Here is a 114,444-nt window from a genome sequence, read left to right on the forward strand (position 1 = left end):
ACGGCGCTCGCCATCGACTTGCAATCGCAATTGAGTCATCGTGCCCCTCGCCGATTTTACGCTGCGACTTTCCTTCCGACGCTTCCACGAGCTGAATTTTCAGCCAAAATGGGAGCAACAAAAAGCCCTCGAAAACGGAGCGCTCTCAAGGGCTTGAAACTTGGTTGCGGGGCAAGATTTGAAGTGCGTCAGGAGAAGCTCATGATGTCTAGTGGATGAAAGTGCCGCCGAGGTAGGTCTTAGCCAGACGCCTCGTAGCGAGTCTTGGGTCCGAACCGGTAACGGCAGGACCAAGCGTAGACAGCAAGCGTGCAGGGTGTGTATTGGGCCACGTAATCGGATCGTCGCGGTCGCCGAGGCTGCTTCAAAAGTCGAAGGCAACACCGGGATCTGCGCTAAAGGCGAGCAGGTTCTGGGCCGCCGGGGTCGGAGACCACATCACGCGCGCACAGAAATCATGGGAACCTGAGAAACCCTGTCGTGTGCTCCGGCTCGTCACCGGAGGGAGAACTGGCCGAGCGAAAAGCAGAGGCCGTTCCTCAGGCACGGCAGGGTGGCGGATCGGGACGTAGTACTGTCGATGGCGGCGAAGGCAACGAGTCGACCGGAGGGAAGGCCCCGACTGATGGGAAACTCCGGTGAGCAGGCACGGGACCGGACACAGAGCCGGGTCATCCTGCCAGCCAATCTCACCAGGGTGAATGAGGCGGCCAAACGGTCGCGCCAGACTCGGTTCACGGCGCTGCTGCACCACGTCGACGTCGCTGCGCTCGAAAGGGCGTATCGACGGCTGCGGCGGCAGGCGGCGCCCGGGGTAGATGGGGTGACAGTGGACTCCTACGGGCAAGACCTCGAAGGTAATCTTCGCGATCTAGCCGACAGGGTCCATGGCGGCCGCTATCGGCCGTTGCCGGTTCGCCGGACCTACATCCCAAAGGCTGACGGCGGTCAGCGGCCTCTCGGCATCCTCGCGCTGGAAGATAAAATCGTCCAGGGCGCGGTGGCGGAGGTCTTGAGCGCCATCTATGAAGCCGACTTCCTCGATTGCTCCTTTGGCTTCCGACCCGGGCGCAGCGCTCATCAGGCGCTGCGGGTGGTGCGCGAAGCCATCACGACGGAGCCGGTGAACTGGGTACTCGATGCCGACATCCGTAGATACTTGGATGTTGCGTCATACTACACCTTCAGTTTTTTTGAGAGGGTCGAAGAGGTCCGGAGCAACTGCAGGTACTTGAATTCGTATGCCTTTTGCCCGTCCGCGATAGACGTGAACGGCCTTAAGCTCGCCGCGCTTTACACGTTGCAAGATGGTTTGCCGCGAGACGCCGAGTAGATTCATGGCCCTGAACATCTTCACGTAACCTTCGGGCGCGCTCTCCACAAAGCGCGACCGCAACTCGCCATTGATACGGATGCGCCACGGCGCGCCAGGTGTGATCTGCTCTCCGGCAATTAAGCCATCGTTGAGGCAGCGATGCAAAGTAGAGGGTGCGGTCCCGAGAGCGCGTGCTGCTTTCTCGATCGTCATGCACTCGCCGTCCTGCACTTGCTGTTTCGGCTCGAAGCACGGGATCTCCCAGTGCGTCCGCAGGCTCGACACACGATTTGCCGTAAACGACAGTCCTGTGGCCGTTGTCCGGCCTTGGCGATTGAGGATGCCGGCGATCTTGGTGTCGGGATAATGTGCAGCCAGTCGCCGCAGCAGATCGATCGTATCGTCGGCGGTGCGGATCGGCGATGGATGCGAGTGCGGCAATGGGACATTAACTTCACTGAAGAGACCGCCGCGCCAACGCAGCGTCAGGTGAGCGTGGTATTTATCGCGCTCGACTCCTAAGGTGATATCGTCGAGCAGCGTGCGGAGCAACTCCTTGCGATCGCGATCGCTCGTCGTGGGAGCGAACCAGATACGCTTGAGGTCTTTACCGAGTGCAAGGATCGCGTCGCGTTCTTCGTGCGTAAGCGAGCGCGGTCGGGCATGTTCGCGGTCCGAGAGTTCGGATTCGGCAGTCTTCAGTTCCAGCAGAGCGCTTTCCCATTCTGCTTCGAGTTCACGCGCGACGAGTTTATTCTCCGGGTCCACGGCGCGATAGCGTCGCTCGGCGCGCTGCGCGTTGTAGCGCGCACGCTCGACGTCGCGACGGAACTGCGCGAGAGTCGTCTCGTGATCGGCGTCGAATTGCTCGATCGCCTGGAGCGAGGCTTCCAGGCCTGCGGGCGCGAGAGTCGCAAGGAACGCTTCGGCGACAGCCGCATCAATCTGCATACCGCCGATGTTGAGGCAGTACTCGCCCCGGCCGTTGACGATGTTCTTGCCGGCGCAGTGGTATCCGGGCGCCGAGAACCGGCCGCTGTAGTGTACGGCCAGGCGCCGACCGCAGTGTCCGCATACGGCGAGGCCTTGCAGGAGTGCTGCGCCTTCTCTCACGGCACCCCCGCTCTGGTGCGGTCGAGGACGGATGTTCTGCGCCAGGCGCTTCTGGTTCGCCTCGAAGGTATTCCAATCGATGTATCCGGCATGATGGTCACGAATGAACACCGGCCACTGCTCGCGGTCGCGTTGTCTGATGCGCTTTCGGATTCGACCGCCCGCATCGAGATAGCATGTCTGCTGGGTGCGGCCATACACATAAACGCCGGCATAGAACGGGTTGGTGAGGACCTGGTGGATCTTTGTGTAAGTGGGGGCGACCCAGCGGAGATCGACAAGGCTGTTGGAGTGCAGCGGAAAGCGCAGGCCTTGCGAGCGGAACCACAGCCACACGCGTCGTGCCGAGCCGAATTCGGCAAAGCGGTCGAAGACAGCATGGATCGCGGCTTGCACCGACTCGTCAGGATGCAACAGCACCTCCCCGTCGGCGTCGCCCCGTACCAGACCCACCGGCAGCCCGCGGTGCAGTTCTCCGCGTGCGGCCTTGTTGCGGATGCCACCGAGCAGCCGCGCACGCAGCACATGCAGCTCTGCCTCTGACATCGTACCTTTGAGCCCGAGCACCAGGCGGTCATTGAACAAGCCCGGATGATAAATCCCATCTCCATCACCGATGAGCGTGTGGGTCAGGCCACATAGATCGAGCAGACGGTACCAATCAGCATTATTGCGCGCTAGTCGCGAGACTTCCAAGCCGAGCACGATGCCCACCTGGCCGAGGCCGACCTCCGCGGTCATACGCGCGAAGCCGGTGCGCTCGGAAAGGCCGGAACCGGAAATACCGAGGTCCTCGTCGATGACCTTCACCTGATCGCGTCGCCAAGCAAGCCGCGCGGCGCGTTCGGCTAACTCGTACTGACGGGCAGTGGACTCGCGATTATGCTCGACCTGCGTCGTACTGGACTGACGCACGTAGACGATTGCGCATCGGCGTAGGTGCTCAGCGGTGATCTTGCTCAGTTCGTTCATCGTTGTAATCTCCGGCAGTGGCGATTGCTCGGGCGATTAGTCGGGCGAGTCGCAGCACGAGATGTGCGCGCTGCTCTTTATCGAGGGCTCCCCATACAGGTACGGCCCCGCGCTGAGGTGGTGGGTCGAGAAAGCTTAGCTGCTGCATGGCTGTCCTCCGATTCCGGTGGTAGGACAGTATGCGCGGCATCCAATTGCCGCAGCAAAGCGTCGACGATCGTCCGGGCGTGCAGCAGCTCGGCGTGGGAAGCCAGGAATGCCGCTCGAGCGCATTGCGGGCTTGCACGCGGTAAATGTTGTGCGATAGGCAGATCTGTCCACGCGGCCGGTACAAGGGCACGGGTACCATCGGGCAGTACAAGCGTCAGATGAAGTTCGCCGCGTCGATGACACCAGCCAAGCACATTAAGCGCAGATCCCTCAAAGGGATGGCGCGACCGAACGATGGTTACCTGATCGGGATAGTCGTCGAGATGATGAGCGCGGTGATGGGTAGTCTGTCGAGTAGTCTTTCGACACTGTCCATCATCGGCTGCTCCTGAAATGCGTACGTCGTCGCATCAGGGACCTGCGATTCATTGATCTGCTCTGGCGAATCCTCAAAGCCGGTCACGTTGATCGTGGCTTATTCTTCGCAGCAAGTGAGGGCGTTCCGCAAGGCGGCGTTCTGTCGCCGCTCCTATCCAACATCATGCTCCATGAGTTTGATTGCTGGTTGGAGGCGAAATACCTGAACAAGAAAGCGAGGAAGGATCGTTGGGCGTGGAACTTCGGCATTCAACAGGGACGTCCGATCACGGTTCGAGAGAACCGCGAGTGGAAACCTGCTGTAGCCTATTGTCGCTATGCCGATGACTTCGTTGTCATCGTCAAAGGGACGAAGGCCCATGCCGAGGCCGTCCGCGAAGAGTGCCGGGCCTTTCTGGAAGGCAAGCTGAAGTTGACGCTGAATATGGAGAAAACCCATATCACCCACGTCAATGACGGCTTCGTCTTTCTGGGGCATCGGATCATTCGCAAGCGGGGATCAAGCGGACGGATGGCGGTCGTCACGACCATACCCAAAGAGAAGGCCAAGGCATTCGCACGAAGATTGTCGAAGGTCCTCTCTGGTGACCATGATCTTGCCAAGGTCGATATGGTGGGCCGCCTGAACCGCCAACTGCGGGGCTGGGCGGCTTTCTACAAGTACACGGACTTCACCGCGACCACGTTCCGGCACGTCGATCATGTCGTGTTCTGGAAAATGGCGCACTGGCTGGCGAGAAGTATCGGAGCCGCATCAAACCATTGATGCGGAGCTGGTATCGAGCACCAGTCGCTGGGCAGGCCAAGACCTGGTTTGTCCACGGGGTCAGTGAACGAGGCCATCGTGTCGGGAAAGCACTGCACCGATTGGTATCCAGTCCAAAGGGGCAGTTCCGATGGAGAAACCCAGAAGCAAATCCCTACATCTTCAGGGAGGAGCCCAGGAAGACCATCACCTCGCGATATCAGGATGTCGCAATGGCCATGGGCCAGACTTGAACGGAGAGCCGTATGCGCTGAAAGGTGCCCGTACGGTTCGGGGAGGAGAAGCGCTTATGCGCTTCTTACTCCATTTCGCCTTCGCGAGGCCTTCGCCTATCTCGCCGTGGTTCTCGACGGCTTCTCGCGCAAGGTGGTGGGGTGGGCTCTGGCTCCCCATCTCGACGCTTCGCTTGCCGTGGAAACGCTGGATCAGGCGCTTGCCGGTCGCAGGCCCAGACCTGCCAGCCTCATTCATCATTCCGATCGCGGCGTGCAAGGCGTCTTCGTGCTCGACCCCACGCGGACGCTGGTTAAGCGTTTGGCGGAAAGACAACGGCCAGAGGTGCTGCACCTCGACAACATCGTCGCCGATCGCCGGGGCTTGCGGAACCGACTAGGCGCTTTTCCCGGGTTGGGCTGATGAAGCTGACGGGAATATCGCGCCGGTGCCAAGCCCCTGGGGATCCGCCCCCGCTCATGGAGGAGATCAGGCGGCCGTTCAACAACCATATGGATCGGGCCTGGCCCGATCCTTCGTTAAGCTGCGGAGTGCAGGTGTTCACGACCTCACGCGCGTGGCTTCTCCTCCCCCGCGATGGCGGCCGGGCGTGCGTGTCAGAAATGCAGGCGCGTGAACGCGCGCTTTTTCTGGCCGGCACTCTCACACTAGCCTCTTCCGAATGACAGGACACCTGAAGCAACCTCACCGAGCCGGGGGTGTCGAATGGAACGTCAAGGTCGGTCGCCTACCTGCAACGAGAAGCGTCAGGCCATTGATCTGGCATTGTCGAGCGATCGCTCGACCTCGTCGGCCGGCAAATATGGTCCCCGTGGGTCCTGAAAGCCCCGCACGTTTCAATGCAGGGCATAGCGCGATCAGCTGGACCGATATCGAAAATGTATTTGCTTCTGGTCGGCCCTAAGCAGATCAAAGGGGCCTAGCAGACACAACACAGGAGAACGACATGGCTGTAATCCGCGGCACAGACTCCGACGATCACTTGCATGGGACGCCCGGCAGAGACTTTATCCAGGGCCTGGGCGGGAACGATTGGATCGATGGTGGTGCGAGCGCCGATAGTCTGGAAGGCAATCAGGGCGACGACACGCTCTCTGGTGGTGCGGGTGACGATTTTCTGTTCGGCGATCAGGGCAACGATGCTCTGTTCGGCAGAGACGGCAACGACACCTTCGTGTTCACGAGCGGGAATGGCAAGGATGCCGTGATGGACTTCGCGGTGGGGGATACACTGGACATCGAGGCAGGGATCAATCACACTGGTATTCATACGCTTGCCGATCTTGCCAATCGCGTTGAAGCGGATGGCTCGGATTCCACGGTCGTTGACCTCGGAGAGGGTAATTCGATCACGCTCTCCAATGTAAATGCTGCGGACGTTCAGCATCACCCTGAACATTATTTCTCGATCATCTGACGTTGCGGCCATACCTTTCGGCCGAGAACTGCGACCGGGCACGGCGATCGCTATTGGCGCATCCTTTTGCCTGCGGCGATTCGCCGTTGCCCGCGACCGGACGATTGGACATCGGTAACGTCTCCCTGCACGCGCTGGCGTATACGCAAGTGCACTTTCTGCACCGGCTCCTGAAGCAGCCTGGACTGTCGCCTCGGTATCACCGAGTGCCAGCGAATTGGACGACGTTGCTTATTGCTGCGCGCTTCCATCATGCTGTTCGGCGAACACCCACACCTGCCAAACCCAGAGGTCGATCTCATCCATGGTGCATCGGATCCTGCGGTCTACATCGATGCAGATCCGAATTCATCGAGGCTATCGGCTGTGCACGGATCGCGGCGAATGTTGCATGACGACCTCTCGCGTGTAAGACAATCGCGTGCGCCTATCGTCTAGGCCAAAGACTGCGGGCTTCCGCAAACTATCGAGTAAACATGAGAGTCACTGTTGCAGCCCGGGCGAGTTGGCTTTGGACGCAGCTAATCGGCCGGACGGTTCAGATTTGGAATCTTGGAAGGTTTGATGAAGGCGCGCCGGCAGTCTGTCTCACGGCCGGAGCGAGCCATCGTCAGCAGCGAGACGCGCCTCTGGCTATGGACTGGCATTTCACGGGGCAAGTCGCGCTAGGTTGATCAGATGAAGTCACTCGACAAACTCCTGACTATCGCTACCGGCCGCAGCGACATTGTTCTGGTGACGTTGCTGATTACGATCGTTTTCATGATGATTATTCCGCTTCCGTCAGTGCTTATGGATATGCTGCAAGCGGTCAATCTGGGAATTGCAGCGCTCATGCTGATGGTGGCGATCTACATCAAATCGCCACTTGCATTCGTCTCATTTCCATCGGCGCTTTTGCTAGCAACGCTGTTTCGGCTGGCGCTCGGTATTGCGGCAACTCGCACCATCCTGCATTCATGCGGATGCTGGCCAGATCATCAAGACCTTCGGTAACTTTGTCGTAGCTGGTAATCTCGTGGTAGGCGCGGTGACTTTTTTGATCATGACAATTGTACAATTTGTCGTCATCACCAAAGGATCAGAGCGCGTTGCCGAGGTCGCTGCACGGTTTTCACTGGATTCCATGCCGGGAAAGCAGATGAGCGTCGATGGCGACTTGCGGGCAGGCAGCATCGACATGAGAGAGGCTAGCAGGCGCCGTGTTGCCATCGAGCGCGAAAGTCAATTGTACGGTGCCATGGACGGCGCCATGAAGTTCCTCAAAGGGGACGCGATCGCAGGCCTGATCAGCATTATCGTGAACATCATGGGCGGGATCGCGATTGGTTCACTCCAAAGGGGAATGGGATTCTCGGAGGCGCTTGAAGTCTATACGACCCTGACCATTGGCGATGGTCTCGTCAGTCAGATTCCGGCGCTGTTCACCTCGATCACGGCAGGATTCATCGTCACGAGAGTTAGCTCCGAAGACAACAGCGCAGACCTCGGCAATGCGATCGGCAATGAACTGAGTGCGCAGCCACGTGCACTCATGGTTGGAGCATTCATGCTCGTCCTGTTCTCTCTTGTGCCAGGCTTTCCGATAGTGAGTTTTATAGTTTTGGCAGCAGCCGTGGGTGGGGCCGGCTGGCTGCTGCAGCGTCGTGGCCAGCTATTGCGCACTGACTCGCATGGCCAGCCACTTAGCGGGGGAGCGCTGTCGACGAGTTCGACTGAGGCCTCTGAGGCAAACAAGGTAGGCAGTAATGGCATCATGCTTACCGTACCGCTGATGATCGACATTGACCGCGATATCCAGACGATGATTCAGCCGGACGTGCTTGACAAAGCGTTGGTGGCCACGCGGCAGGCGCTGATGCTCGATCTTGGCGTTCCGGTTCCCGTGATCAACGTCCGAATAAACGATGATTGTAGCAGGGGTGAATATATTATCAGGTTAAATGAAGTTCCATACAGCTCGGGACGATTGCGGCCTCAACATATCCTGGCGCGTGATACTCCCGAGGGCCTCGAAATGGTGGACATTCCATGTGTCATGGAAGAGTCCTCGTTCTTGCCTCAGATCGAGGCCGTCTGGGTTGATGTCGCACACCTCGAGTCGCTGCGAGCTGCGGGCATCCTGTATCTGGAAGCAGCCCAGATTCTTTCCTGCCATGTTGGTCAAATCGCGCGTCGGCACGCCGATGAGTTCATCGGTATCCAGGAAACGAAAGCGCTTTTGAAGCAGGCGGAGGTATCCTTTCCGGAACTCGTGAAGGAGGCGTTGCGCCTGGTCCCTCTGCAAAAGATCGCTGAGGTGCTTAAGCGGCTCGTTTCGGAGCAGGTTTCGCTGAGAAATATGCGCGCTATCCTCAACACATTGGTCCAATGGGACAAAACGAGAAGGATACAGTCCTGCTAACCGAGTATGTGCGTGGCGCGCTCAAGAGGCAGATCTGCTTTCAGCATTGTGCCGGTACGAATTTGTTGCCGGCCTACATTTTGACGGCGGATGTGGAAGACACAGTGCGCAAGTCAATTCGGCAGACGTCTGCCGGAAGCTATCTCGCTCTCGATCCGCAGACCACGCAGCAGATCATTGGCAGGATAAAAGATGCCGCCGGCATCCTTGAATCACCGCCGTACAAGCCCGTGCTACTCACCTCGTTCGATATCCGTCGGTACATCCGCAAGCTTGTCGAGGTCGATTTGTACGAGCTCCCGGTGCTCTCCTATCAGGAGCTTACCCCTGACATCTCCGTCCAGCCCTTGGCGCGAATTGCGCTGTAGTGACGAACATGCCAATGGAAAAGAATGTTGTGACCGCTGAACAGGCCAAGCTCACTTTGCGCGTGCTGTCCGGGCCAAACCTGGGTGCGGAGACATGGCTGGGCGAGGGAGCGTGGCTCATCGGTAGCCATAGTACGGATGACCTCACCTTCGGCGATCCGGAACTCGTCGGTTCGCATATTCGTGTTGTTATCGAGTCGGAAAAATCCAGATCACTGCGTTCGCACCGGGCGTGCTTGTCAACGGTAGGGAGTGCACTACAAACAATCCGACTATCCTTGATCCGTTCACCCCGGTCCGTGTTGGCCCACAATCTTCAGCCTGGGCCCCATCGGGCTCGGCTTTCCCGAGGATGATACCGTACTCGAGCGCCAGAGGTTGGGTGCAAGCAGGCCCCCTTCAGATGCGACAGACTCATCGGCTTTGGGCAGCCGGCGAACACGTCTCGCGGTGGGCTGGATACCGTGGCGATTGCGGCTGGGGGCAGTGGTTTGTGGCCTCCTGATGATAATATGTGGCGCTTGGGCAGGTATGGAGCGGCTTCACTCCCGGGCTTTTTCTACCGCTCTGGGCACTCCGGCGATCGAGCCGCAGACGGCTGATCCTCATGGGTTGGACATTGCACCCGACGTCAATATCCCGTCGACGGCCGGGAAGCTGGCGATCGACCTGGAGCCTGGAGAGAATACCAACAAGAGCCAGTCTGGCGGGCAAGACCCCGGGCTTGCGGCTGACCTCGCAGCAAAGCCACCGGCCACTGCTAAATTATCTCACGCAAGGCTCATCGATCTCGCAGCTACGATCTTACATGCTTTTGATATCGACGGTCGCGTTCACGTAGAAGGTGCAGGCGAACTCACAGTGAAAGGGTACTGTCGGAGCGATGCCAAAGTAGAAGCGGCCCTTCGTCGTCTGCAGCAGGATATCCCGGGCGTTTACAAGACCAATGATGAAGTGGCAACACCAGATCGCGCACGCGCTTTTCTGCTGGAGGCGGCTTCCGCCGAACTGCGCCGGTCCATCCGCATCACCGCAAGGCCCGATGTCGTATCTGTGTCTGGAGCGCTGGCCTCGGCTACATACGATGAGTGGAAGGACCTTGCCGCTCGGTTCGAGGAAAGATTCAACCCCTATATCCGGCTCGAGTCACGATGCGAGCTGATGGTATTGCCCGCGGTACGGGGGGTACACCTGGGCCGCACACCGTTCGTCGTGGTTGAGAACGGAGCGCAGTTGAAAGTGGGCGACAGCATCGATCACATCGGCAAGATTGCTGACATTGACCACGACGGACTTATCGTGCGTGTGGGAGAATCGAACCTTCGCATGCTCTATCGAGGCAACCCAGAGTGGTTAACCGAGGATGATCAAAGGTGAAGAGGAATCCATCGTGCTTGAGCTGGAAAAGCAGCTGCTAAATGATGTTGATGGCTCCAGCAGAGCTGTCATCAATGGAGACCTCCAGAACTGGAGGCAATCTCTGAAACGTGACATTGATATCGGCGTCACGACGCGGCAGTTCGAGGCACTGCGGGCGCTGCTTGAGGCAATAGATTGCGCGACAGAAGTCGTTGATGCTACATGGATACGGCATCACCGCGGAATAGTCCGCTGAGTAATGAGAGGTGAAATTGATTTCGGCAGCATAACCAACTCTATTGGGCAGTCCGTTACCCAATCGGAACGCAATGTGAGAGAACGTATGGCAACCATGAACCCAGACGACACTATGGATCAGCTTCGGTTTCAGCTCTCAATGAGCAAGCACACGACGCTGTTGAACTTGAACTCCACCATCATCAAGGCGGTTCACGACGCACTCAATGGTATCATCCGGAATATTGCCTGATCTTCATCGGTAGGTTTGGTCGTTCGGCGCCGGTACGATATGCGGGCTGATGGGCGAGCCCGGATATACTGATCAGGCCCGAATCGACCGAACGAAATCGAACGCGACTGATGTCACCTAACTTCCTGCAACTTCGTCATCTCCGCTATTTTCTGGGCATCGTGGATGCCGGTAGCTTCACGGGGGCGGCAGGCATGCTGCACGTGGCGCAGCCCGCCCTCAGTCAGCAAATGACTGCCCTTGAAGCTGAACTTGGCGTCGCACTGCTCCAGCGCAGTCAGCGCGGCATTCGTCCAACTCCCGCGGGCGAAATCTTCTATCGTGAGGCGGCATCGATCATTGAGCAGGTGGAACAGCTGGGCCGCGTCGTCCAGTCAGCGGCAGGAGAACCGGAAGGCCTGGTAAGGCTCGGCATGTCACCGGGATTTGCGGTGTGCTGGGCTTGCGACTTTATGGAAGCCTGCCGGATGATCCTGCCGAAAGTGCAGCTCCGTCTGGTTGCGGGTGACATTCTGCGCATGAGATCGCTTATCGCGTCGCGCGGGGTCGATATCTGCTTCCTTCTGGAAGATGAGCCTATCCTGGGTCTAGCCCGGCAGCCGCTTTTTTGTCAGCCACTATCGCTGGTTGGACCTCTGTTTGCCGAAGATATCGCGCATACCATTTCGCTCGAGCGGCTGGCTCACCTTCCTCTTGTGCTGCCGACACGGCCCAACACAGTTCGCAGCGCGTTGGACCGGGCGTTCCAGGGGGCCGGTTTGACTCCCAATTGCGTCGCGGAAGTCGACACGTTCGCCAGTGCGCTCTCCCTGGTCAATGCAGGCATCGGCAATGTGATCGTTCCGAAGATCGTCTTCTCGGACATACCGGGGCAGGGCCGCCTGAGGCTGATGTCAATAGATCCGCCGATCCATGTGACGGCATGGCTGATCTCTTCCGGCAATACTCCGCTCCCCTTCGCGGCTCAGGCGGTAGGTGACCTCCTGGCAACCCACGTGGACCTTGCGCTTCGGAAAAATGGCAGAACAACGTGAAAGCGTCGCGCGGAGGTCGAACGCCAGAGCATTTGCCTGATCGGGTCTGTTCCGACGGCGGAAGACCGGTCGAACTGCCATGGCTGATAGGCCCCATCTAGTTGCGGCAAACCTTCATCGAAGTTGCGTCAGAGCCAAATATTGGCTCTGACGCAATTTTGGTGCAGCTCCGATTATTCTGCACCGATTAGCCGGGCCTGGAGCAGATCGATCTTCCCGCGGCCATACATTTGACGCCTGACGAGCTTGAGGCGCGTGATCTGTCCTTCGGTTTGTCCGTTGGACCAGGGCGAAGTGATCGCCGCCCGCACCGCCGCCTCATCCTTGGCGACGCCGTTGGCGAACGAAGCGACGAGACTGCTGCGGGCGCGCTCGATCCATGGAGTCAGTCCCGCGTCAACCTTGCGCCGGACCATCAAGTGGAATTCAGCGATGATCTCGCGTGCCTCGACCAGAGTCGGTATCCCAGCTTCGATTGCCGCTACCGTGACGGTCTCCGCTTTCGTTAGCAAGTCCCGGCCGATTGTCATTAGCCGCGCGATCGTTCTGGCCGACGGAATCCTCTGAAGATTTCGCGCGTCGGCCTTTTCAGCCCGTTGTCTGCGAGTTGCCCACTCGCTGATGACACGGAGCGAGCCTCGGAAGCCACGCGCTGTTAAGCGGCGCCAAAGTTCAGCTCCATTGCGGCAGCCGGACGCCCATTGATCGTCGAGCCATGGCAAGTGCAGATCCAACGAACTTTGCCGGGTTCGGAAGACGTCGTGGCGTTCGTCGCGGACCACCTGTCGCACCAGCTTCCTGCTATGGCCGGTCTGACGCACGATCTGCTTGATAGGTATGCCGTTCTTCGACAGAGCCAGGATAGCCGCGTTGGTCTCCTCGCGGCGCAGATAGCCCTCATACTGGAGGCGCTCGGCGGCCGTGAGCAGCTTGGGATCGATCGTGGTCGCACCGATGACGAGGCGTATCTGGCGCATCGATTTGCGCACGGCATCGAGGAAGGCCCGACTGGCGTTCTCCATCAGATGCCAACGATCGGCTACCTGCACCGCGTGCGGCAGGGCCTTTGCTGCTGCTTCGCCATATCCCCCGCCACGATCGCGAGCGATGATCGCGATCGTGGGGTGAGCAGAGAGCCAGGCTTGAGCGGTCGCTGGTTCACGATCCGGCAGCACGGTGACCACCCGGCGCCTTTCCAGGTTGCAGATGATGCTCGCGTATCGGTGATTGCGCCGCCAAGCCCAGTCATCAATGCCGATAACCCTGAGCGGGTGAGCTGGGGGACGGCTACGGCGCCGAACTACCCGAAGAAGCGTATCTTTGCTCACCGGCAGCATTAGCCGCTTTGCAAAGCCCGCTGCCGGTCGACCGCCAAGCGCCAGACCGAGGTGATGGACGATGGAGTCCAGCCTTGCCGTCCGTCGCGCCGATGGCGCCAGTACCCCTTCGGCGAAGCGCTCGGTGAAGATTTGGCGCCCGCATAGGACGGCATCACAGCGGAAGCGGCGGGCGATCACCACGAGCTCCACGATCCGCCCGGACAGCGGCAGATCGGTCACGCGTCGCCGATACCGGCTATGGATACGCCGCGAAACTGTCCCGCACGATGGACACAGACCAACACTTCCGGACGCCCGGACCGTGATGACGGCCTTATCACCCTCGTAGCACGCACTCTCTACAACAAACCCACGCGGCACCAGACTGGAGCGGTGGAGTGCTTGCTGCATGGCGCTGATTCTCCCCTAATCAATGCGCCAAACATCCCTCGAACTGCATCAAAAGTGAGTCAGAGCCCAATATTGACCCCCTAAGCCGGGGGATCGGCGTCCAAAATTTGCAAGCCGATTGACACTCTTGACCTTCACCTCCCGGTACCAACCGACCTGCACCAGTTCGGCGAGGCCTCGCGCGTCGATTTGATCACTCTTGTTCATGCGAACCGACGAGGCTGCGTGCGCGTGCCGAGCGTCGATACAGACAACGGGAAGCTCAACCCTGCAGAGTTCATGCCACAGCCAACTCGCCATCGCGCCAGTTTCGAACCCGATGCGCTCGGCATGAGGCGCATGCTTACGAAGCAGGCTGGTCAACAAGCCCGGATCAGATTTGGCCTTTCCTTCAAAAATCACTTGTCCCATCTCGCCAACTACGCATATCGCGGTTTCCCTCTGCGAGACGTCCAGCCCAACGTATTGCTTCATCATAGCTGCTCCGAATCGTTTGATTGCGAGAGCTTGACAATAGCGAGAGTACCTTCCTCCCACGGATAGGCGACGCTGTTTTGGGCGGACGATATTCGTTGCTCGCTCAGGTAAAGGGATCGATCGCTCGCATCATCTGAGCAAGCCGCCGGCCTGCCGCCGGCTCGGATACAGTCTCGGTACCGCCACGGCTCCACGAAACTGCCGGCCCAGATTCCGCGGCTGGAGATCTCCTTCATGCCGTCCAGAATGCCTCTTCTAGGCTGACACCGATCTTGTGGCCGCCGACAACGATGGATCGCTTCACGAGGGGGATTTCACGGTTGCCCTCGCGACCCTAGCAGTGTCATTTGCGCCAGCCGGGGTCAGTCCGTGCAAACGAGAACGGCTCTGGCGCGCGAGGCTGGAACACACCAGAGCCGTCCCCGCCTGTACGCACCGCAATGCCATTAAAGGCATCTTAGAGCGGCATATCCTGCCAGATTCGGCGACATCGCTGTCTATGACCTGACCCGCACCGCTAAGACGCGCGGCAGCGTCACCGACATGCTCGACAAGGTGAAAGCACACGGCGGTGCCAAGGGCGGCCCACCGATGGCCAACCGCGTCCATACCCACCTTAAGACGGTCCTGAAATGGTGGGCGGACTGGGACGAGAAGTTCACGACGCAACCGATGCCGGGCAGGAAGCCGGGCGGCATGGAGAAGAGTTCGGGACCGCTTCCTGCCGTTCGAGGAGATCGCCGACTTCTGGCGTGCCGCCGATGAGCTGGAAGAGCCAGCTCGGAACTACTGGAAGGCGGTCCTGCTCTGCGGTGGGCGGCGCAGCGAAGTCGCCAACATGCACACGCGGGAATTCGAGGGCGGCGATTGGATCGTCCCGGCGGATCGCTACAAGACCGATGTCGACCACACCGTCCCGCTCACGCCTTCATTGCTGGAGCTTGTCGAGCGGAAGCCGGAAGGCTGCAAATCGAAATCGTGGTTTGTGTTCTCGACCACGGGCGGGGAGGTTCCGATCTCCGGCTTTAGCAAGATGAAGGTGGCGCTCGACAAGAAGATCAATACGATCCGCAAGCGGGAAGGACGCAAGCCGATGAAGCATTGGCAGATTCGTGATCTGCGCCGCTCATGCCGGACATTGATGGTGTCGCTCGGGATCAACGAAACTCACGCCAAGGCCGTCACCGGGCACAAGATGCAGGGCATCGATGCCGTCTACAACGTCCACGGCTATCGAGATGAGAAGGCCGCCGCAATCGAGAGGTTCGCGGCTCACATCAGGAGCCTGCTCGCTCCGGCTCCAGCTCCCGCTCCGAGGTCCGAGAACGTCGTCGCCTTCGCCCCGAGGAAGCAGGACCGGCGTCGGCCGTCGATTTCCGCTTGAGAGATTGAAGCCATTCTTCAAGGTCGGGCGGCCTGCTGATAGGCGACGTTGGCCTCTTGCATCGCGAGCTGAAAGCCTTGCAAGCTTCGCTCGTGGACTTCTCTAAGATTGGGCATTACGCAAACTCCTGGTTGATCTAAGCGGCATGGTCCTGCGCCTTCATCCTCGGCGGCAGCGCGCCCTGTTGCCGAAGGAATTGATCGAATGCCATTCGGTAGAGGTCCGACTTCGTGAATAGCCCGTTCGCCGCCAGCGCATTGAAGGCGGCTTCGCGCTCCTCGGGGCCGCAGAACTCGAAGATCACCGGGAAGCGTCGGGCGCGCGCCATGTAGTTACCCCTACGTTACAGGGGAACGAACCGGGATGATCTCCCGACGTTCTCCCGACATTGTCTAGTCACCGTAGATCACGCACCCGTCCGCCATTGATGGCGCGCAGATCGGCATAGGCATCTGCCAGTCGCTTGTTCGCGACATTGAGAGCAACCGTGCCGCCACCGCGCGAGTAGTTGACCTCCGCCTTCTCGACGGCGGCGCGCGCGTTGTGCACTTCGTCGTAAGCGGCATCGAGATCGGTCCAAAACATCATGATCGAGTTTCCCCGTTGTGTTACTGTAAGGATACTATCCTGCATAAGTTTTTCCACGAAGTCAGGCTGCTCCGTTCTGCCTCGTCAAACGAAATCAATTTTTGCTCCGCTGAGAGGCGTTTCTCGCGTGGCAAGGTCGAGCCTCATACCCATCGCACGATATTCTCTCGGGGCAAAAGTGGCGATCGTCGCTATCGCCGTCCGTCTGTTGTTTCGAGCTGCGTCTGGTTCAAGACATCGATGTACCAGGCGCGACAGTAAGAAAGGAAGTATTCCGGCAGCGCAGCGAAAGGCGATTGGGCTTTCACGAAAAGCTCGCAAAATAAGATTGGCACGTCGGTTGCTTGAGATGCTGGGCTAATCCGTTACGACACCATGATCGCATCCTCCGTCTAAGAGTTCAGATGCAACTTGCTCGATCAATCAAAATCAGTGCCATTCTGATGCCGTCAATCCCGTCAGTCGTGCGCCGGCCACAAGGACGACACTCATCTCCGGTTGCTGCGGGTTCTGGACCAGGACAGCGCTGCACCTGCAATTGGACGGACTGGTGCAAGTCAAGAGCGACTGCGTACCACGTTCGACAAGTGCGGGCAGATCGGTCCGGCGCACGTCAGGCGGCAGCGCACGCCCAACCCTGTGGGAACAAAGAAGAGCGGTGGCGCCCAGCGACCAGCCATCCGAGACAATATGATGCTGCGTCAGCAGGAGCGTCGCGATGGTGGCCACCGGATCGATCTTGGCCGGGCGCATTCACGCCGTGGCCGTTCCGGGTGACCACATGACGATGATGAACATCCCAGAAAACCGCGGTCCAAGTTGACCATTCATAGCCGACAGGCGGGCTCGTAAGGGCCTCGGGAAGCCGGTGATGGACAAGCAATGGGAATACCAGGTGCGGATCAATCTCGAGGAGGAGCTCGCCGGGTTGGCGCGCGCCGATCCCGACAATGCAGCGATCAAGCCGCTGGCGGACATCCTCGCTAAACATCGTGCGACGATGAAGTGTCAGTTCGATACGTTCGCCGAGTATGTGGCGGAAGCCGAGAAACGAGGTACCGAAAACTATCCGCTTTACGCTTGGACGAAAGCGACGATCGAGAATGCAGAAAAGCAGGCGAAATACCTCAAGGCGTTCACGCTCTATGTCGAAGGCAATGAAGTCTATGCCAAGCCGCTCGCTGATGCTCTGGAAGCGGACTTGCAACCCCTTGTCGGCGGCAAGTTGATTACGCGACTGTCCAAGCACGATACTAATCCGGCCAACAACCCGCAGCCTGCGGCTCAGTATCGCAAGTAGGAGACACCGCGGCCGCCCAGCCGGCGGCGCGAAGTGTGTTTATGTTTGCGGCGCGAGTAGCAGTTCAGCAGCCGCTTGCCGGGCACCAGTGACACGGTCGCTCTTTGAAGCCGATCCTCTCCCGAAGCTGCAAGCCCCACATGCGCTGCGTGCTGTCCGTTGAGCTGCGCATCAGAATCACCGTCGCTGCTCTCGCAGAGAAGCCCTCGCAAATGGCGGTCGCCAGTCGGGATATCTGGCCATCATAGTCGGCGTCTCCGGATTGATTAGCGGCGCGTCGTCAAGCCGATCCTCACACCCAAGGCGTTTACCGTCGCGCCATTGCTGCGCCATCCACTCAGCGGTCACGCGCTTCGGCATCGGCTTGAGGACAAGGACGAGACGCCCGGTGCCGCGGCCTTCACCATCTGCAAGGTTTTCTTGTCTCCGGCTGAGTTCGACGCGCTTCATCGCATGTCGGATCGCGGTGTCGGTCAGGCTTGCCATGGCGTTTCCACTGTTCCGCAACTGGGATCGGTCGGGGAGAAACGGGGATCGTTTGCTGGGAGCGGAAGGCCGTTCATCCCGGATGTGGCGCAAGGAGGGGCTCCGCACATAATCGAAAAGGAGATGCTTGATCGCCTGTAACCTCTCGTCTTCTGGCATCTCACCTCCTTTGGCTCTCCGGCTCGGTTTCTGGAGCGGCCGCCGGTTTCTCGATGGACGTTCCATCCTCGGTGATCTGAAGGCGGCCTACTGGATCGATCTGGTCTGCGACTCCCAAGGCCCGGGCCGTCCAACCTGCGACGGGGCTTTCTTCAGCCTTTTTCGGACCGAAGGCCGTGATGGCGGCTGCGACGAATGCGCGAATATCCTGGGCGGCTCGACGATCGGCTGCCATTCGGAGCAGCATCTTGCGTTGCTCTGCTTCCGCCTTGATGACTTTCTCGCGCGCAAGTCGGTCGGCCTCATCGCGTTGTTCGGCCAGCCTACGCTCCATCTCGGCACGACGTCGGCATGCGTTTTCATAGACGGTGTGGGCGTTGGCGCGGTACTGAATCTCGCCGGCCACGATCAGTTTCAGAATGATTTCTCTGAGGCGATCTTCGATGCGACCGCTATCATCATCTGCCCAGGAATCCCCAGTGGCTGGGATTTCCAGTCGGAGGGTTTCGTAAGCTTCGTGCGGCGTTTGGATTCGTCCGCTGGCTTGCGCCCTGGCTCTGGGGTGGTCGAGCGTGAACGAGATCTTCTGGCTGCCTACCGTCACACCCACATTGCGAGCCTGTTCGCCAAGCCAAGGCTGGTGGCCGGCTTTGATCAGGGCAAGGAACAGGTTGTTCAGGATCCGCAGCCGTCTTCGTTCGAATGGGCTATCAAAAAGCGGTTCGCTATAACGGAGCCTGTACGGAGGATCGCTGGGTTTCAGACGACGCAACGCATTTTCGTCGAGGAGATGGCGGATCAAACTATGTGCCGACCCGAGATCGCGCACAAAGCGGATCTTCCCGAGGGACTGGTCCACTCTGACGGCGACAGCTTCGATGGATTCGACGAACGTGGGCTCAGTCGGCGGCGGTGCGGCAAGTACGACTTCAGGATTGGGAGGCCATAGATACGAGCGCGGCCCGGTTCCGATCGTCACGTCCGTCGCCATTCCCGGCGACCGTGGCGGCAGTTTTTGGCGGATAACCTTCTTGTCTGCGCGGAGTTTTGCCCAATAGCCCCGGTCCGGTACGGGAATATCGGCCTTGGCGCAGCACTTTTTCAGCCACACATCGGAGACGCCCATGCGCTGAGCGATCGTGCGCACCGGCTCTGTCCAGACAAGGTCGTAAAGTGCTTCACGAGAAATGGTGGTCAATCCAATCCTCTGGGTCAGTTCGACTCCACTGTAATCATTAAATATTGCGAAGGCGCGACGCCCTCGGCCTGGCTCCGGTGTTCGATGGAACGGATGGATGGGGTGGGCGGTCGATGCATAGGTGTCGGAGTGCGAAAGCGGTGCCCACGTGATGGACGGACCTAATGAAACTCCTGACCGGGCTCGTCTAGAGCTTCACACGGACAGCCTTGCCGTGGTTGAGCTGTTGGCTCGAGATAGCGCCGCGTTTGCGGGTGCGCTCCTCCCGGTGAACGCGCGCTTTCAGGATACCGTCGTCGTCACCGCGCGCTCATGGGGATATGGTGAGCGAGAGCCCCTGGCCCCCTGCAGGGGGAGTATGGGTTATACGTTGAAGCGTATTTCGCTGTGTTTTATGCGCTGCAGCGTATATGGCGTACCAGCGGGGATTCCCCGACCGTTGGCGATCGATATCCGAAAGTCCTTGTCATCCAACCCGAAGCTCGTGCTCCGGGTCGATCGGCGCACAGGCGAGCGCAGAATGGCGGGCGAACGGCCCAGCCCGAAGGCGCCTCTCGAACTCAAGCCGCTTCGTCCGCTCGCGCGCCTCCACATGCGGCACATTCCGCTCGTGACCATTGTCGATTGACAATCCTAGTGCCCGTGTCCCCCTCGCGGTAAGCCAACTCACCGTAAGCCGACAGCCATGACTCACTGAGGCGGCCGCCGAGATTCGCGATGCGACCTTGCGACGTGACGAATACCCTGCCGAATGAATGCGCTGGCGGCCGGAGCACGCAGTCGAGGGCAAGCTCGCTAAGCATCGCGGTCACGTAACTAAGTTCGATCGGACCATACGGCTGATAATGAGCACCACACGCCGGCTCTTCCTGATTGGCGTCTCCGCCCTCCGGCCATTCCACAACTTTGAACGACGGCATTCCCGTACGGCCGATGTGGCATTGCAGGCAGCCGCCAGCCTCGGCGATCGCCACACCGTGTCCGGCGCAAGCATGCGCCTCGGTCCAGCCATACACGATTGGTCGATCTCGTCCCTGAGCAATATGCCAGCGATTAAGAGCGGACTCAGCTGCCCAGCTTCCCGTAGCAGAAACGATCAAGTCAGCCGCCACCATAAGATCTTGGTCGGTATGAAGCAGGTGATGCAGGTCGCAATCGCGGTGCTCGATTGTAAGGTGGGGAAAATCAGCCTGTAGGCGCTCAGCCAGCGTCTCGGCCTTATTGCGGCCGACCGCAGTCGCGCCCAGAGGGTGCCGACCGACGTTCGGCCAGCTGAGCGTATCGTAATCGACCAGAATGAGCCGGCCAACGCCAGCTTGCGCCAACGCAAGAGCGATCGGGGCACCAACGGATCCACATCCCACTAAGACGACAGTGGCCCGAAGCAAATGCTCCGCCCGAGGGTCGCGATCTCGGCCGTGGATCCAACTCGCGTCGGCGCGTTGCACCGAGGTTCTGACAACGGGGACGGGCCCGAAGAAACGACTGAGCAGAACCGGCCTCGGCGTGTGGCCGCGTCGAAAGCCTTTGGACAGAGGCTCCGCCGCCGATCGGACATGGTCCTTTAGGCACTTCGGATTTGGTACCTTGACGCTGATCAGGGCGGCCCCGCCGCGGCCAGTCGCTCCCAGTATGGCGACGAGATAATCGGGTTCGCCAACAGCAGCATCCTCGAGCACCCCTCTTGATTCATCCCCGATCGCGGCAGCCAACGCGAGGAGATCTGAAGAAGTCTCGGGGTAGGCGGCGGGAAGCAGAGGTTCACCAAGCCAGATGAAGGCGGCGACCTCGGTCCTGGTATCGACATTGTCGCCGAAGCGGCGACGCACCCACTGTGCGAGTGAAGCGGCATCCTCGCCGACGACTTCCAACCCTTTTCCTCTCCAAACCTGCACAAGTCTCGATGGCGGCGCAGGAGCGACCAAGCTGTAAAAGTCTGTTCCTTTCAAATGGGCCTTGTAGGCCCAGTAAGTCAGAAACTCCTCGCGGAAATCGCGTTCGATGATCGAGCCCTCAAGCAGCTCCTCAATGAGTTGTATCGATCGGTGAAGCAGGTTTGCGGCGACGGCGGAAGGGTCATCGGGATCATATTCCGCCATGTTCGGCAGCAGACAAAGAATGCCGTCACTCTCGACGTGCGGCCATGTCATGAAATCTGGATGATCGACGAGCGCGGTCCTGACCGGAACGGTTGGAAAGGCCGCCGTCGCCACCACGTCGACGCGACGCGTTCCACCATCGGAAAAGACCACGCTGACCCGCCACGCCGCGACCCATCGGCGCGAAGGATAGCAAGTGCTGATCGTCGCTTGGTCGAGACGTTCGGGTGCCTGCCCAGTCAGTTCGCGCAGCGTGGCTTCAAGGCGAAGCGCCGCCTGTCGCCAACGCAGCGGGAGCGTCTTCTCAGGCATGCCGACCGCCGCCAGCGCTGCTGACGGCGGCGGCCGCTACCGCGGTCTGCGAAAGCAGGCCGGCCGACGTGATGATCGCCGGGGCGGCGACCGCGGCGCGCTGTTCCTCCTCCAGCCGCTCGCTGAAGAAGGTGGTCGCGAAAACCTTGTCCCAGCACTTTAGCGCACGCTCGCGCGTGCAGTCGTCATCGAAGAGGGGCTGCAAGGTGTCGATCGCTTCGGTCAGCTTTTCGCGAAAGCAGCGCGCCCGAGCGTCGTCGGGCCCGGTGGTGATATAGTCGCCGGGCGTGACGGGGTGGGCGACTTGGAGATCGCCGTTGAGTTCGATTACGGATTGCGACCATCGTATCGTAGATCGCTTGATCCTCCCGGTCGTTGTGACGGAACCGCTGGGTCGTGAGTACCGAGATGCCGAAGCCGCTCAGGATGCCGTCCCGCCAGCTATCGCGGCTGCGTGCATATTTTTTGAGGTCTCGATTGATCCGACGGAGCTGAACGCCATCGGCGGACTTCGCGCGTTCGTCCTCGTACCAGTCCGACACGTCTCGTGCGTCGGATCGCTTCCACCCACTACTCGCTGCCAGCTCGTAATGGATTTCTTCGCCGAAGGCGGTTGATGTCAGCACTCGTCGATAGACCGGCAGGTCGACGTGATAGCCCTTTTCGTAAAAGACGCGCACGCAATTCGACCGAACCTCGGGCGGCGTCTTGAACTTGCCGTCATCAACGGCGTCGCGGACCATCTGGCGCGCCTGCAACGAGGTCATCTCCGCCCCGCGATCGCCGACCAAATCTTCCTTCCTAAAGTAGACGCCGTCATCGATGTCGTAGTCATTGTTGGGATCGCGGGTCATCGTCTTCATGGCGTAGCTGCCTTGCTTGACGAACTCGAGCGGTGCCGGCTTATCCGCTTCAGCAAGCCCGTTGCGGAGTCGGGTGCGGTTAGCGTTGCGCCGGTCGCGCATCGCGTCCTGCTCGCTCTTCGGCAGGGTCACTTCCTGATCGTGATATGCACGAACATCCTTGGAGCAGTCGAACATCCTCTATCCTTTCTGGTCGGAGGCTGCGGGGCGGTCCCAGACCGCTCCTGTGGCCGGCATCGCCGGAAGTTCGGTCATGAGGCGTCGGATCATCCGACCGTCCTCGCTATTTGCGTCGTCGCAGCAGCTCTTGGTCAGGTCGGCATCCGTATGCGCCTGCGCGATCAGGCGATCCATTGCTTCCGGCCGCGTGTCGTCGAGCCCCAGGTAAGGCATCATGCTTGCCGGGACAGGCTTGTTGGGGAACCGCACCCTTCGGATCGAGCGCCCACAATTGCTGATGGCGTTCGCCAAAAGCCGCGCCATGTGATCGAAGGCAAACTCCTGCGCCGAGATGCTGAGCGGCGCAACGTCGGCGCCGAGTGTCCAGTCCAACATCGATCGATGGGCGCTTTCCGCGTCGAGATGATCTCCTTCGGGACGCGGACAGGTTCCCAACGAGAAGATCTCAATCGCGCGGTCCGGCGCCGCGATCGTCAGCGCATCGACGAGCCCGACCATGATAGGGTTGTTGGCCCAGAGACCTCCGTCCGCGAACACTTGCTGTGGCCCGCTCGGCGTGTTCGGATCGTCGATAGCCGCAAGCGAGCGATAGATCGGCGCTGCGCTGGTCGCCATGCACACATCCACCAGCGGGTAGCGATCATCGCGGATGCCGCTCTTCGGCGTCTTCTTGAATACCCAGGCGCGGTGTTGGCTCATCAGCACGGCGGGAATTGACAGGGAGATGCCGCGCCCGTCGAAAACATCGCGCATCGTCACAGCGCCGAGGACACCTTGCAGCGCATCGCGAAGCGCTTTGTCGCCCTCGCGTACGAACCGGCTGCCCTGCGTAGCGCGATAGATCGCGCCGCCTTTCCCGGCGATCCGGTGCGGAAAGATCTTAGGCCCATGTTCGCGGTAGAGCGCCACCACCTCGGACATGGGTCGGCCGACCGCGAGAGCACAGCCGACAATCGCCCCGGTGCTCGTGCCAGTAATCAGGTCGAACCCACGGCCAAGATCGAGCGCCGTCTTACCTCTAATCCGGGCGAATTGGTCGGTCAGGCGAGATAAGAACGCGGCGGTATAAATGCCCCGCATGCCGCCCCCATCAAGGCTCAGAACGCGAAAGGGGTGTGCCGTCTGTCGATGTTCCTCAGATATTTCCATCCGACGGGCCTTGGTGGCAAAGTAGGGGGCGCTCACACATCGATATGGACTTTCTGGCTCGGACGACTTCCGCCTCGGGGAACGGGCCGCGCAACAGCTGCGTCGGCATGTGGTTATCCTTTCGGCGGAAAGGGGTCGTTGCCGTACGAATTCGCGTCCCGGATACGACCGTCAGGACGGTGGATGACGACTTCGCCATGCTCGCGAAGCGCGGTCTCGCGCGCAGCTTCCGTCGCTTTGGCTTGGGTGTCGTGAGTGGAGCCCACTCGCGACGCGCCTTCGCGGCGTGTGGCCCACCCCGCTTCGTGCGGCACTACATGGATGCGTTTTGACATTGCAGGTTCTTTCGACTCGCGGAGAGCCCAGCGCCCACCGGCCAGGATAGAGATTCCCGAGTTCAAGCTGGATGTCAACTATTGATCACATTAATATGTGAGTAATAAGCACATTATGTTTATAATATTGACACCGGACGCGATGGAGCGCAAACATCGGCTATGGCAGGCGATCCGGTCTATAGGACGTTCGGGAGTGCCGTTTCGGCCCGGCGAAAGGCGCTTGGCCTGACGCAGGCGCAACTGGCAAGCAAAGTGAAAATGTCTCGCGCGTCGATCGCCAACATCGAGAGCGGCCGGCAGAACATATTGCTGCATCATGTCTATGCGCTCGCCGCCGCGCTCGACTTCGCGAAGGTCGCTGACTTGCTGCCGCCATTGCCGCAAAAGTCCATAGGGGAGCAATTGAAGATGACGCTGTCGAACCAGGCGCTGTCGAAGCAATCGCTATCGGAACATGCGGGGGCTCAGGTCGCGGACTTGATCACGAGCGCGCTGGCGCCACGTCGCGGTCCTAAGGTCGGATCGTGAGAGACGCCGATCCAGGTCGAGCGCGCGAAGCCGCGCGCGCGATCCTCCGGGAGTTCGGCGTTTCAGCGCCGCCCGTTCCGGTCGAACGCATCATCAAGTCGCGCAAGATCGTTCTTCAGTACGCGCCGCTGGAGGAGGATCTTTCGGGCATGGCCTATATCAAGGACGGCGTCGGCATCATCGGCGTCAACGCGCTGCATCATCCCAACCGCCAGCGCTTTTCTGCAGCCCATGAGCTCGCCCATCATGTGCTGCACGACGGTGACATCAGACAAGCCGTTCACGTCGACAAAGGGATTCGTGTTCTCTTCCGGGACGACATCTCGGCGCTCGGAACCGAGCCGATGGAAATTGAAGCCAACGCCTTCGCCTCAGAGCTATTGATCCCCGGCGATCTCTTAGCCGCCGCCTTGGAAGGCGGTGGCGTGGACCTTGAGGACGAGGCGGCGATTGAGGGTCTCGCGCGTCGGTTTAGGGTAAGCCCGGCAGCGATGCGTTTCCGGTTGACCCGTTGGTAACAAGCCCATGAGCTTCGTCTTTTTCGACACAGAGACGACGGGGCTGAAACGGGGCTTCGATCAGATACTCCACTTCGCGGCTGTTCGCACTGATGCGAACCTGAACGAGCTGGCGCGGTTCGAGACGCGCTCGCGTTTGCAACCGCATGTGCTTCCCCATCCTTCGGCGCTTCGCACGAATGGCTTGCCGATCGAATGGCTGACCGATGGGAACCTGCCGTCGCACTACACGATGGTGACAGACATTCGCCGGACCCTGATTTCCTGGAGCCCGGCGGTGTTCGTCGGCTTCAACTCCATCCGCTTCGACGAGGAGATGCTGCGCCACGCGCTCTTTCAGAGCCTATATCCGGCATATCTGACGAGCAATCACCGCAACTGCCGCGCCGATGCGCTCAGCCTGGTGATGGCCGCCGATGCCGTATCGCCTGCGCAGCTGGTCGTGCCGGTCAACGAGGAAGGGCGGCGGACTTTTCGCTTGCAACAGCTGGCGACCGCGAATGGCGTCTCCCATGCTCGGGCGCACGACGCGATGTCCGATGTACTTGCGACGCTCGACCTATGCCGGCTGATCTATCAACGATCGCCGGAGTTGTGGCAGCGGTTTGTGCGCTTCTCGAACAAGGCGACCGTCGCGGATTTTGTCGAGGCCGAAGACGGCTTCGTGTTGACCGAGTTCTTCGGCGGCCAAGCCTATCATTCGCCGGTCGTCTGCATCGGCTCGGATCCCGATCAGGCCAATGGCCGGCTTTGCTTGAGCCTCAACGAAGATGTGGGCCGGCTCGCCGCGATGAGCGATCCCGAACTGCAAGTTCATCTGACGCAGAAGCCGAGTCCGATCCGTCGCTTCAGGATCAATGCCGCACCCACACTGACGGCGTTCTTCGACGCTCCCGAACATATGTTGGAGGGCGGTGCGATTGGCGATATCGAAGACTGGGCCCGTCGCGTGAAAGCGGACATTGGTCTGCGCACGCGGCTTGTGGCTGCGTACATCGCCGCGCGCGAGCCTTACGCGTTATCTCCGCACATCGAAGAGCGCATCTATAACGGCTTTCCCGGCCCTGCTGACGAGGCACGAATAGCCGCGTTCCACGATGCGCGATGGGAGGACCGCTTCGCGATCGTCCAGGGCATGGAAGACGAGCGACTGCGCTGGTTCGGCCTCCGGTTGATCTATTTCGAAGCGCGCTCGGTTCTCCCCGAACCTGCTCGATTGGAGGTCGAACGCTATTTAACCGATCAGATGACGGGTGACGGTTCGGGTTGCCTCACTATCGATCAGGCGATGGCCGAGACGGGAAGGCTACTGGGAGAGGCTGTCGGTCCGGACGACCTTCTGATGCATTATCGCACTTACCTGCAGGATCGACGGGCGCGGTTGGAGGCCTATCGGGCGAAGTTGGTCGCCTGAATCCGCCAGATCGGGGACGGGTCTGACTTTCGCGCATCTGAAATGCGCGATTGTCCTTGACATTTTCCCCGGTTTTGCAACTTTCGCGCATCTGAAATGCGGGCAAGTCTGTGACAATCCTCCTGGTCGGTGAAACCATTGACAGGCGACGCGCCCATGCCCAGGCGGCGGCGGGCGAGCTCATTCAGCTCGTCCGTGGGGTCTACGCCCAGGCCAATCCCGACGTCGATGCGGCGGTCTTGGCCCACGCCGTGCGCATCGCACATTATCTCTACCCGACCGCTTATCTCTCGTCGGCGTCCGCCGCGCTCCTGCGACCAACCCCCGACGGCCGGCTTTTCCTAAGCGGACGACGCAACCAGCGAACCCGGATCCGCACGCTCGAGATCGTCCAAAACGAAGCGCCCGCTCATCCGTCGACGGCGCCGGCGATCGTGGGCGACGATCAAGGTGAGATCAGGATCGAGGTGTCGTCACCGCGCCAGCGGTTCCTGGAAGCGTTCCGGCTCCGAAGCGAGCATGCCAGCGCCATTACCGACGAGCTTCGTGCCGATATGGCGGCACGGCTGATCGAGGAGTTTGGATCACCACAAGCGGCGGCGGACGCCGTCTGGGCGCTGGCTCGCGAGAATGGCTGGTATCGCGAGGGGGAAGGGGCCGAGCGCTACCTGACCACGCGCACCTCTGCCGGAAAGGCGGTGGCGAACAAGGCGGCTCTTGAGCGGATCGTCGCCTGGCATGGCGAGCCTCTCGGCCGCCTGACGCATGACGGCTTCGAATGGCGTTGGAAGGCGACGGCGAATACGGCACCGCCGCTCGTTCGCCAGACAGCGCCCGGCAAGCTCCCCGCATTTGTGGAGTTGCTGTTGCCGGAAGGCTGGCTCGCCCAGGTGCTTCACGAGCGGGACGATCGCGATGCCATTCGCCGCGGCAAGCGGTTCATGTCGAACGTCGCTGTTGTTGGCAATAAGAAAGAGCTCGAAGCGCTCCCGCTCGACGTCCTGCAAGCGCCGCTTGCGAAGTTCGCGAAAGGCGGGGAATTCACTGGACGCTATGTCGGTCCATCGCGGGGTGAGCTGGAGCACAGCTTCGAGGAGAATCTCGCGCAGTTATTTGAGCGTGCGGAGACGCCCCGTCTGTCCGGCGTGCAAATCAAGGCACCGATGTGCCTGACGTCCGAGGGCGAGCTGATCCCGGCGATCGACGCGCCGTTCACCCACATCCTCAAGCCTGCGGGGCTCGCCGGCTTCGAGGCGCTGCCAGTCGTCGAATGGATCTGCCTGGAGCTCGGTCGAGCGGCGGGGTTCGTCGTGCCTGACGCCGCACTTGTCGGCATGCCCGACGGCATGGCGCCCGCACTCGTCGTCGAGCGGTTCGACATCAGGCGGGACGAGGCTGACGAGCGCCGCCTCGCGCTCGAGGATTTTTGCTCGGTGCTCGATCTGCCCGCGGCGGCAAAGTACGACGGCACTATCGAGCGCGTGGCGCGCGGGCTTCGACCGCTCTCCACCGATCCCGCCGACGATCTCGATATTCTATTCCGGCGCGCGCTCTTCGCCTGGCTGATCGCCGACGGTGACATGCACCTCAAGAACCTGGCGTTGCTGAAGATCGCCGCGCCCGGCGCGCGGCAATTCGAGAGCGTCCGGTTCGCGCCGCTCTACGACGCGGTCACGACGCGGGTCTTTCCGGGCCTTGCCAGTGATCGCATGGCCCTTAAACTGAGTGGGAAGGACGAACGGCTCACGCCGCGTGATTTTCTCACGCTTGCCCGTACTATCGAGCTCCCCGTCGCGCGCGCGGAAGACGCGATGGCGACCGTAGCGGTGGCAACGCGCAAGGCCGCGGATGCCTTATCGCTGCCCAAAATTGCGCGTGACCGCGAAGGCGCCACGTCCGCCGAGGGGCGCGTCAAGGCGATCGTGGCTGAGCGATGCGGCGCCTTCGCATGAGCTTGGAATCGGTCAAAATATATGTTGGCGTGACCGACCTCGACTGGTTCGAGTTTCTGTCCGCGCGAAGCGTCGACGAGGTCAATTTCTGGCAACCAGGTGGCCGATCGCAGTTTCGCGCGCTTCAGCCCGGCGAGCTGTTTCTGTTCAAGCTCCATAGCCCGAACAACTTCATTGTCGGCGGCGGTCTGTTCGGCCATGCCTCGATCGTTCCGATCTCGCTCGCATGGGAAGCGTTCGGGGACAAGAACGGTGCCGCCTCGCTCGACGAAATGCGCGGTCGGGTGGCTCGCTATCGGCGCGAGCCGGTCGACTTTCGAACCGACTATTCGATCGGTTGCCGCATCTTGGAGCAACCGTTCTTCTGGCCGCGGGATCTCTGGCTTCCAATTGCCGATCGCTGGGCGCCGAGCATTGTGGTCGGAAAGGGGTTCGACACCGGCGAAGCGGACGGACGATTTCTATGGGACGCCGTTCGAGAGCGACTGACTGCCGCGCCTGTCGGTGCGTCGACTCCGCTCGCCGAGGTCGCGCGGTACGGCGATCCTAGGCTTGTACGGCCACGCCTTGGTCAAGGCACGTTCCGGGTTGCTGTCACTGACAGCTACGGTAGGCGCTGCGCAGTCACGGGCGAGCGCACGTTGCCGGTCCTCGATGCTGCACACATCCGTGCGTACGGGGCTGGCGGCCAGCATGAAGTTAGTAACGGCCTGCTCCTTCGCACCGATATCCACAAGCTGTTCGATCGCGGCTACGTGACGGTAGACGCTGATCACAGGTTTGTTGTGAGCCAACGCCTTCGAGAGGACTTCCAGAACGGTCGGCACTATTACGAGTTGGAGGGGCAACGGCTCGCATTGCCAGTGCGCGTCGACAATAGGCCCGACATCGATGCGTTGCGGTGGCACCGCGAAGAAAGATACCTCGCGTGAAGACGAGCAAATCAGCGAGCACAAACGAGAGTGGAGCAGGTTCCGCTTCGCTTGCGGGCTATGAATATCAGATCGACGTCTCAATATGGCTGGCGCTCGATCTGGTCCTGATTTCGCGCCTCACAGACGAGCTTGTCCTCGAACCCGCGAGCCAAGAGGACCTTGAAGCTACACTTTCCGATGCCGAACCGGGACGGCTCGTCAGTCGAGTGCCGATGACCGGCTACACGCTGATTGTACAAGCCAAGCGCCGTGGCGGTGACGCTTGGACGCCGACAACACTCAAATCCCTGTTGAAGCACGGAAGTGACACTCGGATATCGGCGGCCGAGCGACTGAAGAACCTCGGCGCGCGCTATCTCTTGGTGACGAGCGCCGGCGTCAATGGCGATGCAAGGAAGCTGAACAGACGGCAAGCCGGCTCGTGGCCGAAGCCCAATGCGATGCCGAACGTCATCTCCAAGGACATCGATCACGACATTTCTGGGCGGGTTGCGGTCATTGCAAATCAGGATGACGAACGTCTGCGCGGAGACATTGATCGCCTTCTTTCAGAAGGCTGTCGTGTCCCCAATGCGCGCTTAGCTTCCTGCCGGTCGAAGCTGCGCGAGGAAGCACGTTCGAGAATTGCGCGAGCCGGCGGAGGGCGATGGCGCCGGCAGGACATCGAAAGAATCGTTCGGGAACACGAAGGTTACGCGACGCCCAGATGGTCCTTCAAGAACCTCCAGCCGGCTCACCGACCCCGTCGTTGAGCCGTCCAAATGGACGTCCTTTTTGCTGTCCAATCCCATCCCAAACCTCCGTCCAAGCCGGAGGCTTCTTTCGCACAGCTATACCGATCCCGAAGCAAGGGTTCCGGCTAAGCGCTTACGAAGGAGGGCCAGACTCGTGCCCCGAAACTGCTTCCGCTCGGCAGCGCCCACAAGGTCAGCTATGCCAAGGCGCTCTCGGCCCACATCACGTTTCAGGATGACATCAAAGCGGGAAAATATCCCGACGCGCCGAAGGCCGGGCCGGGTCGCAAGCCGAACGGCGAAAGTTTCGAGAGCTAAGGCGAGCGATTGCTCGTGCCCTTAAAGGTGAGACAAGCGATGTGCCCCCATTGTGCCCCAGGTTTCTTCCGGGCACACCGCGAGGGAAGTGAGACACTAAGTTCCTGAATTTTCGGGGCTAATGGTGGGCGCACAAGGGATCGAACCTTGGACCTCTCCCGTGTGAAGGGAACGCTCTCCCGCTGAGCTATGCGCCCGGGACCATCATGCAGGCGGCCGGACTTTCGGCCGGCCGGCAGATCGGAGCCCGCGATTTAGAAGTGCGGGCCCAAGGTGTCAAGTTTCCAGGCGCCGTGGGGCCGGAAAACCTGCCGCAAGCCAGGCAATTCGGTAGGAAGCCGGGTTTTGGCCCAATTACGCGCCCTATTGGCGGGCACGGGAGGCGTGGGCCTGGAGCGCGCGGATGCGCTCGGCGAGCGTTCCGCCGCCCTCGGGCAGGGCGCTACCGGCCGCGCCGTTGCTCGCGGCGTCGTTGGCCGGGCGCGGCGCCGGCTTCGGCGGCTGGCCGGCCTCGGCCGCGAGCAGCGCCTCGATCGGCGAGTTCGGGCCTTCGAGCTGCATCGCGAGCTTGGCGACCTCGGCGGCGATGTCGTTGATGCGCTCGCGCAGCAGCGCGTTCTCCATCCGCTCGGTCGCCCAGGAGCTCTCCGCCTGCTGCTGGATCGCGTTGATGTCGCGCTGGAGCTTTGCGCGCTCGTCGCGCGCGGTACGGAGCTGCTCCTCGAGCGCTGCCTTTTCCGCGCGCAGCGCTTCGAGCGCGGCCGGCGACTTGCCGCCGCTCAAGGCGGCGATCTCGACGCGGAGCTCCTTGACGGTGCGTTCGGCACTTTCATTGGCCTTGCGGAGCTGGTTGTTCTCGTAGTCGCGTTCGGCGAGCAGCTTGCCCTGCGTGGCGAGACGTCCCTCGAGGTCGGCGACGCGGCCCGACAGCATCTCGGCCTCCTTCACCTGCACGATGAGCTGGCGATCGAGCTCGGTGACGCGCTGGCTCAAATTCTCGACGCGGCCGCGCGCCTCGCCGAGTTCGCGCGAGGCGGTCTCGGATTCGGTGCGCTCGTGCGCAAGGCGCGCTTGCGTCGCGGCAAACTCCTTCTCGGCATCGCCGACGCGGTTCTTCAATTCCTCGATCTGCGCGCGCACGGCGACGAGCTCGACCTGGCGGCTCTCCGCCATGATCGAACGGTCGGACAGTTCAGAGTTGATCTTGGCGAGCTCGGCCTGCTTGTCGCTCAGCGCCAGCTCGGCGGCGTGCAGCGCCTCGGTCTTGGCGTTGAACTCCTCCTCGGTGGCGCGGAGCTGCTCCTTCACCGCTTTCTCGCGCGCCTCGAGTGCGAAGATCGTGGCGTTCTTCTCGCCCAGTTCGATCTTCATGCGGTTGATGGCGTCGCTCTTCTTGCCGAGCTCGGCGAGCTGGCTCGTGGTCTTGTTCTTGAGCTGCTCGACGCTCATCTCCAGCCGCCGCGCCGACATGGCGAATTCGGCGCGGAGCTGGTCCTTGTCGGCCTGGATCTCGGCCATCGACAGCGGGGTGGCGGCCTCGAGCCGGCGCGTGGTCAGGCGCACCGCGCGGTTATGCACCAGCGGCACGAGGGCAAGCCCGCACAGCATCGAGAGCAGGAAACCGATCGCCAGGTACATGATCGGTTCGACCATGGGCCAAAACTCCCAGAGCTAAGGAAAAATTTACCAACGACAATGCCATGGCGGGCCGGCAAAAAGCCAGCCCCGCTCTGTCGTTAACCTTGATCCGTACCCAGCTGGGAGAGGAGACCTAGAACGGGTTCCAGGTCGCACGCGGCGTGTATTTGAGATAGCCGATATTGGCGCCCAGCCGCAGGCCGAGGCCGGAGCGAATCGGCACCAGCACGATGTTGTTGGCGGTGAGCGCCGTCATGCCGAAGCCGCCGATGATATAGGCCGAGCCGTCGAGGCCGGCGAAGCGCTGGTAGATCGCGTTGGTGGCGGGCAGGTTATAGACCAGCGTCATGGTGCGGGCGCCGTCGCCGCCCCAGTCGAAGCCGAGCGAGGGCCCCTGCCAATAGACGCGCAGGTCGCCGGCGTTCTTGGTGTAGAGCGTGCCTTCGCCATAGCGCAGGCCGGCGACGAAGGCGCCGGAACCTTCCTCACCCAGGATGTAGCCGTTGGGCAGACCCCATTGGCTGACCGCCTTCTCGATGATCGAGGCGAGCCCGCGCGAGACGTTGCCGAAGAAACGATGACCGGCGGTCACGAGCTCGTCCGGCCCGTAGGTGTTGGGCGTCGGGGTCCGCTGCGGCGGCGGCAGGTTGGGCGGCGGCGCCTGCTGGGCGGAGGCCGGCACGATCCAGCCGACCATCGCGGCGAGCGCGAGCGCAGCAAGGCGTGATGCGAAAGTCATAAAAGAACCCCTGGTATCGAAACCGATCGCTTCCTTAACCTGACGCCAACAGGCACGGTTCTAGGTTGCGCCGGATGTCCCCTCGACTCGGATGTTATCCGCAGCAACTATGACGGCACAACGGCAGGAAGATAGCCCTTTGCGCCCCGGAATTGCCTTGATCGGCCGCCGCGTTTGCCTCGTCTGCCTGCTGGCGGGCATTTGGATCATCTGCGCAGGGGTGCCGGCGGGGGCTGCCACCACCGAGCGGATCGTCGTCAACCGGTTCAGCGGCGTCGCCATCGAGGGCTTCGATCCCGTCGCCTATTTCGTCGATGGCGCGGCCGTGCGAGGGAAGGCGCAGTTCGAGGCGAACCTCTGGGGCGCGGTCTGGCGCTTCCGCAACGAGGGTAACCGGGCCTCCTTCCTGTCCCATCCCGAGATCTACGGGCCGCAATTCGGCGGCTATGATCCAGCCGATATCGCCCGCGGCGTCGTCATCGCCGGCAATCCCCGCTTCTTCGCGCTCGTGGCGCAGCGGCTCTATCTGTTCAGCCGGGAAGCCAATCGCGACGCCTTCGCCGCCGACCCGGAGCGTTTCCTCTATGAGGTCGGCAAGCGCTGGCCGGCGCTCCAGGACCAGCTCGGTCAGTAGCGGTCGACCGCCTGCGGGTCGCCCCAGGCGACGAACTCCGGGATGATGAAACCGCTGTCGCTGCGCTGGCCGAAGCGGAGCTCGCCGCCCTGGCCGTCGGTCACCCTGCCGCCGGCCGCGGTCACGACCGCAGAGCCGGCCCCGACGTCCCATTCCGAGGTCGGTCCGAAGCGGGGATAGATGTCGGCGCTGCCTTCCGCGATCCGGCCGAATTTCACGGCCGAGCCGACCGTCCGTCTGACGGCATTGGGCCTGCCATCGATGAACGCCTCGCTCTTGGGATCGCCGTGCGAGCGGCTCACCGCCGCGATCCAGGGCTCGCCCGGCGCCGGCAGCTTGCGGGTATGGATCGGCTCGGCCGCGCCGATGGTTGCGCCGTCAAAGCTCACGCGCTCGGCGCCGCGGCCGACGACGCCGCGCCAGAGCAGCCCGAGCGCGGGCGCAGAGACGATGCCGAGCAGCGGCACGCCTTCAGTCACCAGGGCGAGGTTGACGGTGAACTCGTCGCGGCCGGCGACGAACTCCTTGGTGCCGTCGAGCGGATCGATCAGGAAGAAGCTCTCGCGAAACGGCGGCGAGGCGAGCTGGCTCCGCTCTTCCGACAGCGTCGGCACGTCGGCCGCAAGCTGCGCCAGGCCCTCGGCGATGATGCGGTCGGCGGCAAGGTCCGCCTCGGTCACCGGTGAGCCGTCCTGCTTGCCGTCCACCCGCATCGCCGTGCGGTTGACGGCAAGGATCGCTTCGCCCGCCTTCACCACCAGCGCGGTGAGCGGCTCCATCAGGCCGGTTGCGACCGCGGCGTCGATGATCCTTTTCACCTGGATGCCTCATTCATCGGCAATTTCGTTCCTCCTCGACTGATTCGCCCGGATTGATTCGATTGGGGGCTTATGGCCGCCTCGAAGTGATCGCAAGCTAGCTGCCGCGGGCTTGCGAATGTTAGAACCCGCAGCATCCGTCAAGCATGCGTGATTCGCGGCGTCCAGCGCCGTGCAATTCCAGGAACCCTCCAGGACCCCATTATATGTCTGACGCCTCGTCGCCCGCGACCGTTACTGCTCCCGATATGCTCGAACTCGCTGCGCTCTTGTGCTCGCGGGTCTGCCACGATCTCATCAGCCCCGTCGGCGCCATCGTCAATGGGCTCGAAGTGCTCGACGACGATCCCAAGCCCGAGGACCGCGAGTTCGCGCTCGACCTCATCCGCAAGAGTGCCAAGACGGCCTCGGCCCGGCTCCAGTTCTGCCGTCTTGCCTTCGGCGCTGCCGGCTCCTCGGGCGCGCAGATCGATCTCGGTGATGCCCAGACCATGGCGCGCGGCCACATCGAGGATGGCAAGTGCTCGATCACCTGGAATCTGCCGCGGCTCCTGCTGCCGAAGAATCGCGTCAAGCTGCTGCTCAACATGCTGGTGGTTGCCCAGCACACGATCCCGCGCGGCGGCATGCTGACGATCGATCCGATCGGCGAGGGCGAGACGATGAGCTTCCGCATCACCGCGACCGGACACAATGCGCGCCTGCCGCAGAACATCTCCGAGCTCCTGAGCGGCGAGCGCGGACCTGCCGCGGATGCGCATGCGATCCAGCCTTATCATACCAGGCTGTTGGCGCAGGCCTGCGGACTCACCGTGAGGCTCGCACCGGAAGGCGAAGCCATCACCGTTACCGCTTCGTAAACGCGCCCTTCGCTCTCGAAGTCTTAATCCAATCTTTACGAGGCGCTTCGACTTGTCCGGAGCGCCTTATCTCTTTGTTGGTTCCGTTCTTTTGCACTTACTCAACCAATATTAAACGCTTTGCGGTGAAGCTGGCCCCATTCCGAAATGGCGCATCACGCCTCGTGCGCGCCCTTCCTGTATGAAGGCCTGTTTTCATGGATGATCTGTTGCGGGAGTTTTTGACGGAGACCAGCGAGAGCCTGGACACCGTCGACAATCAGCTGGTGAAGTTCGAGCAGGAGCCGAACAACGCCAAGATCCTGGATAACATCTTCCGCCTGGTCCACACCATCAAGGGCACCTGCGGCTTCCTCGGCCTGCCGCGGCTGGAAGCGCTGGCGCATGCCGGCGAGACGCTGATGGGCAAATTCCGCGACGGCATGCCGGTGACCGGGCAGGCGGTGACGGTGATCCTGTCCTCGATCGACCGCATCAAGGAGATTTTGGCTGGCCTGGAGGCGACCGAAGCCGAGCCGGAGGGCAACGACCGCGACCTCATCGACAAGCTGGAGGCGATGGTCGAGCAGGGCATGGCCGCCATGGCGGCTGGCGCAGCTCCCGTCGCCGACGCGCCGCCGCTGGCGCCGGAAGCCCCGGCTGCCGCTGCGCCCACCAAGGCGATGACCACGGGCACGCTGATCGCACAGACGCTGGAGCGCCCGTTGCGTCCCGGCGAAGTCTCGCTCGACGAGCTCGAGCGCGCCTTCCGCGAGACCGCGATCGAAGCGCCGGTGCCTGCTGCGCCCGTTGCCAAGGCTGAAGCCAAGGCCGAGCCCGCGCCGGTGGTTGAAGCCCCGGCGCCTGCCGCGAAGCAAGCTGCCAAGCAAAAGCCCGCGCCGAAGAAGTCGATGGCCGACGAAAGTGCCGGCGAAGGCGACCGCATCGCCAACCAGTCGATCCGCGTCAACGTGGACACGCTGGAGCATCTGATGACCATGGTCTCCGAGCTGGTGCTGACCCGCAACCAGCTGTTGGAGATCTCCCGCCGCAACGAGGACACCGAGTTCAAGGTGCCGCTGCAGCGGCTGTCCAATGTCACCGCCGAGCTGCAGGAGGGCGTCATGAAGACGCGCATGCAGCCGATCGGCAATGCCTGGCAGAAGCTGCCCCGCATCGTCCGCGATCTCTCGAGCGAACTCGGCAAGCAGATCGAGCTGGAGATGCACGGCGCCGACACCGAGCTCGACCGCCAGGTGCTCGACCTGATCAAGGACCCGCTCACCCATATGGTGCGCAACTCCGCCGATCATGGCCTGGAGACCCCCGCCGAGCGCTTAGCGGCCGGCAAGGGCGAGCAGGGCACCATTCGGCTCTCCGCCTATCACGAGGGCGGCCACATCATCATCTGCATCGCCGACAACGGCCGCGGCCTCAACACCGAGAAGATCAAGGCCAAGGCGATCTCCTCAGGGTTGGTCACCGAGGCTGAGCTCGAGAAGATGAGCGAGGCCCAGATCCACAAGTTCATCTTCGCGCCGGGCTTCTCGACCGCGGCCGCCATCACCTCGGTCTCCGGCCGCGGCGTCGGCATGGACGTGGTCCGCACCAATATCGACCAGATCGGCGGCACCATCGACATCAAGAGCGTGGCCGGCGAGGGCTCTTCGGTCACCATCAAGATCCCGCTGACCTTGGCGATCGTCTCGGCCCTGATCGTCGAAGCCGCCGGCGACCGCTTCGCCATCCCGCAGCTCTCGGTGGTCGAGCTGGTGCGTGCCCGCGCCAACAGCGAGCACCGCATCGAGCGCATCAAGGACACCGCGGTCTTGCGCCTGCGCAACAAGCTGCTGCCGCTGATCCATCTGAAGAAGCTCTTGAAGATCGACGACGGCGCTGCGTCCGATCCCGAGAACGGTTTTATCGTGGTGACCCAGGTTGGCAGCCAGACTTTTGGCATCGTCGTCGACGGCGTGTTCCACACCGAAGAGATCGTGGTCAAGCCGATGTCGACCAAGCTGCGTCACATCGACATGTTCTCCGGCAACACCATCTTGGGCGATGGCGCCGTCATCATGATCATCGATCCCAACGGCATTGCCAAGGCGCTCGGCGCCGCCGGCTCCTCGGCCCATGACATGGCCGACGAGAACGCAGGCCATCACATCGGCAGTGGCGAGCAGACCACCTCGCTGCTGGTGTTCCGCGCCGGCTCGTCCCAGCCCAAGGCGGTCCCGCTCGGCCTCGTCACCCGCCTCGAGGAGCTGCCGGCCGACAAGATCGAGTTCAGTAACGGCCGCTACATGGTGCAGTACCGCGAGCAGCTGATGCCGCTGGTCGCCATGGAGGGCGTCACCATCGCGAGCCAGGGCGCCCAGCCGATCCTGGTGTTCGCCGATGACGGCCGCTCCATGGGCCTCGTCGTCGACGAGATCATCGACATCGTCGAGGAGCGGCTCAACATCGAGGTCGGCGGCTCCGGTTCGGGCATTCTGGGCTCGGCCGTGATCAAGGGCCAGGCCACCGAGGTGATCGACGTCGGTCACTTCCTGCCGATGGCGTTCGCCGACTGGTTCACCCGCAAGGAGATGAAGCCGTCGCTGCACTCGCAGTCGGTGCTCTTGGTCGACGACAGCGCCTTCTTCCGCAACATGCTGGCGCCGGTGCTGAAAGCGGCCGGCTACCGCGTCCGCACCGCGCCGACCGCGCAGGAGGGCCTCGCTGCGCTGCGCGCGCAGAGCTTTGACGTGGTCCTGACCGACATCGAGATGCCCGACATGAACGGGTTCGAGTTCGCCGAACTGATCCGCTCCGACAACAATCTGGGGTCGATGCCGATCATCGGCCTCTCCGCGCTGGTGTCGCCGGCGGCGATCGAGCGCGGCCGTCAGGCCGGCTTCCACGACTATGTCGCCAAGTTCGACCGTCCCGGTCTGATCGCGGCGCTGAAGGAGCAGACCGCGGGCGCCGCCGGCGCCTCCGAGCTGAGCCGGGCGGCGGCCTAAACCGCAGGGATCAGGAGACAAGCGATGAGCAGCAAGACCCAGTCCACCGAGGGCGCCATGGTCGAATACGTCACCGCGATGATCGGCGGCCAGCTGTTCGGCCTGCCGATCTCCCGCGTCCAGGACGTGTTCATGCCCGAGCGCGTCACCCGCGTGCCGCTGTCCTCGCGCGAGATCGCCGGCGTCCTGAACCTGCGCGGCCGCATCGTCACCGTGGTCGACATGCGCGCCCGGCTCGGCCTGCCCAAGGCCGAAGACGGCAAGGTGCCGATGGCGGTCGGCGTCGACCTGCGCGGTGAATCCTATGGCCTCCTGATCGACCAGATCGGCGAGGTGCTGCGCCTGCCCGAGGACGGCAAGGAGGAAAACCCCGTCAACCTCGATCCGCGCATGGCCAAGCTCGCCGGCGGCGTCCACCGCCTCGACGGCCAGCTCATGGTCGTCCTCGACGTCGATCGCGTCCTCGAGCTCGCGCCCGAGATGATGGCGGCCTGATACGGCGGCATCGCCGTCATCGGGCCTGCAACTGGAAGTGCCCCGGCAAAGGGGAGGAAGCAGAGGTTCACATGCGAACTTGTCTCGTCGTTGATGATTCCAGCGTCATCCGCAAGGTTGCGCGCCGGATCCTGGAGGGACTCGACTTCCAGATCCTCGAAGCCGAAGACGGTGAGAAGGCGCTGGAGGCCTGCAAGCGCGGCTTGCCCGACGCGGTGCTGCTCGACTGGAACATGCCCGTGATGGATGGCTACGAGTTCCTCGGCCATCTCAGGCGCATGCCCGGCGGCGACCAGCCCAAAGTGGTGTTCTGCACCACCGAGAACGACGTGGCGCACATCGCGCGCGCGCTGCACGCCGGTGCCAACGAGTACATCATGAAGCCCTTCGACAAGGACATCGTGACGGCGAAATTCCAGGAAGTCGGCCTTATCTGAGCGATCGCCCGGAGGCTGAACGGATCCTTCGGCGCTTGTTTTCAACTGAACCGTTTCAGTCTGAGTTGGTGAGTAATGGGTACTGCGTTCGCAGGTAGTTCGACCACGGGTTCGTCGCGCGACGCGGGGCCGCTGCGGGTGATGATCGTCGACGACTCCGTCGTCATCCGCGGTCTGATCTCGCGCTGGATCGGCGCCGAGCACGACATGGAGGTCGCGGCCTCGCTGCGCACCGGGCTCGAGGCGGTCAACCAGATCGAACGCATCAATCCCGATGTCGCCGTGCTCGACATCGAAATGCCCGAGCTCGACGGCCTCTCGGCGCTGCCGCAACTGCTGGCGAAGAAGCGCAATCTCGTCATCATCATGGCCTCGACGCTGACTCGCCGTAACGCGGAGATCAGCTTCAAGGCGCTGTCGCTTGGCGCGGCCGACTACATTCCGAAGCCGGAGTCGACGCGCGAGGCCTCCGCCGCGGACACCTTCCACCACGATTTGATCCAGAAGATCCGTCACCTCGGCGCGCGTCTGCGCAGGAAACCCGCGGTTGCGAGCCCGCCGCTGGCGCCCGCGAGCCCGGCTCCGGCCGTACGTGCACCAGCCGTCGCGCGGTCCGCCGCGCCTGCACCGGCCGCGCCGTCGTCGGGAGCGCTGGCGACGCGCCCGTTCTCGACCCAGACGCCGAAGGTGTTGCTGATCGGCTCCTCGACCGGCGGTCCCCAGGCGCTGATGGCACTCGTCACCGAGCTCGGCCCGGTGATCGACCGCGTCCCGGTGCTGATCACTCAGCACATGCCGCCGACCTTCACCACCATTCTTGCCGAGCATCTGGCGCGTTCGAGCCGCAAGCCGGCAGCCGAGGCGATCGACGGCGAGCCGGTGAAGCCGGGACGGATTTATCTGGCGCCCGGCGGCAAGCACATGCGCGTGGTGCGCAGCGGCGCCGACACCGTGATCGCGCTCGACGACGGCCCCGCCGTCAATTTCTGCAAGCCCGCGGTCGATCCGCTCTTCACCTCCGCCATCGACATCTGGCACGGCGGCATCCTCTCCGTGATCCTGACGGGCATGGGCTCCGACGGCATGCGCGGCGGCAAGGACATCGTCGCTGCCGGTGGCAGTGTCATCGCGCAGGACGAAGCTTCCAGCGTGGTCTGGGGCATGCCGGGCGCGGCCGCCAATGCCGGCATCTGCGCGGCGATCCTGCCCCTCAATCAGATCGGCGCCAAGGTCAATCGCCTGTTCGCGGGAGACCGCTCGTGACGCCGGTCGACTACGACTATTTGCGCAAGTTTCTGAAAGAGCGCTCCGGTCTCGACCTGTCCGCCGACAAGCAATATCTGGTCGAGAGCCGGCTGCTGCCGCTCGCCCGCAAGGCGAGCCTATCTGGCATTCCCGATCTCGTGCTGAAGATCAGGAACGGCGATGGCCGGCTTGCGACCGACGTGGTCGAAGCGATGACCACCAACGAAACCTTCTTCTACCGCGACAAGATCCCGTTCGATCATCTGCGCAATACCATCCTGCCGGGGCTGATCCAGGCGCGCGCGGCGCGCAAATCGCTGCGCATCTGGTCGGCGGCGTCGTCGACGGGGCAGGAGCCCTATTCGATCGCAATGTGCGTGAAGGAGATGGGAGCGGCCTTCGCCGGCTGGCGCATCGAGATTGTCGCCACCGACCTATCGCAGGAGGTGCTGGAGAAATCCAAGGCCGGCGTCTACAGCCAGTTCGAGGTGCAGCGCGGCCTGCCGATCCAGCACTTGATGAAGTACTTCACGCAGGTCGGCGAAGTCTGGCAGCTCAATGCCGACATTCGCGCGATGGTGCAGTTCCGCCAGCTCAATCTGTTGCAGGACTTCTCCCATCTCGGCACGTTCGACGTGATCTTCTGCCGCAACGTGCTGATCTATTTCGACCAGGACACCAAGGCGGTGATCTTCGAGCGGATGGCGAAGGGACTGGAAGCCGACGGCACGCTGCTGCTTGGCGCGGCCGAATCCGTCGTCGGCATCACCGACGCGTTCCGCCCCATCACTGAGCGCCGCGGTCTCTACCAGCTCAACCCCGCGCGCTCCGGTCGCCCGATGGGCGGGCTGATGCCGCAGCCGCTGAAGGTCGCCGCGGCGAGGTGAGGTGCCTCTTCACCCTCTCCCCTTGCGGGAGAGGGTGGCTTCGCGGCAGCGAAGCCGGGTGAGGGGTCTCTATCCTCACGAACGATCTTGCGAGTGGAGAGAACCCCTCATCCGGCGCTTCGCGCCACCTTCTCCCGCAAGGGGAGAAGGAAAGAAGTGCATCTCTCACAAAATCGCATGCGGCAGAAAGCGCGAGCGGTTGCCTGTGATCGGGCTCTCGTCCTCGCGGATCGACAGGCCGCACGGCTCGTGGTTCACCAGCCAGCTTCCAATCACCGGGTAGAAGCCCGAAAAATTCGGCAGCGGTGCTAGAGCCTGTCGCACGAATCCTTCGGCACCGTACGGACCCTCCTGCTCGTCGAGCGGCATGCCGCCCGAGACCAGCGTGACATTGGCGCCTTCGCGCGACAGCAGCGGCTTGCGTACATAGGACGTTCCGAGCTCGGCTACGCGCGGATCGTCCTCGAAGAACGCCGGCAGCAGGTTGGGATGGTTCGGAAACATCTCCCACAGCAGCGGCAGGATGCCCTTGTTGGAGAGCACCGCCTTCCACGGCGGCTCGATCCAGCGCGTCGGTGCCTCCTTGAGCTTTGCGCCGAAGGCGTCGTGGAACATCCACTCCCAGGGATAGAGCTTGAAGGCCAGCGTGATGTCGCAATTGTCGAGATCGATGAAGCCGCCACCTTCATCGCGCCAGCCGACCTGTTCGATGTCGAGCAGCCTGGTCGAAAGCCCCGCCTGGCGTGCGGTGTCTTCGAGATAAGCGAGCGTGCCGGCGTCTTCCTCGTTGCCGGTGATGCCAGTGAGATGGACGTGGCGGCCTGCTGCAATCTCCTTCCACGCCGCGATTAGCCGCTCATGGATCGAGTTGAACTGATCGGCACGCGCCGGGATCATGCGGCGTTCGATCGCCTGTTCGAGCCAGGTCCATTGAAACACCGCGGCCTCGAAGATCGAGGTCGGCGTATCGGCGTTGTATTCGAGCAGCTTTGCCGGACCGTTGCCGTCGAATTTCAGGTCGAGCCGGCCGTAGAGGCTGCGGTCGTTGCGCTTCCAGCTCTCGGCGATCAAGCTCCAGAATGCTTCCGGAATCTTCAAACGGCGCAAGTAGCGCTCGTCACTGATGATGCGACCGGCCAGCTCCAGGCACATGGCGTCGATCTCGCCGGTCGGCGTCTCGATGCCGCGCTCGATCTCGTCGAGGGTGAAGCCGTAATAGGCGCGCTCGTCCCAATAGCGTTCGCCATCGATGGTGTGGAAGACGAAGCCGCATTGCGCTGCGGTCTCTCGCCAGTCGTCGCGCTCGAGACAAACGATGCGTTGCATGTCATTTCCTGCGCATGATCTTGCCGGAAAACCGGTGGCCACTTTTCCGGATCATGCGCTAGCCGCCGCCCGAGAAGCCATGGCCAAACGAACCGAAGCCGCCGCGGCTCACGCTATGGGAGCCCGAGTCGGACGACATTCCCGACGAAGAATGGCTCGAGGAATCGCTGCTGAAGAAGCTCGATCGCGACGACCAGCGCGAGCTGCTCCCACTGGAGGAGCTGCTTCTGCTGCTGCACGCGGTGCTCACCTGTGTCGGCGTCTCCGTTCCGGAAACTGTCGCCCCGGGAGGAGGCGGCTCGCAGGTCTGCCGCGGCATCATCGTGTAGGCGGTGGTACCGACCGCGAGCGTGCCCATCACCAGCAGCGCAACATGGCCGGAGCGCTTCATCGGTGGCCGCGGAGGCGGTGGCTCGGTCACCGGCCGGCGCTTGCCGAACTCCTTTTTGGAGGATTTGTCGGCCATGTCAGTAGATCATGCAGGCGGCGTTCAGCAGGCCCGCGGCGAGCGAGGACAGGCCGAGCCAGATCGACGGGGCAAGCTCGCCGGCAGAGATCCGCGCCGACAGGTTCGGCACCGGGACCTTCACGAGGAAGAACACGATGACCTGCACGACCAGTGCGATCGTCGCCCAGATCAGGCAGTCGAGCACGTTGGCCGAATGCGCGATGGCGCTGACCAGCGGCGCGACGAAACCGAGCAGGCTGAGGCCGAGCGCGATCGCCGCGGCCGGCTCATTGTCGCGGATCAGCTGAAATTCGTTATGCGCCGTGATGCGGGTGTAGACGAACAGATAGGCCACGATCGCGATCAGCCCGGTGCCAGAAATAGACCAGGAAGGCGGGCAGGCCGGCGAGTGATTGCAGGATCATCGTTCCCCCATCGTGCAGCGACCAATTCGTCGGCTGGCGGAGGGTAGCGGTTCAAACATTAAGCTTCGTATGAGGCATCCCCAAAAAACAAAACCCCGCCATTTGCGGCGGGGGTCCAGGCTGGGAGGAGCGAGCCCCGAGGGGCTCGCGACGTAAACCCAGGATCAGGCGGGGATGCGCTCGTCGGCCTCATGCGGCTCGCGCAGCACGTAGCCGCGGCCCCACACGGTCTCGATGAAGTTGCGGCCCTCGGAAGCGTTGGCGAGCTTCTTGCGGAGCTTGCAGATGAAGACGTCGATGATCTTCAGCTCCGGCTCGTCCATGCCGCCATAGAGATGGTTGAGGAACATTTCCTTGGTGAGGGTCGTGCCTTTGCGCAAGCTGAGCAGCTCCAGCATCTGATATTCCTTGCCGGTCAGATGCACGCGCTGGCCGCCGACTTCCACCGTCTTGGTGTCGAGGTTGACGACGAGGTCGCCGGTCTGGATGACCGACTGGGCATGGCCCTTGGAGCGGCGCACGATCGCGTGGATGCGCGCCACCAGCTCGTCCTTGTGGAAGGGCTTGGTCATGTAGTCGTCGGCGCCGACGCCGAGACCTTTGACCTTGTCCTCAATGCCGGCGAGGCCGGAGAGGATCAGGATAGGTGTCTTGATCTTGGAGACCCGGAGCTGCTTGAGCACGTCGTAGCCGGACATGTCGGGCAGGTTGAGGTCGAGGAGAATAATGTCGTAATCGTATAGTTTACCGAGATCGACGCCTTCTTCCCCCAAATCGGTCGTGTAGACGTTGAAGCTTTCCGACTTCAACATCAGCTCGATCGACTGCGCGACGGCGCTGTCATCTTCAATCAGCAAAACGCGCATGCCAGTTCCCCATAGTCGCCGCTCCTGGGCGTCAGGTCGGCCGCATTCGCGGCACTCAACAAAACGCCTTTGAACAACTGATTCGGATCCTGACAACAGATGGTTAACAAACTCTGATTCTGGAACGCAAGTCCCCCCGGTGCAATTTTTGTCGAATCGCCCTAAGGTCTTGCGTACGAAGCAGCTTTCGTCACCCGATTCCGTTCAAGCTCCACTTTAAGAGACGGACCTAACCAACTCCCGCGACTCAGCCTTCTTCTGAAGGGAAGTCACGCTCAGTCTCAAAGACAGTGACGCAATGATTAATGATGCGGGTAAACACGAAGTTAAGCGCCGTTCAGAAATATGGCGAAACTTAAGAGTTTCACCGTGAAGTCCCGGATGACCTAGGCGCGCCCCTTAATGAAGGCTCACCGATGAAGGCTTTGGCCGAACAGATCGGCGACATCGACGGCATCAACATTTATGGCCGCGTGGTCGGCGTGCGCGGCCTGATGGTCGAGGTGGCCGGTCCCATTCACGCGATGTCGGTCGGCGCGCGGCTGGTGATCGAGACCGGCGCCAACCGCTCCATCCCCTGCGAGGTGATCGGCTTCTCCGGCAACAATGCTGTCGTGATGCCGTTCGCCGGTCTCGATGGCGTGCGCCGCGGCTGCAAGGCGGTCATCGCCAATGCCGCCAATCAAGTGCGACCGTCAGCGGCCTGGCTTGGCCGCGTCGTCAATGCGCTGGGCGAACCGATCGACGGCAAGGGGCCGTTGCCGCAAGGTTCCTCGCCGATGCCGTTCCGCAATACGCCGCCGCCCGCGCATTCGCGCAAGCGTGTCGGCGCGCCGCTCGATCTCGGCGTGCGCGCGATGAACACCTTTCTCACCTGTTGTCGCGGCCAGCGCATGGGTATCTTCGCGGGCTCCGGCGTCGGCAAGTCGGTATTGCTGTCGATGCTGGCGCGCAACGTCGATGCGGCGGTCAGCGTCATCGGGCTGATCGGCGAACGCGGCCGCGAGGTGCAGGAATTCTTGCAGGACGACCTCGGCGAGGAGGGCCTGGCGCGCTCCGTCGTGGTGGTCGCGACCTCGGACGAGCCGGCGCTGATGCGCCGTCAGGCCGCGTATCTGACGCTCGCGGTCGCCGAGTATTTTCGCGACGAGGACAAGGACGTGCTGTGCCTGATGGACTCGGTGACGCGCTTCGCCATGGCCCAGCGCGAGATCGGTTTGTCCGCTGGCGAGCCGCCGACCGCCAAGGGCTACACGCCGACCGTGTTCACGGAGCTGCCGAAGCTTTTGGAGCGCGCCGGACCGGGCCTGGGGGAGGGCGCCATCACGGCGATCTTCACGGTGCTGGTCGACGGCGACGACCATAACGAGCCGATTGCGGACGCCGTCCGCGGCATCCTCGACGGCCATATCGTGATGCAGCGCTCGATCGCCGAGCGCGGCCGCTACCCCGCCATCAACATCCTCAAATCCGTCTCCCGCACCATGCCGAAATCGGCCGATCCGCAATTCTGGCCGACCATCCAGCGGGCACGGCAGGTGATGGCGACCTATGCCGACATGGAGGAATTGATCCGGCTCGGCGCCTACCGGGCCGGCTCCAGCCCCGAGGTCGACGAGGCGATCCGCCTGCACGAGCCGCTGGAGGCCTTCCTGCGCCAGCGCAAGGACGAAAATGCATCACTCGCGGACGGCTATCGCCAGTTGGCGCAAATCCTCGGTGATTTGGAAACGGAACGCTAACTTTGTCAGTTCATCATCCGATCCCACAGAGTAGCAGAGCCGGTCTTGGCCGCAATCGGGCCTGTGGGCAGACCGGTGCCGTCCCACGTGCAGCGAGGGGACTTCTGGGGAGTACGAGTTGATGAAGTCACGTGATACCCTCATCCGCCTGAAGAAGTTTCAGGTCGACGAGAAGCGCCGCCGGGTCACCCAGATCGAGACCATGATCGCCGACTTCCAGCGGATGTCGGTCGACCTTGAGCGCGAGATCCAGACCGAGCAGGAGCGCGCCGGGATTAACGATCCCTCGCACTTCGCCTACCCGACCTACGCCAAGGCCGCGATCCAGCGCCGCGAGAATCTGACCCGCTCGGCCGACGAGCTCAAGGGCCAGCTCGACGAAGCCAAGACCGCGTTGGCCGAGGCCTTCGAGGAGCTGAAGAAGGTCGAGCTGCTGGACGAGCGCGACCAGGCCCGCGAACGGGCCGAAGAGAACGCCCGCGAGCAGGCCGACCTCGACAGCATCGGCCTGATGCGCGCCCGCATCGGCGCCGTCGCCTAACGGCGCCAGCAGCCAGATCGCCGAGAAATCTGCAAAACCCGGACCCGCAAGGTCCGGGTTTTCGTATGTGCTGTCCACAGTGTGGCGCCGCGCCGCTTGGTGGTCGGCTTTGTCGCGCGCTATGGTAGCGGGAATGAATGCTGTGCCAGCGACGGCGGTGCCCACCTCTCCCCTGGGAGAGGTCGGCGCGGAGCGCCGGGTGAGGGGTGACGGTCTCCCGTTAGTCCTGCGCCCCCTCACCCGATTTGCTGCGCAAATCGACCTCTCCCCGTCGGGGAGAGGTGAAGGGAAGCGACGGGCCGCGTTTCAGGGGGCTGAATGCTGACGCCGGCAGAGCTGGTCGGGCTGATTGAGGCGGTGGCGAAGGGCGATCAGGCCGCATTCGAGCGGCTCTACGTCGCCACGCGCGCGAAACTTTATGGCGTCGTGCTCCGTATCTTGCGCCGTCAGGATCTTTCAGAGGAGGTCATTCAAGAGACCTACGTCAAGATCTGGAACAACGCCGGCCAGTTCAATCCGGCCATGTCTTCGCCGATCACGTGGATGGCGTCGATCGCGCGCAACCGTGCGATCGACATCGTGCGCAAGAAATCGGAAGTCTCAATCGAGGAAGAGCCTCAGGCGATGGAGGTGGCGGCCGACAGTCCCGATCCGCTGGCGCGGAGGGAGATGACCGAGGAGTTGAAGCGGCTCCTGGAATGTATCGGCCGGCTCGAGCCGGACCGCCAGCGCCTCGTGCTTCTCGCCTATTACAACGGCTGGAGCCGCGAGCAATTGGCGGAGAAATTCGCCGCGCCCGTCAACACGGTGAAGACGTGGCTCCGGCGCAGCATGTTGGATATCCGCGAGTGCCTCGGACTTTAGAGGATGATGAGAGTGGCAGAAACCAGCGCGGCAACGACTGTCCACCTCTCCCCGTTGGGGAGAGGTGAAGGAAACTGATGGCCTACACGGAGGACCATATCGCGCTCGCCGCGGAATATGCACTCGGTACGCTCGACGCCGATGAGCGCGCGCAGGTCGAGACCATGATGGCGGTGGATGAGGCGTTCGCCGAAATCGTGCAGGCCTGGGCCCATCGGCTCGGCGTCCTCGACCAGATGGTCGGCTCGGTCGAACCGCGTCCGATCGTGTGGGAGAACATCAGGTCCGAGATCGCGCGCACGGCGCTTGCGCAGGAGCCGCCTGCGCTTGCCGAGCCTTCGCCGCCGCCACCTCCGCCCATACCGGAATTGCCCTCGCCGGAGACTGCGTCATCGGAATCCGCGACGGAGGGCGTGCAGTCCCCGGAGCCGCAGCAACCCGAAGCGGAGCAGCCGCAGCCGTCGCGTCCCGAGCCCGACGCCATCCCGGACATCGCGCCGCAGTTCATCCCGCAGGTCCATGCCCCGGATCTCAATGTCGTCCGTGCGCCGCAGGCGCCGGTCGTCGACGATGGCAATGTGATCCGTCTCGAGGGGCGCGTGAAGCGCTGGCGCAACATCGCATCCGCCGTTGGCGCACTTGCGGCCGCGCTGCTCGTGACGCTGTCGCTTCAGATCCTCCTGCCTGATGCGCTGCCGGGCGCCTTGCGTCCTGCGCCACGCATCCAGACGGTGGAAGTGAGGACACCGGCCGCCCCGCTCACCGTCTCTGCGCAAGATGTCGCCCTGCTGCAGGGCCAGGGTGGCGGCCCCGCCTTCATCCTCACCATCGACGGTGCGACGCGGAATTTCACGGTCCGGAAGGTCGGCGCGACCCCGGAGCCCGGCAAGAGCTTCGAGCTCTGGCTGATCTCCGACAAGCTGCCGCGGCCGCGTTCGCTCGGCGTGATCGGTGCGAGCGATTTCACCGCGCGTCCGCTGCTCGCTTCCTACGATTCCGACGTCGTCAACGGCGCGACCTATGCCGTCACGGTCGAGCAGGCCGGCGGTTCGCCCAACGGCCAGCCGACCTCGACGCCGGTGTTTTCCGGCAAGCTGATCGAGACCGTGCCGCCGACGCAGCCGCCGGCGCCAGCGAAGAAGTAGGTGTCGTAGCCCGGATGGAGCGCAGCGCAATCCGGGTCCACCGTCCCGCATTCCGCTCTGCTCCATGCGGGCTACGAGCAAAAATTGTCGCCACGGTCCACCCTCCGTCGCATCCCGACAAGTCCTGCCGAATCCGCCCCCGATTTGAACCTCCCCGCACTTGGCGGCGTCAAATCCCCGGAATTTGTAGTCGGCACGCCGATCATGGTGCCGGAGAGGGGCTAGAAATCAGATGGATGCAGCGAGAACGCCAGGCATCTTCATTCACCAATATGCGGGGCTGCCGCACGGCCCGGCGTTCGAGCATTGGCGCGAGCGGGCCTTCGGGTCCTGTGGCCTCGATATCGGCCCGAGCCAGGGCGACAGCATCGACTGCCGGCTCCAGGTCAGCGTCGTCGACAACATCGCGCTCGCCATTCCCGAAGGCGCTTCCGCACAATATTCACGCACGCAGAGCCACCTTGCCGACGGCAGCGACGATCTCGTGCTGATTGCAGCACATGCGGGCCTTGTCCGCGTCGGGCAGAACGGCCACACCGTCGAGCTCGCGCCGGCGCAGATGGTGCTCGTCGACATGAGCATCACCGGCACCGTCGGCCACACCGACGAGGAGCGCTTCACCACCATCCGCATGCCGCGCCGCGCGCTGCTCGACATCAATCCGCGCGCGGAGGAGAAGCTGTCACAGGTGCTCTCCGACGGCGCGGTCGCCGAGACCATCTTCCGCTACCATGCGCTCGCCGCCAATCAGGCGCCGCATCTCGATGCCGTCGGCCAGCGTCTGACCGCGCAACACATGGTCGATCTCGTCGGCCTCCTGCTCGGGACCGACGCCGAGCATGCCGGACTTGCGCGCGGACGCGGGCATGCCGCGGCGCGTCTCGATCTCATGCGCGCCGACGTGATGGCCGCGCTCGGCCGTAACGATCTCTGCCTGTCCGAGATCGCGACGCGCTCGGGCCTCAGCCCGCGCCAGGCGCAGCGCCTGTTCGAGCAGGCCGGCACGACCTTCACCGAATTCGTGCTGGAGCAGCGCCTGCTCCAGGCCCGCAAGCTGCTCGGCGATCCCCGCGCCAGGGCGCGCAAGATCAGCGACGTCGCGCATGCCTCGGGCTTCGCCGATCTGTCCTATTTCAATCGCGCGTTCCGCAAGCGTTTTGGCGCGACGCCGTCGGAGCTGCGCGAGGCGTAAGTCGCGATTTTGTGCAGCGGCAGCGTTGCTGCCGCAGTTGGTGGATGCGGGCTGTTGAGCTATATCTACCTGCGCGGGCAGACCGCGGGATTGCTTTGGAAAGTAGTGTAGGCGGACATGGCGCGTATCGTCGTGCTCGGCGCCGGGTTTGCAGGCCTGTGGGCGGCCATCGGTGCTGCGCGCAAGCGCGACGAGATCGGCGCGAGCGGGCGGGACATCGAGATCCGCCTCATCGACCGCAATCCCTATCACAACATCCGCGTGCGCAATTACGAGGTCGACCTCGGCGAGGTCGCGCTGCCGCTGCCGCAACTGCTCGATCCGATCGGCGTCAACCATGGTCTCGGCGAGGTTGAAGCCATCGATCATGCACATCGCGAAATCTCGCTGGTCACCAGCGGCGGCGAGGAGACGTTGCACTATGACCGCCTCGTGCTGGCGCTCGGCAGCGAGGTGATGCGTCCGGACATTCCAGGCCTTGCCGACCACGCCTTCGACGTCGACACCTATTCCGCGGCGCTTCGCCTCGAGGATCATCTCGTCTCGCTCGGACGCAGCGCCCCGTCGCCGGGGCGTTCGACGGTGGTGGTGGTCGGCGCCGGTTTCACCGGCATCGAGGTCGCGGCCGAGATGCCCGCCAGGCTGGCGCGTGCGGGCATCAGTGGCAGCCGCCGCATCATCCTGGTCGATCCCAATCCAGCGGTCGGCGCCACCATTGGCGCGCACGCGCGCTCCGTCATCGAGACGGCATTGTCGTCGCTCGACGTCGAGACACGCCTCGGCGTGCGTGTGGTCTCCGTGGAGGCCGGCGGCATGCGCCTGAGCTCGGGCGAGTTCATTGCGACACAGACGGTGATCTGGTGCGCAGGGATGCGTGCAAGCCCCCTGGCGGCGAGCTTTCCGGACGCGCGCGATCGCCTCGGGCGCATTCTGGTCGATCCCTTCATGCGGGTTGCGGATGTCGGCGGCGTGTTCGCGGCCGGCGACGTTGCCTCGAGCGTGATCGACGGGCTGCATCCGACCGTGATGTCCTGTCAGTTCGCGCGGCCCATGGGCCGCTTCGCCGGCCACAACGTGGTTGCCGATCTCGCCGGCCTGCCGATGCTGCCGCTGCGGATCGACTGGTACGTGACCGTGCTCGATCTCGGCGGCTGGGGCGCGCTCTATACCGAAGGCTGGGACCGCGAGGTGCGCGCCACCGGCGCGGCGGCGAAAGTGACCAAAGAGACGATCAACCGCAGGCGAATCTATCCGCCGCTGACGGGTAGCAAGGAGGAGCTGTTTGCGGCCGCTGCGCCGATGGTGCAGGCGCCGCCGCCGGCCTATGGGGCGCCGCGTCGTTGAGCTGCTCGTGCGCCCTTCAGCCAGTCGAAACGAAACGTAGGCGACGGACTCGCATGGTCGAAATCGCCACGACCACGGAAGAGACCCGCTTTGCAACAGCCTCGCGTAGATGAGCGCAAGCGTTCAGAACCGGGGCATCATCGGACATGTTGGAGCTTGTAGTCGGCAGCGCCTGGGGCGAACAGCTCCAGCGCGGCGGCTGCCGGCCTTCGTCCGCTCCGGGGCCCTTAGCCGACCTTGCCGCTAGCTGCCGAGAGGTCGGCAATTGGACCGATTTTGTTGCAAAAGTCGGCTGTAACCGACGGATATCTTTCGGCCATTCGGTAAGGCCGACCGGCTTTGAGCCCCCGGCCCTAACGCTCTCAACGCAACTCCTACGCTACGCAATGCACAGAGCATGAGCGGGTGGTGGTCGCGCAACGAGCGACGCGAGGCGCCTCAGATTTTGAGCGATGGCAGCCAGAACAAACTCGTCCTGGGCGCCCCGTGGGCCACGAAGCCGAAGCCGACCAAGCCTCAGGATGCGCTTCAAGTGCGCAAACCGCATCTCGATCTTCTTGCGCTGACGTCGCGACGTCTCGAAGCTCTCGGTGCCAGCGAACGACCGGGCGACGTCCCGGGCGTGCTCATGTATGTCGCGCGGGATCTTGCGCGATGGTTCTTTTGGACAGCACTGCGGTTTAAGCGGGCATGCGTCGCAGTCGAGCTTGCTCGCACGATACAGAAGCGTTTTGCCCTCGTGCACGGTGCCGCTCGTCCCGAGCCGCTTTCCGCCCGGGCAGTGGTAGACGTCGCTGGTCGGATCATATCGAAAGTCGCTGCGCGAGAAGGTACCGTCATCTCGCTTCGATTTGTCGAACACGGGGATATGTGGCGCGATGCCCTTCTCCTCGACCAGCCAGTTCAGCATCGGAGCAGCCCCGTAAGCGGTATCCCCGACAAGCCGTTCCGGCTTGAGACCAAAGCGCTCCTCTGTTCGTTCGATCATTGTCCTCGCCGCTCCGACCTCGGCCTGGCGAATGGAGCGGGACGCCTCAACATCAACGATGACGCCGAACTTCACGTCGATGAGATAATTGTCGGAGTAAGCGAAGAATGCTGGTCCCTTGTGGGCTCCGGTCCACTGGGCCGCGGGATCGGACAGCGAGATGAACTTCGGGACAACGTCACTGGCCGCACCCCACGCCGTATCGTCGAGGGTTGCCAGATACTCCTTCACCGCGCGGCTTGACCTCGCCGGATCGCGATCCCTGCGCCAATCCTGACCCGCGATCGAGCGCTGCTTGTTGGCATCTGCCTGGATCAGGCTCGCGTCTACCGCAAAACCTTCGCCACCAACCAGACCGGCCACAATGCACGCCTCGACGATATGTTCGAATACGCGACGAACGACATCTCCCTCGCGGAAGCGCTCATTGCGGGCCCGCGAGAAGGCCGAATGATCCGGGATAGCATCCTCGATACCAAGCTTGCAAAACCACCGATAGGCGAGGTTCACCTGCACTTCACGGCAGAGCAGCCGCTCCGAGCGGATCGCGAAGACATATCCCACGATCAGCATCCGGATCATCAGCTCCGGATCGATCGACGGGCGACCCATGGACGAATAATGAGGAGCTAGCTCGCTGCGAAGCCAAGACAGATCGAGCGCAGTGTCGATCTTCCGCACCAGATGATCTTCGGGAACCGCGTCGCTGAGATGAAACTCGTAGAACAGTTGACCTTGGTCACTCTTCAGACGGCCCATCATGGATCGACCTCGTCGCGATTCGCGTCAACACAACGGAATCACGCTTGCCGGCTCGTCTCAACCGACTTTTGCAACAAAATCGGACCCATTGCCGACATCATCCGTGTCCGACATATTGGCCGCATGCCCACGGATGAGAGATATCTTGAGAGAATTGCTGGTCTTGCACCTCAATTGAAAGAGGTGCTCGCTAAGCTAAAGGCCGAATGGTCGCCTGAAGTGGTGCCTGTAACCCTCGTGGGTACCGCATTGGCGGAGGCTCTTGTCGAGCATTTCAATCGACTACCAAACAGCACAATACACTCCGTCTTTGAACTCTGCGAACAAGCGCTCGAAAATGGCTCTGCTCAAGAACGTGCCGCTTTATCAACCGGCTTTCTCGAATCACTACAGCATGCAGATAGCACAAAGGCATTCGATTTTAGGTCGGTCATAGGCTTTCTGGGGCCGAAGTCCAGAGAGCATTGCTCAGCGATGGATAGGTTTTGGAGAGCCACCACGACCGGCTTGTAGAGGTCCGCTTTTGGCTGATTTTGTCGAAAAAGGCAGCTGTTGCGACGCAGAGATATCAGTGATTTGAGTCTGTCTAATTGGCAGGACTGAAGATCATGATGGGGCATCGGCAAGTCGAACAGGTCGCGTTGTTCTATGAGTTCTCGCTCGAAAGACATGTCCCGACTGATCACTTGCTGCGGTTGATTGACAGGTTTGTCGATCTTGAACAGGTCCGGCGGGACCTGGCGCCTTTCTACAGCAGCATCGGTCGGCCTTCGATCGATCCCGAGCTGATGATCCGGATGCTCCTGATCGGTTACTGCTTCGGCATCCGATCGGAGCGGCGCTTGTGCGATGAGGTTCACCTCAATTTGGCCTACCGGTGGTTTTGCCGGCTCGGTCTGGATGGAGCGGTGCCGGATCATTCGACATTCTCCAAGAACAGGCATGGCCGCTTCCGGCAGAGCGACCTCTTCCGCCGTGTGTTCGAGAGCGTCTTGAGCCGCTGCATCGAGGAGCGACTGGTCGGGGGTGAAGGATTTGCCGTCGACGCGAGCCTAATCAAGGCCGATGCCAATCGGCAGAAGGGGATCGAAGGCGACAAGGGACTTCCGCCGGAGGCTGCCGGCCGAGCAATCGATGAGTATCTGGCTGTCCTTGATGATGCCGCTTTCGGAGCCGCGACCGAGGTTACCCCGAAGTTCGTATCACCTTCCGATCCGGCGGCGCGCTGGACGGGGGCGCACGGCGGCCAAGCATTTTTCGCCTATTCGACGAACTATCTGGTCGACATCGAGAACGCGATCATCGTCGATGTTGAGGCAACGACGGCAATCCGGCAGGCGGAGGTATTGGCCGCTAAGCGCATGATTGAGCGCTCGCTGGAGCGGTTTGATCTCTATCCGAGCCGGCTGCTCGGTGACAGCGGCTATGGCTCGGCCGAGATGCTCGCCTGGCTGGTCTATGAGCACGGGATCGAGCCGCACGTTACAGTCTTCGACAAGTCGGCCCGCACAGACGGGATCTTCTCGCGCGACGACTTCACCTATGACCATGCTGGGGACATCTATCGTTGCCCTAGTGGCAAAGTTCTTACCACGACCGGAACGTTGGTGAATGATGGTGCCACCATGCTTTACCTCGCCAGCAAGCGCGATTGTGATCGATGCGCACTGAAAGCTCGGTGTTGCCCCAAGCAGGCTTCACGGAGAGTGCCGCGCTCGATCTACGAGGGCGCTCGCGACATGGCCCGCCAGATCGCTAGATCGTGGGAGGGAGGCACCTCGCGCCGGCTCCGCAAGAAAATCGAGATGTTGTTCGCGCACCTCAAGCGCATTCTCAAGCTCGATCGTTTGCGTTTACGAGGTCCAAACGGCGCGCGCGACGAGTTCATCCTCGCAGCCACCGCCCAGAACCTTCGAAAGATGGCCAAGCTGATCCCGATGCCTACCCCGAGGCTCGCATAGGGTCGGTAAAGCAGTTCGGCCACGTCGCGACGACCTATTACAACGAAATACTGCCGGCCTTTTTCGACAGAATCGGCTCGTAGCTGACCTTGCGGTGCGGTTCGCCGACGTCAGCTTTGATTCCAATTCCAGAAATTTGACACAGAGGCTACTGATCGCTTCCAATTCGGCAGGTTGCGTCCATCTACAAGCCCTTGCGTTACCTGATCGGCAAAACACCCCAGGCCTAGGGCAATCCGCGACGCCAAAAATATTCCACTTTACCGAAATTCGGAAATCGCATATGTATCGCGCAACCCGGCCCAAGGAAGAGGGGCGTATCGCGATCGTCACGGACGTGGGCTGGGCGGCGGTGGACGTGGGTCACATCGGCGCGAAGGGTTTTGCAGGGCGGGTAACCGTGAGCAATGGCCTCGCGCATACGACCGGTGTGATCGGCGTACGGCCAAATCGTGTCGTCCTGGCGCCCGGGGTCTGTGCGCCAAGTCTTGCGGTGATGTGGCGGCCCAACCGGGCACGTGCATCAGCCATCTGCAAGGCGACGGGGGCAATAGTGCATCGCTCCCCGGGGAGAGCACGACATACGCCGTTCCAACCACTGCGCAGGGAAGGCCGGGATGTCCTGGCTACACCTGTATGCCGCTGTGCAGATTTTCTCACTGCAATTTCGCACAGTGGACCGCGGGTGCCAGCGGGCTCCCGGTCTTCCCTGCGCCCTCTTTCATTTGGGGGTGAAGAGATAAAGCAAAGCTCGGGCGAAATGCGCCGCGAGGCTGCGAAGGTGTGTCTGCAATGAAGATGCGAATTGAGACAACGAAGCGTTCGCCTCACACTCCGTCATTGCGAGGAAACCGCGACAAATTTGCGTAGCAATTTTGCGCTGATGCGACGAAGCAATCCAGACTACCTCGCCGGAGACAGTCTGGATTGCTTCGCTGCGCTCGCAATGACGGGTACCCCAGACGTGAGAAAGCGCCCGTGGGGGGCGGGCGCTTTCTGTAGTCGACTTGGGGTTGGGGTCGTCTACATATCCACGTGGCGACTTTGGGGGGCTGGTAAAGAGCCGCGTGAATTCACAAAACTCGTCAGATCTCCTTAGCGAACGAGGGACGCGTTCGAACTGGTGATAACGACCGGCTTGTCGGCCTTGATGACGCGGGCGGTCTGGGTCAGACCTTCATCCGAACCCGTGCGTGCCGTGATGCCGAGGCCCGCCACCGCGATCCCTGCGACGAGGGCGACGACCACAATCTTCAAATGGGTCGCGCGATCAGCGCTGTAGATCGAGTGGTTCATGGAAGCCTCCTGCCGCCATCTACCCGAAGTAGTCGCCAGCCCTTTCAGGCCGGTTCATGCTTCCGGTGCCCAACAACCTAATATTGGGAGGAATTCGTTCCCAAGAGGCGATCACAAGGGCGTGAAAGGACGTGAAACGTCGCGATCAAAAACGACCCTGTGTCGTTCGATTATATAATTATTTCAAAGATGTAATGTGCCTGCGGGTTGCCTTTTCGATGCTTGGTCCACAAGGCGCCAGGAACTCAAAAACCATTTGCCTGTGGCCGAAAAACACACGGCTTCTTAAGGCAAATCAGATGCTTCCGACCGTTTTCAACCTCGCCCTAGGGTGGATTTCGGCCTGCGACAGCACGGTGGTCTGGGCTCGGAACCGTTCCACCAGGGAACGCACGAACGGACGAATTGCGGCAGAGGTCACCAGCACCGGCGCCTCGCCTTCGCGGGCGGCACGCTCGAAGGCCTCGCGCACGGCGGTCATGAACTCCGACAGTTTCGAGGGTTGCATCGCGAGGCTGCGCTCCTCGCCCTGGCCGATGATGGATTCGGCAAAGGCCTGTTCCCAGCGCGCCGACAGCGCGATCAGCGGCAGATAGCCGTTGTAGGAGGTGTTCTGCGCGCAGATCTGCCGGGCGAGGCGGGCACGGACGTGCTCAACCATGGTCGCGGGATTGCGCGAGAAGGCGAGCGAGTCGGCGATGCCTTCGAGGATGGTCGAGAGGTCGCGGATCGAGATGCGCTCGGCGAGCAGGAGCTGCAGCACGCGCTGGATGCCGGAGACCGTGACTTGACCGGGGACGATATCCTTGACCAGTTCGCTCTGCTCCTTCGGCAACTCCTTGAGCAGCTTCTGCACCTCGCCATAGGAGAGCAGGTCCGACATGTTGGCCTTGAGCAGCTCGGTGAGATGGGTCGAGAGCACGGTCGCGGCGTCGACGACGGTGTAGCCCTTGAGCGAGGCCTCCTCCTTGAGGCTGGCATCGACCCAGGTGGCGGGCAGGCCGAAGGTCGGCTCGGTGGTGTGGATGCCAGGCACCTGCACCTGGCTGCCGCCGGGGTCCATGACCATGAACTGGTTCGGCCAGATCTTGCCGGTGCCGGCGTCGACCTCCTTGATCTTGATGATATAGGTGTTGGCCTCGAGCTGGACGTTGTCGAGGATGCGCACCGCCGGCATCACGAAGCCCATCTCGATCGCGAGCGAACGGCGCAGCGCCTTGATCTGCTCGGTGAGGCGGTCGGTGCCATCGGGGCCGTTGACCAGCGGCAGCAGAGCATAGCCGAGCTCGATCTTGAGGTCGTCGATCTTGAGCGCCGCCGAGATCGGCTCTTCGGCCGCAGCCGCGCCCGGCGCACCCGGCATGCCCGGAGCAGGCGCGGCCTTGGCGGCTTCCTCGGCCTTGACGGCGGTCTTCTTGTGGTTGCGGGCGTGCCAGGCCAGCGCGCCGGCGCCGGCGCCGAGCGCCAGGAAGGGGATGGTCGGAATGCCGGGCAGGGCCGCCAGCACCAGCATTACCGCGGAGGACATGGCCAGGGCCTGCGGATAGCCGGAGAACTGCTTCATCAGCGCCTTGTCGGCGGCGCCGGAGACGCCGGCCTTGGAGACGAGCAGGCCGGCCGCGGTCGAGACGATCAGCGCCGGCACCTGGGTAACGAGGCCGTCACCGACGGTCAGCAGCGTGTAGCTGCGGCCGGCGTCGGCAAAGGACATGCCCTGCTGCGCCACGCCGATGATCATGCCGCCGACGACGTTGATGAAGACGATCAGCAGGCCGGCGATGGCATCGCCGCGGACGAATTTGGAGGCACCGTCCATGGCGCCAAAGAAGCCGCTCTCGTCCTCCAGCTCCTTGCGCCGCTCCTTGGCGACCTTCTCGTCGATCAGACCGGCGGAGAGATCGGCATCGATCGCCATCTGCTTGCCGGGCATGGCGTCGAGGTGGAAGCGGGCGGCAACTTCAGCGATACGGCCCGAACCCTTGGTGATGACGACGAAGTTGACGATGATCAGGATGGCGAAGACGATGATACCGATGACGAAATTGCCGCCCATCACGAAGCTGCCGAAGGCCTCGATGACGTGACCGGCGGCAGCCGTGCCCTCATGGCCGTGCGACAGGATCAGCCGGGTCGAGGCCATGTTGAGCGACAGGCGCAGCATGGTCGAGATCAGGAGGATGGTTGGGAAGGCGGAGAATTCCAGCGGTGCCTGAATGAACAGCGACGTCATCAGGATCAGGATCGAGAGCGTGATCGAGATCGCCAGGAACAGATCCAGCACGATCGCGGGCAGGGGAAGGATCAGCACCACCAGGATGGTGAGGATGCCGAGCGCCAGCGCGATGTCGCCGCGCTTGAGGATCGTGACGATCTCGTTGAGGGAGGGAATCGAGGGCCTTGCTGCGCCTACGCCCTGTCCTGCGGTGACGTCGACCATGGTAGCTGCCTCCCCGCGCGACTGCCGTCCGCGCGCCCCAAACGTCTGCGCGGCGGCCGAAGGGCCGCCGCTCCGAAAGTGAGGCACCGCACTGGCGTCCACGGGGGATCTCCCGTTCTACCCGGCTGACGACACTCGACTTCACCCGGCAATTTTTGCCCGGTGTATGGTTAGCAAAGGGTTAACGAAGGGGCGGGCAGGAGTGCGGGGCGGGTGTTTAGCCCGTCATTCCGGGGCGCGCGCAGCGCGAACCCGGAATCCATCGTGCGGCAAGTGACGTGGAGACATGGATTCTCTGATGCGCAATTGCGCATCATAGTTCGCGCCAAGAGGGCGCGCCCCGGAATGACCACAACGGAATGCCGAGGGCCCTTACTTCGCCTTCTCCATCTTCGTCACCGTGTACCCCGAAGCGGCCTCCTCGGCCTCGAAGGTCACCTTGTCGCCGACCTTCACCTGCTTCAGCATCGCGGTGTCCTTGACGCGGTAGACCATGGTCATGGGTTCTTCCATGCCGAGGCTCTTCGCAGGTCCGTGCTTGAGCGTGATCTTGCCGGCGCCCTCGTCGATCTTCTTGACCTCGCCGCTGATCGGGGCCGCCCCGGCTGCCAGAGCTCCAGTGGCAACGCCTAACGTCAGCGCCAGCGCTGCAGTGATACGGATGATGCGGTTCATGCGGGTCTCCATTGCTTACTTCACGGTGACGTGGCCGACCATGCCGTAGTCGCGGTGGTCGGGAATGAGGCACGAAAATTCGAACGTGCCGGCCTTGCTGAACTTCCAGAGAATCTCAGCTGTCTTGTTCGGGGCAAGCCGTACTCCGTTCGGATCGTCATGCTCCATGTGCGGATGTTTCTTCATCACCTCGGCATGCGCGAGATTCTCCTTGGGTGTGGCGAGCAGAAACTCGTGATCCTCCTTGCCGACATTGCGCAGCACGAAGCGGATCTGCTCCCCGCGCTTCACGTTGATGTTCGACGGCTCGTACGACATCTCGCTCAGCGCGATCTCGATGGTGCGCGCCGGCTTTTTGGGGTCGCCAGGCTCGCCCGCTGAAAAGGATGTATGGCCGTGATTTTCGTGCGCACCGGCGGACGAGATCGAGAGCGTTGCCAGCGCGAGGACGAATGTGACGGTCTTCTTCATTGTGGTCTCCAGTTGGTGGTTCATCGAAACGCTCACATCTTCATGTTCTTCATCGGCGAGGTGCCCGGTTTTTGCCGTGCCGGCTCTGTGGCCGGCGCCGTGATCTCGTAGGCGACGGTGCCTTTCGGGAATTGGTAGGGACCGGGATCGCGATAGTCGTCGCGGGCGAGGTCCTCGCGGATTTTCATCACGGTGAACATGCCGCCCATCTCGATCGGCCCGAACTGGCCGGTGCCGGTCATCATCGGCAGCGTGTTGTCGGGCGCGGGCATCTCCATGTTGCCCATCGCCATGCCGGTCGAGCCCATCGCCATGCTGTCGGGCGCGAGCTTGCCGACGGCCTTGGCGAGGTCCTTGCGCGACACCCCGATCAGATTGCGCACCTCGTGCCCCATCGCATTCATGGTGTGGTGCGACTTGTGGCAGTGGAACGCCCAGTCACCGGGATTGTCGGCGAGCACGTCTAACACGCGCACCGCGCCGACCGGCACGTCGGTCGTTGTCTCCGGATATTGCGCGCTCTCCGGAATCCAGCCGCCGTCGGTGCAGGTCACCGCAAAGCTGTGGCCGTGCAGATGGATCGGATGGTTGGTCATGCTGAGATTGCCGATGCGCACGCGCACCTTGTCGCCGAGCCGCACCGGCAGCGGATCGATGCCGGGAAACACCCGCGCGTTCCAGGTCCACATATTGAAGTCGGTCATCTCATTGACCAGGGGGAGATAGGTGCCGGGATCGACGCGATAGGTGCTCATCACGAAGACGAAGTCGCGGTCGACGGGCCGGAAGTTTTGATCGCGCGGATGCACGACGACCATGCCCATCATGCCCATCGCCATCTGCACCATCTCGTCGGAATGCGGGTGATACATGAAGGTCCCGCTCTTCTTCATCTCGAATTCGTAGACGAAGGTCTTTCCGGGCTGGATGTGCGGTTGCGTCAGCCCGCCGACGCCGTCCATGCCGCTCGGAATGATCATGCCGTGCCAGTGCACCGTGGTGTATTCGGGCAGTCTGTTCGTGACGAAGATGCGGACCTTGTCGCCCTCCACCGCCTCGATCGTCGGGCCCGGCGACTGGCCGTTATAGCCCCACAGATTCACCTTCATGCCTTCGGCGAACTCCCGCACCACGGGCTCGGCGACGAGATGGAATTCCTTCCAGTCGCCGTTCATGCGAAACGGCAGCGACCAGCCGTTCAGCGTGACCACGGGGCGGTAGTCCGGACCGCTGCTCGGATGCAGCGGCGGCTGCATCACCACCTTGTCCATATGCGCAGCCTCCGGAATCGACGCGGCCTGGACGCGGCCGCTGATCGCTGAGGCGCTGGCAAGCGCGGCGGTGCCTAAAAATCCTCGGCGGGAAAACATGTCGGCCTCCATGTCAGTGACCGCCATCGGCGGGCGCTGCCGCGGCGATGGTGGTTGGATTGTCGCTGCCGGCCGCAGGCGAGCCGCCGCCATTGACGACGGTCTGCAGGTCGGATTGAGCGAGGAAGAACCTTTGCTTTGCATCGATGGCGCCGCGCAGCGACGCCAGGCGCTGCCTTGCCTCGGTGAGCAGCGCAAAAATGTCGACCTGCATGCTGGAGAAGCGCAGCTGCATCTCCTCTGTGATGATTTTTCGCAAGGGGATGATCTCGCGCTGGTAATGGCTGGCGATGTCGTAGCTGGAGCGATAGCTGCGATAAGCGTCGCGTGCCTCCGAACGGACGTTGACGGCGCGCTCGGTCAGGCGGTTGAAGGCGAAATTGTAGGTCTCCGCCGCCTGGCGCACGCGCACCTCGCCGCCGTCGAAGATCGGGATCTGGAACTGAACGTCGAAGCCGCGTTCGCGGAACGGCGCACCTTCCGGATCCTGGGTGCGGCGGGAGATGCCGGCGAGATCGAGCAGGGTGACGAAGCGCGTCGCCTCGGTGAGGTGCAGCGATTTCGCCAGCGCCGTCAGCTCCAGCCGCGCGATCTGCAGGTCAATGCGATGGGCGACCGCGTCGGTTTCGATCGAAGGCAACGTGTGCGGCCGGCGCGGCAGCGGCGGCAACGCGTTCGGCAGGCGGAAGTCGAGGCCGCCGTCCCACAGCCCCATCAGGCGCGCGAGCCTTTCGCGTGCGCTCCCTGCCGTCTGCCGTGCGGTGGCGAGGTCGGCGGTGGTCTCGGCGTAAAACACCTGCTCGCGCGCCTGGTCGAGCTTGTTGAGCGAGCCCGTCTCGCCGAGCTTGACCGCGAGCTGTGCGGTCGATTCCGCCGTCGCCTTCGCGTCCGTCAGCAACACCACCATCTCGTTGCCGGCAACGACGCGCCAATAAGCGCGGCGGACGTCGGCGGCGAGCCGCAATGTCGCCAGCGCCGCGCGCAATTGGGCCTGGCGGAAGCGGTCGCGGGCGATGTCGGAGCGAAACGGCAGGGTGGCGAGCGCGAGGATGTCACCCACCACCTGGCGCTCGATCTCGCTGGCGCCATTGCCTGAGATCCGCGAGATCGAGAACACAGGATTGGGCGGCAGGCTCTGTTCGACCAGATCGCTCTCGGCCAGCGCCAGCTCGTTATAGGCCGCTTGCAGCCCCTTGTTGTTGAGCAGCGCGATCTGCACGGCAGTGTCTGCGGTCAATGTCCGCGACAGCAGCTGGCGCATGCGCCCGTCAACTGCGCCCTCTCCCTCGCTTGTTCGCACGAAGGCGACGTCCTTGTTGATGCTCTGGCTCGTCAGCTCCGAGACCGTCGTCATCCCGCTGTCGGGCGAGAACGCGGCACAGCCGGACAGACTGAGCGCAGCGAGAACGAGCAGGCTTCGCGCGAAATGATGTGCCATGGCGCGCTCCTACCGGTCTTGCTTCGGCTGCGGCGCGACATTCTCGTTGCGCTCGCGCCATGGTGCCGGCGTCGCCGGCCGCAGGCTGCTGTAGGGCGCGATCGTCGAACGATAGATGGTCGGCGCCACCTTAGCCGCGGGATCGGCAGGATCCGCGGCGGCGATGTGTGTCGTTGCCGGCATGCAGCCGGCCAACGCCAGCGCAATCACGGCCAGCAGCGGCCAATTAAATAGAAAGTGTCGTCCACGCGCCGCGGATGCGGCGGCGGACTTCGCCCCGGAAAGCGTCAACATCGATTCATCCCTGATCTGTCCGTAGAGACCACAGGTTCGCGCGCGCAGACGCGCGCTCGGCCTGACGTCGTCGCGTCAAATCAGGCGATGGGAGGGCGGTAGTGCAGGGGCGGCGTCGCGCTGTGCAGGCTGGCCACGATCTCGGGCGCGCAGGCGGAGATGGGCTGAAGCGGCTTGGCGACGCTGGGCAGATCGGTCGGCAGCGCACTCACGCACATCATCCCGCAGCACGGTCCGGTCGTGCCCTTGCCGCCATGATGATGCGGAGCGGGCGCGTCCTGCGCAGCGGTCTGGTGATGCGCATGCGCTCCCGCGTGGTCATGCGAGGGAGCGCCATGCTGATGGCTTGCCTGCATCTGGTGGTGCGCCGGCGCGAGATCGGCGAGCGGGGCCTCGTCCGCAAGACACGGTGCCGGACCGCCGCCCCAGGCGAGCGCTGCTGCGGGCGCGAGCACGCAGAACAGATAGGCGAGGGCAACGAGGCGCCCCACTCTGATCCGCATCGATCGTGTCAATTGCAATAGCATTCCGCCGACATGTTCCCCGCGCGGCAATGTTGCACACGCTGATTGCAAACTAGTGGCAAAACCCGCGTTCGCCAAGCTCCTTCTTACCGCAGTGCACCGCGCATGCCCAATATCGCGCCACAATGCTTGACCATGTGGCAATCAGCGAACATGGTCCGTTCCGTGCACGCGCCAAATCATCCAGGACAAACCCCGGCTTCATTCACCCCTGATTCGCGTCAGGCCTGGATGCGGCTGGTCATTGCGCTCCTGATCGGCTCGATCGGCGCCGTCGGCATGTGGGCGGTCGTGGTCGTGATTCCCGTGGTGCAGACCGAATTCGGTGCCACACGCGGCGCGGTGTCGCTAGCCTTCACGCTGATGATGTTCGGTTTTGGGCTGGGCGGCGTGATCGCCGGCAAGATCACCGACCGGTTCGGCATCGTGCTGGCGATGGCGATCAGCATCGCCTTTCTCGGCATCGCCAACGTGCTCGCGGGGCTATCGACGCAGCTCTGGCAGTTCGTGGCGGCGTATTTCCTGATCGGGCTCGGCACCTCCGCGACTTTCGCGCCGCTGATGGCGGAAGCCTCGCATTGGTTCGAGCGCTATCGCGGACTTGCGGTGACCATCGTTGCCAGCGGCAATTATGTCGCCGGCACGATGTGGCCGCCGATCGTGAGCTGGGGCACGCAGACCGCCGGCTGGCGCTACACCCATATCGGCATCGGCCTCGTCTGCGCGAGCACGATGGCACTTCTGGTCCTCGTCCTGCGCGCGCAGATGGGCGACGACCATATCCGCGACCATGCCAATGCACCGCCGCCGCGGGTCGATCTCAAGCTGTCGACCAACACGCTGACGGTGCTGCTCTCGATCGCCAGCATTTCCTGCTGCGTCGCCATGGCGATGCCGCAGGTGCATATCGTCGCCTATTGCGGCGATCTCGGTTATGGCGTGGCGCGCGGTGCAGAGATGCTGTCCTTGATGATGGGCTGCGGCATCGTCAGCCGGATCGGATCGGGCTATCTCGCCGACAAGATCGGCGGCATCCGCACGCTGCTGGTGGGATCGCTGGCGCAGGGCTTTGCGCTGGTGTTCTATTTGTTCTTCGACAGCCTCACCTCGCTCTATCTGATCTCGGCGATGTTCGGCCTGTTCCAGGGCGGCATCGTGCCGAGCTACGCCATCATCGTGCGCGAGGCGATGCCGGCGAGCGAAGCCGCAACGCGCGTCGGCATCGTGATCTTTGCGTCCGTATTCGGCATGTCTTTCGGCGGCTGGGTGTCCGGCGTCATCTTCGACGCCACCGGCTCCTATGCCGCAGCGTTCGCCAACGGCGTGGGATGGAACGCGCTGAACATCGGCATCGTCGTGTTGCTTCTGATCCGCTCGCGGATGAACGCAACGAAGACCGGCCCGGGCTTTGCGACTTAGGCTTCCCGTCCAGCTTTCAGCAGCGAGCCTCCGGTTATCTTTTGATCGCCCTCCATTATCGCTTGCGCTTCGCGATGGGCTTCGCAGGTTTGGCGACGGCGCTGCGCGGCTTGGCTTTCGTGACGGGCTGCACCCGCAGCCCGTCCACGAACACGTCGAGCAGGCGCAGCACCGAGGCCTGCCACCCCGGCTGATCGTGCATGTAGCACATCCCGAAAAATGCCCGCAGCAGGTCCTCGGGGCTGACATCGCCGCGCATCTGGCCGGCCGCGACGGCGCGATCGAGCAGGGAGCCGATCGCCTTGGTCAGCCGGTCCATCGAGAAGGCCGCGAGCTCCGACGAGCTCTGGAACGTCAGCGCCAGTGCAGCCGACATGCCTTTCTTGGTGGCCACGAATTCGACGTTGGAGCGCAGCCATCGCCGCAGCGCATCCACCGGGTCCTTGGCATTCTTCAGCTGCTCGGCAAGCTCGCTGAGCTGCTCGACCTCGCGCCGGTAAACCGCCTCGAACAAATCCTCGCGCGTCGGGAAATGCCGGTAGAGCGTGCCGATGCCGACGCCGGCGCGTTTCGCCACGGCCTCGAGGCTGGCCTCGGGGCCGCCGGCGCTGAACACGGTTTTGGCGGCTTCGAGCACGCGCTCGCGATTGCGCACGGCATCGGCGCGGGGCTTTCGGGTCTGGTCGGTGTGCTCGTCCATGTCGGCAATGTAGATCACGAATTGGTTAGATTGAACCCTTGTTGAACCCTTGGCCGGCTGCATCGCGTTGGTGGCGCACGGGGTTTTGACGAATTCCAAATATTTTCCTGTGGCTCTTGTTAAGCGGAGGGTGCCTCCGTATCTTCGCTCAAGTGTTGGCCCGGATCATGTTCGGGCGGCGCCACGTTGACGGCGGCCACGGCGGTGGCGCGCTGCACGACTAGTCATGTCCATATCTGATCGGAGCCTTGTATGAACCACTCCATCAGCCTCACCGTGAACGGTGCGCGGCGCGAATTCGTCCTCGACGATCCGCGCGTCACGCTGCTCGATCTCCTGCGTGAGCGCCTTCATCTGACCGGAACCAAGAAAGGATGCGACCGCGGCCAGTGCGGTGCCTGCACCATTCTCGCCGACGGCAAGCGCATCAATTCCTGTCTCGCACTCGCCATCAGCCATGACGGCGCCGACATCCTCACCATCGAAGGCGTTGCGCGCGGCGACCAGCTTCATCCCGTGCAGGCCGCCTTCATCGCCCATGACGGCTTTCAGTGCGGCTTCTGCACGCCCGGCCAGATCATGAGCGCCATCGGCATGATGAGCGAGGCGCAGGCCGGCAACGATCCCGAGCGCATCCGCGAATGCATGAGCGGCAATCTGTGCCGCTGCGGCGCCTATGCCGGCATCGTCGATGCCGTGCTCGACGCGCAAGGACGCATGGACGAATCCAATCAGAGGCGTTCCGCATGAAACCGTTCGATTATGTCAGGCCCGCCACGGTCGCCGAGGCTGTCGCCGCCGCGGCCCAGCCGGGCGCCGTCTATCTCGCCGCTGGTACCAATCTGCTCGATCTGATGAAGGGCGGCGTCAGCCGTCCGGATCGTCTCGTCGACGTCACGCATCTCGATGGACTCGACGGGATCGAGCGCCTCGCTGACGGGTCGTTGCGCATCGGCGCGCTCGTCAGCAACGCCGATCTCGCACATGATGTCGAATTCGCCAGATCGTATCCCGCGGTCGCCGAAGCGTTGCTCTCGGGTGCATCCGCGCAACTGCGCAACGCCGCGACGGTCGGCGGCAATCTGTTGCAACGGACGCGCTGCGCCTATTTCTACGACACCGCCAGCCGTTGCAACAAGCGCGAGGCCGGCAGCGGTTGCGATGCGCGTGAGGGCGAGAATCGCAGCCATGCCGTGCTCGGCTGGAGCGAGAACTGCATCGCCACGCATCCGTCCGATTTCTGCGTGCCGCTGGTCGCACTCGACGCCGTTGTCGAGATCGAGGGCAGGAACGGCGGGCGCGAGATCGCGCTCGACGAGCTGCACCGCCTGCCCGGCAATACCCCGGAGCGCGAGTCGGCGCTCGAGCCCGGCGACCTCATCACTGCGGTGCGCCTGCCGCCTGCGGCGCGCGGCTTTGCCGCGCATGCGCGCTACCTCAAGGTTCGAGAGCGTACGTCTTATGCCTTTGCCGTCGTATCGGCTGCGGCCGCATTGCGGATCGAGAGCGGCAAGATCGCGGAGGCGCGGCTCGCGCTTGGCGGTGTCGCGGCAAGGCCCTGGCGTGCCCGCGCCGCGGAGGATGTTCTCAGGAACGTCGCGCCCACGGCCGACGCCTTCCGGGAAGCCGCCAGCCGCGCGCTCACCGATGCAAAGCCGTCCGGCGACAATGCTTACAAGATCGAGCTCGCGCGCCGCATTCTCGTGCGCGCGTTGACGCTGGCCGCAGCCGGTACGCCGGCGCGCCTGCCGGCGCTGCCGGCCTCTCCCTTTGCCTCGACCTCCGGAGCCGTCCATGCCTGAGCTCAACCTGACCAGCGCGCCCGCCCATCTGCGCCACGGCTCGAACATCGGCCAGCCGCTGACCCGCCGTGACGGCATCCTCAAGGTCAAGGGGCAGGCGATCTATGCCGCCGACAATCATCCGCCCGGCATGCTGTTTGCGGTGATGGCCGTCGCCAGCATTTCGCGCGGCCGTGTGGGCTCGCTCGATGTCGATGCCGCCAAGCGCCATCCCGGCGTCGTCGACGTCATGACGCCCGACCACAAGCCGCAGCTCGCGATCGACCCCGAGATCAAGACCAATCCGTTCGTGTTCCGGATGGAGGTGTTGCAGAGCAATGAGGTCCGCTACGCCAATCAGCCGATCGCCGTCGTGATCGCCGAGACGCTGGAGGCCGCAACGGAAGGCGCGGCGCTGCTGGCGCCGCGTTACGAGACGCTGCCGGCGCTGATCGGTCTCGACGCCGGCGAAAGCTTCGTGCCGCCGGTCGTCGGCGTCGGCAACCCCGCGGCGCATCACCACGGCGATGTCGAGGCGGGCCTTGCCTCGGCCGAGAAGCAGATCGACGCGGTCTACGAGACGCCGCCGCAATATCACAACGCGATGGAGCCGCATGCGATCGTCGCCAGCTGGAACGGCGACAAACTGTCGGTCGACATGCCGACCCAGGGTTTGACAATGTCGCTGGCGCGTATCGCCGAATTGTTCGGCATCGCGCACGACAAGATCCACATTCGCAGCCCGTTCCTCGGCGGCGGCTTCGGCTCCAAGGGATTGATGGCCGGCCCGCCGACGCTCGGCATCATGGCGGCCAAGCTGGTCGGCAGGCCGGTCAAGCTCGTGCTGCGTCGTGAGCAGATGTACGGCCCGGTCGGCCATCGCGCGCCGACGCGCCAGCGGCTGCGCATCGGCGCCGACGGCGAGGGGCGTCTGACCGCGCTCGATCATCACGCCAGGACCGTATCGAGCACGTTCGATGATTTCTACGAGCCCGCGGCCGGCGCCTCGCACTCGCTCTATGCAGCCCCTGCAATCCGCACCTCGCATGACGCCGTGCGCGTCAACACCGGCACGCCGTTGTTCATGCGCGCGCCCGGCGAGGCGACCGGATCGATCGCGCTCGAAAGTGCGATCGACGAGATGGCCTGGGCCTGCGGCATGGATCCGCTGGCCTTTCGCCTGAAGAACTACGCCGAGGTCGAGCCGATCAGTGGCAAGCCCTTCTCCTCGAAAGCGCTGCGCGCCTGCTACGAGCAGGGCGCGGCGCGCTTCGGCTGGCCGAAGCGCTCGCTCCAGCCGCGGCAGATGCGCGACGATGCCGGCCTGCTGGTCGGCTGGGGCATGGGCACCGCAACCTTCCCGGCGCTGATGTTCCAGGCCGAGGCGCGCGCGGCGATCCGCCGCGACGGCTCGGGCGTGATGGAGATCGGCGCGCATGACATGGGGCAGGGCGCCTGGACGGCGCTCGCGCAGATCGCCGCCGACGCCGTTGGTCTCGATATGGACCGCATCACGTTCAAGGCCGGCACGTCCGACCTGCCCGACGCGGGCATCGCCGGCGGCTCGGCGCACACGGCAACCGCCGGTGCGGCGATCCACAGCGCCGGCGCGGCCGTGATTGCAAAGCTCGCCGATCTCGCAACCAACGACGAGCGCTCGCCGCTGTTCGGCGCCGGCAATGCCGGCGTGATCGCGCGCGACGGCCGATTGATCCGGCGTGACGACGAGAGCCGCGGCGAGAGCTATGCCGAGATCTTGGCACGCGCTGGCGTCTCCGAGGTCGAGGCGCGCGGCACCGGCGCGCCGAACCCTGCGGCGATGGAGGAATACGCGATGCACGCCCACGGCGCGGTGTTCGCGGAGGTGAAGGTCGATCCCGAACTCGGTCAGGTCCGGGTCACCCGCATGGTCGGCGCCTTCGCGGCGGGACGCATCGTCAATCCGCGGATGGTGCAGAGCCAGCTGTTCGGCGGCATGATCTGGGGTCTGTCCTTCGCGCTGCACGAGGAGGCCATCACCGACCGCCGCAGCGGCCGGATCATGAACGCCAATCTCGGCGAGTACCATATTCCCGTGAATGCCGACGTGCCGCCGCTCGACGTGATCACGGTCGAGGAGCATGACCCCCACGTCAATGCGCTCGGCATCAAGGGCGTCGGCGAGATCGGCATCACCGGCAGCGCTGGCGCGGTCGCCAACGCGGTCTGGCATGCGACCGGCGTGCGTGTCCGCCGCTTTCCGATCCGGATCGAGGAGTTGCTGACGCAGCTCTAGCTGCCGTCCCGGAACAAAGCGGCCCCGGAGTGCCTAGGAGTCCGGGGCCATAACCTCAGCACCTTTTGCGCGAGGCTGCTCGGCTACGTGATGACAGTTAGCCTAGGTTCAGCCAGCGGACATTGAGGTGGCTCAAGCGCGCTGAGAATTCGAGCGGGATCAAATTCCTTGAGTTAGCGCAAGAAGGCTGCCGGGCCGACGCGGGCTCGCTTCAGAATGTCGGCGGCGTGCAGGCCGAGATCACTTCGCACGGCTTGCCGCCGACGCAGCGGAAGCGATGCGGCCGGCGGCTCTCGAAATAATAGGCATCGCCCGGATTGAGGATGCGGCGCTCGTCCTCGACTGTCACTTCGAGCTTGCCCGAAATCACGATGCCGCCTTCCTCACCGTCATGGACGAGGTGGACGCGCCCGGTGTCACTGCCGGGCTCGTAACGCTCCTTCAGGATCTGGAGGCTGCGGCCGAACAGATTGTCGCCGACTTGCTGATAGGAGATCGGCTTCTTGCCGACCTCGGTGAGTTCCTCGGCGCGGTAGAAGATCTTGCGCCGGCTCTCTGGCTCCAGCGCGAAGAACTCGGCGAGCCCCATCGGGATGCCGTCGAGGATGCGCTTGAGCGCGCCGACCGACGGGTTCATCTGGTTGGATTCGATCAGCGAGATCGTCGAATTGGTGACGCCGGCTCGTTTTGCCAGCTCACGCTGCGACAGCTTGTGGCGCGCCCGGATGAATCGCAGCCGTCCACCGATGTCGACGCTCATGCCTTGGTCCTGTGTTGCAGGTGTTGCGGATCGCGCAAATATGGACCGGCAGCCCCAGTGAAATCAATGGCTTGCAGCTGATCAGAAAAGGACTTGTTGCGCTTTATCAGCCGTGGCTCTGCTAACAGGTCAGCAAAGGAGCGCGGCCGTGACCCTTCATCAGATTCCGAACACTATCAAGACCGACTCGTTCTGGATGCCGTTCACGGCCAACCGGCAGTTCAAGAAGGCGCCGCGCCTGTTCTCCTCGGCCGAGGGGATGCACTACACCACTGTCGACGGCCGCAAGGTGATCGACGGCTCCGCGGGCCTGTGGTGCGTCAATGCCGGTCACGGCCGCAAGCAGATTGCTGCTGCGGTCGAGCGCCAGCTCATGACGCTGGACTTCGCACCGTCGTTCCAGATGGGCCATCCGCTGGCGTTCGACTTCGCCGAGCGGCTCGCCGAGATCGCGCCGAAGGGCCTCGATCGCGTCTTCTTCACCAATTCCGGCTCCGAGTCGGTCGATACCGCGCTGAAGATCGCTCTCGCCTATCACCGCGCCAACGGCCAGGCCAGCCGCACCCGCCTGATCGGCCGCGAGCGCGGCTATCACGGCGTCGGCTTCGGCGGCACCTCGGTCGGCGGCATGGTCGCCAATCGCCGCGCCTTCGCGACCCTGCTCCCGGGCGTCGACCACATCCGCCACACCCACGATCTCACCCGCAACGCCTTCGCCAAGGACCAGCCTGAGCACGGCGCCGAACTCGCCGACGATCTCGAGCGTCTAGTCGGCCTGCACGGTGCCGAGACCATCGCCGCCGTCATCGTCGAGCCGGTGCCGGGCTCGACCGCGGTGCTGCCGCCGCCGAAGGGCTATCTCCAGCGCCTGCGCCAGATCTGCGACAAGCACGGCATCCTCCTGATCTTCGACGAGGTCATCACCGGCTTCGGCCGCCTCGGCACGCCGTTCGCCGCCAACTTCTTCGGCGTCACGCCGGACCTGATGACGACGGCCAAGGGTATCACCAACGGCACCATTCCCTGCGGCGCGGTGTTTGCGAGCCGCAAGGTGCATGACGGCCTGATGGTCGGCCCCGAGAACCAGATGGAGCTGTTCCACGGCTACACCTATTCGGCGCATCCGACCGCCTGCGCCGCCGGCATCGCGACGCTCGACATCTACAAGGATGAAGGCCTGCTCACGCGCGGTGCGTCGATCGCCGAATACTGGCGCGATGCGCTGCATTCGCTGAAGGGCCTGCCGAACGTCGTCGACATCCGCAATTGCGGCCTGATGGGTGCGGTAGAGCTGGCGCCGCGCGACGGTGCCGTCGGCGCTCGCGGCTACGACGTCATGGTCGATTGCTTCAACACGGGCCTCTACCTGCGCATGAGCGGCGACAGCTTCGCGATGTCGCCTCCGCTCATCGTCGAGAAGAGCCACATCGATCAGATGGTCTCGATCCTCGGCGACGCCATCAAGAAGGTGGCCTGATAATTGCTCCCGCGGTTCACGGAGTTTCTTCTTGCAGCGGCGCGCGTGATGCCGCGGGAGTTTGACGAAGCGTGAAAGTCTTGATCCTCGGCAGCGGTGTCATCGGTGTCACCTCTGCCTACTACCTCGCGCGTGCCGGCCATGAGGTGACGGTCATCGACCGCCAGCCCGAGCCGGCGCTGGAAACCTCGTTTGCCAACGCCGGCGAAGTGTCGCCGGGCTATTCCTCGCCCTGGGCCGGTCCCGGCGTGCCGGTGAAGGCGATCAAATGGCTGTTGATGAAGCATGGGCCGCTGGTGATCCGGCCGAAGCTGGATCCGGTGATGTGGGTCTGGCTACTCAAGATGCTGCGCAACTGCACCAGCGCGCGCTACGCGGTCAATAAGAGCCGAATGATCCCGATCGCGGAATACAGCCGCGATTCCTTGCGCGATCTGCGCCGCGACATCGGCATTCAATATGACGAGCGCTCGAAAGGAACGCTCCAGCTGTTCCGCTACCAGGCGCAGCTCGACGGTACGGCCGAGGACATCGCTGTGCTCAAGCAGTACGGCGTTCCCTTTGAGGTGCTGAGCCGCGAGGGCTGCATCGCGGTCGAGCCGGCGCTCGGCGGCGTGAAGGAGAAGTTCGTCGGCGGGCTTCGCCTGCCGCAGGATGAAACCGGCGACTGCCACATGTTCACGCAGGCGCTGGCCAAGCATGCCCGGGCGCTCGGCGTGCGCTTCATGTTCAACACAGGCATCGATCGCATCGTCACCGACGGCGCGCGTGTCAGCGGCGTTGTGACCAGTGCCGGCCTGTTACAGGCAGACGCTTACGTCCTTGCGCTCGGAAGCTGGTCGTCACGGCTCGTCGCGCCGCTCGGCATCTCGCTGCCGGTCTATCCGGTGAAGGGCTATTCGATCACGGTGCCGATCAAGGACGCCTCCGGCGCGCCGGAATCGACCGTGATGGACGAGAGCTACAAGGTCGCGATCACCCGCCTCGGCAACCGTATCCGCGTCGGCGGCACCGCCGAAATCTCCGGCTATTCCAGCAAGCTGTACGACGCCCGCCGCGCCACGCTCGATCACTCGCTGACCGACCTGTTCCCGCGCGGCGGCGATCTCGCCAAGGCGACGTTCTGGAGCGGCCTGCGTCCGATGACGCCGGACGGCCCACCCGTGATCGGCCCGACGCCATACGCCAATCTCCACCTCAACACCGGCCATGGCACGCTCGGCTGGACCATGTCCTGCGGTTCGGGGCGCGTGCTCGCGGACATGCTGTCGGGCAAGAAGCCGGACATCGACGTGAGCGCGCTGGTGGTGGACCGGTACAAACATCGGTTCGGGTAAGACTCTATCGGCCCGTCATTGCGAGCGCAGCGAAGCAATCCAGTATCCGTCCGCGGAAACAGTCTGGATTGCTTCGTCGCAAGGGCTCCTCGCAATGACGCGGTGGAGGCGTTGCGCCTCATGGTTCGCGCCTCAGGATGACGGCGCTGGCATTGTTTCCGTCGCGAAGAGGGCTACCCCGCCCCCGTCACGCAATTCACCCACAGCACCACCGCCTTGGCATCCTGCGCCGGATTGGAAAACCGGTGCGGCCGCCGGCTCGCAAACCTAAAACTGTCACCCGTCTTCAGCGACCACGTTTCGCTGTCCACCGTCAGCATCATCTCGCCTTGGAGCACGAGGCCGGCCTCCTCGCCGTCATGGGTGTAGAGTTCATCGCCGGTGGAGCCGCCGGCCTCCAGATGCACCAGGAACAGATTGAGCTTGTTGTCGGCGCTCGCCGGGCTCAGCAATTGCTTTGAGACGCCGGTGCGCCAGAGCTTCAGCTCGGGGCGCTCAAGCCCACGGGTCACGACCTGGTCGGATCCGCCGTCAGCGCTCGGGCTCGCGCCGAACAGCGCGGCGATGCCGACGCCGAACACGTCGGCTAGCGTCGCCAGCACACGCAGCGAGGGTGATGACAGGCCGCGCTCGATCTGGCTGAGGAACCCGATCGACAGAGAGGTGCGCGCCGCGACCGTTTCCAGCGAGAATTGCCTGACGCGCCGGAGATCCCTGATGCGGCGGCCGACCGCGACGTCCATCGCGGGCTCTGCGGGTTTGGTGACAGCCTTGGTCCTGGCTTTGGCCTTCAGCTTCTTCGCCGGCCTCGCGGCCGGTTTGCGCATTCTTTTGCCACCGCTCACGTCAGATCGCTTCCTTCATGTGCATGAAAACCGCTTGCGCGATCCGCGAAAGTGTGACCAAATTTTCATATTGGTGAAAATAGGCCGAAACGGTCTGGCCCGCAACGTCTGATCCCATGACACGCGCCAGCGCCGCCATCGGCCAGACCCAAAGGGGGATGCGATGAAGCGTTTTGGTCTGGCCGCGATCGCGGCATTCGCAATTGCAGCCGTGGTGCCGGCTTCGGCGCAACAGGTGCTGAAAGTCGGCTCGACACCGACAGGCATTCCCTTCACCTTCCTCGACACCAAGACCAACACCATCCAGGGCATCATGGTCGATCTCGTCACCGAGATCGGCGAGGACGCCGGCTTCAACGTGCAGATCGAGCCGATGCAATTCTCGGCGCTGATCCCGTCGCTGACCTCGAGCAAGATCGACATCATCGCCGCCGCGATGTTCATCACGCCGCCGCGGAAGGAAGTGGTCGACTTCTCCGACCCGATCTACACTTACGGCGAAGGCCTCGTCGTGCCGAAGAGCGACACCAAGGCCTATACCACGCAGGACGACCTGAAGGGCGAGACGGTCGGTGCCCAGGTCGGCACCGCCTTCGTCGATGCGCTGAAGAAGTCCGGCCTGTTCGCCGAGGTCAAGGCCTACGACACCATCCCCGACATCTTGCGCGACGTGAACACCGGCCGCCTCAAGGCCGGCTACGCCGACTATCCGATCCTCGCCTACAATCTGAAGCAGGGCGGCTTCCCCGAGGTGCGCCTCGTCGACGGCTACAAGCCCGTCACCGTCGGCTCGGTCGGCATCGGCGTGCGCAAGGGCGAGACCGCGCTGCTCGGTAAGATCAACGCCTCGCTGGCGAAGCTCAAGGCCAATGGCACCATCGCCAAGATCCTCGATAAATGGGGCCTGAAGGCACAAGGCTGATCATTAGAGGAGGCTGATCAATGAAGGCTGCCCGATGAAAGGCTTCTGGCGCGACGCCGTCGAGTTCTTCCCGATCCTGTTGAACGGCGTCGCGCTGACGATCATCGTCACGGTCGGCTCGCTGCTGCTCTCGACGGTGCTCGGCCTCGTCTGGGCGATGATGCGGGTCTCCGGCATCAAGGTGCTGTCGATGCTCAGCGCCAGCCTGATCAACGTGATTCGGGGCATCCCGATCATCGTGCTGTTGTTCTATCTCTATTTCGTGATGCCCGATCTCGGCGTCACGCTGTCGGCGTTGCAGGCCGCGATCCTCGGGCTCGGCATCGCCTATTCGGCCTATCAGGCGGAAAATTTCCGCGCCGGCATCGAGGCGATCGACAAGGGCCAGATCGAAGCGGCGCAGACGATCGGCATGGGCTGGTGGCTCACCATGCGCCGCGTGGTGCTGCCGCAGGCCGTCCGCATCGTGCTGCCTCCTTACGGCAACGTCATGATCATGATGCTGAAGGATTCGTCGCAGGCCTCCACCATCACGGTCGCCGAGCTTGCCCTGCAGGGCAAGCTGATCGCGTCCTCGACCTTCAAGAACACCAGCGTGTTTACCCTTGTTGCGCTGATGTACCTCACCATGAGCATTCCCTTGATCCTGCTCGTTCGTCATTTCGAGAAGCCGGCTGGCAAGCGATGATCGAGCTGAACGACGTCCACAAGAGCTTTGGCAAGGTCGAGGTGCTCAAGGGCATCAATGCGTCGGTGCAAAAGGGCGAAGTGGTTTGCATCATCGGCCCCTCCGGCTCCGGCAAGTCCACCATCCTGCGCTGCATCAACGGGCTGGAGAGCTACGACCGCGGCGAGATCAGCGTCGAAGGTCTGAAGGTCGATCGCGATGCACCGTCGATCGTGGCGATCCGCACCCAGGTCTCGATGGTGTTCCAGCGCTTCAACCTGTTTCCGCATCGTACGGCGCTGGAGAACGTGGTCGAGGGACCGCTCTATGTGAAGAAGGAGCCGCGTGCGCAGGCGCTGGAGCGCGGCCGCGCGCTGCTCGCCCAGGTCGGGCTCGCCGAGAAAGCCGACGCGCATCCGCCGCAACTCTCGGGCGGCCAGCAGCAGCGCGTTGCTATCGCGCGTGCGCTTGCGATGCAGCCCAAGGCCATCCTGTTCGACGAGCCGACCTCGGCGCTCGATCCCGAGCTCGTCGGCGACGTCCTCGGCGTGATGCGCAAGCTCGCCGACGACGGCATGACCATGGTCGTCGTCACCCACGAGATGGGCTTTGCCCGCGATGTCGCCGATCGCGTGCTGTTCATCGACGGCGGCGTCATTGTCGAGCAGGGGCCGGCCAAGGCGCTGCTCAATCAACCCCAGCATCCGCGCACGCAGGATTTTCTGCGCCGCGTGTTGCATCCGCTCTGATCGGTCTTCGCCATGACCACACGCCTGCCTCTGCCTCCCTCGCTCTACGCCGACACCGCCGTCGCGCCGATCGCCACGCCGCCGCTCGACGTCGACAAGACTGTCTCCGTCGCGATCGTCGGCGGCGGCTACACCGGCCTGTCCACGGCGTTGTACCTGGCGGAGCAGGGCGTCGAGGCGCTGGTGCTGGAGGCGCAGGAGCCCGGCTGGGGCGCGTCCGGCAACAATGGCGGCCACACCAATCCCGGACTGAAGCACGATCCCGATCAGATCGAGGCCGATTTCGGCGCAGATCTCGGCCGCCGCATGATCGACTTCTCCTACGGCACCACCAACTTCACCCACGACCTGATCCGCCGCTACCAGATTCCCTGCGAGGCGCGGCAGAACGGCACGCTGCGCGCGGCCTACAACGAGGCCAGCGCCGCCGCGATCGAAAACACCGCGCAGCAATGCATCCACCGCGGCATGCCGGTGTCATTCTTAAATCGCGAGCAGTTGCGCGAGATGACCGGCACCGACCGCTATATCGGTGCCATGCTGGACACGCGTGGTGGCGATCTGCATCCCCTCAGCTACGCCCGTGGCCTCGCGCGCGCCGCGATCTCCGCCGGCGCGAAGGTGCATGAAGAAACGCCAGCGCTGTCACTCCGCCGCGAGGGCACGCGCTGGCGCATCGAGACGCCGCGCGCGATCGTGCATGCCGAAAAAGTCCTGCTCGCCACCAATGGCTTCACCGACGACCTGTGGCCGGCACTTCGCCGCACCATCGTGCCGGTGTTTTCCTCGATCGCCGCCACCGCGCCGCTCTCGGACGCGGTTGCGCGCGCGATCATGCCGACGCGTCCCGTGCTCTACGAGAGCGGCCACATCACGGTCTATTACCGCATCGATCAGCACAACCGCCTGTTGATGGGCGGCCGCGGCCCGATGCGCTGGATCAAGTCGCCGAACGACGTCGCCTACCTCATGCGTTACGCCGAGCGGCTATGGCCGCAGCTCAAGGGCGTCGCCTGGACGCATGGCTGGAACAGCCGGCTCGCGATCACCGTGGATCATTATCCGCATGTGCATGAGCCCGCGGAGAACATCCTGATCTCGCTGGGCTGCAACGGCCGCGGCGTTGCGCTATCCACCGCGATGGGGGCGCAGCTGGCGCGCCGGCTGATCGGCGGGCCGAAGGTGGAAATCGACATGCCGATCACGGGCATCAAGCCGATGCCGATGCACGCGTTCTGGCCGATCGGGGTGACAACGGCGGTGATCGCAGGGCGGGTGAGAGATCGGTTAGGGATATAGAAAAGGCGCTGCCGAGGCAGCGCCTTGCTCGATCCGATGTTCAGCAGCGGCCCTGTTTCCACAGGCCGGGCGGGCAGCCCATGCCGCGCCAGCCGACCTTGCGCCCGTGGTACCATCCCGGCGGCGTGCCATGGTAATGATAGCCCATCGCGTGGCCACGACCGTAGCCGTGCCCATGTCCATGCCCACCCTTGGCCAGTGCAGGGCTGGCAAATGTGAGGCCGGCCGCAACGATCAGCGACGCGGCGAGCGCAAGTTTCTTCATCATGTCCTCCACTGGGGCGAGCGCATTTGTCCGTTCACTGAACGAACGGCGGGTAGGTAAGTTCCCTGCGAATGTGGAGGAGTCATGACGCTCGAGGAAATTCGGCAATGGCGCGACAACTCAACGAGCGCTGGCACAAGCTCGCATCGATCCGTGCGCTCAGCCTTCCTCCACCGCTTCCGCCCACGGTTGGAAAATCTCGACCGCGCCCGAATTGGTGTCGCCCTCGCGCATCACCACGCTCGGGCAAGCAAACTTCATCGGCAGTGCCTGCACCTGCGTCTCCTCATAGTCGAACCGCGCCGCCAGCGTCTTGCGCGCCTCCGCCGGCAGGCGGGCATCGCCGATCACGACCGCGCCTTCGCTGGCGTCGATGCGCGGCTGGTGGATGGCGGCATCGAGGTCCATGCAGAAATCCATCGCAAAGGACACGAGCTGCGTCACCGCCGGCAGGATACGGCGGCCGCCGGAGGCGCCGACCGCGAGGCGCTTGCCGTCCTTCGTCTCGGCGATGACGGGCGTGTAGTTGGTCAGACAGCGCTTGCCGGAGGCGAGCGAGTTGGTGGTGCCAGGCGTCGGATCGAACCACATGATGCCGTTGTTCATGGGGATGCCACTGTGCGGCGTCACATATTTCGAGCCGAAGGTGGAGAGCAGCGTCTGCGTCACCGCGGCCATGTTGCCGTGCCGGTCGACCACGGAGAAATGCGTGGTGCAGGCCGGCGCGAGATATTCCGCCCCGAGCGAGCGCTTGCCGTCGGCATCGCCCATGTCGCCCAGCCGCTGGCGGTAGGCCGATTGCAAAGCGAGCGCGTATTCAGCGTAGGCGGCCGCATCCGGCGCGGTGCCCGGCTTCAGGTTCTGCTGCAACAGGCGTAGCGCATGCGCTATCGTGGGCCCGGCCGTGAGCTCCGGCGTCGCAAACACCTTGCCGCCGCGATAGGGGATCGCGAGCGGCTCGCGCAGGTGGCTACGGAACGCGGCGAGATCCTCCACCGACAGCGAACCGCCATCGGCCTTGATGTCGGAAGCGATGCTCTTGGCGAGATCGCCCTCATAGAAATCGCGCGGGCCGGCCGCGGCGAGATGGGCCAGCGTCGCCTTCAGCTTGTCCTGAGGCAGCCGCGTCTCGGCCTTGATGCCCCAGGGCGCATTCGGCGGCAGACCGTCCTTCAGGAATATCTCCGCGCTGGCGGGATAGCGCCTGAGGTCGGCGGCGGTGCTTGCGATCATCAACGTCGTCCACCAGTCGACCAGCAGGCCTTCGCCCGCGATCGTCGCGGCGGGCGCGACCAGATCTTTCCAAGGCATCCTGGCGTGGCGGCGATGCGCTTCCTCCATGCCGGCGACGACGCCGGGCACCGCGATCGAGCCGGGCCCGTGAATGTTGCGATCGTCCTTCACCCGCGGCCAGGGGAACAGGTCGGAGGCCGCGCCTTCGCCCGTGATCGGATAATCGGTTACGCGCAGGCTCTGCGGCGCGCACATGCCGTAGTCGATCACCTCGTAGCGATTGTCCTTGGCGCGGTAGAGCACCATCGCGCCGCCACCGCCCATGCCGCTCATCCAGGGCTCCAGCACGTTCAGCGCAAACGTCGTTGCGACAATCGCGTCGACGCAGTCGCCGCCCGCCGCCAGCACTTCTGCGCCGACCTCGGCGGCCCGGCGCGATTGCGCGGCGACGATGCCGCCCTTGGTTCTAACTGCGGGTTTGCGGATCTGTTGGGCGCGGCTGAACTGGTGAGGCATGTTGTGGTCTTGATGTTTGTCGTGGCTTTGCTGCGTTGACGTCGAGGCTCCGCAATTGGCGAAGCCCGCAGACAATGGCACATTGCCGCCAACGAGAACATCGAAACGGAGGCGCGACATGGCTGGTGTGAAACAGGCGCGGGATGGCGCGGTCGGGATACTGGCTCGTCGTGCCGGGGCTAGTCCCGGGCATCCACGTCTTCCGCGGGTGCTCCAAGAACGTCATGGCCGGGACAAGCCCGGCCATGACGACGCAGATCAATGGGAAAGCGACGAGCCGGAGCGCTCAGAGTGGGCGGGTCAGCCGGCTGGCCTGATACTTGGCGCGCCATTTCGGGCCGGGCCCGCGCATGTAGTGAAGCTGGGGCGGTAAGGATCGCCTGCGACCCTCATCAAGGTCTGCCATTTGGTGGCGACGAAGCTCAGGGGGTGGCGGAGCAGGGTCAAGGGAGCGAGCAGCATGGCATCACCTCAATGCGGCTTGCCGAGCATGGCCGTGAAGGGGAGATCGAAAATCTCCTCGCCATCGTCGTCGCTGACATGGATCACCCAGTCGCGCCAATCCTCGTTGCTCGGCGTCAGGATCATCGACCGCATGATCTGGGCGGCGCGGTCGCGGGCCTCGGTGAGATTGGAGACGGCGGCGCCGTAGCGATCGATCAGTGTGCCCTCGGTATTGGAGCAGTGAAAATAGACCTGGACCATATACGCCTCCTGTAGGGAGCGATTGGGATGGCAAACTGATACCACCCGAGGCATTCGCGAAACATTCGGGTCGAACCCGGTAAGGGAATTTACGGAGATTGGTCGCCTCCGAGGTCGTTACAGGTTTAATCACAGGCGGGTGATGATCAGCTGGACCGCGCTTCGGCGGCATGGAACAACCTCCGACGAAAGTCGGGGGAGGGCGGCAGTGAAACATCTCACAATCTGCAAGGAAGGCCGGAGCCTGCCCGCGTGGGCAGTCGCCTTCGCCGCGCTCCTGCTCGGTCTTGCCCCCGGGGCATCATCCGAGCTCGTCAGGCGAGGCGGCTATGCGATCGGCACGGACGTCTGCGGCAGCGGCGATCTCGCTTTTCCCAGAATCCAGATCGACATGAAGGCAGGCTTTTGCGCCGGCCTCGTCGCCAGCGAGGACGACCGCCTGAAATTCCCGCGCGCGATCATCCAGGTGCCGGGCCGCGACCTGTTCGTGGTGGCCGACATGGGCGGCTGGGGCCATGCCGACGGACGGCTGCTGCTGCTCGATCCGCATGCGCCCCCAGGCCAACGGTTGAAGGAATTGCTGACCGGGGTCGAGTATCCGTTCGGCCTGGTGATCGGCCCCGACAGGAAGCTCTATGCCTCGACCGCAGAGACGATCTTCCGGTTCGATCCGCTTGCGGACAATCCGCGCGGCACGGTCGAGACCATCATCCGTCGCATGCCCGGCCGGCGGATCAGTCTGCCCGACGGCACGAGGCTCGACGAAAGCGCGCATCCGCTCAAGCAGTTCGTCTTTGACAGGAACGGGCGGCTGTTCGTCAATATCGGCTCGCACAGCGACGACTGCATCACGCCGGCACCGATCACGAAGCCTTGCGCGGCCGCCGAGGGCGCGTCGGCGATGGCATCGATCTGGCTGTACACGCCGCCTGCGGGTGGCGTCTTCCCGGCGCTGAAGCCGAACGATCCCGATCCGCCGCACACCGTCTATGCGCGGGGCTTGCGCAACTCGATGGCGCTGGCGCTGCATCCGAACTTTCCCGATACCGGCTACGCCTTCCTGCAAGGCGAGAACGGCCGCGACCTGCCAGACATCCTCAAGCCCAACGAGGAGATCAACGCGATCGAGCAGGGCAGGCACTATGGCTGGCCCTATTGTTACGATGCGTCGACGCCGAGCCCGGAATTCAGGGGCGTGCTGCAGTCCGGGATTTATAAATCGCTCTGCACCGCCAACGCGCTCTACAAGCCGCCGCTCTCGCTGATGCCGCCGCACGGTGCGCCGCTCGCGATGCTCTATTATCATTATCACGGCACAAAATTCCCGGAGCTGGAGGGTAAGCTGCTGGTCGGTCTGCACGGCTATCGCCCGACCGGCAGCCGCGTCCTCATCTATGACGTCGACGACCACGGCTTCCCCAAGCCTGTCCCGGCGCCGGTGCACTATCACGTCAGCTGCGCCGCAGACCCGACCCGCAGCTTCCTGACCGATGCCGGCGAAGTCGCCGCCGCGCCGTTCGAGGAGCTGATTTCAGGCTGGCACCGCGTCAACGGCGCGCGGCCGCAAGGCGCCCCGGTCGGCATGACGGTGGCGGAAGACGGCGCGATCTGGCTGGTCGAGGACAAGAACAAGACCGTGATCCGCATCGATCGCGCCACGGGCGACGCGCCGGCGCCGCTACCCTGCGACATGCGCAGCCAGGCGATGATCGACCAGCTCGCGGCGTTCGTGGTGAGAGACGCACAGAACAGCGTCCGGCTGACGACGCTGCGCAAGGGCCTCGTCGAGAAGCATTGCGTCGGCTGCCACTCGGATTTCGGCCTGAAGCCGGGGCAATCGGATGCGGACAAGGACGGAGCCGTGCTCCGCTTCATGCTGTCGCAGGACGGCTGGATCTATCCGGGCGATCCCGACGCCGGCAAGCTGCGCACGCGACTGCGCGGCCTCGGTGCGGAGAAGCTGATGCCCCCGGGCGGTGAGGGCCTGCCGAAGAGCGAGCCGGGTTACAGGCGGCTGCTCGACACTGCGGACCTGCTCGTTGCGAAAATGGTTCCGGGCACGCGGATGCGGATCAAGCCCGGCCCGCCGCAGCGCAAGTTCTTTGGCAAGACCAACAAGGAATGCGGCGAAATACCGGCCGCCAAGGTCGTGGTCGTGACACAAAGGAGCGCTGTAGACAAACCCGGCTTCAGCCGCTTCTTCCGGCCGGCCGATCCCTATCTGAACGGCGAGTGCTCCGACGACGATGGCTATTACATCCGGCAGGAATTTCTGGTGCCTGTGCAGTAGCATTTTGCTCGTCGCGACGCTGCCGGCCGCTGCCGAGACCAAGCTGTTTGAAAGCGTGCAGGTGACGCCCACGGGCGAATACACCTTCGGCATCGAAGGGCCTGCCGCCGACCTCGACGGCAATCTCTTCGTGGTCAATCTCGGCAAGCAAGGCACCATCGGCAGGCTGCCAGCCGGCGGGGCGGCGTCGGAGCCGTTCACGATGCTGCCCGAAGGCAGCGTCGGCAATGCCATCCGTTTCGATCGGAACGGCACCATGTTCATTGCCGACTACAAGAAGCACAACGTCTTCACGATTCCGAAGGGAGCGACAGAGCCGTCCCTCTGGTTTCACTCCGACGAGATGAACCAGCCCAACGACATCACGATCGCCCGCGACGGAACGATCTATGCGAGCGACCCGAACTGGAAGGGCCGCGAGGGGCACATCTGGCGCATCGCGAAGGCAGCGGTCGGATCGGTGCAGGGCCAGGTCATGGCGGCGCCGCGCGCGATGGGCACTACCAACGGCATCGATCTCAGTCCTGACGGCAAGACGCTCTATGTCGGCGAATCCAGCAGCGGCCAGATCTGGTCCTATGGCATCCGGGGCAACGACCTCGTCGACGCAAAGCTCGTCAAGTCGTTCCAGCCCGACACCATCGACGGCCTGCGCACCGATGTCACCGGTCGGCTGTATGTGGCGCGCATTCTCAAGGGCACGATCGCGTTGATGAAGCCCAACGGCGCGGTCGAGCGCGAGATCGCGCTGAGGGCCAAGGAGCCGACCAACCTCGCTTTCGGCGGCGGCGACGGTAAGACCGTCTTCGTCACGCAGCGCCAGGGCGGCTTCATTGAGGCCTTCCGGACCGATCAGCAGGGCCGCGAGCACTGTCTTCAGCGCGGGCGCTGCTGAGCATCACGGGCGATCTGCCTTCAGCGCAGGGCAGCGCGACAAGGGCGGCATTCTTCTTGCTTGCATCTGGCCGCCGCGGAGATCAAGACTCTGCGGCACATTGAAGAGCATGCGACCCACGGAGTGTGTGAGTGAAAGCCGTCCATACCGAACTGCATCGCAGCCATGATCCGCAATTCTTCCTGGTCCGCGGTGTCGTCAAGCGGACCACCGAACAGCCCGAGCGCGCCGATCGCCTGCTCAAGGGATTGAAGGACGGCAAGCATCAACTGGTCGAGCCGACGAAATTCGGGCAGGGCCCGCGCGCGCGCATCCATAGTCCGGAATATCTGTCGTTCCTGAACGAAGCCTGGGATGCCTGGACTGCGCTCGGCGATTCCGGCCCGGAGATGATCGGCAACATCCATCCGGTGCGCCACGCCGCGACTTATCCCACCCACATCGTCGGCAAGCTCGGCTGGCACACCGCCGACACCGCCGCGCCGATCGGGCCGGGCACCTGGGCGGCCGCCTGTGCCGCGACCGACGTTGCAGTCACGGCGGCGCAGATGGTGATGGACGGCGAGGATGCGACCTATGCGCTCTGCCGTCCGCCGGGCCATCATGCCTATCGCGATATGGCGGGCGGCTTCTGCTTCCTCAACAACAGCGCGATCGCAGCGGCGCATCTGCGGCAGAAGCACGAGCGTGTCGTGATCCTCGACGTCGACGTCCATCACGGCAACGGCACGCAGGGCATCTTCTACGCGCGACCGGACGTCTACACGATCTCGATCCATGCCGATCCGATTGCGTATTATCCGTTCGTGTGGGGCTATGCCCATGAGCGGGGCGAGGGCCCCGGCCTCGGCACCAATCTCAACATTCCCTTGGCCATCGGCACCGGCGATGACGGCTACATCCAGGCGCTGGACGTCGCGCGCAAGGCGATCGAGTCCTTTGCGCCTGGCGCCCTCGTCATCGCGCTCGGTCTCGATGCCTCCGAGCACGACCCGCTGAAGGGACTGGCCGTCACCACGCCGGGCTTCCGCCGCATCGGCCGGGCCATCGCGAAGATGGGCCTGCCGACCGTGTTCGTGCAGGAGGGCGGCTATCTCTCGGATATTTTGGGCGCGAACCTGACCTCGGTGCTGGCAGGATTCGAAGAGGCGCGGTGATCTCTGCCTTTTACCGCCCTTGCCCGCCGAAGCCTTGGCGAAGGCGGATGCGGGCAGAGGCCGGAAAACGCGTCATTGCATCGACAGACGCGCAGCCACGACGTCGTCATTCAGCCGCTTCCTGGAGCGGCCAGGCATTGCGGCTGATGGGAAGGCCGCCGTGCGCACGGGAGCCGTCGGCGATCGCGAGGCGATGTGATGGCGATGGCGAGCACAGCGAGAAGCGCCAGCCATGCGGATCGTCGGCGATATCGGGCTTGAAGCTGATCTCGATGCCCTCGCGCGATACCTGCATCGCAAAGGCGTCCAGCGGCAAGTTGAGCCCAAAGCCTCTGGCTTTCAGGTAGGCCTCCTTGAGCGTCCAATAGTCGAAGAAGCGGTCGATCGCGGCGGGCTCCGGCAATCCGCGCAAGGTTTCGACTTCCTCCGGGGCAAAGAAGCGAAGCGCGGTGGATAACGGCGCGACGCGCCGGGACACGGTTTCGACGTCGACGCCGACGGCCTCATGCCGCGACACGACGCAGGCGACGCAGCCGTCAGCATGCGACAGGCTGAAATGCAGCGCGGTCGAGGTCTTGGGCGCTGCGACAAACGGCCGCCCATAGCGGCCGGCCGCAAAGGACCAGTCGGAGGGCGCAACGTTGGAGGCGACCTGCGACAGCGCCATGCGCAGCATGGCGTGCGCGAAAATATACTGCCGTCGATGCCGCTCGAACATGAAACGGTCGGCGCGGATCTGTTCGTCGACCGAGAGCAGGCGTCGGCACGCATCGACCGCCCCCGGCGTGTCGATGGTCTCGATCAGTCCGACAAACAGTTCAATTCCGTCGTCTGCCATCAATGAGGCCTTTGGCGTCAGGCGGGAGGGGATCCCCCGGCGCGGGACGCAAGAATCAATTGAGCAGACCGCTTCTAGCGGTCCACTCGGGCAAATCCTTGTCGATAGCTGGCCGGTTTACAGACGCAAGCTTGTGCGAGACCCCAACTCGACAGGCGAGCGGTCGATTTTTAAACAATCGTGCGGCGTCCCGGCCGACGCTTACTTTTTCTTCTTCCTGGATTTCTTCTTGGCCCCGCGCAGAGCCTTAAGGCTGTCGTCGACATCCTTCAGCGCGACCTTGAGCTTGTCTTTCTCGAAGTTGAGCAGCTCTCGCAGTGCCTTGCTGTCCTCCTCGCTGAGCGAGGTCTTCTTCGTAAATTTGATGAAACCCATAACATTTCCCCGGTTGAAAATAATCGTGCAAATCAAAGCCCGCGAACAATCTTGCGCGGCGGCGCCAAATAATCAAGATGCAACTGGATCATTCACAGCTTCGACGAGCCGGCGTTTTCCTCCGGCTTGAAATCAGGCTGCTCTGCGGTCGAGCAATTTGCCGAGAGGCGCGCTGGGCTCGGCGATCGCCGCCGCCAGCAACGCGACGAGATCCTCCATCCAGGCGCCGACCATGCGGCCGTCTAACAGCTCCCGCTTGTAATTGCATGAACCGGTGATTCCGGTCGGGCGTTCCTTGAGCATCAGTGACAGCCAGGTCTGGTCGATCGGCAGCACCGGCTGGCCTTCGCGAGCGATGTTGCCGATCGATTTGTCGCGAGATCGGGCAGATCGAGCGGCTGGCGCAGCGGATTTTGCAAGGTGAAATAGACCTGGAACAGCGAGGCCGGATCTACCCCCTCCCGCTCAAGATGTTCGGCCAGGATGTTGAACGGCAGCTCCTGCCGGGCATGCGCGTCCAGCACGTTCTGGCGCACCCGCGCCAAGGCTTGCACGAACGACAGCTCCGGCGTGATTTTGGTGCGGACGATCACCGTGTTCTCGAACGGGCCGACGATTCGGTCAGTATCCGGCTGGGCGCGATTGGCCATGGCGGTGGCGACCACGATGTCGGTGCGCTCCGTTCGCGTCAGCAGCAACGCCTTCAGGCCGGTGAGAAGGCACATGAACAGAGTGGCGTTATGCCGGCCGGCGAACGCCGTGAGCCGGCCGATCAGCTCACGATCCAGGCTCACCGGATGATGCCCGGTGGACGCACCCGGTCTTGATTCGCTATCGAAGAGCGGGGCCGCGCCGCGCAAATTCTCGGTCCAGTCGGCGAGTTGGCGGCGGGCCGCGTCGGTGCCGCACCACCAGCGCTGCCAGCGCGCGACGTCCGAAAAGGCCGGCGGCAGTTTCGGCAGCGGCACCGACGGATATCCGGCCAGCGCCGCATAGCGGTTCGACAATTCCTCGAACACCACGCCGATCGACCAGCCGTCGACGACGGCGTGATGCAGCGTCAGCAGCAGCACATGATCATTATCGTGGAGCCGCAACAACCGGGCGCGCAACAGCGGCGCGCGCGTGATGTCGATCGGGGTATAGGTTTCCTGCTCGATCAGGAGATCGATCTTCCTGAGCTCCAGAGCCCTGCGCCGCTTGTTGTTGTGGGGAAGACCATCGCCGATGACCTCATTGGCCAGGACGCGGCCGAGGGTGCCGGGCGCGACGATGTGGCTCACGGGCTCCTCGCCGTTCCAGTCGAAACTGGTTCGCAGCGCTTCGTGCCGGCGGACGATATCATCGATCGCCTGCGCCAGAGCGTCCCGATCGAGTGGGCCCTTGAGGCGGAAGGCGAAGGGCAGGTTGAACAGCGGCAGCCCCGGCAGGTTCTGCTCGATCCGCAGCATCTGATCCTGTGCGATCGAGAGCGCCGGAGGATCTGCCGCCGGCCAGCCTCGTTTCAGTCTGCCTTGTCCCGCTTGCGGCAGGCTTGCGCGGCTTCGCGGCCACCGCCGTGTCGACCTGCCGGGCCAGCTCTTCGATCGTCGGGGCCTCGAAGATGGTCTTGATCGGCAGCGACACGCCGAGCGCACGGGCGATGCGCGCCATCACCTGTCCCGCGAGCAGCGAATGACCGCCGAGATCGAAGAAATTGTCGGTCACACTGATGCTCTCGACCTTCAATAGGTCGATCCAGATGTCGGCGAGCACCTTCTCGGTGAAGCGCCGCGCCGGCACGGCCGCATCCGGTCCGGACACGTCCCGCTGCGCCGGCGCCAGCAGCGCAGACCGGTCGAGCTTGCCATGGGCATTGAGCGGCACCTGATCGAGGAACAGGAATGCGGACGGGATGGCGTGGCCCGGCAGCCGGCCCTTCAGGAATTCGCGCAGCTCGCTGGCGCTGCTCGTGCTGCCGGGCCTTGCGACGATATGAGCGATCAGTCTGACATCGCCGCTCGCCTCGCGACGCGGCTCGACGATGCCGGCGTGCACAGTCGGATGCTCGGCAAGTACGCTCTCGATCTCCTTGAGCTCGATCCGGTAGCCACGGATCTTGACCTGATGGTCGGCGCGGCCGAGGCATTCGATCGTGCCATCAGCGCGGCGGCGGGCGAGGTCGCCGGTCCGGTAAAGCCGCGCGCCCGCCCGGCGCGTGAACGGATCGGGCATGAAACGCTGCCGGCTCTGGGCGGGATCGTTGATGTAGCCGCGGCCGACGCCAGCGCCGCCGATACAGAGCTCGCCGGTCACGCCGACCGGCTGCGGCTGGAGGTTTGCATCGAGCACATAGAGCTGGGTGTTCGGCAGCGGCGCGCCGACCGGAACGTTGCCGGTCGCGATTGCCGGCGCCTTGGTCAGGCGATGCAGGGAGACGTCGTCAGAACATTCCGACGCGCCATAAGCGTTGATCAGCGGCACTTTCGGGTAGCGGGCGAACCAGGCGTGGCAGAGATCGACGGGCAGCGGCTCTCCGGTCGAGATCAGCAGCCGCAACTTGGAGAAGGCGCGTTGGACCTGCGCCTCGTTCATCCGTTCGACGACGACCCGCAACAGCGAGGGAACGATCTCGAGCACCGTGACGCCTTCGCGCTCGATCTCCTGCGCCAGCAGGATCGGGTCCTGCATGGTCGCGTTGCCACAGATATGCACGCGTGCGCCGACCATGGGCCCGGCGAGGAACTGCCAGACTGAAATGACGAAACTCTGTGGAGCGGTCTGCGCGATCACGTCCCTGGCCGTGAGCCCGAGCTCGGAGATGAGCGAGGCCAGATGGTTCGACAGGCCGCGCTGCTCGATCATGACGCCTTTCGGCGTGCCGGAGGATCCGGAGGTATAGACGAGATAAGCTAGGCTCGCGGCGGCGCGCGGTGCGGCGCGGGCCGGCTTGGTCGTCCCTGGCGCTATCGCGTCTTCGAGCTCGGCCACATGGATGCGCTCGACCAGCGGATCGATCAGCGTCTCGACCATGGCGGACTGAGCCCGCCCGGTCAGCAGCACGCGGGCGCAGCTCGATCCGAGTATGGTCGCGAGCCGTGCCGTCGGCTGGTCGGGATCGAGATTGAGGAAGGCCGCGCCCACGCGCTGCACCGCGATCATCGCGGCGAGCAGGTCGGGCCCGCGCTCCGCCAGCAAGGCGACCACGCTCTCGGCACCAACGCCCTCGCGGGTCAGCCAGCGCGCGACCGCCTGGCTGCGGCGCGCCAGCTCGCGATAGCTCAGGGACGTGCGTCCGTCCGACACCGCGATAGCGTTCGGTGTCGTCCTGACCTGACGATCGAAGCGTTCGCTCAAATTGCCGCGCGTGGTGAAATTGGCCGGCACGCCCCGGCCTTTCGCCAGCAATTGCCGGCGTTCGGCCTCGGTCAGCAGCGGCAGGCGCGAGATGCGCTGCTCCGGATTGGCGATGGCCGCCTTGAGCAGGGTCTTGAACTGGGCGGCCATGCCGTCGATCGTCGCCGCGTCGAACAGATCGGTGGCGTATTCGAAGAAGCCGGTGAAACCGCCGTCGGCCTCGACCAGTTCGAGCGTGATGTCGAAGCGCGCGACTTTCGGATCGACTTCCAGCCGCCGCGTCGACAGGCCCGGGAAGCGCGCCGCCTCGATCGAGGCGTTCTGGAGGATGAACATGATCCGGAACAGCGGATTGCCGTCGCTGCGGCGCGCGACCTGGAGCGCGCGCAACACCTCCTCGATTGGAAGGTCCTGATTGCGGTAGGCGTCCAACGTGACCTGCCGCACCCGCCGCAACATCTCGCCGAAGCTCGGATCGCCGCTGAAATCGTTGCGCAGGATCAGAGTGTTGGCGAACAGCCCGATCAGGCGCTCGCTTTCGATCTGGTTGCGATTGGCGATCAGCGAGCCGGTGGCGACGTCTTCATGCGAGGTGTGGCGAAACAGCAGGCATTGGAACACGGCGAGCAGCGTCATGAACGGCGTGACGCCCTGATTCTGGCTGAGCGTGCGCAGGTCGGCCGACAGAGTTCTTGAGAATTCGAGGTAGTGACGGGCGCCGTGGCCGCTCCAGATCTCCGGCCTCGGCCGGTCGGTTCGCAGTGGCAGCATGGTGACGCCGTCGAGCTGGGTTCGCCAATAGTCGAGCTGTTCCTTTGCCGCCGGCGTCTGCGCCCAGCTCTGCTGCCACAGCGCAAAGTCGCGATATTGGAAGGCGGGTGGCGGCAGCGCGGCGGCGCTCCTCTTGTGCGCGGCCGCATAATGGGCGGCAAGCTCTTCCCAGAACAGCCGTTGCGACCAGCCGTCGGTGACGAGGTGATGGACGTTGACCACCAGCGCGTGGCTCGTCTTGTCGAAAGACAGCAGCGTCACCTTGAGCGGCGGTTCGTGCGAAAGATCGAACGGATGTTGTGCGAGCTTGAGCGCCTCGCGCCGGATCACTGCGATCCGCTTGTCCGCAGGGCACGGCTTGAGCTTGATCCGCTCGAACTGCGGTGGCGATTGCAGCACAAGCTGCGCCGGCTCGCCCTGCCGTTCGGTGAAAACCGAGCGCAGCGCCTCGTGGCGCACGCAGATCGCCGCGAGGCCCGCAGAAAGCGCAGCGACGTCGACCGGGCCCTTGAGAAGCGCGACTTCGGCGACATTGTAATTGTAGTTGGTCGGATCGAGCCGCGAGAGCAAATACATCCGCTGCTGCTGGAACGACAGCGGCGCGTTCGCGTCTATGGCCTTGCGCCATGCCGGCAGCGCCGCCTCGCGGTGGCTTGCGGCGGTCTCGAGCCGGGCCGCAAGAGCTGTGACCGTGGCACAGTCGAAAATGTCCTCGAACGAGAAATCGACGTTGAAGCGTTCGCGCAGGCGCGAGCGCATCTGCGTCACCGCGAGCGAATCCGCGCCGAGCGCGAAGACGTCCTGATCGGCGCCGACCTGCGGCAGCTCCAATAGACCGGCCCAGATCGCGGCGAGCTGGGTCTCCAGCGCATTGCGCGGCAGCCGGGCCTCGTCGCCGCCCTCTACTGTTGCGATCAGATCGGCCAGCGCATTGCGCTTGACCTTGCCGCTGGCGCCTTTCGGCAGCGCGGCCACGCTGCGGATCAGGCTCGGCACCTTGTAGGCCGCGAGCCGCTTTCGCGCGAACTGGCGCAACTGCTCCGAGGTCGCCTCGGAATTCGGTCGCAGCACCACGACGGCTGCAACGTTCTCACCGAGCTTCTCGTGCGGGACGGCGAACACGCCGGCTTCCAGCACCGCCGGATGGCTGAGCAGGACCTCTTCCACCTCCAGCGGCGAGATCTTCTGCCCGCCGCGGTTGACGACGTCCTTGATGCGGCCAACGATGAAGAGGTAGCCGTCGGCGTCGAGATAGCCGAGATCACCGGTCCGGAACCAGCCGTTGCGGAACGCGGCCTCTGTCGCCACCTCGTCATTGTAGTAGCCGCGGCTCATGTTGGGGCCGCGCAGCATGATCTCGCCATGCGTGCCGCTCGCGACTGCGCGGCCCGTCTCGTCCATGATCGTGATCTCCGGGCCAGCGGCGCGGCCGACCGATCCGACCTTGCGCAGCTCGAACGGGTTGGCCGCGATCTGCGAGGCCGCCTCGGTCATGCCGTAGGTCTCGAGCACGGGAACGCCGAACGTCGCTTCCAGCCCTTCGAGAATAGCCGGCGCCAGCGAGGCTGAGGCCGAGCGGATCACGCGCAGCGACGATGCCCGGACGCGATCCGGATCAGCTTCCGTCGCCGTCAACAGCGCGCGATGAATGGTCGGCACCGCCGTGTACCAGGTTGGTTGCAGCTCCCGCATCCAACTGAAGAAGGATGACGCGTCGAAACCCTCGGTGCAGATCACGCTGGAGCCTGCGGCCAGCGCCGTCAGCAGGCCGGAGATCAGACCATGGGCGTGAAACAGCGGCAGGACGTTGAGCAGGCGATCGTGGGACGCGAGCGACAGCACGCGGCCGGCGTTGTGGGCGGACAGGCACACATTGCGATGCGTCAGCGGCACCATTTTCGGCCGCGCCGCCGTGCCTGACGTCAGCAGGATGAACGCATCGTCGTCGCCGCGCGAGGTGCCGCTGCCATTCGCCGGCCCGATCGTCGGCCCGATGAACGCGCAGCCGCCAAGATCGTTCACCGGCCCCGGCACGAAATCGATCACCGCGATGTCGAGCGCCCGGGCGACGTCGCGGCTCGCCGAGTTCATGTCGGCTCGGGTCACGAGCGCCGTCAGCTTCAATTCGCTGAAATAGCGCTGCAGCTCGTCCGCAGTCAGATCGGGATTGATGGGGACGCAGGCACCGCTCGAGGCGACTGCGATCAATGCCAGCGCGCTGTCGGCGCCGCGCGGCAGCGCGACGGCGATGCGGTCTGCGGGACCAATGCCGAGCCCACGTAAGGTACGGACAAGTTGCTGGATCAATTCGCCCAGTGCGCCGTAGCTGAGGGCCGGCCGGCCCGGGGCGAGGAGGGCGGGTGCCGCCGGCATCTTCCGCGCATGGAAGTCGAGGACGCCGCCGATATCGGCAAACGACCTGGTTTCGGCGCCTATGCCTTCCGATCCCCTTTTCGCTCCGGATGCAATGTCCGACAACGCCATTCCCTTTTGATCTGATTGAGCTATTCTTCCCAGGAGTTAGGGAACGCGTCCAGTCTGAGGTGAAGTTCGGGCCCCAAAATCTGTGGTTGAGGGGTCCAAAGCCCTAGGACGGAGTGATGGTCGGGCAGAAATCACCATGCTGGAGAACGAGCCGGGTACGAGAACGGAGGGCGGGCTGAAGCGCTGGCTCGAGGGCATCGGTCTCGGCCACTACGCTGATCTGTTCGCGCAACACCGTCTCGATCTCGACGTCGTGGCGGACCTGACCGAGTCGGATCTAGTCGAGCTCGGATTGCCGCTCGGTGATCGCAAGCGGCTTCAGCGAGCCATGTCGGCGCTATTCCAGGCTGAAACGGCGGAGCCGTCGGCGGCAGTGGCGCCTCCGCAAGCGCGGGCGGAGGTCGGCGCGGAACGGCGTCAGCTCACCACCATGTTCTGCGACATGGTGGATTCCACCTCGCTCTCGGTTCAGTTCGATCCGGAAGACGTGCGCGACATGATCGCGGGCTTCCGCGAAACCTGCGTCCGCGTGGTCAAGCATTACGAGGGCTTTGCCGCCCGTTTCGTCGGCGACGGTATCCTGGTCTATTTCGGTTATCCGACCGCTCATGAGGACGACGCCGAGCGCGCGGTGCGCGCCGGGCTCGAGATCGTGCGAGTGCTGTCGAGCGCGCGCGCGACCGAGCCACGTGGCGCGCTGAGCCACTCGCCCGCCGTCCGCATCGGGATCGCGACCGGTCTCGTCGTGGTCGGCGATCTCGTCGGACAGGGCACCGAAGAGCGCGATTCCGCGGTCGGAGAAACCGTCAATCTCGCCGCGCGCCTGCAAGGCCTGGCGCCGCCCAACGGCGTCGTGATCTCCGCCTCGACACAAGCGCTGCTGAAGGGGAAGTTCGACTACCGCAATCTCGGCGTCCATGACTTGAAGGGCATCTCCGAAAAGACGCAAGCCTGGCACGTGATGCGCGCCTCGCGGGTGGAGACCCGCTTCGCCGCCGCCATGGGCACGCGGCTGACGCCGCTCGTCAACCGCGAGGAGGAGATCGCGCTGCTGATGGGGCGCTGGCAGCAGGTCAAGGACGGCGACGGCCAGGTCGTCGTCAAGTTCGGCGAGCCCGGCATCGGCAAGTCGCGCATCATTCAGGAAATCTTCGAACGGATATCCGGCGATCACCACGGACAAGTCTCGCTCCAGTGCTCGCCTTACTACACCTCCACGGCATTCCATCCGTTCGTCGAGCAGCTCAAATTCTCCCTCGGTCTCGACCGCGAGGATGCGTCCGCGCAGTCGCTGGCGAGTCTGGAAACCGCAATCGCCGCCGCGCATGGCGACGTCGATCAGGTCGCGCCGCTGTTTGCCGCGCTGCTGTCGATACCGACCGGCGACCGCTATCCGCGGCTCGACCTTTCGCCGCAGCAGCAGAAGGATGCGACCGTCGCGGCGCTGGTCAATCACTTCCTGGGCCTTGCGCGCGAGATGCCGTTGGTGATTGTGTTCGAGGATCTGCATTGGATCGACCCGACCTCGCGCGAGGTGATCGACCTCCTGGTCGACCGGGTGCAGAACCGGCCGATGCTGGTCATCATCACCGCGCGATCCGAATTCCAGCCGAGCTGGAACGCGCATTCGCATGTCACGACCCTGGTGTTGAACCGTCTGAGCCGGCAGCTGCGCACGACGCTGGTCGAGCGCGTCGCCGGACGAGAGTTGCCTAAGGAAGTCGTCGAGGAGATCATCGTCAAGACCGACGGCGTGCCGCTGTTCCTGGAAGAGCTGACCAAGACGGTTCTGGAATCCAACCTCCTGACTGAGCGGCACGGGCGCTACGTGCTGTCGGGCCCGTGGCGGCAGCTCGCGATCCCGGCGACCCTGACGGACTCGCTGATGGCGCGGCTGGACCGGATGGGTCCGTTCAAGCGGATCGCCCAGATCGGCGCCACGATCGGCCGCGAGTTTTCCTACGAGACGCTGCACGCAGTCGCCAACACGCCCGCCGAGCAGATCGAAGCCGCGCTCAATCATCTGGAGCAGGCGGGCCTGATCATGCGCCGCGGCCATCCGCCGGACGCGCTCTACTCCTTCAAGCACGTGATGATCCAGAATGCCGCGCATGCGAGCCTGCTGCACAGCGAGCGCCGCAAGCTGCACTCCCGGATCGCCCAGGTGCTCGCCGAGATGTATCCGGAGAAGACAGAGCGCGAACCGGAGCTGCTCGCTCATCACCTGACCGAATCCGGGCAGAGCGAGGGCGCCGCGAGCTTCTGGCTCAAGGCCGGCAAGCAGGCGGCCAAGAGCGGCGCCAATCTGGAAGCGATCGGTCATTTGCGGCGCGGCCTCAGCGTCGTGCAGGCCAATGCGCGCATGCAGGGCGCCGACGAGATGGAGCTCGAGCTGCGGATCGCACTTGGCAACGCGCTGATCGCCGCCAAAGGCTATGCCGTGCAGGAGGTCGAGGAGAACTACATCCGCGCGCTCGAGCTCGGCCAGCAGCTCGACGACGACGAAAAGACCTTCGCCGCCACGCGGGGGCTCTGGGTGTGCCATTTCATCCGCGCCGATCTCACGCGTGCGCACGATCTCAGCGTCGAATTGTTGAGATTCGCCAAGCGCGAGCGGCTGAACCAGCGGGCGCAGCCGTCGCAGCAAACCGGTTATCTGATCGAGGCGCACCGCGCGATCGCGATGACCATGCTCTATCGCGGCCGCTTTGCTGCCGCCCAGCATCACCTGCACCGCTGCATCAACCTCTACAGCCCCGATCTGCACTCCGATCTGATGGAGCGCCACGGCATCGATCCCGGCGTCGTCTCGCTCTCCTATCTCGGTTATCTCCTCTGGTTCCTCGGCCATCCCGACGCGGCGCGCCAGCACAGCGAGCAGGCGATCGCGAACGCCGAGAAGATCCGCCATCCCTTCACGCTCGCTTTCGCGCTCATGTTCGGCGCCTATCTCTGCCAGCATCTGCGCGACGTCGAGGGCACACGTGATCACGCCAACCGCGCCATGATCATCGCCACCGAGCACAATTTCCTGCACTGGAAGCAGCAGGCGGCGATCCTGCGCGGCTGGGCGCTGGCTCAGCTCGGCGAAGCCGACGAAGGCCTCAGCCAGATGCGCTTTGGCCTCGACGAGTATGAGGCGATGGATTCCTGGCTCGCCGGCTGCTGGTTCCGCTGCCTGCTCGCGGAGGCCTATGCCAAGGTCGGGATGCGCGATGCCGCCTTGCGGGCACTGGACGGCGCGCTCGCGACCGCAAGACGGACCGGCGATCACTCCTACCTCGCCGAGGTCTATCGCCTGCAAGGCGAGATCACGCTGTCGGACGGCGACCCGGCATCAGTGCGGGAGGCCGAGGATATGTTCGCCCTGTCGCTAGAGACCGCGCGCAAGCAGGGTGCATTGTCCTGGGAGCTTCGTACCGCGGTAAGCCTCGCGCGGCTGTCGCATCAGGCCGGCAGGCGCGAGCACGCAAGGCTCCTGCTCGTGCCTATCGTCGGCAAGTTCAGCGAAGGTTTCTACACGCCGGACCTGAAGCAGGCGATGCAGCTGATCAACGAGCTCGGTGCGGACGCGCTCGTCCGCGAGCAGGTCGACCCTTGACATGAGCGATCTTGCCGCAACGCGTGCGCGTTACGCCGAGACAATCGCAAAGCGCGAGCGGATTTCCTCAAAGCGCCTGCTCGAAGCGCTCGCCACCGTCCCGCGCGAGGGTTTTCTGCCAAGGGGACCCTGGCGCATCAAGAGCGCGACGGCGCGCAGCTATCGGCTGACGCCGGACGCCGATCCCGTACATCTCTACGACAATGTGCTGGTCGCAATCGACGCGCGCCGCAGGCTTGATACCGGGCTGCCGAGCCTGTGGGCGCACTTCATCGACGTGCTCGAGGTCGGGGAGAAGGACCACGTGGTCCAGATCGGCTGTGGGCTCGGCTATTTTTCTGCGGTGCTGTCGAAGATCGTCGGCCCAAAGGGCAGGGTGCTTGCAATCGAATGCGACGAGCGGCTTGCGAAGCGCGCTACGGGTCACCTCCGCGCTTATCGCAATGTCGAGGTGGTCCATGGCGATGGATGTGAGAAGATCAGCGAACCCGCCGACGTCATCATCGTCCACGCTGGTTTCACGCACCCGCACCCGCTCTGGCTCGAGCAGCTCCGTCCGCGCGGCCGCCTCCTGGTGCCGCTGACGCAGCGGGACCGCGAAGGTGCCGCCCTCAAGATCACGCGCAAGGGCAGGGGTTTTGAAGCCGAGGCGGTTCAGCAGATCCGGATCTTTCCCGGTCAGGGCCGCGGCGTGTCCGCGCTCGACGACCGCGTCGCCGATTGGTGGCAGCGCGCTTCCGCACTGGCGCCGCTGCGCTTTCGCAGGCTCGAACAGGGGCTGCCGGCGGATGGCTAATACTTCGTTTCATTTTACCTTGATTGCGAATGGAAGTATCCAACGCGTCCTGACGCGGCTATGACTGCGGCTTGACTGCCATTCGAGCGCGCCCATGCATTCCGTTGCCCTGCTGACCGCCAGCTACGCCAAGGATATCGAGCGCTTTTCGCTGCTCAGCGAGAGCATCGACACCTGGCTCTCGGGATACACGCGGCATTATGTTCTCGTTAACGATGAGGACGTGCCGCTGTTCGAGCCGTTCGGTTCCGACAAGCGCGTCATCGTCCCGGCCTCGCGTTACCTGCCGAAATGGCTCTTCGCGCTGCCGCCGGCCCTCCAGTTCATCAGCAGCCGGCGCGTCTGGCTCTCGCTGCTGTCGTCGCCGGTGCACGGCTGGCACATCCAGCAGATCCTGAAGATCGCCGGCGTCCTCAACGCGCCGGAGCAGCGCGTCTGCATCCTGGACTCGGACAATCTGTTCTTTCGCGAATTCGACGTCGGCCAATACGCCGGCCGTGAGAAGACGCCGCTCTTCGTCACGCCGAAGGCCATCGCTGCCGATGCGCCGCTGCACGCCCTGTGGCTGCGCACCGGGGATCAGCTCCTCGGCGTGAAGGACCGGTGCTTCCCCGCGGACGACTATGTCGGCAACGCGCTGGTGTGGGACAGGGACACCGCGCGCGCGATGACCGGTGCTATCAAGGCGGCGACGGGGCTGAACTGGGCCCTGGCGCTGTGCCGGAAGAAGAAATTTTCCGAGTACCTGCTCTATGGCCATTTCGTCGCGAACTCGCCGGCGCATCTGGCTGCGCATCAGGTCACGGAAGACAGCATCGCGGTCTCGCACTGGGACGACACGCGCCTCGACCGTCCGGCCATTGAAGCGATGATGCGCGCCGCCTCGCCCGAGCAGGTCGCGCTCTGCATCCAGTCCTATTCATCGACCTCGATCGACGACATCCGCGATGTGTTCCGGTTGAATTCGCGCGACCGGCGCGCGCCGAGCCTGTCTCCCGACCATATGGGAGAGGTGGCCGCATTCGAGGTGCCGAAGACGCGTTAGACGCCGACGCGCTCAAGCATCCTTCGTGAACTTGCTGATCACGTCCATGAACGGCTTCGGCTTGAACTCGCCGTCGAGCGGCAGAGGACGGTTCGGCTGCTTGTCCTTGCGGGCGAAGGTGCCGTTGATCCAGCTGTAGCGATCCGAGATGCCCCAGGTCAGGATCGAGCGCACCGGTCCGCTGGTTGAAATGGCCGTCAGCAGATCGTCGACGCGCTTGGCGACGATGGCATCGCGCTCCGCCGGGCTCCCCGTCAGCTTCTGATCGTCGACGTCGAGCTCGGTGACGAGCACCTCGAGCCCCCAGGAGCGCAGCTCGGTGACGAATTCGGCAAGCCCGTGGCTGTCGATCTCGAGCTCGGCATGCAGATGCGATTGCAAGCCCACGGCGTGGAGCGGAATGCCCTGGTCGAGCAGGTCCATGATCAGGTTGCGGTACGCCGCGCGCTTGGCGATGAAGGAGTCCTTGGCCAACTCGATGTCGTATTCGTTGATCGCGAGCTTGACGAAGGGGTCGGCTGCGGCGGCGGTGCGGAAGGCCAGCGGAATCCAGCGCTCGCCGAGATGCTGTGTCCAGAACGTATCGCGCCGGTCGGTGATCTTCTTCGGATTGTCCGGGATCGGCTCGTTGACGACGTCCCAAGACGTCAGCTTGTCCTTGTAATAGGAAACGACGGTGCTGATGTGGTCGACGAAGGCGCGCTCGACGCCCTTGCCGTCCTTGATCTGCTTGGTCCAGTCCGGAATGTCGTGATACCAGGCGAGCGCGTGGCCGCGCATCGTCAGATCGTTGTCTCGCGCGAAATCCAGGATCGCGTCGGCGCGCTCGAAGGCGAAGGTGTGCGCATCCGGCCGCAGCATCGGCCATTTCAGCTCGAGCACCGGCACCACCTGCGTGCAATAGGTGCTGATGGCGTCCCCAAGCCGCGGATCGGCTTGCAGGTCCCATAGCGTGGCCGCAGCGCCATAGCCCGGGCGGCGCTGGGCACGTTTCGACGGCGCGGCCGACGCGGATGCACCCGTCGCGAGTGTCGCGGCGCTACCGAGCAGGAATTCGCGTCTGTCGAGCCTCGTCACGTGTGGTTCTGCATCGCCGCTTCGGCGATCTCGTAATAGTGGAGCGCGCCCTTCTCGAGCGTCAGATTGTCCAGCACATAGTCGCGCGGCGCGAAGTCGCCGGCGCTAGCCTGCGACCAGAAGCCGTTCCAGCCGGATCTGAAGCCGTCCGCATCGGTGAAGGTCATGCCACAGCGCGCATCGAAATAAGGCACCGAGGATACGCCGCCCTCGAACCTCACTTTGTTCGGGAAATATTTTGGATCCTGCCACGGCCCGCCGCGATCCCAGGCAAAGACAGGGACACCGCTGGACAGCGCCTGCTGGCAGGCGATGCCCTGGCTCTCGTGCTCGCAGAGGAAGACCATGCTGCGGCAACGCGCTAGCGCCGCTTTGTAGTCGTCTTCCTTGTAGTGGCCGTAGCGGATCACCTCGACGGAGCGGCCGCTCGCTTCGAGATACCTGCGGACCGGCTCGATCAGCTCCGCCTCGTACCGCTCGTAATCCCAGCGGACCTTGTCATAGAGCAGCACGTCGACGTTCTTCTGCTCGGTTGGCGCTGGTGTCCACAACTCGGTCTCGATGCCGACGGGCCAGGCGCCGACATGGGGCCAGTGCGGACGGAACATGTCAGCGTACCAGGCGCATGGCACCAGCACGCGCTTTACGTCGAGGTCCTTCAGAACTCTCCGGCGCATCGATCGGGTGGTCGTACATGGCGACGCCGAGCAGAAGCGGGTTCTTCCACTTGAACCAGTCGAGCACGAACGGCCGCCCGATGATGCAGGCCAGTTCCTCCGGGTGCTTCTGGATGTAGCGATAGTCGTTGACGCGATAGCGGATGCCGAGCCGATCGAGGCCCGCGCACAGATTGAGCAGCACGCGCCGCTGGCCGCTGACGTAGGACTTGCCCAGCAGCAAGCGCCGCAGCAGCGGCCGGAGGTGGCGGTCACCGGGAAACCAGCGATCGTCCCGTTCCTCGAAGAAGAGGTTGAGGACCATCCTGTCGCCGCCAGTCATGCCTGGGGCTGCCGGAACCAGCGGCGCGTGATCGCCGCGATGCGGCCGAGAGGTCGGCTTCGCCCGTGTTCGTTCGGCAACGTCCATGTCAGTCACATCAGCGCATCGGAGGAGTCGGGCGACGTTTCGATATCATTGCTTCTTTTCTGTGATCCCGCCGGCCCGTTCAAGAACAGGGCAAATTTAACGCTAACGCGCGATAACCGCGCGAACGTTTCATTCGCGGTCCGATTTGCAGGCTTATGCGGGTATCTTGCCGATGCCCAGCGGCGGAGTTCGATTGCTCCAGCAAAGTCCATCAGTCTTAACGACCCGTTAATCTCAATGGCCGCCAACGGTCCCGTGCTCGCATGCTGAATCGCCATTTCTCGATCTATCTCGTCGCCTACATCCTGCCGGCGGCGGTGGGGTTCTTCGCGGTCACGGCTTACACGCGGCTGCTGACGCCGGCGGAGTACGGCGTCTATGTCGTCGGCATCAGCCTTGCCGGAATCTTGGGCGCGGTCTTTTTCGCCTGGATCAAGCTGTCGGTGTCGCGCTATCAGGCGATGTCTGCGGAGGTGGATTTTCGCGGCACGGCCATGGTCGCCTTTGCGCTGACCGCCGCGGTTCTCTGCGCCACCACTCCACTGGTCTTCCTGTTCCGCAGCGACGTCAGCGTCGAGTTGCTGCTCGCCAGCATGTTCGTCGCGATCATGGCCAATGCGGTCGATGTCGGCCAGGAATTCGAGCGCGCCAAGCTGCGGCCCTACCGGTTCGCGGCGATCTCGATCGTGCGCAGCGTGTCGAGCGTCGGCTTTGGCCTCGCCGGCATCTGGCTCGGCTGGGGTGGATTGGGGCTGCTTGCGGCATTCGGCCTGGGCTCGCTCACCGGCATCATCCTGAATCTGGTCGGTGACCGCACCAAGATCGCGCGCTTCCAGCGCAGTCAGTTCATGCAGCTCGCGCGCTACGGCCTTCCATTGACGCTGGCCGGGCTTTCCGTTGCGGTCTACTCAGCCTGCGACCGTCTCATCGTCGCTTATTTGCTAGGCACGGACGCCGCCGGCATTTTTGGCGTCGCCGCCGATCTGCCGCGCCAGTTCATGGTCATGATCGCTTCCAGCGTCGCGGCGGCCACCGTGCCGCTGGTGTTCCGGTCGTTGTCCGAAAAGAACGATGCGGTGACGCGGGAGCGGCTGACCGAGAGCCTCGAGCTGCTGCTCGTCGTCGTCGCGCCGGTCGCGGTCTGGCTCGCGCTGGCGGCAGACCAGGTCGCCGGCACGCTGGTCGGCGTCGACTTCCGCGCCGGCGTGTCGGCGCTGCTGCCGACCCTGGTGCTCGCGCGCTTGTTCGGCATTGCCAATCAGTTCTATGTCCAGATCAGCTTCCAGCTCGCCGAACGGCCCTTCATGCTGGCGGCACAGTCCTTTCTCACGCTGGTCGTCAGCGTCGTCTTGATGTTCGCGCTGGTCGCTGGCTACGGGCTCTACGGTGCGGCGCTGGCAACCTTCGCGACCGAGGCGATCGGTTTCCTCGTTGCCGTCGTCCTGATGCATCGCGCCCACCCGGTCCCGTTCGACCTCAACCGCCTCGCCGCTGTTGCCGCTTCCGCTGCGGCGATGGCGGTCGCGATCCTGATCGCGCGATCGCAAACGGGCGGCACCGGTCTCGGGTCGCTCATCGTCGTGAGCCTCGCCGGTGGCCTCGCTTACGCTGCCGCGGCGTGGCTGATGAACGTTGCGAACGTGCGAACGTTGTCACTGCGCCTCCTGCGCACGTTCAACCGGAAGGCGCTGGGCGTCTAGTTGCGCAGTGGGCGTGGTCGCCGCCAGACGCCGGCCCCGGGCGGCCGATCCGGACATTCTGCCGCAGCGATCGAGGCCAGCTTCGGGCCAGCTTCGGCCGGAGGCCGCCTTCCACCTGTGCGAACCGTCATATATGAGAGATTGTCGCCGGAACGTGCCGAATCTCGCCACAGAGGGAACGTAAGGCGGCTGCGAATTCTTAAGTCAAAGATCGCAATTTGACATTTGAGCGACACCGGCAGACTGGCAGTTCGACCGAGGATGGCATGAAAAACCGATCGACGACGGCGCAATCCACCAGGGCGATGCGGCGTCGGGGGCCTGCCGGGATCATTGCGCTTGCGGCAGTGGCCATGTTTGCAGCGGTGGCCCCGGCGACCGCGGCCAAGCAGCCCCGCCAGGCGGCCGAGGCTGTGGCGCCGCGCGTGGCCGGCGAGCCGATCATGGCGATCGTGTCGATCAAGAGCCAGCAGGTCACCTTCTACGACGCCGACGGCTGGATCCTGCGCGCGCCGGTGTCGACCGGCACCACGGGACGCGAGACGCCGGCCGGCGTCTTCGCCGTCATCGAGAAGGACAAGGACCATCATTCGACCATGTATGACGATGCCTGGATGCCGAACATGCAGCGCATCACCTGGAATGGCATCGCGCTGCATGGCGGGCCGCTGCCCGGCTACGCCGCCTCGCATGGCTGCGTGCGGATGCCGTTCGGCTTTGCCGAGAATTTGTTCGAAAAGACCTATATCGGGATGCGGGTGATCATCTCGCCGGATGATGCGGTCCCGACCGAGTTCTCTCACCCCTCGCTGTTCATGCCGAAGCGGGAGGCCATGGCGGCGGCGCCGAGCCGTGCCGACAAGCTCTCCGTCGAGGCCGACGAGGCCACGAGGGCCGCCGACGAGGCCAAGAAGGCCGCATCGGCAGCGGCGAAAGAAGCCGCCTCGCTCCCGGCGGCGCTGCGCAAGCTGGACCAGCAGAAGGCCCGCGCTGACGCCGAGCTCGCCTTCGCCGACAAGTCGCTCACGAACGCAAAGACCGATCAGGCCCGCGCCAAGGCCGAGGAGCTGAAGCAGAAGGCCGCCACCAAGGCTGCGGATGCAGCGACGCAGCTCGAAGCCGCCAAGGAGGCCGCGCAGCCGAAGCGCGACGCCGCTGCCGCCACCAAGGAGGCCGCCAAGGCGGCGGCGACCAAGAAGGCCGACGCGGTGAAGGCGGCGACCGACGCAAAGCTCGCGCTCGAGCCGGTCTCGGTCTACATCAGCCGCGCGACGCAGAAGCTGTATGTGCGGCGAAACACCCATAAGCCGGCGCCCGACGGCGGCGGCGAGGTGTTCGACACCAGCATCGAGGTCCCCGTCACGATCCGCAATCCCGACCTGCCGCTCGGCACGCACATCTTCACGGCGATGGCGAAGACCGATACGGGTCTGCGCTGGAGCGTGGTCACGATTGAAAACGGCGACGGGGCGAGGAACGCGCTCGACCGGATCACCATCCCGCAGGAGGTGCTCGACCGCATCGCGCCGACCGCGTTGCCGCGCTCGTCAATCATCATCTCGGACGAACCGTTGAGCAGCGAGACCAATTACCGCACCGAATTCGTCGCGGTGCTGAGCAACCAGCCGCAGGGCGGCTTCATCACGCGCAAGCCGACCGCGCCTGCCATGATCGCGAGCGATGACGGCTGGGACAATGGCGGCAACGGCTTCTTCTTCTTCCAGCAGCGCGACCCGTATGTGCAACCGGTCAATCCGCGTCGGCAGCGTGGCCAGTACCAGTACTATCAATCGACGCAGCCGATGCAGCGGAATTGGTGGTAAGCGGGCGCGCCACCGCGCCGGGGCCGTACGTGATGGACGCCGAAATCATCAGATACGGCGCGCCGTGATCACTAGCGCTTGGATCTTGGCTTCGACCGGCCCTGACCCGTGGCGGATTCGGATCGCCTCGGCAACGGCGTCGGTCGCAGCCTGAAGCTTGCTCGCATCCCGGGCTTCGATCTCGCCACGTAGCGGCGTTCCCTGACAGTATGCGATCGCCACGTGGCCCGCCGTTGGCGCGCGGCTGATGGCGGCCCGCGTTTCGATCGAGACGTTGCCAAAACCTGCGCGTTCGAGATCCGCTCGGATGATCGTCTGGTCGAAATAGCCGTGCGGTGTCCGCGCCATGAAACGAGGTGGATCATCGGGAAACAACTTGCCGAGGGCCATCGTTGCATCGTGGGCGAACACGTTCTCCTCGATGCGGTCCCAGACATTGAAGAGGAACGTGCCGCTTGGCTTCAAAACGCGCCTTGCTTCTGAATAGCCCTTGACGCGGTCCGGAAAAAACATGGCGCCGAACTGGCAGCAGACCACGTCGAACTCGGCGTCGCCGAAGGGAAGAGCGGTTGCATCCGCCTGCCGCCATGAAACGCGGGGATCCTCACCCTGGCGCTGCGCTGCGATCGCCAGCATCGGCTCGTTGAGATCGGTTGCAACGTAGCGGATGCCGGGCGGCAGCGCTGCCGTCACCGCGCGCGTGACGGCGCCGGTGCCTGCGGCGGTCTCGAGAAGGACCGAGGGCGAAAGTGCGGCGACGCGACTTGCGATGTCGTCGGCATATTCGGCGAAGATCATCGGGACGAGATATTCGTCGTAGAGTTTTGGGACCGAGCCGGCGAAAACCTTGTCAGTGTCGGACATGCTTGCCTCGCTGAAGCTTTGGACACGAGATCCAAGCTAGCACGGATCGCCACGTCACCGCGCCAGCAAAGATGTGAACCACCGGCTCCTGCGTCGTCCTATGCCGTGCTGTTCTTCCCGTCGGACGAGAGCGTCTACGTCACCGCGCAGACGCGCGCAGTCGACAGCGGTTTGAGCGGGATCTGCGGCCGGCAGCGTCCTATCGCGCGTGCGATCGCGCGCGACAGATGAGATGGTCGAGCGAGATGTGCCCGGGTCCGTAAGCCATCAGGGCGAGTGTCATGGCCGCCCAGGTGAGGTGAACCGGCCAGCCGTCGGGCACTGTGAGCTCGACGATGACGGTCATGAACAATAATCCGAGCGCGGCGAACCGTGTGCCGAGACCCAGCACCAGCAGGATCGGAAACATGATCTCGCCACATCCCGACAGAAAGGCCAGCACCGTCGGCGCAGGAAAGTGATAGGGCCCGCCGGGCAGATGCAGCATGAACTCGTCGCTGAACAGCGTCACCGCGGTGTCGTTGAGTCTCGAGAAAGCCGTCCCACTTGAGAATGCCCGAGCGCCAGAATGGAACGGCGAGCGCCGCGCGCAGCACGAGCTGAACGAGCGAGGGCGCGGCGATCGTCCGTATCAGATCGTTGGCCTTGTCGAACAGCAGCCCGAGTGATGGCAGGCCGCTTCCTGCGGGCATGTGTTGGTCGGTGATCATCGTGCGTCTCCGAGAGCAAGCGAAGTGAACGCGCCAGCCTCGATCAGGCCGGTGATGTTGGAAGCGAGATCGAAATCGGGGCATGCATCCAGCGCCGACGCAGCGGCCCCGCCGAGTGGCTCGCCCGACGCCAGACGTTCGGCAAACACTGCGCCGCCGGGCGGAAGGCGCCGCACCATGACGTCGAGTTCGGGCCGGGTGATCAGTGCGTCTTCCGGCGTAGATGCGTCGATGCGCTCAAGCGGTGCGTCGTCGCGGTTGGCGGCAAAGACCGTCACCGCCGAGAATGATGAGCGTACGATCCGCAGCGCCGGATGCGGGATGAAGACGAGATCGGCAAGTCGCTCCGGGGCGACGGCTGCGAGCCCGGCGGGTGACAGCGGCGCGGCGTCCTGCGCATGGTAGGCATCGAGCCAAGCCCGCTCGATGCGGGCGACATCGGCAAGCCAGGGCATTGTCTGCGCGTACTCATATCGTGCGATGAAGTCGGCAAACTCGCGGCCATATTCGAACAGCAGCGGGGAAGTTGGTGGGCTGCTGCGGATGTGGAAGCGCGCCATGGCACGGAAGAAATCAGGACCGGTGATGCGCTGCACCGCCGGATAAATTGCAGCGAGCGCGTTGATCAGACTCACCGTGACATTGTTGCGGTAGACGGCGTAGCGCTTGCCGGCGGCCTTGCCGTTGGGACCCGCCACGATCGCAGGCGCCGACCGCGCGGGGTCCAGCAGGCCCCGCGCAAAGGCGGCGGCAAAGGATAGATCCTGCTCAGGCGGCATGACGGTCTCCCACCAGCACGGCCGGGCCGTAACGATCCAGAATCGCTTGTGCTGCGGTGGCTTCCGCCTGCAGGACCGGCCAGTCCGGAATCATGCTATCCCATTCGATCAGCGTCGGCACGCCGCCGCGGCGCCGGATGACGATCTCGTAGAGCTTCCACACGGCATCCGCGACCGGGCCGTCATGGCTGTCGATCAGCAGCAGGTCGCCTTCGTCGTCCGCCTGCTCAGCATGGCCGGCAAGGTGGATCTCTCCGACGCGCGACAGCGGAAACTCCGCGAGATACTCAAGGGCGGAAAATCCGTGATTGGTCGCGGATACGAAGACGTTGTTGATGTCGAGCAGCAGCCCGCAGCCGGTGCGTTCGGCAATGGCGCGGATGAAATCGGTCTCGCTCATCGACAATTCGCGAAAGGCGACATAGGTCGACGGGTTTTCCAATAGCAGCGGACGGCGGATCGCGTCCTGCACCTGGTCGATGTGGTCGCAGACGCAAGCCAGCGTCGCTTCGGTGTAAGGCAGTGGCAGAAGATCGTTGAAGAAGCTGGTGTCATGCGTCGACCAGGCAAGATGCTCGGAGACCAGCGCCGGCTGGTAGCGAGCGACCAAGCCTCGAAAGCGGGCCAGATGCGCCTTGTCGAGCGGCTGGGGTGCACCGATCGACATGCACACGCCGTGCAGCGACAGCGGATGGTCGCGGCGGATCGCCTCCAGCGCGCGATGGGGAGGGCCGCCCGCGCCCATGTAGTTTTCGGCGTGCACCTCGAAGAATCCGCGTTGCCGGTCCGCGCTCAGGATGGCCTGGAGGTGCTCGGGCTTGAAGCTCGTCCCGGCAACGCGGCCGATGGGAGTGGAGTAGCGGAGTGGCACCGCAGACACGTCGGGCACGATTGCCGTCGTCATGGTCTCCTCCGCTTTTCCATGTTGTCGTGGGCGCGACGCAGCGCGTTAGACCGGCTTGAGCGAACCCTTCTTGCCGTTCGGCAGCTCGATGCTGGCGCAGGTGCCGCCCTGCACGAACTTCCAGGCGTTGCCCTGGAAGTCGACGGTCGAGGTGCCCTGGCAAGTCGTGCCCGGCCCGGCCGCGCAATCGTTCTGGCCCTTCAGCGCGACGCCGAAGCATTTTTCCTTCTTGGCGGCGATGGCCGCATCGCCCTCCGCCTTGGTCAGCGGGCCGGCGGCGGCAAGGGTGGCGAGGGCGGTTGATACCGCGCCGGCGAGAACGATCGACGTGACGACATGCTTGGCAGACATCGGAGTTTCTCCTGTTCGAGATAGCATCGCCCGGGCAGGCGAAGGCGCATGGTCTGCTTCGCTCCGCGCGCAGCCCGCGTTACCGCGAAGCTGCTCACGAATCCGTGAGACCGTTTGGACCAGGCGCACCACAGGTGCGCCTGGGTCAGGATTAGCGGGCATGCGGCCGTTCAAATCCAATGCCTTGGCGCTATCGAGACATTAGCGGGAGAGCATTGGCTGCGATCGATTGGGCCTGCCAGAGGTAACGAACGGCGGAAGCTCGCGTAGAGCGATGATAGGAGCCGTGCCCGGCCGAAGGCGGAAACAACCATGAACGTCGATCCCGGACGGCAGCTTCGCGCGATCGCCAGGCTGACGGTCAGCATTCGCCTGGCCGTCTCGGCCCTGGTCCTGGCCGCGATCCTGCTGACCGCGGCGCTGTCGAGCCTGTTGTGGTGGCGAACGGCGGAGGCGACTAGCCGGCAGCTTGCCTCGACTATCAACGAACAGATCGTCGCGGCAGTCCGCAAGGAGGTCTCGGCTATCGTCGACGAGGCGCGCGCCGCGCACACGGCAATCCGCACCCTGTTCCTCCAGAACGTGCTCGACACCCGCGAGGCCGACAAGCGCGAATTCGTGTTCCTCTCGCAGTTGCAGTCGCAGGCGACGATCTCCTGGGTCGCCTTCGGCTGGCCGGATGGTTCCTTCTTCGCCGCGCACAAGCTCGGCGATCGCCGTCTGGAGATGATGGAGATATCGCTGACCGACCATGCGGGCCAGCGGCGCGTCGACGAGTATGACGTCGTGCCCGGCGATATCGAGTTCGCCAATCGCCGTTTCGAGCCGACCGAGTTTCGCGTCGCCGACCGCGCCTGGTTCAAGGCCGGGCTCGCCGCCGAGGAGCCGCAATGGTTCAGGGTGATGGACCATCCGACCGGCGCGCGGCCGTCGATTGCCTTCGCAGGTCCGATCGACGTCTATCAGGAGCGGCAGGGCGTGCTCGCGATCATGATTGAATATACGCGGCTCGCGCGCTTCCTGTCGCAGCTCGAGGTCGGGCGGACGGGAACGGCCTTCATCATCGATGATAGCGGTGAGCTGGTCGCCGCACCGGACAAGGATGCCGACGAGCTGCATGCCGCCAAGGGCGATACCAAGCTGCTCCCATTGGCGCGGCTGGCGCTTGCGACGGCAGGTGACGAGGGCCGCAAGCAGGGCTCGCGCAGCCGGCTGAATTTCGCTGGCGCCACCTATGAAGTCGCGCTCGCGCCGCTGCCTTTTCACGGCTGGTCGCTCGCCACGGTGATCCCGGAGGCCGAGTTTCTCGGGCCGGTCGAGGCGACGCTGCGGCGGCTGATCCTCGGCCTCGCAATCGGCGCCGTGCTCGCGGCGCTGGCATCGGCAATGTTGGCTCGCTCCGTCATTGCCGCTCCGCTGTCGCGTGTCGTGGGCGAGCTCCGCCACGTCGAGGCTTTCGCGCTTGAGCAGGTCCGCCGCCATCCGTCGCGTCTCAAGGAAATCGCGAGCCTCTCGGGCGCGATCGCCGAAATGGCAGCCGGCCTCTCCGCGTTCCGCAAGTTCATTCCGGCCGATCTCGTCCGTTCGCTCCTGCGTCAGGGCGTCGAGGCCAAACCCGGCGGCAGCATTCAGGTGCTCAGCGTGATGTTCATCGATATCGCCGGTTTCACCGGATTGTCGGAGCGGCTCGGCGACCGCGTGGTGCCGCTGTTGTCGCGCTATCTCGACCTCGCCTCCGAGGTCATCGTTGCCAATGGCGGCACCATCGACAAGTTCATCGGCGATGCCGTGATGGCATTCTGGGGCGCGCCGCAGCCGCAGTCCGACCACGCCTTGCGATGCTGCCGCGCGGCACTCGGCTGTCGGAGAGCAATCGACGCCTCTGGCCTTGCCGACGATCTCGGCCAGCCGCTCCAGATCCGGATCGGCATCAATTCCGGCCGGATGCTGGTCGGCAATATCGGTTCGGAGCTGCGCCTGAACTACACCGTGATCGGCGACGCCGTGAACGTTGCCAGCCGTCTCGAGGGCGCCAACAAATCCTATGGCACGCAAATCCTGATCGGCGAGGCAACCGAACGTCTGGCCCGCGGCGCCATAATCAGGCGCGAGATCGACAGCATTGCCGTGTACGGACGCGAGGAGGGATTTTCGGTCTACGAGCTGATCGGGCTCGTCGGGGAGGATGGCGTCGGCAACGAACCCCCCGCCTGGGTCGGTCACTACGCGCGGGGCCTTGCCCATTACCGCGCACGCCGGTTTACTGCCGCGCTCGCCGATTTCGAAGCCGTGCTGTCTGAGCGCGGCCGCGATGGTCCAGCCGAGCTGATGCGCGAGCGCTGTCGGAAATTGTCCGCCGCTGCACCCGATGACTCCTGGCGTCCGGTCGCAGCGTTGACGACGAAGTAGAAAAAGCGCTGGTCAACGAGCCGACCGGCGGACTCCGACGCGAAGGTCTGATGGCAGGCGCGCGGAATCGGCGCGCGTCATTTGCCAAACCGGTTGGCAAAGTCGATCCATCACGGGCATGATGCGGACATGAAAACAACGCTGCTCAAACCCGAACACTACACCCGCTCGCCCTGGAAGAATGGCGGCGGCATTTTCACCGATATCGCGGGTGCCCATCGCGCTGGCGCGCCCGTGAAGGACTGGGATAGCCTGCTCTGGCGCTTTGCCAGCACACCGATCGTGGCGCCGGGTCCGTTCTCCCATATGCCCGGCATCGACCGGCTCCAGATGGTCGTAGGCGGGCGCGGGCTGGTGCTGAAGTCGCCCACGCAGGAATTCGACGAGCGCGAGCCGTTCACCACCGTGCGTTTTTCTGGCGAGCTCGCGATCGTCACCGAGCTCGAGGCGGGTCCCGTCGAGGTCGTGAACCTGATGGCGCGGCGGGGTGCGGCGGAGATCGAGCTCGAAGCGCTCAGGGAGCCCGGCGATCGATCGTCGTTTCCCGGCACGCATCTGGTTTACGCGGTTCGGGGCGATTGCAGTATCCGTCTTGGCGACGCGCATTTTGCCATTCCTGGCGGCGGCACGCTGAAGATCGAAGTCACCGTGCCATCGCGCCTCGCGCTTGCATCGGGTCTGGCGGTGCTGGGATCGATCCGGATCGTCGGCTAGACGGCGACTGACCCGCCGAGCCGCTGCGCACAAACCGGGCAACTGGCCAGGTTGACGCCGCCGCGTCGGAGCACGATATCTGCTCGATGCAGACCGCCGCTCAAAGGGGCAGGATATGAACGCGCCGACAGACAACAACGCCCCTACGCAAGCCGACAGCGTCGTCGACTGGCTGACCAACGGCACGCGCGATGAGCGCTTCGTCGACAATATCTTCGCACAGATGTGCATCCGCCTCCAGCAGGCGGGCATCCCGCTCAAGCGGTCGACGCTTCACATCCTGATCCACCACCCGCAATGGCTGGGGGCCCGGATGATGTGGTCCGACGGGATGCGGGAGGCCGAGATTGCATTGGTCGACTATGACGTGCGCGAGCGGTCCGAATATATCGGCAGCGCCGCCAACGAAATCCATGACGGCGCCGCCGAGGTGCGCGAGCGGCTCGAGCAGGATTCCTCGCTCGGCCGCAAGCACGCCCTCTATGACGAGATGCGGGCACGAGGCCTGACCGACTATGTGGCCTGGCCGCTCTACCACACACTCGGGAAGCGCCATCTCGTCACCTTCGCCACCGATCGTCCCGGCGGGTTCGACGATGCGCACATCGCGGGCCTGAAGAAGCTGCTGCCGGTGCTAGCGCTGGTCAGCGAGATCCGCGTCAAGAACCGGCTGGCGCGCACGCTGCTCGAGACCTATGTCGGCTCCCATGCCGGCGAACTGATCCTGGCCGGTGCCACCAGGCGCGGCACCGGCACGACGGTCCGCGCCGCGATCATGATCTGCGATCTCAGGGATTTCACGAAAATCTCCGACAACTGGCCGCGCGACGACGTCATCGATCTGCTCAACGACTATTTCGATGCGATGTCCGAGCCGATCGCGCGGCATGGCGGCGAGATCCTCAAATTCATCGGCGACGGCCTGCTCGCCATCTTCCCGCTCAGTCAGCCCGATGCCTGCGCCAACCTGCTGCATGCCGTGACCGAAGCCCGCAAGGCCATGGCCGCGCTGAACGAGCGCAACAACGGGACCGGCCGCGCGCCGCTGAATTACGGCATCGGCGTCCATGTCGGCGACGTCATGTACGGCAATATCGGCTCGACCAGCCGGCTCGACTTCACCGTCATCGGCCCCGCCGTCAACATGGCCTCTCGCTTGGAGGCGCTGACCAAGCAGCTGGGACGAACGGTGCTGCTGTCGCGCGCCTTCGCCGAGTTGGTGGAGCGGGAGTTCGAGCTGGAGCACGTCGGCCAACACGAGGTGCGCGGCTTCAGCGATCCCATCGAACTGTTTGCGTATCAGGGGTAACGGCGCGCGGAAGACCGGCGACGTCGTCGTCATAGATCTCCATGTCGTTTCGGGGGCGGGCCTGAATGGTCGCGCCCGCAACGGCCGTGGTCGTGATCGCGCCTGCCTGGTCGTTGCGTTTCCGAGATCGAACGAAAATTCGGACCCCGCGATCTGGCGCGTTCTGGCCTGGCGCATCGGTTGCGCAAACGGGACGTTTGGCCGCCCTCATGCGCGGGGCCGCTCGTCGTGCGGATGGGCAATCGAGAGCGCCTTGTTGAAAGAGATTCCCGCGCAAGACCCGTAGGCTGGTTTCGTTGGCGGCCCAGACGACGAATGCCGCCCGCTTCATCGGAACCGCGCGAGGGCGCTATGACGCTTCAGATGTCACGACGAGGCAAGCAATATATCGAAACGGCGCAGAGCCTGCTGCGTGCGGCGCGGAGCATGACGGACGAGGTGGTTGCGGCGCGGTTGAAGATGCTGGCTGAGGACTATCAGCGGCGCGCCGAAAAAGCTTCGAGCGTCGATGCGGCCAGGGCGTTGGAGCGCTCGGCCGCCAGAGCCGAATACGACTGGTCGAAGGAGCTGACGTGAAATGATCAGGATCATTGCCGTGCTCTGTAGCCTCTCGTCTCCGACGGACTGTCGTGAACAGATCGTCACGACCTCGAACTTCGCCGACGTGACGATGCAGTCCTGCCTGATGGGCGCGCCGCAGCTCGCCGAATGGATGGCGCAGCATCCGGCCGAACGTCTGGCCGCATGGCGCTGCACGATCGGCAAGCAGGGCGGCGGCAGGGGAGCTTAGGAAGCGGGCTTAGATCCCGGAGGGCGGAGTGGCGGGAGTCTTGTTGCCAACGTTGGATTGTAGGGCTACGTTTTGCCGAAGGTCCGCCCAAACGGTCTTTGGCCGCTCGTTCATGCCAAAATTCCTTCGCATCGGAGTCCATCAGTCCAACGTTTCCGGATACACGTCGAAGGCGTGGTGTGTCAGGCGCGTCGGCTCGGCAGTCTTCCTGAAGTGGGGCGCCGTCGAGGTGCAGGGCGCCGGCGACGGGCGCAAAGTCTACTGGTCGCGATCGCCGCAGCAGAAAACCGTTCGTTGTGGCACGGCGCAACGTGCCATTGATTACGCAACGGCGGCGATCGCGCGGCGTCGTAACCATCGCTACGAGCCGCTGACCGGACCGATCGCGCTGCGGCGCCGATCCGCCGAGCGCGGCACCGAGCTCAAGCAGGCGCTCGCCACCATCCTGATCGTCGATATCGTCGGCTCCACCGCGAAGGCTGCCAAGCTCGGCGATGTGCGCTGGACCAAGGTGATGGGCCATTATTACGCTGCCGTCCGCAAGGAGCTGAAGAGCTCGCGCGGCAAGGAAGTCGTGACCACCGGCGACGGCGTGCTGGCAACGTTCAAGAAGCCCGCTGCCGGCATCAGTTGCGCGACCGCGATCCAGAGGGCCGTGCGCACGCTCGGCCTCGAGATCAGGGTGGGCCTGCACGCCGGCGAATACACGATCAGCGGCGGCGAAATGGTCGGTCTCGCCTTCCACATCGGCACCCGCGTCGCCGCGAAGGCGCGGGCGGGGGAGGTTTTGGTGTCGAGCGCGGTGAAGGAGCTGGTTTCGCAGCCCGAGATCCGGTTCAGGGATCACGGCGTGCATCAGCTGAAAGGCGTGCCGGAGCGGTGGAGGCTGTGGCGGGTGGAGGGGTGAGTTCTCAAACGCGTCGGCACGGCCGTCGGCTAAGAGGGTCGCAGAGGCAGCGAGGTCATCGCTTCCAGTTGCGCTGTTCGCGTTGCTAACCCAGCGAGCAAGCTCTTGTGCAGCCGATCCTCGGGTTCGAAATTTCGCGCGAGCCTTCGGACGGTCTCGACAAATCGCAAGCGATAAGTCGCCGCCCTGTCGACGTCTCCGTACCTCGCGAAGATCTCGGCGGCGGTGCCGTACACCCGCCACGAAGCAATCGGGAAATCGGCGTCGTCAACGATCTCCAGCGCGCGGGAGAGGTGCGGTAGAGCGTCCCCCGAATCGCCCAGGCCAAATGCGATGCGCGCGAGCAGCTCGTGGGCCTTGGCCAGGTGATTGAGATCGGGCGCCGATGCGACATAGTCGTGCAGCTGGCGTGCCCATCTGCGAGCCTGGGTAAAGTCGCCGATCAGCAGGCAATATTCGCCGAGACAATGATACACCTGCGTTGCGGCGGTAAACTCGATGTCGATGCCTTCTTCACGCCTGCGGCGCTCAATATCATCGAATTGCTTGCGAGCTCCCAACGGATCATTCAGGCCGACAAACGCCTTCGCAAGGACGGCCCGCTTGTGGAAATATGTGGACTGATCGCCCACCAGAAGACTGTCGTCGACGCTTTCGCAGAGCTCCCGGGCTCCCTCGAAATCCATCGCTTCGACATGCAACCACGCAAGCGTCAGCCGGCACAATGCGCTGCTGGGATCGTTCGCGTTCCTGACCGCCAGTTCGAGGCCGGCCGTGATTTCGCGCTGTAATTCGCGCCACTCGCCGAGATGAATGAGCGCGATCGACTCGAGGACATTGAACAGGACGAACGTGTAAACGTCGCCAACCATGCGCGCCAGCCGCTTTCCCTCCGTGCCGGCGCGGCGGCATTGCTGGTACCGCGATCTCCAACAATCAACGATCCCCGATATTCCATGACGCCGGATGAGGATG

The 114,444-nt window shown here is 63.7% G+C and carries 99 protein-coding genes, 1 tRNA gene and 9 pseudogenes (1 of these 109 only partly in view); 60 read left to right on the forward strand and 49 right to left on the reverse strand.

Going from position 1 to position 114,444, the window contains the following annotated elements:
- The coding region (locus ACSKB8_RS41030; protein ID WP_438110954.1) for a hypothetical protein at positions 1-219 on the forward strand (219 nt) is incomplete at its 5' end.
- A gap of 652 nt (positions 220-871) precedes the next feature.
- Here the strand turns inward: ACSKB8_RS41030 and ACSKB8_RS41035 are convergent.
- Positions 872-1,081, reverse strand: coding sequence for a hypothetical protein (locus ACSKB8_RS41035; protein WP_438111804.1), 210 nt, complete (start codon positions 1,079-1,081; stop codon positions 872-874).
- Between ACSKB8_RS41035 and ACSKB8_RS41040 the strand changes: the two genes are divergently transcribed.
- Positions 986-1,333, forward strand: a complete 348-nt coding sequence (locus ACSKB8_RS41040) for a hypothetical protein (protein WP_438111773.1) — start codon at positions 986-988, stop codon at positions 1,331-1,333. The genes ACSKB8_RS41035 and ACSKB8_RS41040 overlap by 96 nt on opposite strands.
- A gap of 915 nt (positions 1,334-2,248) precedes the next feature.
- On the opposite strand, the pseudogene ACSKB8_RS41045 reads toward ACSKB8_RS41040, so the two are convergent.
- Positions 2,249-3,400 (reverse strand): annotated as a pseudogene (locus ACSKB8_RS41045) (recombinase family protein); the annotation flags it as partial.
- A gap of 368 nt (positions 3,401-3,768) precedes the next feature.
- On the opposite strand from ACSKB8_RS41045, the gene ACSKB8_RS41050 reads away from it, so the two are divergent.
- From ACSKB8_RS41050 to ACSKB8_RS41095, 10 genes and pseudogenes are all read left to right on the forward strand, one after another.
- On the forward strand, positions 3,769-3,942 hold the full coding sequence (locus ACSKB8_RS41050; RefSeq protein ID WP_438110956.1) for a hypothetical protein: 174 nt from the start codon (positions 3,769-3,771) through the stop codon (positions 3,940-3,942).
- Positions 3,943-3,968: 26 nt separating this feature from the next.
- Positions 3,969-4,694, forward strand: coding sequence for a reverse transcriptase domain-containing protein (locus tag ACSKB8_RS41055; protein WP_438111774.1), 726 nt, complete (start codon positions 3,969-3,971; stop codon positions 4,692-4,694).
- A 204-nt stretch (positions 4,695-4,898) separates the two neighbouring features.
- A pseudogene (locus ACSKB8_RS41060) lies at positions 4,899-5,186 on the forward strand (DDE-type integrase/transposase/recombinase); the annotation flags it as partial.
- A gap of 688 nt (positions 5,187-5,874) precedes the next feature.
- Positions 5,875-6,345, forward strand: coding sequence for a calcium-binding protein (locus tag ACSKB8_RS41065; protein WP_438110958.1), 471 nt, complete (start codon positions 5,875-5,877; stop codon positions 6,343-6,345).
- 678 nt (positions 6,346-7,023) lie between these two features.
- Positions 7,024-7,341, forward strand: coding sequence for an FHIPEP family type III secretion protein (locus ACSKB8_RS41070; RefSeq protein ID WP_438110960.1), 318 nt, complete (start codon positions 7,024-7,026; stop codon positions 7,339-7,341).
- A gap of 22 nt (positions 7,342-7,363) precedes the next feature.
- Positions 7,364-9,117 (forward strand): annotated as a pseudogene (gene sctV, locus ACSKB8_RS41075) (type III secretion system export apparatus subunit SctV).
- 531 nt (positions 9,118-9,648) lie between these two features.
- Positions 9,649-10,494 (forward strand): hypothetical protein, encoded by an 846-nt coding sequence (locus ACSKB8_RS41080; protein WP_438110961.1) that lies wholly within the window; start codon positions 9,649-9,651, stop codon positions 10,492-10,494.
- Positions 10,481-10,732 (forward strand): EscE/YscE/SsaE family type III secretion system needle protein co-chaperone, encoded by a 252-nt coding sequence (locus tag ACSKB8_RS41085; RefSeq protein WP_438110963.1) that lies wholly within the window; start codon positions 10,481-10,483, stop codon positions 10,730-10,732. The genes ACSKB8_RS41080 and ACSKB8_RS41085 overlap by 14 nt, the downstream gene beginning before the upstream one ends.
- A gap of 3 nt (positions 10,733-10,735) precedes the next feature.
- The gene (locus ACSKB8_RS41090) at positions 10,736-10,966 is read left to right on the forward strand and encodes an EscF/YscF/HrpA family type III secretion system needle major subunit (RefSeq protein WP_438110965.1); all 231 of its coding nucleotides are present in this window, start codon (positions 10,736-10,738) and stop codon (positions 10,964-10,966) included.
- A gap of 110 nt (positions 10,967-11,076) precedes the next feature.
- Complete coding sequence (locus tag ACSKB8_RS41095) at positions 11,077-12,000, forward strand: LysR family transcriptional regulator (RefSeq protein ID WP_438110967.1); 924 nt, start codon at positions 11,077-11,079, stop codon at positions 11,998-12,000.
- Between the two features lie 173 nt (positions 12,001-12,173).
- On the opposite strand, the gene ACSKB8_RS41100 is transcribed toward ACSKB8_RS41095, so the two are convergent.
- The 3 genes and pseudogenes from ACSKB8_RS41100 to ACSKB8_RS41110 all read right to left on the reverse strand — a co-directional run bounded on the left by ACSKB8_RS41100 (position 12,174) and on the right by ACSKB8_RS41110 (position 14,511).
- Entirely contained in the window at positions 12,174-13,730 is a 1,557-nt protein-coding gene (locus tag ACSKB8_RS41100; RefSeq protein ID WP_438110969.1) for an ISL3 family transposase, read from the reverse strand.
- A 123-nt stretch (positions 13,731-13,853) separates the two neighbouring features.
- Positions 13,854-14,204: pseudogene (locus ACSKB8_RS41105) on the reverse strand (IS110 family transposase); the annotation flags it as partial.
- 235 nt (positions 14,205-14,439) lie between these two features.
- Entirely contained in the window at positions 14,440-14,511 is a 72-nt protein-coding gene (locus ACSKB8_RS41110) for a ribbon-helix-helix domain-containing protein (RefSeq protein WP_438111775.1), read from the reverse strand.
- A 239-nt stretch (positions 14,512-14,750) separates the two neighbouring features.
- Between ACSKB8_RS41110 and ACSKB8_RS41115 the strand changes: the two genes are divergently transcribed.
- Both ACSKB8_RS41115 and ACSKB8_RS41120 read left to right on the forward strand, forming a co-directional pair.
- Complete coding sequence (locus tag ACSKB8_RS41115; RefSeq protein WP_438110971.1) at positions 14,751-14,972, forward strand: hypothetical protein; 222 nt, start codon at positions 14,751-14,753, stop codon at positions 14,970-14,972.
- A 1-nt stretch (position 14,973) separates the two neighbouring features.
- Positions 14,974-15,591 (forward strand): tyrosine-type recombinase/integrase, encoded by a 618-nt coding sequence (locus tag ACSKB8_RS41120; RefSeq protein WP_438111776.1) that lies wholly within the window; start codon positions 14,974-14,976, stop codon positions 15,589-15,591.
- Between the two features lie 136 nt (positions 15,592-15,727).
- Here the strand turns inward: ACSKB8_RS41120 and ACSKB8_RS41125 are convergent, their stop codons facing one another.
- Together ACSKB8_RS41125 and ACSKB8_RS41130 are read right to left on the reverse strand one after the other, a co-directional pair.
- The gene (locus tag ACSKB8_RS41125) at positions 15,728-15,919 is read right to left on the reverse strand and encodes a hypothetical protein (protein ID WP_438110972.1); all 192 of its coding nucleotides are present in this window, start codon (positions 15,917-15,919) and stop codon (positions 15,728-15,730) included.
- A 68-nt stretch (positions 15,920-15,987) separates the two neighbouring features.
- Complete coding sequence (locus ACSKB8_RS41130) at positions 15,988-16,179, reverse strand: hypothetical protein (RefSeq protein ID WP_438110974.1); 192 nt, start codon at positions 16,177-16,179, stop codon at positions 15,988-15,990.
- A gap of 871 nt (positions 16,180-17,050) precedes the next feature.
- On the opposite strand from ACSKB8_RS41130, the gene ACSKB8_RS41135 reads away from it, so the two are divergent.
- Complete coding sequence (locus ACSKB8_RS41135) at positions 17,051-17,479, forward strand: hypothetical protein (protein ID WP_438110975.1); 429 nt, start codon at positions 17,051-17,053, stop codon at positions 17,477-17,479.
- Between the two features lie 303 nt (positions 17,480-17,782).
- Here ACSKB8_RS41135 and ACSKB8_RS41140 read toward each other — a convergent pair.
- From ACSKB8_RS41140 to ACSKB8_RS41170, 7 genes and pseudogenes are all read right to left on the reverse strand, one after another.
- Positions 17,783-17,965 (reverse strand): annotated as a pseudogene (locus tag ACSKB8_RS41140) (site-specific integrase); the annotation flags it as partial.
- A gap of 160 nt (positions 17,966-18,125) precedes the next feature.
- Positions 18,126-19,322 carry a hypothetical protein gene (locus ACSKB8_RS41145; RefSeq protein WP_438110977.1) on the reverse strand — a complete coding sequence of 399 codons (1,197 nt, stop codon included), beginning with the start codon at positions 19,320-19,322 and terminating at the stop codon, positions 18,126-18,128.
- A gap of 560 nt (positions 19,323-19,882) precedes the next feature.
- A complete protein-coding gene (locus ACSKB8_RS41150; protein ID WP_438110979.1) occupies positions 19,883-21,733 on the reverse strand; it encodes a ThiF family adenylyltransferase in 1,851 nt (616 codons plus the stop codon).
- Positions 21,726-21,938: a hypothetical protein gene (locus tag ACSKB8_RS41155; protein WP_438110981.1), complete on the reverse strand. Its 213-nt coding sequence runs from the start codon at positions 21,936-21,938 to the stop codon at positions 21,726-21,728. The genes ACSKB8_RS41150 and ACSKB8_RS41155 overlap by 8 nt, the downstream gene beginning before the upstream one ends.
- The gene (locus ACSKB8_RS41160) at positions 21,919-22,773 is read right to left on the reverse strand and encodes a cyclic GMP-AMP synthase DncV-like nucleotidyltransferase (RefSeq protein WP_438110983.1); all 855 of its coding nucleotides are present in this window, start codon (positions 22,771-22,773) and stop codon (positions 21,919-21,921) included. The genes ACSKB8_RS41155 and ACSKB8_RS41160 overlap by 20 nt, the downstream gene beginning before the upstream one ends.
- A gap of 3 nt (positions 22,774-22,776) precedes the next feature.
- Positions 22,777-23,925, reverse strand: coding sequence for a patatin-like phospholipase family protein (locus tag ACSKB8_RS41165; protein WP_438110985.1), 1,149 nt, complete (start codon positions 23,923-23,925; stop codon positions 22,777-22,779).
- Positions 23,926-24,038: 113 nt separating this feature from the next.
- Positions 24,039-24,260, reverse strand: coding sequence for a DUF2188 domain-containing protein (locus ACSKB8_RS41170; protein WP_438110987.1), 222 nt, complete (start codon positions 24,258-24,260; stop codon positions 24,039-24,041).
- Positions 24,261-24,422: 162 nt separating this feature from the next.
- On the opposite strand from ACSKB8_RS41170, the gene ACSKB8_RS41175 reads away from it, so the two are divergent.
- The 6 genes from ACSKB8_RS41175 to ACSKB8_RS41200 all read left to right on the forward strand — a co-directional run bounded on the left by ACSKB8_RS41175 (position 24,423) and on the right by ACSKB8_RS41200 (position 30,362).
- Entirely contained in the window at positions 24,423-24,791 is a 369-nt protein-coding gene (locus tag ACSKB8_RS41175; RefSeq protein ID WP_438110988.1) for a helix-turn-helix transcriptional regulator, read from the forward strand.
- Positions 24,788-25,309, forward strand: coding sequence for an ImmA/IrrE family metallo-endopeptidase (locus ACSKB8_RS41180; protein WP_438110990.1), 522 nt, complete (start codon positions 24,788-24,790; stop codon positions 25,307-25,309). Before ACSKB8_RS41175 ends, ACSKB8_RS41180 begins: the two co-directional genes overlap by 4 nt.
- Positions 25,310-25,316: 7 nt before the next feature.
- Complete coding sequence (locus tag ACSKB8_RS41185) at positions 25,317-26,723, forward strand: exonuclease domain-containing protein (protein WP_438110992.1); 1,407 nt, start codon at positions 25,317-25,319, stop codon at positions 26,721-26,723.
- Between the two features lie 110 nt (positions 26,724-26,833).
- Entirely contained in the window at positions 26,834-28,675 is a 1,842-nt protein-coding gene (locus ACSKB8_RS41190) for a HipA domain-containing protein (protein WP_438110994.1), read from the forward strand.
- The gene (locus ACSKB8_RS41195) at positions 28,672-29,607 is read left to right on the forward strand and encodes an HNH endonuclease (RefSeq protein WP_438110996.1); all 936 of its coding nucleotides are present in this window, start codon (positions 28,672-28,674) and stop codon (positions 29,605-29,607) included. Before ACSKB8_RS41190 ends, ACSKB8_RS41195 begins: the two co-directional genes overlap by 4 nt.
- Complete coding sequence (locus ACSKB8_RS41200; RefSeq protein ID WP_438110997.1) at positions 29,604-30,362, forward strand: hypothetical protein; 759 nt, start codon at positions 29,604-29,606, stop codon at positions 30,360-30,362. Before ACSKB8_RS41195 ends, ACSKB8_RS41200 begins: the two co-directional genes overlap by 4 nt.
- A 422-nt stretch (positions 30,363-30,784) precedes the next feature.
- Here ACSKB8_RS41200 and ACSKB8_RS41205 read toward each other — a convergent pair.
- From ACSKB8_RS41205 to ACSKB8_RS41215, 3 genes are all read right to left on the reverse strand, one after another.
- Positions 30,785-30,859, reverse strand: a tRNA-Val gene (locus ACSKB8_RS41205).
- Between the two features lie 166 nt (positions 30,860-31,025).
- On the reverse strand, positions 31,026-32,315 hold the full coding sequence (locus ACSKB8_RS41210) for a hypothetical protein (protein WP_438110999.1): 1,290 nt from the start codon (positions 32,313-32,315) through the stop codon (positions 31,026-31,028).
- Positions 32,316-32,433: 118 nt separating this feature from the next.
- Entirely contained in the window at positions 32,434-33,039 is a 606-nt protein-coding gene (locus ACSKB8_RS41215) for a DUF1134 domain-containing protein (protein WP_128923791.1), read from the reverse strand.
- Between the two features lie 139 nt (positions 33,040-33,178).
- On the opposite strand from ACSKB8_RS41215, the gene ACSKB8_RS41220 reads away from it, so the two are divergent.
- On the forward strand, positions 33,179-33,673 hold the full coding sequence (locus ACSKB8_RS41220; RefSeq protein ID WP_438111001.1) for a YHS domain-containing (seleno)protein: 495 nt from the start codon (positions 33,179-33,181) through the stop codon (positions 33,671-33,673).
- On the opposite strand, the gene cysQ is transcribed toward ACSKB8_RS41220, so the two are convergent.
- Entirely contained in the window at positions 33,667-34,491 is an 825-nt protein-coding gene (cysQ, locus tag ACSKB8_RS41225; RefSeq protein ID WP_438111003.1) for a 3'(2'),5'-bisphosphate nucleotidase CysQ, read from the reverse strand. The genes ACSKB8_RS41220 and cysQ overlap by 7 nt on opposite strands.
- 206 nt (positions 34,492-34,697) lie before the next feature.
- Here cysQ and chpT point away from each other — a divergent pair, with 206 nt between their 5' ends.
- The 6 genes from chpT (at position 34,698) to ACSKB8_RS41255 (ending at position 41,399) form a co-directional block, all read left to right on the forward strand.
- The gene (gene chpT / locus ACSKB8_RS41230; RefSeq protein WP_438111004.1) at positions 34,698-35,351 is read left to right on the forward strand and encodes a histidine phosphotransferase ChpT; all 654 of its coding nucleotides are present in this window, start codon (positions 34,698-34,700) and stop codon (positions 35,349-35,351) included.
- Between the two features lie 197 nt (positions 35,352-35,548).
- Positions 35,549-38,335 carry a hybrid sensor histidine kinase/response regulator gene (locus ACSKB8_RS41235; protein ID WP_438111006.1) on the forward strand — a complete coding sequence of 929 codons (2,787 nt, stop codon included), beginning with the start codon at positions 35,549-35,551 and terminating at the stop codon, positions 38,333-38,335.
- A 24-nt stretch (positions 38,336-38,359) separates the two neighbouring features.
- Positions 38,360-38,830 (forward strand): chemotaxis protein CheW, encoded by a 471-nt coding sequence (locus ACSKB8_RS41240; protein WP_438111008.1) that lies wholly within the window; start codon positions 38,360-38,362, stop codon positions 38,828-38,830.
- A 71-nt stretch (positions 38,831-38,901) separates the two neighbouring features.
- Entirely contained in the window at positions 38,902-39,267 is a 366-nt protein-coding gene (locus ACSKB8_RS41245) for a response regulator (RefSeq protein ID WP_007600538.1), read from the forward strand.
- Positions 39,268-39,342: 75 nt separating this feature from the next.
- Positions 39,343-40,530 carry a protein-glutamate methylesterase/protein-glutamine glutaminase gene (locus ACSKB8_RS41250; protein WP_438111014.1) on the forward strand — a complete coding sequence of 396 codons (1,188 nt, stop codon included), beginning with the start codon at positions 39,343-39,345 and terminating at the stop codon, positions 40,528-40,530.
- Positions 40,527-41,399, forward strand: a complete 873-nt coding sequence (locus tag ACSKB8_RS41255) for a CheR family methyltransferase (RefSeq protein WP_438111016.1) — start codon at positions 40,527-40,529, stop codon at positions 41,397-41,399. Before ACSKB8_RS41250 ends, ACSKB8_RS41255 begins: the two co-directional genes overlap by 4 nt.
- 165 nt (positions 41,400-41,564) lie before the next feature.
- Here ACSKB8_RS41255 and ACSKB8_RS41260 read toward each other — a convergent pair whose 3' ends face one another.
- The 4 genes and pseudogenes from ACSKB8_RS41260 to ctrA all read right to left on the reverse strand — a co-directional run bounded on the left by ACSKB8_RS41260 (position 41,565) and on the right by ctrA (position 44,464).
- Complete coding sequence (locus tag ACSKB8_RS41260) at positions 41,565-42,725, reverse strand: glutathionylspermidine synthase family protein (protein ID WP_438111018.1); 1,161 nt, start codon at positions 42,723-42,725, stop codon at positions 41,565-41,567.
- Between the two features lie 58 nt (positions 42,726-42,783).
- Positions 42,784-43,191 (reverse strand): hypothetical protein, encoded by a 408-nt coding sequence (locus ACSKB8_RS41265; protein ID WP_438111019.1) that lies wholly within the window; start codon positions 43,189-43,191, stop codon positions 42,784-42,786.
- A gap of 1 nt (position 43,192) precedes the next feature.
- Positions 43,193-43,598 (reverse strand): annotated as a pseudogene (locus ACSKB8_RS41270) (DUF350 domain-containing protein).
- A gap of 164 nt (positions 43,599-43,762) precedes the next feature.
- Positions 43,763-44,464: a response regulator transcription factor CtrA gene (gene ctrA, locus ACSKB8_RS41275; RefSeq protein WP_016848562.1), complete on the reverse strand. Its 702-nt coding sequence runs from the start codon at positions 44,462-44,464 to the stop codon at positions 43,763-43,765.
- A gap of 416 nt (positions 44,465-44,880) precedes the next feature.
- Here ctrA and fliI point away from each other — a divergent pair, with 416 nt between their 5' ends.
- The 6 genes from fliI (at position 44,881) to ACSKB8_RS41305 (ending at position 51,292) form a co-directional block, all read left to right on the forward strand.
- Positions 44,881-46,206, forward strand: coding sequence for a flagellar protein export ATPase FliI (gene fliI, locus ACSKB8_RS41280; protein ID WP_091883920.1), 1,326 nt, complete (start codon positions 44,881-44,883; stop codon positions 46,204-46,206).
- A gap of 121 nt (positions 46,207-46,327) precedes the next feature.
- A complete protein-coding gene (gene fliJ, locus ACSKB8_RS41285; protein WP_370988027.1) occupies positions 46,328-46,747 on the forward strand; it encodes a flagellar export protein FliJ in 420 nt (139 codons plus the stop codon).
- 318 nt (positions 46,748-47,065) lie between these two features.
- Positions 47,066-47,611 (forward strand): sigma-70 family RNA polymerase sigma factor, encoded by a 546-nt coding sequence (locus ACSKB8_RS41290; protein ID WP_370988028.1) that lies wholly within the window; start codon positions 47,066-47,068, stop codon positions 47,609-47,611.
- A 77-nt stretch (positions 47,612-47,688) separates the two neighbouring features.
- Complete coding sequence (locus tag ACSKB8_RS41295) at positions 47,689-48,756, forward strand: anti-sigma factor domain-containing protein (RefSeq protein WP_438111022.1); 1,068 nt, start codon at positions 47,689-47,691, stop codon at positions 48,754-48,756.
- Positions 48,757-48,988: 232 nt separating this feature from the next.
- Positions 48,989-49,948, forward strand: coding sequence for an AraC family transcriptional regulator (locus ACSKB8_RS41300; protein ID WP_438111023.1), 960 nt, complete (start codon positions 48,989-48,991; stop codon positions 49,946-49,948).
- A gap of 117 nt (positions 49,949-50,065) precedes the next feature.
- Positions 50,066-51,292 carry an NAD(P)/FAD-dependent oxidoreductase gene (locus tag ACSKB8_RS41305; protein ID WP_438111025.1) on the forward strand — a complete coding sequence of 409 codons (1,227 nt, stop codon included), beginning with the start codon at positions 50,066-50,068 and terminating at the stop codon, positions 51,290-51,292.
- 379 nt (positions 51,293-51,671) lie between these two features.
- On the opposite strand, the gene ACSKB8_RS41310 is transcribed toward ACSKB8_RS41305, so the two are convergent.
- Positions 51,672-53,042 (reverse strand): transposase, encoded by a 1,371-nt coding sequence (locus tag ACSKB8_RS41310; RefSeq protein WP_438111027.1) that lies wholly within the window; start codon positions 53,040-53,042, stop codon positions 51,672-51,674.
- A gap of 123 nt (positions 53,043-53,165) precedes the next feature.
- Here ACSKB8_RS41310 and ACSKB8_RS41315 point away from each other — a divergent pair, with 123 nt between their 5' ends.
- Positions 53,166-53,555, forward strand: coding sequence for a DUF7674 family protein (locus ACSKB8_RS41315; protein WP_438111029.1), 390 nt, complete (start codon positions 53,166-53,168; stop codon positions 53,553-53,555).
- Positions 53,556-53,650: 95 nt separating this feature from the next.
- The gene (locus ACSKB8_RS41320) at positions 53,651-55,003 is read left to right on the forward strand and encodes a transposase (protein ID WP_438111506.1); all 1,353 of its coding nucleotides are present in this window, start codon (positions 53,651-53,653) and stop codon (positions 55,001-55,003) included.
- 1,095 nt (positions 55,004-56,098) lie between these two features.
- On the opposite strand, the gene ACSKB8_RS41325 is transcribed toward ACSKB8_RS41320, so the two are convergent.
- The 8 genes from ACSKB8_RS41325 to ACSKB8_RS41360 form a co-directional block, all read right to left on the reverse strand.
- Complete coding sequence (locus ACSKB8_RS41325) at positions 56,099-56,299, reverse strand: hypothetical protein (protein ID WP_128935890.1); 201 nt, start codon at positions 56,297-56,299, stop codon at positions 56,099-56,101.
- Positions 56,300-56,594: 295 nt separating this feature from the next.
- Positions 56,595-58,736, reverse strand: a complete 2,142-nt coding sequence (flhA, locus tag ACSKB8_RS41330) for a flagellar biosynthesis protein FlhA (RefSeq protein ID WP_176945463.1) — start codon at positions 58,734-58,736, stop codon at positions 56,595-56,597.
- A 372-nt stretch (positions 58,737-59,108) separates the two neighbouring features.
- Entirely contained in the window at positions 59,109-59,411 is a 303-nt protein-coding gene (locus tag ACSKB8_RS41335; protein ID WP_438111032.1) for a copper-binding protein, read from the reverse strand.
- A 15-nt stretch (positions 59,412-59,426) separates the two neighbouring features.
- Positions 59,427-59,882, reverse strand: coding sequence for a cupredoxin domain-containing protein (locus ACSKB8_RS41340; protein ID WP_438111034.1), 456 nt, complete (start codon positions 59,880-59,882; stop codon positions 59,427-59,429).
- 32 nt (positions 59,883-59,914) lie between these two features.
- Positions 59,915-61,252 (reverse strand): copper oxidase, encoded by a 1,338-nt coding sequence (locus ACSKB8_RS41345; RefSeq protein WP_438111036.1) that lies wholly within the window; start codon positions 61,250-61,252, stop codon positions 59,915-59,917.
- Between the two features lie 13 nt (positions 61,253-61,265).
- Positions 61,266-62,690, reverse strand: a complete 1,425-nt coding sequence (locus tag ACSKB8_RS41350) for a TolC family protein (protein WP_438111038.1) — start codon at positions 62,688-62,690, stop codon at positions 61,266-61,268.
- Positions 62,691-62,699: 9 nt separating this feature from the next.
- On the reverse strand, positions 62,700-62,984 hold the full coding sequence (locus ACSKB8_RS41355) for a hypothetical protein (protein ID WP_438111039.1): 285 nt from the start codon (positions 62,982-62,984) through the stop codon (positions 62,700-62,702).
- A gap of 80 nt (positions 62,985-63,064) precedes the next feature.
- Positions 63,065-63,487 (reverse strand): hypothetical protein, encoded by a 423-nt coding sequence (locus tag ACSKB8_RS41360; RefSeq protein WP_438111041.1) that lies wholly within the window; start codon positions 63,485-63,487, stop codon positions 63,065-63,067.
- A gap of 174 nt (positions 63,488-63,661) precedes the next feature.
- On the opposite strand from ACSKB8_RS41360, the gene ACSKB8_RS41365 reads away from it, so the two are divergent.
- A complete protein-coding gene (locus ACSKB8_RS41365) occupies positions 63,662-64,927 on the forward strand; it encodes an MFS transporter (protein WP_438111043.1) in 1,266 nt (421 codons plus the stop codon).
- 55 nt (positions 64,928-64,982) lie between these two features.
- Here the strand turns inward: ACSKB8_RS41365 and ACSKB8_RS41370 are convergent, their stop codons facing one another.
- A complete protein-coding gene (locus tag ACSKB8_RS41370) occupies positions 64,983-65,627 on the reverse strand; it encodes a TetR/AcrR family transcriptional regulator (RefSeq protein WP_438111777.1) in 645 nt (214 codons plus the stop codon).
- 252 nt (positions 65,628-65,879) lie between these two features.
- On the opposite strand from ACSKB8_RS41370, the gene ACSKB8_RS41375 reads away from it, so the two are divergent.
- Genes ACSKB8_RS41375 through ACSKB8_RS41385 form a run of 3 tightly spaced genes read left to right on the forward strand, consistent with a single transcriptional unit; the run spans position 65,880 to position 69,683 of the window.
- Positions 65,880-66,377, forward strand: a complete 498-nt coding sequence (locus ACSKB8_RS41375; RefSeq protein WP_438111045.1) for a (2Fe-2S)-binding protein — start codon at positions 65,880-65,882, stop codon at positions 66,375-66,377.
- Positions 66,374-67,429, forward strand: coding sequence for an FAD binding domain-containing protein (locus ACSKB8_RS41380; protein ID WP_438111047.1), 1,056 nt, complete (start codon positions 66,374-66,376; stop codon positions 67,427-67,429). Before ACSKB8_RS41375 ends, ACSKB8_RS41380 begins: the two co-directional genes overlap by 4 nt.
- Positions 67,422-69,683: a xanthine dehydrogenase family protein molybdopterin-binding subunit gene (locus ACSKB8_RS41385; RefSeq protein WP_438111049.1), complete on the forward strand. Its 2,262-nt coding sequence runs from the start codon at positions 67,422-67,424 to the stop codon at positions 69,681-69,683. The genes ACSKB8_RS41380 and ACSKB8_RS41385 overlap by 8 nt, the downstream gene beginning before the upstream one ends.
- Before the next feature lie 211 nt (positions 69,684-69,894).
- On the opposite strand, the gene ACSKB8_RS41390 is transcribed toward ACSKB8_RS41385, so the two are convergent.
- Positions 69,895-70,443, reverse strand: a complete 549-nt coding sequence (locus tag ACSKB8_RS41390) for a cupin domain-containing protein (protein WP_038972074.1) — start codon at positions 70,441-70,443, stop codon at positions 69,895-69,897.
- Positions 70,444-70,591: 148 nt separating this feature from the next.
- Between ACSKB8_RS41390 and ACSKB8_RS41395 the strand changes: the two genes are divergently transcribed.
- Positions 70,592-71,920 carry an aspartate aminotransferase family protein gene (locus ACSKB8_RS41395; RefSeq protein ID WP_165405722.1) on the forward strand — a complete coding sequence of 443 codons (1,329 nt, stop codon included), beginning with the start codon at positions 70,592-70,594 and terminating at the stop codon, positions 71,918-71,920.
- Between the two features lie 71 nt (positions 71,921-71,991).
- Entirely contained in the window at positions 71,992-73,257 is a 1,266-nt protein-coding gene (locus ACSKB8_RS41400) for a D-amino acid dehydrogenase (RefSeq protein WP_438111052.1), read from the forward strand.
- Between the two features lie 173 nt (positions 73,258-73,430).
- Here ACSKB8_RS41400 and ACSKB8_RS41405 read toward each other — a convergent pair whose 3' ends face one another.
- Both ACSKB8_RS41405 and ACSKB8_RS41410 read right to left on the reverse strand, forming a co-directional pair.
- Complete coding sequence (locus tag ACSKB8_RS41405) at positions 73,431-74,084, reverse strand: helix-turn-helix domain-containing protein (RefSeq protein WP_438111053.1); 654 nt, start codon at positions 74,082-74,084, stop codon at positions 73,431-73,433.
- A gap of 19 nt (positions 74,085-74,103) precedes the next feature.
- Positions 74,104-74,241: a hypothetical protein gene (locus ACSKB8_RS41410; RefSeq protein WP_164934416.1), complete on the reverse strand. Its 138-nt coding sequence runs from the start codon at positions 74,239-74,241 to the stop codon at positions 74,104-74,106.
- 24 nt (positions 74,242-74,265) lie between these two features.
- Here ACSKB8_RS41410 and ACSKB8_RS41415 point away from each other — a divergent pair, with 24 nt between their 5' ends.
- From ACSKB8_RS41415 to ACSKB8_RS41430, 4 genes are read left to right on the forward strand one after another with little or no spacing between them, the layout of a single operon-like run.
- Positions 74,266-75,024: an ABC transporter substrate-binding protein gene (locus ACSKB8_RS41415; RefSeq protein ID WP_438111055.1), complete on the forward strand. Its 759-nt coding sequence runs from the start codon at positions 74,266-74,268 to the stop codon at positions 75,022-75,024.
- Between the two features lie 34 nt (positions 75,025-75,058).
- Positions 75,059-75,712, forward strand: a complete 654-nt coding sequence (locus tag ACSKB8_RS41420; RefSeq protein WP_438111057.1) for an amino acid ABC transporter permease — start codon at positions 75,059-75,061, stop codon at positions 75,710-75,712.
- Entirely contained in the window at positions 75,709-76,440 is a 732-nt protein-coding gene (locus tag ACSKB8_RS41425; protein ID WP_128935873.1) for an amino acid ABC transporter ATP-binding protein, read from the forward strand. The genes ACSKB8_RS41420 and ACSKB8_RS41425 overlap by 4 nt, the downstream gene beginning before the upstream one ends.
- Positions 76,441-76,452: 12 nt before the next feature.
- On the forward strand, positions 76,453-77,739 hold the full coding sequence (locus ACSKB8_RS41430) for an NAD(P)/FAD-dependent oxidoreductase (RefSeq protein WP_438111059.1): 1,287 nt from the start codon (positions 76,453-76,455) through the stop codon (positions 77,737-77,739).
- Positions 77,740-77,779: 40 nt separating this feature from the next.
- Here ACSKB8_RS41430 and ACSKB8_RS41435 read toward each other — a convergent pair whose 3' ends face one another.
- The 3 genes from ACSKB8_RS41435 to ACSKB8_RS41445 all read right to left on the reverse strand — a co-directional run bounded on the left by ACSKB8_RS41435 (position 77,780) and on the right by ACSKB8_RS41445 (position 80,458).
- Positions 77,780-78,007 carry a hypothetical protein gene (locus ACSKB8_RS41435; protein ID WP_370988046.1) on the reverse strand — a complete coding sequence of 76 codons (228 nt, stop codon included), beginning with the start codon at positions 78,005-78,007 and terminating at the stop codon, positions 77,780-77,782.
- A 156-nt stretch (positions 78,008-78,163) separates the two neighbouring features.
- The gene (locus ACSKB8_RS41440; RefSeq protein ID WP_438111778.1) at positions 78,164-79,753 is read right to left on the reverse strand and encodes a gamma-glutamyltransferase; all 1,590 of its coding nucleotides are present in this window, start codon (positions 79,751-79,753) and stop codon (positions 78,164-78,166) included.
- Between the two features lie 471 nt (positions 79,754-80,224).
- Complete coding sequence (locus ACSKB8_RS41445; RefSeq protein WP_091884042.1) at positions 80,225-80,458, reverse strand: DUF6894 family protein; 234 nt, start codon at positions 80,456-80,458, stop codon at positions 80,225-80,227.
- Between the two features lie 208 nt (positions 80,459-80,666).
- Between ACSKB8_RS41445 and ACSKB8_RS41450 the strand changes: the two genes are divergently transcribed.
- From ACSKB8_RS41450 to ACSKB8_RS41460, 3 genes are all read left to right on the forward strand, one after another.
- On the forward strand, positions 80,667-82,748 hold the full coding sequence (locus ACSKB8_RS41450; RefSeq protein ID WP_438111061.1) for a PQQ-dependent sugar dehydrogenase: 2,082 nt from the start codon (positions 80,667-80,669) through the stop codon (positions 82,746-82,748).
- Positions 82,705-83,643 carry an SMP-30/gluconolactonase/LRE family protein gene (locus ACSKB8_RS41455; RefSeq protein WP_438111063.1) on the forward strand — a complete coding sequence of 313 codons (939 nt, stop codon included), beginning with the start codon at positions 82,705-82,707 and terminating at the stop codon, positions 83,641-83,643. Before ACSKB8_RS41450 ends, ACSKB8_RS41455 begins: the two co-directional genes overlap by 44 nt.
- A 131-nt stretch (positions 83,644-83,774) precedes the next feature.
- The gene (locus tag ACSKB8_RS41460) at positions 83,775-84,800 is read left to right on the forward strand and encodes a histone deacetylase family protein (protein WP_438111065.1); all 1,026 of its coding nucleotides are present in this window, start codon (positions 83,775-83,777) and stop codon (positions 84,798-84,800) included.
- A gap of 106 nt (positions 84,801-84,906) precedes the next feature.
- Here ACSKB8_RS41460 and ACSKB8_RS41465 read toward each other — a convergent pair whose 3' ends face one another.
- The 3 genes and pseudogenes from ACSKB8_RS41465 to ACSKB8_RS41475 form a co-directional block, all read right to left on the reverse strand.
- Positions 84,907-85,638, reverse strand: coding sequence for a 4'-phosphopantetheinyl transferase family protein (locus ACSKB8_RS41465; RefSeq protein ID WP_438111067.1), 732 nt, complete (start codon positions 85,636-85,638; stop codon positions 84,907-84,909).
- Between the two features lie 201 nt (positions 85,639-85,839).
- Positions 85,840-86,013 carry a hypothetical protein gene (locus ACSKB8_RS41470; RefSeq protein WP_438111069.1) on the reverse strand — a complete coding sequence of 58 codons (174 nt, stop codon included), beginning with the start codon at positions 86,011-86,013 and terminating at the stop codon, positions 85,840-85,842.
- Between the two features lie 132 nt (positions 86,014-86,145).
- Positions 86,146-92,604 (reverse strand): annotated as a pseudogene (locus ACSKB8_RS41475) (amino acid adenylation domain-containing protein).
- Between the two features lie 136 nt (positions 92,605-92,740).
- Between ACSKB8_RS41475 and ACSKB8_RS41480 the strand changes: the two are divergent.
- The 3 genes from ACSKB8_RS41480 (at position 92,741) to ACSKB8_RS41490 (ending at position 98,046) form a co-directional block, all read left to right on the forward strand.
- On the forward strand, positions 92,741-96,205 hold the full coding sequence (locus tag ACSKB8_RS41480; RefSeq protein WP_438111071.1) for an ATP-binding protein: 3,465 nt from the start codon (positions 92,741-92,743) through the stop codon (positions 96,203-96,205).
- A 1-nt stretch (position 96,206) separates the two neighbouring features.
- On the forward strand, positions 96,207-97,001 hold the full coding sequence (locus ACSKB8_RS41485) for a protein-L-isoaspartate O-methyltransferase family protein (protein WP_438111072.1): 795 nt from the start codon (positions 96,207-96,209) through the stop codon (positions 96,999-97,001).
- Between the two features lie 94 nt (positions 97,002-97,095).
- Positions 97,096-98,046, forward strand: a complete 951-nt coding sequence (locus tag ACSKB8_RS41490; protein ID WP_438111074.1) for a DUF6492 family protein — start codon at positions 97,096-97,098, stop codon at positions 98,044-98,046.
- A 12-nt stretch (positions 98,047-98,058) separates the two neighbouring features.
- Here the strand turns inward: ACSKB8_RS41490 and ACSKB8_RS41495 are convergent, their stop codons facing one another.
- Together ACSKB8_RS41495 and ACSKB8_RS41500 are read right to left on the reverse strand one after the other, a co-directional pair.
- Positions 98,059-99,123 (reverse strand): endo-1,4-beta-xylanase, encoded by a 1,065-nt coding sequence (locus ACSKB8_RS41495; protein WP_438111076.1) that lies wholly within the window; start codon positions 99,121-99,123, stop codon positions 98,059-98,061.
- Positions 99,120-100,209: pseudogene (locus tag ACSKB8_RS41500) on the reverse strand (glycosyltransferase). Before ACSKB8_RS41500 ends, ACSKB8_RS41495 begins: the two are co-directional and overlap by 4 nt.
- Positions 100,210-100,472: 263 nt before the next feature.
- Between ACSKB8_RS41500 and ACSKB8_RS41505 the strand changes: the two are divergent.
- Both ACSKB8_RS41505 and ACSKB8_RS41510 read left to right on the forward strand, forming a co-directional pair.
- Positions 100,473-101,909 (forward strand): oligosaccharide flippase family protein, encoded by a 1,437-nt coding sequence (locus tag ACSKB8_RS41505; RefSeq protein ID WP_438111078.1) that lies wholly within the window; start codon positions 100,473-100,475, stop codon positions 101,907-101,909.
- Positions 101,910-102,175: 266 nt separating this feature from the next.
- Positions 102,176-103,732 (forward strand): L,D-transpeptidase, encoded by a 1,557-nt coding sequence (locus tag ACSKB8_RS41510; protein ID WP_438111079.1) that lies wholly within the window; start codon positions 102,176-102,178, stop codon positions 103,730-103,732.
- 48 nt (positions 103,733-103,780) lie between these two features.
- Here the strand turns inward: ACSKB8_RS41510 and ACSKB8_RS41515 are convergent, their stop codons facing one another.
- The 5 genes and pseudogenes from ACSKB8_RS41515 to ACSKB8_RS41535 all read right to left on the reverse strand — a co-directional run bounded on the left by ACSKB8_RS41515 (position 103,781) and on the right by ACSKB8_RS41535 (position 107,340).
- Positions 103,781-104,596 carry a class I SAM-dependent methyltransferase gene (locus tag ACSKB8_RS41515; protein ID WP_438111081.1) on the reverse strand — a complete coding sequence of 272 codons (816 nt, stop codon included), beginning with the start codon at positions 104,594-104,596 and terminating at the stop codon, positions 103,781-103,783.
- Positions 104,597-104,795: 199 nt separating this feature from the next.
- Positions 104,796-105,306: pseudogene (locus ACSKB8_RS41520) on the reverse strand (DoxX family protein).
- Positions 105,303-106,085 carry an HvfC/BufC N-terminal domain-containing protein gene (locus ACSKB8_RS41525; RefSeq protein WP_370988062.1) on the reverse strand — a complete coding sequence of 261 codons (783 nt, stop codon included), beginning with the start codon at positions 106,083-106,085 and terminating at the stop codon, positions 105,303-105,305. The pseudogene ACSKB8_RS41520 and the gene ACSKB8_RS41525 overlap by 4 nt, the downstream one beginning before the upstream one ends.
- Positions 106,075-106,989: an MNIO family bufferin maturase gene (bufB, locus tag ACSKB8_RS41530; protein ID WP_438111083.1), complete on the reverse strand. Its 915-nt coding sequence runs from the start codon at positions 106,987-106,989 to the stop codon at positions 106,075-106,077. Before bufB ends, ACSKB8_RS41525 begins: the two co-directional genes overlap by 11 nt.
- 45 nt (positions 106,990-107,034) lie before the next feature.
- Entirely contained in the window at positions 107,035-107,340 is a 306-nt protein-coding gene (locus ACSKB8_RS41535; protein WP_370988064.1) for a BufA1 family periplasmic bufferin-type metallophore, read from the reverse strand.
- Between the two features lie 312 nt (positions 107,341-107,652).
- On the opposite strand from ACSKB8_RS41535, the gene ACSKB8_RS41540 reads away from it, so the two are divergent.
- From ACSKB8_RS41540 to ACSKB8_RS41565, 6 genes are all read left to right on the forward strand, one after another.
- Entirely contained in the window at positions 107,653-109,749 is a 2,097-nt protein-coding gene (locus tag ACSKB8_RS41540) for an adenylate/guanylate cyclase domain-containing protein (RefSeq protein ID WP_438111085.1), read from the forward strand.
- 129 nt (positions 109,750-109,878) lie between these two features.
- Positions 109,879-110,463 (forward strand): HutD/Ves family protein, encoded by a 585-nt coding sequence (locus ACSKB8_RS41545; RefSeq protein ID WP_438111087.1) that lies wholly within the window; start codon positions 109,879-109,881, stop codon positions 110,461-110,463.
- Positions 110,464-110,578: 115 nt separating this feature from the next.
- Complete coding sequence (locus ACSKB8_RS41550; protein ID WP_370988067.1) at positions 110,579-111,772, forward strand: adenylate/guanylate cyclase domain-containing protein; 1,194 nt, start codon at positions 110,579-110,581, stop codon at positions 111,770-111,772.
- 351 nt (positions 111,773-112,123) lie between these two features.
- Positions 112,124-112,348, forward strand: coding sequence for a hypothetical protein (locus tag ACSKB8_RS41555; protein WP_438111089.1), 225 nt, complete (start codon positions 112,124-112,126; stop codon positions 112,346-112,348).
- 1 nt (position 112,349) lies between these two features.
- Positions 112,350-112,562, forward strand: a complete 213-nt coding sequence (locus ACSKB8_RS41560) for a hypothetical protein (protein WP_438111091.1) — start codon at positions 112,350-112,352, stop codon at positions 112,560-112,562.
- 112 nt (positions 112,563-112,674) lie between these two features.
- Positions 112,675-113,469 carry an adenylate/guanylate cyclase domain-containing protein gene (locus ACSKB8_RS41565; protein ID WP_370988069.1) on the forward strand — a complete coding sequence of 265 codons (795 nt, stop codon included), beginning with the start codon at positions 112,675-112,677 and terminating at the stop codon, positions 113,467-113,469.
- A 29-nt stretch (positions 113,470-113,498) separates the two neighbouring features.
- On the opposite strand, the gene ACSKB8_RS41570 is transcribed toward ACSKB8_RS41565, so the two are convergent.
- Positions 113,499-114,444, reverse strand: partial view of an ATP-binding protein gene (locus ACSKB8_RS41570; RefSeq protein WP_438111093.1) — the 3' portion only. Its footprint extends 2,189 nt past the window's final position; 946 of the gene's 3,135 nt are visible here — the last part of the coding sequence; its start codon lies off the right edge, out of view — the gene reads right to left on this strand; its stop codon occupies positions 113,499-113,501.

This window comes from Bradyrhizobium sp. BR 1432 (genome assembly GCF_051547705.1).
In the GTDB taxonomy this organism is placed as follows: domain Bacteria; phylum Pseudomonadota; class Alphaproteobacteria; order Rhizobiales; family Xanthobacteraceae; genus Bradyrhizobium; species Bradyrhizobium zhanjiangense.

Bases quoted from the DNA above. Each gene is read 5' to 3' on its own strand.
- ACSKB8_RS41090 (WP_438110965.1), top strand. From the start codon at position 10,736: ATGAGAGGTGAAATTGATTTCGGCAGCATAACCAACTCTATTGGGCAG.
- ACSKB8_RS41320 (WP_438111506.1), top strand. From the start codon at position 53,651: ATGATGGGGCATCGGCAAGTCGAACAGGTCGCGTTGTTCTATGAGTTC.
- ACSKB8_RS41415 (WP_438111055.1), top strand. From the start codon at position 74,266: ATGAAGCGTTTTGGTCTGGCCGCGATCGCGGCATTCGCAATTGCAGCC.
- ACSKB8_RS41485 (WP_438111072.1), top strand. From the start codon at position 96,207: ATGAGCGATCTTGCCGCAACGCGTGCGCGTTACGCCGAGACAATCGCA.
- ACSKB8_RS41545 (WP_438111087.1), top strand. From the start codon at position 109,879: ATGAAAACAACGCTGCTCAAACCCGAACACTACACCCGCTCGCCCTGG.
- ACSKB8_RS41185 (WP_438110992.1), top strand. From the start codon at position 25,317: ATGAGCTTCGTCTTTTTCGACACAGAGACGACGGGGCTGAAACGGGGC.
- ACSKB8_RS41195 (WP_438110996.1), top strand. From the start codon at position 28,672: ATGAGCTTGGAATCGGTCAAAATATATGTTGGCGTGACCGACCTCGAC.
- ACSKB8_RS41480 (WP_438111071.1), top strand. From the start codon at position 92,741: ATGCTGGAGAACGAGCCGGGTACGAGAACGGAGGGCGGGCTGAAGCGC.
- ACSKB8_RS41385 (WP_438111049.1), top strand. From the start codon at position 67,422: ATGCCTGAGCTCAACCTGACCAGCGCGCCCGCCCATCTGCGCCACGGC.
- ACSKB8_RS41100 (WP_438110969.1), bottom strand. From the start codon at position 13,730: ATGCAGCAAGCACTCCACCGCTCCAGTCTGGTGCCGCGTGGGTTTGTT.
- ACSKB8_RS41390 (WP_038972074.1), bottom strand. From the start codon at position 70,443: ATGAGCGTCGACATCGGTGGACGGCTGCGATTCATCCGGGCGCGCCAC.
- ACSKB8_RS41070 (WP_438110960.1), top strand. From the start codon at position 7,024: ATGAAGTCACTCGACAAACTCCTGACTATCGCTACCGGCCGCAGCGAC.
- chpT (WP_438111004.1), top strand. From the start codon at position 34,698: ATGTCTGACGCCTCGTCGCCCGCGACCGTTACTGCTCCCGATATGCTC.
- ACSKB8_RS41445 (WP_091884042.1), bottom strand. From the start codon at position 80,458: ATGGTCCAGGTCTATTTTCACTGCTCCAATACCGAGGGCACACTGATC.
- ACSKB8_RS41510 (WP_438111079.1), top strand. From the start codon at position 102,176: ATGAAAAACCGATCGACGACGGCGCAATCCACCAGGGCGATGCGGCGT.
- ACSKB8_RS41245 (WP_007600538.1), top strand. From the start codon at position 38,902: ATGCGAACTTGTCTCGTCGTTGATGATTCCAGCGTCATCCGCAAGGTT.
- ACSKB8_RS41035 (WP_438111804.1), bottom strand. From the start codon at position 1,081: ATGAGCGCTGCGCCCGGGTCGGAAGCCAAAGGAGCAATCGAGGAAGTC.
- ACSKB8_RS41465 (WP_438111067.1), bottom strand. From the start codon at position 85,638: ATGGCAGACGACGGAATTGAACTGTTTGTCGGACTGATCGAGACCATC.
- ACSKB8_RS41290 (WP_370988028.1), top strand. From the start codon at position 47,066: ATGCTGACGCCGGCAGAGCTGGTCGGGCTGATTGAGGCGGTGGCGAAG.
- ctrA (WP_016848562.1), bottom strand. From the start codon at position 44,464: ATGCGCGTTTTGCTGATTGAAGATGACAGCGCCGTCGCGCAGTCGATC.
- ACSKB8_RS41340 (WP_438111034.1), bottom strand. From the start codon at position 59,882: ATGAAGAAGACCGTCACATTCGTCCTCGCGCTGGCAACGCTCTCGATC.
- ACSKB8_RS41410 (WP_164934416.1), bottom strand. From the start codon at position 74,241: ATGGCGGCGCTGGCGCGTGTCATGGGATCAGACGTTGCGGGCCAGACC.
- bufB (WP_438111083.1), bottom strand. From the start codon at position 106,989: ATGACGACGGCAATCGTGCCCGACGTGTCTGCGGTGCCACTCCGCTAC.
- ACSKB8_RS41360 (WP_438111041.1), bottom strand. From the start codon at position 63,487: ATGCGGATCAGAGTGGGGCGCCTCGTTGCCCTCGCCTATCTGTTCTGC.
- ACSKB8_RS41540 (WP_438111085.1), top strand. From the start codon at position 107,653: ATGAACGTCGATCCCGGACGGCAGCTTCGCGCGATCGCCAGGCTGACG.
- ACSKB8_RS41250 (WP_438111014.1), top strand. From the start codon at position 39,343: ATGGGTACTGCGTTCGCAGGTAGTTCGACCACGGGTTCGTCGCGCGAC.
- ACSKB8_RS41380 (WP_438111047.1), top strand. From the start codon at position 66,374: ATGAAACCGTTCGATTATGTCAGGCCCGCCACGGTCGCCGAGGCTGTC.
- ACSKB8_RS41135 (WP_438110975.1), top strand. From the start codon at position 17,051: ATGGACAAGCAATGGGAATACCAGGTGCGGATCAATCTCGAGGAGGAG.
- ACSKB8_RS41050 (WP_438110956.1), top strand. From the start codon at position 3,769: ATGAAGTTCGCCGCGTCGATGACACCAGCCAAGCACATTAAGCGCAGA.
- fliI (WP_091883920.1), top strand. From the start codon at position 44,881: ATGAAGGCTTTGGCCGAACAGATCGGCGACATCGACGGCATCAACATT.
- ACSKB8_RS41565 (WP_370988069.1), top strand. From the start codon at position 112,675: ATGCCAAAATTCCTTCGCATCGGAGTCCATCAGTCCAACGTTTCCGGA.
- ACSKB8_RS41440 (WP_438111778.1), bottom strand. From the start codon at position 79,753: ATGCCTCACCAGTTCAGCCGCGCCCAACAGATCCGCAAACCCGCAGTT.
- ACSKB8_RS41325 (WP_128935890.1), bottom strand. From the start codon at position 56,299: ATGAACCACTCGATCTACAGCGCTGATCGCGCGACCCATTTGAAGATT.
- ACSKB8_RS41420 (WP_438111057.1), top strand. From the start codon at position 75,059: ATGAAAGGCTTCTGGCGCGACGCCGTCGAGTTCTTCCCGATCCTGTTG.
- ACSKB8_RS41455 (WP_438111063.1), top strand. From the start codon at position 82,705: ATGGCTATTACATCCGGCAGGAATTTCTGGTGCCTGTGCAGTAGCATT.
- ACSKB8_RS41435 (WP_370988046.1), bottom strand. From the start codon at position 78,007: ATGATGAAGAAACTTGCGCTCGCCGCGTCGCTGATCGTTGCGGCCGGC.
- ACSKB8_RS41175 (WP_438110988.1), top strand. From the start codon at position 24,423: ATGGCAGGCGATCCGGTCTATAGGACGTTCGGGAGTGCCGTTTCGGCC.
- ACSKB8_RS41505 (WP_438111078.1), top strand. From the start codon at position 100,473: ATGCTGAATCGCCATTTCTCGATCTATCTCGTCGCCTACATCCTGCCG.
- ACSKB8_RS41130 (WP_438110974.1), bottom strand. From the start codon at position 16,179: ATGATGTTTTGGACCGATCTCGATGCCGCTTACGACGAAGTGCACAAC.
- ACSKB8_RS41515 (WP_438111081.1), bottom strand. From the start codon at position 104,596: ATGTCCGACACTGACAAGGTTTTCGCCGGCTCGGTCCCAAAACTCTAC.
- ACSKB8_RS41560 (WP_438111091.1), top strand. From the start codon at position 112,350: ATGATCAGGATCATTGCCGTGCTCTGTAGCCTCTCGTCTCCGACGGAC.
- ACSKB8_RS41260 (WP_438111018.1), bottom strand. From the start codon at position 42,725: ATGCAACGCATCGTTTGTCTCGAGCGCGACGACTGGCGAGAGACCGCA.
- ACSKB8_RS41080 (WP_438110961.1), top strand. From the start codon at position 9,649: ATGGAGCGGCTTCACTCCCGGGCTTTTTCTACCGCTCTGGGCACTCCG.
- ACSKB8_RS41085 (WP_438110963.1), top strand. From the start codon at position 10,481: ATGATCAAAGGTGAAGAGGAATCCATCGTGCTTGAGCTGGAAAAGCAG.
- ACSKB8_RS41365 (WP_438111043.1), top strand. From the start codon at position 63,662: ATGGTCCGTTCCGTGCACGCGCCAAATCATCCAGGACAAACCCCGGCT.
- ACSKB8_RS41265 (WP_438111019.1), bottom strand. From the start codon at position 43,191: ATGGCCGACAAATCCTCCAAAAAGGAGTTCGGCAAGCGCCGGCCGGTG.
- ACSKB8_RS41375 (WP_438111045.1), top strand. From the start codon at position 65,880: ATGAACCACTCCATCAGCCTCACCGTGAACGGTGCGCGGCGCGAATTC.
- ACSKB8_RS41405 (WP_438111053.1), bottom strand. From the start codon at position 74,084: ATGCGCAAACCGGCCGCGAGGCCGGCGAAGAAGCTGAAGGCCAAAGCC.
- ACSKB8_RS41095 (WP_438110967.1), top strand. From the start codon at position 11,077: ATGTCACCTAACTTCCTGCAACTTCGTCATCTCCGCTATTTTCTGGGC.
- ACSKB8_RS41305 (WP_438111025.1), top strand. From the start codon at position 50,066: ATGGCGCGTATCGTCGTGCTCGGCGCCGGGTTTGCAGGCCTGTGGGCG.
- ACSKB8_RS41370 (WP_438111777.1), bottom strand. From the start codon at position 65,627: ATGGACGAGCACACCGACCAGACCCGAAAGCCCCGCGCCGATGCCGTG.
- ACSKB8_RS41310 (WP_438111027.1), bottom strand. From the start codon at position 53,042: ATGATGGGCCGTCTGAAGAGTGACCAAGGTCAACTGTTCTACGAGTTT.
- ACSKB8_RS41555 (WP_438111089.1), top strand. From the start codon at position 112,124: ATGACGCTTCAGATGTCACGACGAGGCAAGCAATATATCGAAACGGCG.
- ACSKB8_RS41430 (WP_438111059.1), top strand. From the start codon at position 76,453: ATGACCACACGCCTGCCTCTGCCTCCCTCGCTCTACGCCGACACCGCC.
- ACSKB8_RS41425 (WP_128935873.1), top strand. From the start codon at position 75,709: ATGATCGAGCTGAACGACGTCCACAAGAGCTTTGGCAAGGTCGAGGTG.
- ACSKB8_RS41345 (WP_438111036.1), bottom strand. From the start codon at position 61,252: ATGTTTTCCCGCCGAGGATTTTTAGGCACCGCCGCGCTTGCCAGCGCC.
- flhA (WP_176945463.1), bottom strand. From the start codon at position 58,736: ATGGTCGACGTCACCGCAGGACAGGGCGTAGGCGCAGCAAGGCCCTCG.
- ACSKB8_RS41550 (WP_370988067.1), top strand. From the start codon at position 110,579: ATGAACGCGCCGACAGACAACAACGCCCCTACGCAAGCCGACAGCGTC.
- ACSKB8_RS41300 (WP_438111023.1), top strand. From the start codon at position 48,989: ATGGATGCAGCGAGAACGCCAGGCATCTTCATTCACCAATATGCGGGG.
- fliJ (WP_370988027.1), top strand. From the start codon at position 46,328: ATGAAGTCACGTGATACCCTCATCCGCCTGAAGAAGTTTCAGGTCGAC.
- ACSKB8_RS41125 (WP_438110972.1), bottom strand. From the start codon at position 15,919: ATGGCGCGCGCCCGACGCTTCCCGGTGATCTTCGAGTTCTGCGGCCCC.
- ACSKB8_RS41165 (WP_438110985.1), bottom strand. From the start codon at position 23,925: ATGGAAATATCTGAGGAACATCGACAGACGGCACACCCCTTTCGCGTT.
- ACSKB8_RS41295 (WP_438111022.1), top strand. From the start codon at position 47,689: ATGGCCTACACGGAGGACCATATCGCGCTCGCCGCGGAATATGCACTC.
- ACSKB8_RS41210 (WP_438110999.1), bottom strand. From the start codon at position 32,315: ATGGTCGAACCGATCATGTACCTGGCGATCGGTTTCCTGCTCTCGATG.
- ACSKB8_RS41355 (WP_438111039.1), bottom strand. From the start codon at position 62,984: ATGTTGACGCTTTCCGGGGCGAAGTCCGCCGCCGCATCCGCGGCGCGT.
- ACSKB8_RS41215 (WP_128923791.1), bottom strand. From the start codon at position 33,039: ATGACTTTCGCATCACGCCTTGCTGCGCTCGCGCTCGCCGCGATGGTC.
- ACSKB8_RS41065 (WP_438110958.1), top strand. From the start codon at position 5,875: ATGGCTGTAATCCGCGGCACAGACTCCGACGATCACTTGCATGGGACG.
- ACSKB8_RS41115 (WP_438110971.1), top strand. From the start codon at position 14,751: ATGCTCGACAAGGTGAAAGCACACGGCGGTGCCAAGGGCGGCCCACCG.
- ACSKB8_RS41470 (WP_438111069.1), bottom strand. From the start codon at position 86,013: ATGGGTTTCATCAAATTTACGAAGAAGACCTCGCTCAGCGAGGAGGAC.
- ACSKB8_RS41235 (WP_438111006.1), top strand. From the start codon at position 35,549: ATGGATGATCTGTTGCGGGAGTTTTTGACGGAGACCAGCGAGAGCCTG.
- ACSKB8_RS41315 (WP_438111029.1), top strand. From the start codon at position 53,166: ATGCCCACGGATGAGAGATATCTTGAGAGAATTGCTGGTCTTGCACCT.
- ACSKB8_RS41150 (WP_438110979.1), bottom strand. From the start codon at position 21,733: ATGCCTGAGAAGACGCTCCCGCTGCGTTGGCGACAGGCGGCGCTTCGC.
- ACSKB8_RS41240 (WP_438111008.1), top strand. From the start codon at position 38,360: ATGAGCAGCAAGACCCAGTCCACCGAGGGCGCCATGGTCGAATACGTC.
- ACSKB8_RS41335 (WP_438111032.1), bottom strand. From the start codon at position 59,411: ATGAACCGCATCATCCGTATCACTGCAGCGCTGGCGCTGACGTTAGGC.
- ACSKB8_RS41160 (WP_438110983.1), bottom strand. From the start codon at position 22,773: ATGTTCGACTGCTCCAAGGATGTTCGTGCATATCACGATCAGGAAGTG.
- ACSKB8_RS41525 (WP_370988062.1), bottom strand. From the start codon at position 106,085: ATGCCGCCTGAGCAGGATCTATCCTTTGCCGCCGCCTTTGCGCGGGGC.
- ACSKB8_RS41535 (WP_370988064.1), bottom strand. From the start codon at position 107,340: ATGTCTGCCAAGCATGTCGTCACGTCGATCGTTCTCGCCGGCGCGGTA.
- ACSKB8_RS41350 (WP_438111038.1), bottom strand. From the start codon at position 62,690: ATGGCACATCATTTCGCGCGAAGCCTGCTCGTTCTCGCTGCGCTCAGT.
- ACSKB8_RS41490 (WP_438111074.1), top strand. From the start codon at position 97,096: ATGCATTCCGTTGCCCTGCTGACCGCCAGCTACGCCAAGGATATCGAG.
- ACSKB8_RS41170 (WP_438110987.1), bottom strand. From the start codon at position 24,260: ATGTCAAAACGCATCCATGTAGTGCCGCACGAAGCGGGGTGGGCCACA.